The following is a 115,343-nucleotide window of genomic DNA, read 5'->3' on the forward strand; positions in this document are numbered from 1 at the left end:
GTTTTTGTTGACCACTTCAATGCGCCTGATTCGCATCCTAAAGTCATGGAGCTGCGTGAGCTGGTTCGTTGGTCCGAAGGCATGGTGTGGTGCTCACCTGAACGCCATGGTGCGATGACCGGCATCATGAAGGCCCAGATTGACTGGATACCACTTTCGGAAGGTGCTGTTCGCCCTTCTCAGGGTAAGACGCTGGCCGTTATGCAGGTCTGCGGTGGTTCCCAGTCTTTCAATGCCGTAAATCAGATGCGCATTCTTGGCCGCTGGATGCGGATGATCACCATCCCGAATCAGTCCTCCGTGGCAAAAGCCTGGCAGGAGTTTGATGAAGATGGACGAATGAAACCATCGTCTTATTACGACCGCATCGTGGATGTGATGGAAGAACTGGTGAAATTTACTCTGCTGACAAGAGGTAGCTCAGCTTATCTCGTCGATCGCTACAGCGAACGTAAAGAGTCTGCAGAAGAACTTTCCAGGCGGGTTAATCAGAGCAAAATCTGAGGGCTAGGATGAGTGATGTAACGGCATTCAACAACTGCATGAACGCGTTATGGCGGCAACATGAAGCCGAACTTTCTCGCTTCCTGACATCGAAGACAGGTGATAGCGAAAAAGCAGCAGACCTTCTGCAAGAGCTATTCCTGCGTGCCCGCGCTCATTCAGACAGTTTCTGCGAGATGGAGAATCCGCGAGCCTGGCTATATCGGGCGGCGAGGAATCTGCTGATTGATGAGTACCGCACCACCAGGGAGTTTGTTGAGCTGGAAGAAGATGCCCCATTAACAGACGCATCCCCTGATGCAATCTCAACGCTGGATATTTGCCTGCCTGAAACATTACAGGCTTTACCCGAAGATGAGCGATGGTTGATTGAAGAGTCCGACCTTAACCGGCGTCCCCAGCAGTCTCTGGCCGATGAACTGGGAATTACGCTTACGGCGTTTAAATCCCGTTTGCTTCGGGCCAGAAAGCACCTGAAAGAAACGATGACAGAACTTTGTCAGATTGAGGCGGATGACACGTCTCCCGTCTGCTGCCACAAAAAAATGAATTAATCGCGCATCTTTTTCCCGTCACCTTCGTTTACCTCAGTGTAAAGCCAAATGACTAAACACTGAGGTAAACAGTCCATGTCAAAAATTGAGATCTTTGAAGCAGCAGGCTGCTGCGCAACCAGTAGCGTTGTGGTCAGCGACGATGCCGTCAAATGGAACGCCAACGCCGAATGGGCGAAAAAGAATGGCGTTGATATTCAGCGCTACAGCCTTGCGAAGAACCCGCAGCAGTTCCTGAATACCCCTGTCATCAAAGAGTTCCTGAACACATCAGGAATGGAGTCCCTCCCCGTCACCTTGCTCGATGGGAAGCTCGTGATGGCAGGCAAACTCCCGACGCGTGAAGATATCGCCCGTTGGTCAGGTATTCCGCTTACTCAGGACTGGAGTGAAGACAACACGCAACCACGCTGCTGCAGCATTCCACGTATGCCTTAATTCCAGAGGAGCTATTACTGATGAATATTCCATTTTTAAAAGACATTCCCCCGTTCATCTTCTTCACTGGCAAAGGTGGCGTGGGTAAAACATCTCTGGCCTGTGCTACTGCGGTATGGCTGGCCGATCAGGGTAAGAGAACGCTTCTGGTGAGTACCGATCCGGCTTCCAATGTCGGCCAGGTCTTTAGCCAGACTATCGGCCACCGAATCACAGATATCAGCACCGTAGAAAATCTTGCCGCGATGGAAGTTGATCCGATGGCTGCAGCACAGGCTTATCGTGACCGCGTGCTCGACCCGGTTCGCGGGCTGATGCCAGCCGATGTGGTCAGCAGTATTGAAGAACAGCTCTCTGGCTCATGCACCACGGAAATCGCTGCGTTTGATGAGTTTACCGGTCTACTGACCAATCATGAGCTGCGGGAAAAATATGACCATATCGTATTTGATACCGCGCCAACCGGTCACACCATCCGCATGCTTGAGCTGCCGGGAGCCTGGAGCGGTTATCTGGAAGCGAACCCCGATGCCGCCGCTAACCTCGGGCCGCTGGTGGGGCTGGAGAAACAACAGCACCAGTACTCAGATGCGGTTAAGGCGCTCTCTGATGCTGCACTCACGCGTCTGGTTCTGGTTGCCCGCGCCCAGGCTTCGACACTGAAAGAGGTTTCCCATACGCATGATGAGCTGTCTGCTATCGGTTTACGGCATCAACACCTTGCCATTAATGGTGTGTTGCCGCCATTTGTGGGTGAAAATGATCCGCTGGCGCAAAGTATTTTAGCTCGGGAGGAAAAAGCGCTACTTGCTATGCCAGAGAATTTGGCGAACCTTCCCCGCTCGCAGCTGTATCTGAAGCCATTTAATCTGGTCGGTCTCGAAGCCCTGCGTGGGTTATTTACAGAGAGCGAAGCCTCGATGTCTCTCCTAACTACGACGCTGAACACTCTGGATTTACCGAAACTTGCCTCGCTGGTGGATGAACTCAGCCTGACAGGTAAAGGTCTGGTAATGACGATGGGTAAAGGCGGTGTCGGCAAAACGGCTGTTGCAGCATCGGTGGCGGTATCTCTGGCAAAACGCGGGCATAAAGTCCATCTGACGACGTCAGATCCGGCAGCACATCTGTCTTATACGCTGGATGGCTCGATACCAAACCTTCAGGTCAGCCGTATTGACCCGAAAGTAGAGACTGAACGCTATCGTCGCTTTGTTCTGGAAAATCAGGGGAAAGGGTTAGATGCAGAAGGGCTGGCGGTGCTGGAGGAAGATCTCCACTCACCATGTACTGAAGAGATCGCCGTCTTCCAGGCATTCTCGCGGATCATCAAAGAGGCAGACGAACATTTTGTCATTATGGACACAGCGCCAACAGGTCACACGCTTCTGCTACTGGATGCAACAGGAGCCTATCACCGGGAAATGGTGCGTCAGATGGGGCAAACGCATGACAATGTGTTGACGCCAATGATGCAATTGCAGGACCCGGAGAAGACGAAGGTGATTATCGTGACGCTTGCCGAAACGACACCTGTACTGGAAGCAGCAAACCTGCAACAGGATTTGCGTCGGGCTGAAATTGAACCATGGGCATGGGTAATCAATAGCAGTCTGGCTGCTGCGAAACCGTCCTCACCGTTCCTGGTAACCCGAGCCAGTCGCGAACTGCCGCTGATAAATGACGTTACAGAGCAGTTTGCAAAGCGTATTGCATTAACACCACTGCAGAACGAAGAACCAGTGGGTGCAGCTCTGCTGGCAAAAATGGCAGGCTAATAGATGGGGCTGCGGCCCCATCTTCTGTAGCCAAACTTTTGCTTATACAGATTATAAGTTTAAGTGCTTAACCTGCTGTCGCGAATTCCGGTAGTTTGTAAAACACCATTACTGGAGCAATTCGATGCACATTATCAAAGCTGAAGAACAGCACATTACCGCGATACGCAATATCTATGCTCACCATGTTCTGCATGGTACAGGTAGCTTCGAAACCGAACCTCCGGATATGCAGGAAATGCTTAACCGACTGAGGAGCATTCAGTCTCGGGGATTCCCATGGTATGTCGCCCTGCAGGGCGATACGATCATTGGCTACTGTTATATTTCCCGTTACCGCGAACGCCATGCTTATCGGTTCACGGTTGAAAATTCGATATATATTGATCCGGCTTATCAGCGCCAGGGCGTCGGAAAAGCACTGCTCGATCATGCATTAAAATGGGCCGAATCTCAGGGATATCGTCAGATGATTGCTGTTGTGGGTGACAGCGCTAACGTTGCTTCTGTTGCGCTGCATATCCGCGCAGGATTTACTGAAATAGGCACATTAAAGGACATTGGTTTCAAACATGGCCGCTGGCTTGACACGGTTTTGCTGCAAATGAAACTTGGTGAAGGGAATAGTACTCTGCCAGAAGGTTCAGGTCTTATGCCTTGAGGCAAGAATAAGGGGGCGTCTGCCCCCTTTATGTTTATTTCAATCGCTTACCTGTTTCATCAACGACTTTCTCGCCGTCTTCCTTAGCAAATGCGCCTTTTTGCGCATCCGGAAGAATATCCAGTACCACTTCGGAAGGGCGGCAAAGGCGCGTTCCCAACGGTGTCACCACAATCGGGCGGTTAATCAGGATCGGATGCTGAAGCATAAAATCGATTAACTGATCGTCAGTAAACTTATCTTCGGCAAGCCCCAGTTCTTCATAAGGCTCGACATTTTTACGCAGCAGCGCCCGTACTGTAATCCCCATATCTGCGATAAGTTTGACCAACTCATCGCGTGAAGGTGGAGTCTCAAGGTAAAGAATTACGGTCGGTTCATTACCGCTGTTGCGGATCATCTCCAGCGTATTACGCGACGTGCCGCAGGCCGGGTTGTGATAGATGGTGATGTTGCTCATATCAGTATCTCATTACAAAGTGAAAGAGAGACGTAGCGCCAGCGCGGCCAGCGTTACAAACAGCACAGGCAGAGTCATGACGATCCCTGTGCGGAAATAGTATCCCCAGGTGATGGTCATATTCTTCTGTGAAAGTACATGCAGCCAGAGCAGCGTTGCCAGGCTACCAATAGGTGTAATTTTCGGGCCCAGATCGCAGCCAATCACGTTGGCGTAGATCATCGCTTCTTTGATAACGCCTGTTGCGGTGCTTCCATCGATAGAAAGAGCGCCAACCAGCACGGTAGGCATGTTGTTCATGATGGAAGACAGGAAAGCCGTCAGGAAGCCAGTACCCAGCGTCGCAGCCCAGAGTCCTTTATCCGCCAGTACGTTCAGCACACCTGAAAGGTATTCGGTCAGCCCGGCGTTGCGCAGACCGTAGACCACCAGATACATCCCCAATGAGAAGATGACGATCTGCCATGGCGCACCGCGCAGCACTTTACCGGTGTTAATGGCATGGCCTCGTTTCGCCACCGCAAATAGAATGACAGCGCCTACAGCAGCAATCGCGCTGACCGGGATACCCGACGGCTCAAGGATGAAAAAGCCAACCAGAAGAAGGATCAACACTATCCAGCCAGTTCTGAAGGTTGCCAGATCTTTAATCGCCTTTGCCGGTGCTTTCAGGAGAGCCAGGTCGTAAGTCGGTGGAATATCATTGCGGAAGAACAGATGTAGCATAACCAGCGTGGCAACAATGGCTGCAATATCAACCGGCACCATTACCGACGCATACTCGGTGAAGCCCAGTCCAAAGAAGTCTGCAGAAACGATGTTTACCAGGTTGGATACGATAAGCGGCAGGCTGGCTGTATCGGCAATAAACCCAGCAGCCATGACGAATGCCAGTGTCGTGCCTTTGCTGAACCCTAATGCCAGTAGCATGGCGATGACTATCGGCGTCAGAATAAGTGCCGCACCATCGTTGGCAAACAGTGCCGCTACCGCTGCACCTAGCAGAACGATATACGTAAAGAGCAAACGGCCACGACCGTTACCCCAGCGAGAAACATGCAATGCCGCCCATTCGAAAAAGCCTGATTCATCAAGCAGCAGGCTGATAATAATCACGGCAATAAAGGTCGCCGTCGCGTTCCAGACGATATTCCACACCACCGGAATATCGCCCACATGCACAACGCCAGATATCAGAGCCAGTCCCGCGCCCAGCATTGCACTCCAGCCGATCCCTAATCCCTTTGGTTGCCAGATAACCAAAACAATGGTCAGGACAAAAATAGCGCCTGCCAGTAACATAAAACCTCCTGACAGGGCGACTTTGTCGCCCTGTATATGCCAAAAAATTAACTCATCAACTCTCTGAGCTTTTCAATACCGGTGGGCTCTGACGCCAGCACCGGAACAAGCGCTATACGGTCAGCATGCTGATTCTTAACAGCCTCAATCTGAGGCAGTTCCTGATGAGCACGCTGGCAAAGCAACGGAGAACGCGTATCCGCAATGGAAAGGCTGTTATTGATAATCCAGCCCCACGGATGAATCTCCGCTCTTTCAAGGTCAGCCTGCAGGTTTGCCGCTTCCAGCACTGGTGTGGTTTCAGGAAGCGTAACAAGCAGAACTTTGGTTCTATCCGGATCCTGAAGTTGCATCATTGGGGTAGTAAAATGACCTTTACTACCCATTTTTTTGGCAATCTCTCGGTGGTAAGCCCCGGTCGCATCCAGCAGCAATAGCGTATGTCCCGTAGGGGCGGTATCCATGACAACAAACCGTTTACCCGCTTCACGAATCACCCTGGAAAAGGCCTGAAACACGGCAATTTCTTCTGTACAGGGAGAGCGTAAATCCTCTTCCAGTAGCCGTTTCCCTGCTTCGTCCAGATCTCTTCCCTTCGTCTCAAGAACATGCTGACGATAGCGTTCGGTTTCATCGCGAGGGTTGATGCGGCTGACCTGCAGGTTTTTGAGGTTGCCGTTCAGCGTTGTACTCAGGTGCGCAGCAGGATCAGAGGTCGTGAGATGCACGTCAAATCCCATGTCTGCCAGCCTGACGGCTATAGCCGCAGCCATCGTGGTTTTCCCTACGCCACCTTTGCCCATCAGCATAATCAGGCCGTGTTCACTGCGAGCGATATCCTCGACCAGGCCAGAGAGCGATAAGTTTTCAGGCATGTACAGAGCGTTCGTTGCCGGGAGCGGTAACGCCTCAGAATGGATATCCAGCAGTCCCTTCAATGCGGACACACCAACCATATTGACTGGCTGTAGTAATAGGGTATCTGTCGGTAGCTCAGATAAACCGGCAGGAAGATTTGCCAGTGCCTCCTGCTCACGTTGCCATATCGCAGCGGCCAGGGCGTCATGTTCAGCTTCGGCTTTAGGCAGCACACCATTAATCACCAGGTATTGGTTTTTCAGGCCAATTGCAGCCAGTTCTTCATGGGTGCGGGCGACTTCCTGCAGCGTCGATTTTTGCAGTCGTGCAACCAGAACCAGGCGGGTACGTTCAGGATCGGATAACGCCTCTACTGCATGAGCATACTGCTCACGCTGCTTTTCCAGCCCGGCCATTGGGCCAAGACAGGAAGCACCATCTGGATTACTTTCAATGAAGCTACTCCAGGCACCGGGAAGCTGGAGAAGGCGAATCGTGTGGCCCGTCGGCGCTGTATCAAAAATGATGTGATCGAAGCGGGTCAGCAGGGTAGCGTCTGTCAATAAGCCGGTGAACTCGTCAAACGCCGCAATCTCAGTGGTACAGGCTCCTGAAAGCTGCTCGCTGATACTGTTAACAACGTCATCTGGCAGAAGACCTTTGATAGGATCAACAATTCTGGCGCGGTATTGCTGGGCGGCTTCCTGCGGGTCAATCTCCAGAGCAGAAAGCCCAGGAACTGCTGTCACAGGGCGAATGTTGTTACCGATAGCTTGGTCGAATACCTGGCCGACATTCGAGGCAGGATCGGTACTGACCAGCAAAACCTGCTTGCCCTGTTCGGCAAGGCGGATAGCCGTCGCGCAGGAAATGGAAGTTTTTCCTACGCCTCCCTTGCCAGTAAAAAACAGGTAAGGCGGGATATTCTGTAAGAATTTCATATGTCCTCCTGACATATTCAGCAACAGGAAGTATTACCACCACAGCAGCTGGTGGGAGCTAACCCTACCTTCTCCAGCGTAATACCGAACCAGCGAGCCAGCTCAGCACGTTTTGGGTATCGCCCTGCCATCACAGTTTCACCGTCCAACAGCAGTAGCGGAAGCCCTTCTGCTCCAGATACTTCGAGGAATGCTTTCGCTTTCTCATTCTGAACAAAGCTCATGGGCTGCTGCGCCAGGTTGTAACGCTCAACCTGTACGCCACGTCCTTTCAGCCACTGCACATCAGCAGAAAAATCAACCAGAACCTGATCGACATCTGAGCCACATACGCCGGTACTGCAGCACATTGCCGGGTCAAACACCGTTAACGTCTTCATTCTAAATACCTCACATTCGTAAAATCATATATGTTCAGGCAAATTTTTTAGATGCAAACAGCCTTACCGCTACCAGAGCAGTTTGCCGATGCCAGCTTACGGGCGATGGCCTGTACGTCGTCCTGTTGGCTTAACCAGGCCTGCTCAATCACCTGAGCGGCCCAGGAAGGAATATGCGGGGATAAGCGGTAGTGAACCCACTTGCCCTGTTTACGGTCCAGCAATAGACCACTTTCCCGGAGCATTGCAAGATGACGGGAGATCTTGGGCTGCGACTGCTCCAACGCCGTGCAAAGATCGCACACGCACAGCTCTCCCATCTCCCTGAGCAGCAGCACGATGCCCAGGCGGGTTTCATCGGAGAGATTTTTGAAGAGTTGTAAGGATGTTAGTAGCATCTGTCCTCCGGTTAGTTTAATAACAGGATACTCTGTAGGTCTAAGATCGCAACAATATATTCGAAAAATCATATATAACTTTTGTTGTGGGATTTTTTTATCATGATATCAGTAAGTTGCTTAACTTATTGATATTCATATTTTTATAAAATTCCCTAAAGGATGTAACCCCCATTCTGATATGCAAATAAAATCTTCAGGGATTCAAGAAATGTTGATAGAACGAACTTCTTATGGCGTTACGCCGATGCTAAACTGAACTAAAGGTTTTATTTGTATGGGTATGCTCAGGGGAAAAAGATGGCTAACGGTAAGGTTCTAAGACAGCTTATAAAAGCTGGAGCGACAGGTGATGTCGCGGCCTTCCGTCGTGTTTCGGAAGTGATCATTGAAGAAGAACGACAAAAACAACATCATCTTCTTGCCAATGACCTTGAACATATTCTTTATGGTGATCATGCGATACAAACCTCTCGAGTGCCCGCTGCACCTCCAGTGCCAGTGGACAAAGAGCGAGGCTTGCCCTTGCTAGATATTAGACAGCCAAGTCGTTCTTTAGATGAAATCGTACTACCTGAATCAAGTTCAGATGCTGTCGAAGAGATACTTGAAGAAAATCGTAGGGCTGATGTGTTACGCACTTACGGAATGAAAGCTATCAGTAAAGTTATTTTTTTTGGTCCTCCTGGGTGCGGTAAAACTCTTGCTGCAGAAGTAGTGGCTTGTGAATTGGATATGCCGTTGGCCATCGTCAGGCTTGATACTCTGGTTTCTTCATATCTTGGTGAAACTGCTGCTAACCTACGCCAAATATTTGATTTTATCTCTCAATACCCAATGGTTGTACTCTTCGATGAGTTTGATGCTATAGGTAAAGAACGTGGGGATAGTGGGGATCATGGTGAGTTAAGACGAGTTGTAAATGCTGTTTTACAAATGATGGATGCATACCAAGGAAAAAGCTTAATTCTTGCAGCAACAAACCATGAACATATCCTGGATAGTGCTATTTGGAGGCGTTTTGACGATGCTATTGAGTTTCCACTACCCGATAAACATCAGTTGTCAGAATTGATGAAACTCAAACTTCGTGGTATTCGCCGCCAGTTTGAGCTTGAAGACGATGAGGTTCTCTCACTATTCATTGGAAAAAGTGGTGCTGATTTAGAACGGATTGTAAGACGTGCAATCAAGAGAATGATTTTACGTAGCCAAGAGTTTTTGACTCTCAAAGATCTTAAGAATGCACTTTTACGGGAAAATATAAACAAAACTCGTCAGGGATAATAAATGACGGAACAATATCAACATCTTAGTATTGCTAAAGAATCTCTTCAGAACCCTAGACGCACACGCCAGTTCAAAATTCCGAGAACACAGCGTGCTGACTTGCGCTTACATGGACGCATTTTGTCTGAGCAATTACGAAGTATTACACAATTAGCTAATCCACAAATTCCAGGAAAGGATAATGATGGTCGGTATATGCTGAAGTTACAGTATACCGGGATGTTAGATATTGCTCATATGGATAGGCATGGAATAGAGTTCGTCAGTCAAGAAGATAAAACAATATGTATTGCCTTTGCTGATGAACGAGGAATCGCTCTTTTTGAGGAACACCTTTCACAGCTTGGTCACGCTCATATAACCTACCAGCAAATTTTAACCGCATTGGATAGCGTTGATGTTTGGACTAATGAGGATCGCAAAAGCTGGTCAGTGAAACAGTATGGGTTTCCTGATTCAGATTCCTTCGGTCTAGATGTTGAGCTGTGGCCGGTAGAAACGACACAACATCCTTCTCGAGCTCGGATCTGCGGAGAATTTGAAAACTGGCTCCGCGAAAATATGATTCATCGCTTGGATAGAATTAATCTTGATAGTTTGCTGATGTACCGGGTAAGAGTAAATTTAGAGCAAGCTGAAAAACTGCTTGAGCACCGTGATGTTCGAATGGTGGACCGTCTTCCTGTCAGTGGAATCTCGTATGAGAAACTGAACAAAGATATCAATTTTATCCCCGAATATATCCCATCTCCATTACCTAATGCCGTAAAAGTTTGCATCCTTGATAGTGGAATTAATACCGCACATCCATTATTGCGTAGTGCAATAGCTGAGAGTGCCTGCTTCGTGGATAATGAAGATGAATCTGACCATTTTGGACATGGTACTGCTGTTGCAGGTATTGCCCTATATGGTGATGTTGAGGCTTGCGATGCTAGCAATTTCTGGCAACCGTCAATGTGGTTATATAACGGCAAAATTCTTAATGCCCAAGGGGAATTTGATACTGCTACGATTGAAACAACTTTGACCGAAGCAGTAGAATATTTCGTTGGTCTAGGATGTCGTATTTTTAACTTATCACTTGGCAATGCAAATGCGCCTTACGATGGAAAGCACATCCGAGGTATTGCTTATGTGCTTGATGTGCTGGCGAGGCGTCACAATATTCTTTTCGTAGTTTCCGCAGGTAATTTTAATGGTAGCAGTGACCCTGATGTTCCAGTAGAAAGTTGGCGGGCAGAGTATCCCAGCTATTTAATCCACGATAGCTCAGTTATTATTGATCCAGCGCCCGCACTCAATGTTCTAACGGCAGGAAGTTATGCAAGGCATAATGCAACATTTGACGCTCAACGTCGTGCTGATGAAATTAGCCATTTAAGCCCTGCAGGTGAATATCAACCTTCACCATTCACGCGGCATGGACCTTCTGTGAAAGGTGCATTTAAACCAGAAATAGTTGCGCACGGTGGAAACTTTGCGGCACCTATGCGTAATGCTGGAGGTCAATGGCGACAACATGCCAGAGGACTTGGTGTGCTAAGCTGCCACCATCAATTCCAAGGAAGTACACTTTTCTCTGAACAAAGTGGAACTAGTTTTTCTGCACCTTATATCACGCACCTCGCTGCACGTTTACTCAATGAATATCCAGATATGTCTGCCAATATGTTGCGAGCTATGCTTGTCAATCACGCTGCGCTGACACCGCAGATGGAGAATACATTCTCAGAAGAGGTTACAGAACATTATAAATCTGAACCTTCAACCCGAAATCGTAGTGTTATTCGAGATGTCGTTGGATATGGAGTTGTTGAGGAAGATGGTTTATATCGCTCGTCCGAGGAAGTAGTTGTTATGATGTGTGAAGAGCAAATCTCTGATGACACTCATCAATTCTTTGAGCTTCCATTACCTACATCTTTTTTAAGAACTCAGCGAGCAGTAAGAGAACTGCACATTACTTTAGCGTATTCACCAGCAGTCAGGACAACGCGATTAGATTATACAGCAACACAAATATCTTACAGGCTTGTTAAAGGTTCTTCGTTGCAAGATGTTCAGCAATACTTTAATCATGATATACAAGATGGTACTGATTCTAGGAATGACGATGCGGTAAGCAATCGTTCTATTACTGCACAACAACGTGATCATGGTACAGTACAATCCTCTAGTTGGACTTTTAAGCAAAGGTCTCCAGATGAAAAGTGGTTTGTGGTTGTAACTAGAAATGATCGTGAGTGGGGCACCCCACTTAATAGCCAACATGAACCTTATGCATTAGTTGTTACTGCAACGGACAGAGAAAATGCTGAAGCTAATCTTTATGCCGAAATTGAGGCACGAATTCGTGAGCAGGAGCGCTCCAGGGCTCGGGTAAGTTAAATATAAAGTATTTAGCTTTTAAGCGAGAGGGAAAAAAAAGATTCTCAATCTCTATTATAAGAATGCTAATAGGGGGTGAGAATCTTTATACTGCTGAATTTTCACACACCTCGAGAGACTAAACTTTCTACATAATCTGCATACTTCTGCATCATTTCTCTCCGCCCCTCCAAATACTGCGCATGGTTGTAAGTCCCACGTATCGCGTTCTTATCCACATGTGCTAGCTGCGTTTCTATCCACGCTGAGTTAAAACCTTCTTCATGGAGGATGGTACTCATCGTGTGGCGGAAACCATGTCCTGTCAGCCTTCCTTTATATCCCAATAACTCAATAACCTGATTAACGCTTTCCTTTGAGATCGGCTTCGTTCGATCGTTACGTCCGACGAATACCAGTGGGTATAGCCCGGTAATAGGTTTAAGTGACTCAAAGAGCTCGACAACCTGATCCGACATTGGAACGATGTGTGGTCGTTTCATCTTCATCACTTCAGCAGGGATCTCCCAAAGCCGCTTTTCAAAATTGATATCCTCCCAGCGGGCAAAACGTAATTCCTGAGTTCGTACCCCTGTAAGCATGATGATTTGAGTCGCAGTCTTGGTAATAACGCTACCGGTGTAACCGGCAAGATCCCTAAGAAAGTGAGGGAGTTCTTCGGCTGTCAGGAATGGAAAATGTGTTTTCTTTGGTGTTGCGAGGGCTGTGGCGAGATCGGGTGCTGGATTGTATTCAGCGCGTCCGGTCACAATCGCATGACGGAATACTTCACCGCAGCGCTGTCTGACTTTGCGCATCTTTTCTAATGCACCACGCTTTTCCATACGACGAAGGGTTTCCAGCAATTCCATGGGCTTAATTTCAGCTATAGGGCGCTTACCGATGTAGGGGAAAATATCCTTTTCAAAGGTATCAATAATTTCATCGCGATAGCGTAATGACCAACGATCCGCTCTCAACTGATGCCATTCACGGGCAATAGCTTCGAAGGTATTTTCATAGTTAAGCTTTTGGGCAATTTTCTCTGCTTTCTTTACTTCACCGGGATCGCTTCCGGCAGACAGCAGCTTTTTCGCAGCATCACGCTTTTCGCGTGCTTGAGCGAGAGAAATCTCGGGATAAACGCCGAAAGCAAGACGCTTTTCTTTACCTGCGTAGCGATACTTTAAACGCCAGTAACGTGAGCCGTTGGTAGTTACTTCAAGGTAGAGGCCGCCACCATCAGATAGCTTATACGGCTTCTCTTTGGGTTTGGCTGTATCAATTTGTCTGACTGTTAGCTTCATTGGGGGCATCTCAAAATAGGGCTATAAATCATGCCCCCCATTATGCCCCCAGAATGCACTTGATTCTGGTAGAGACAGTAGACCTCGGGAGAACATAATCAGCTTTAATTGCGGGTATTATAGGGGATTTACTTGAGACAGTGGAGTTCAGTAGAAGCTAATTGGCGGAAGATCACAGGAGTCGAACCTGCCCGGGAACGCTGGCGTCCCCAACTGGATTTGAAGTCCAGCCACCTCACCGGAGATGACGATCTTCCGCGCCTGCATTGCTACATGGAGGCGGGGCGCATTATAGCTACTTTCAGGCATTTACCACATACCCCACACCACTTTTTTCACCTCTCTTTTGACCTGAATCCCCCTGTTTCAGCTAATTCTTAAGAAAATCCTCAGGTTAGCATTTCGTGCTCATCAACTTTTATCCCGATCACAAAAAACAAGAAACGTAATCTCTTAACCAGAAAACGCAATACCCGCTCCTGAAACAATGGTTTAAAACCAATGCAACCGGTCTCAGCGCCCCCTACAGCGTGAAGGATAAAAATATGAGCGAAGTATTGTCAGTAAAAGAGAAGATTGGCTACGGCATGGGAGACGCCGCCAGCCATATCATTTTTGATAACGTCATGCTTTACATGATGTTTTTCTACACCGATATTTTTGGTATTCCCGCCGGGTTTGTCGGCACCATGTTCCTGCTGGCCCGCGCGCTGGATGCGATCTCCGACCCGTGCATGGGGCTGATTGCCGACCGCACCCGCAGCCGCTGGGGCAAGTTCCGCCCGTGGATTTTGTTCGGCGCCATTCCGTTCGGCATCGTCTGCGTGCTGGCCTACACCACGCCGGACCTCAGCCTCAACGGCAAAATGGTTTACGCCGCTATCACCTATACGCTGCTGACCCTGCTCTATACCGTGGTCAATATCCCGTACTGCGCGCTGGGCGGCGTGATCACCAACGACCCGACGCAGCGTATCTCCCTTCAGTCCTGGCGCTTTGTGCTGGCGACGGCGGGCGGCATGCTCTCCACGGTGCTGATGATGCCGCTGGTGAACCTTATTGGCGGGGATGACAAAGCCTTCGGCTTCCAGGGCGGGATCGCCGTGCTGTCGGTGGTCGCGTTCCTGATGCTGGCGTTCTGCTTCTTCACCACCAAAGAGCGCATCCAGGTGCCACCGAGTACTACCTCCATGCGTGAAGATCTGCGTGATATCTGGCAAAACGACCAGTGGCGCATCGTCGGCGTGCTGACCATCCTCAACATTCTCGCCGTCTGCGTGCGCGGCGGCGCGATGATGTATTACTGCACCTGGATCATGGGCTCGCCGGAAGTGTTCGTCGCGTTCCTCACCACCTACTGCGTCGGCAACCTGATTGGCTCCGCGCTGGCGAAACCGCTCACCGACTGGAAGTGTAAGGTCAGCATCTTCTGGTGGACCAACGCCGCGCTGGCGGTGGTCAGCGTGGCGATGTTCTTCGTGCCGATGCATGCCACCGTGCTGATGTTCGGCTTCATCTTCGTTATCGGCGTGCTGCACCAGCTGGTGACGCCGATTCAGTGGGTAATGATGTCCGATACCGTCGACTACGGCGAATGGACCAACGGCAAACGTCTGACCGGCATCAGCTTTGCGGGCACGCTGTTCGTGCTGAAACTCGGCCTGGCGCTGGGCGGGGCGATGATCGGATGGATGCTGGCAGGCGGCGGCTACGACGCGGCAGCCAAAACCCAGAACAGCGCGACCATCAGCATCATTATCGGTCTGTTTACGCTGGCTCCGGCGATCTGCTACGTGCTAAGCGCCATCATCGCCAGGCGCTACTACACGCTGAAAACCCCCTTCCTGACCAAAATCCTGCGCGAGCTGGCGCAAGGTGCGCGCCGCAATCAGCAGGAGTTTGAAAACCTGCCGGTCAGCAAAGAATTGCAGAACTAAGAGGACGTAAGCATGAAAATCAGTGATGGAAACTGGCTTATCCAACCGGGCCTTAACGTGACGTATCCGGTACAGGTGTTCGACGTGGAGCAGCAGGGCAATGACCTGGTGGTGTATGTGGCCCCGCGTGACGTGCGCGAACGCACCTGGCAGCTCGACACGTTGATGTTCACGGTGCGCCTGTTTGCTCCGCAGGAAGGGATTGTCGGGGTGCGCATTGAGCACTTCCAGGGCGCGCTGAACAACGGCCCGCACTATCCGCTGAACGTTCTGAAAGACGTGAAGGTAGAGATTGAAAACAACGCCGAATTTGCCGAGCTGAAAAGCGGCAGCGCCAGCGTGCGCGTCACCAAAGGCGAGTTCTGGGCGCTGGATTTCCTGCGCAACGGCCAGCGCATTACCGGCAGCCAGCTGAAAAACAACGGCTACGTGCAGGATACCAACACCGATCGCAACTATGTGTTTGAACGTCTGGATCTGGGCGTGGGGGAAACGGTCTACGGTCTGGGCGAGCGCTTTACCGCCCTGGTGCGCAACGGTCAGACGGTCGAAACCTGGAATCGCGACGGGGGCACCAGCACCGAGCAGTCCTACAAAAATATCCCGTTCTACCTGACCAACCGCGGCTACGGCGTGCTGGTGAATCATCCGGAAAACGTCTCGTTTGAAGTCGGCTCCGAGAAAGTGTCCAAAGTGCAGTTCAGCGTGGAAGGGGAGTATCTGGAGTACTTCGTGATCGACGGCCCGACGCCAAAAGAGGTATTAAACCGCTATACGCAGTTCACCGGGCGTCCGGCGCTGCCGCCGGCGTGGTCGTTCGGCCTGTGGCTGACCACCTCCTTCACCACTAACTACGACGAAGCGACGGTCAACAGCTTTATCGACGGCATGGCCGAGCGCGACCTGCCGCTGCACGTGTTCCACTTCGACTGCTTCTGGATGAAAGCCTTCCAGTGGTGCGACTTCGAGTGGGACCCGGTGACCTTCCCGGATCCGGAAGGCATGATCCGCCGCCTGAAAGAGAAAGGGCTGAAGGTCTGCGTGTGGATCAACCCGTACATCGGCCAGAAATCGCCGATCTTCCGTGAGCTGAAAGAGAAGGGCTACCTGCTTAAGCGCCCGGACGGCTCCCTGTGGCAGTGGGACAAATGGCAGCCGGGGCTGGCGATCTACGACTTCACCAACCCGGACGCGTGCCGGTGGTACGCCGACAAGCTGAAAGGCCTGGTGGAGATCGGCGTCGACTGCTTCAAGACCGACTTCGGCGAGCGTATCCCGACGGACGTCCAGTGGTTTGACGGTTCCGATCCGCAGAAGATGCACAACCATTACGCCTACATCTACAACGAACTGGTGTGGAACGTGCTGAAAGAGACGGTGGGAGAAGAAGAGGCGGTGTTGTTTGCCCGTTCTGCCTCCGTGGGAGCGCAACAGTTCCCGGTGCACTGGGGCGGCGACTGCTACGCCAACTATGAATCGATGGCGGAAAGCCTGCGCGGCGGGCTGTCTATTGGCCTGTCCGGCTTCGGATTCTGGAGCCACGATATCGGCGGGTTTGAAAACACCGCTCCGGCGCACGTCTATAAGCGCTGGTGCGCTTTCGGGCTGTTCTCCAGCCACAGCCGCCTGCACGGCAGCAAATCCTACCGCGTGCCGTGGGCGTACGATGATGAGTCCTGCGACGTGGTGCGCCACTTCACCCAGCTGAAATGCCAGCTGATGCCGTACCTGTATCGTCAGGCTGCGCTGGCCCGCGAGTTCGGCACGCCGATGCTGCGGGCGATGATGCTGGAGTTCCCGGACGACCCGGCGTGCGATTACCTCGACCGCCAGTACATGCTGGGGGATTCAATGATGGTGGCGCCGGTGTTCTCCGAGGCGGGCGACGTGCAGTTCTGGCTGCCGGAAGGGCGCTGGACGCACCTGTGGCACAACGATGTAATCGAGGGCAGCCGCTGGCATAAGCAGCAGCACGATTTCCAGAGCCTGCCGGTCTATGTGCGCGACAACACGCTGCTGGCGCTCGGCAATAATAACCAGAAGCCGGACTATGCGTGGCACGAGGGGACAGCCTTCCAGCTCTTCAACCTGAGCGATGGCGCAACGGCGGTTAGCGAAGTGCCTGCGGCGGACGGTTCTGTGGTGTTTACGCTGAAGGCGTCACGTCAGGGCGACGTCGTGACCTTTACCGGCGCGGGAGATGCGCAAAACTGGTCGGTGTGCTTGCGCAACGTGCAAAAGGTTGGCGGCGTGAAAGGCGGTTCACATGCGGGCAGCGAGTGGGGTGTGGTGGTGAAAGCCGAGAGGGATGAGGTGGTGATCCACCTCTGAGCTGGAAAAATGCCCGGTGGCGCTTCGCTTACCGGGCCTACGGTAATTATGCGGTCTGATGCCCTCACCCACGGGGAGAGGGAACCAAAACCTCGTAGGCCGGGTAAGGCGAAGCCGCCACCCGGCTTTTTACTGTGCCGGAGCCACCGCCGACACCATCCCGCCGGTCATCGTCTGCTGCACCTGCTGTTTATCCATATTTACCGCGCTCAGCTTCCCGTTCACCGTCGGCTTCAGCGGCGCATTCGCCTGCACGCTGCCGCTGGCGGTAAGCTGAATATTGCCGTCGCCCGCAATCGGCAGCGCTGGCCAGCCCCACTGCTGCAAGACGTTGAGCGGTACACCGCGCCCGTTCAGGCTCACGGTGGTTTGTCGCTGTGGCAGCTGTGACACGGTGGCGGTCGCTTCCAGGATCCCTTTCTCGGTAAAGGCGCTCAGGTCGGTAATGTTTACCGTTGCGGCGTTGGCATTCAGCGCCAGCGACGGGCGTCGCACGTCGACGCGGTTAAAGGTTGCTGCCGCCCCGTTCAGGGTTGCGTTACCGCCCCACACGCCCCACTTGTGGTCTTGCGCCAGACGCAGATTAGCGCCATAACCGTCGAGGGAGGTGATCTGCCATGGGAACGCCGGATCGATGTCGATCACCAGGTTGCGGCTCAGGCCGAATTTTTTCAGCGTCACGCTGTTCAGCCATGCCGGAAGCGGATCCATCCACAGCGTTTTCCAGTTTTCCGGAAGCGTATATTCCAGCCCGGCAATGGCAACGTCGTCCAGCACCAGCGCGTTCCCGTCGCGCAGCCAGTTGCCGGAGGTGCGCACCATGCCCCCTTCCCAGCGGGAAGTGAACTGACGCAGCGCAATGCCCTGCGGGGAGAATTCCGCGTTCAGGATAGGGTCAAAAAGATGCAGCGAGCCGTAGATAAATTCGCTGGCGTTCATGGATAACCGTCCCTCCTGGCTTTGCCAGTCCCCTTTACTCAGGGTGAGGTTACGCAGGCTAAGATCAAGGTCGGTAACCGCCCAGTCTGGCCCCTGTAGACGGGCATCGGTCACTTCCAGCCGCCCAATCTGTAACGAAGGCAGGGTGGAGAGAGGGGCGAAGAAATCCAGCAGCGATTTGTCGCTTTGCAGGCGGATCTCATTCAGACGCAGGGTGTCGATAACCCAGCCACCGTCGGCATTACGCTGAGCCGACCCCGTAAGCGAGCCGCGCGCCATATCGGCACCGATGGTATTCAGCACCACCTCTTTGCCGTTGAGTTGTCCCTGAATCAGCACGTTATTGGCCGGTATGCCGTTGAGCGTGAGCGACCCGGCGCTCATCTGGATTTGCGCATTTTTCCCCAGTACGTTCCCCGCCTCGGGCTGCCACGGGCTGACGCCACCGGTCACCTTTTGCGCACTGAGATCCCACTCCGTATTCGGGCTGTTAAAGGCCATGTTATTCAGTTGCAGACGATCGGCCTGGAACGGCAGCGGCGCCGTCTGTGGAGATAAATTCAGCGTGCCATCGAACAGGGTGATGGCGTCCATATGCAGCGGGTCGGTGATCTGGCGGCTGCTTAAGCCAATATCCACTTTTTTAGCGACCAGCGTGGCCGGTTTGCCATCTCGTCCGAAGGTAACGTTTTCCAGAAGAATGTGAGAAGGGGATGAAAAGCGGTGATCCATCAGGTCAAAGTTGAGCTCGTAATCGGTATTCACCGTGATCCAGCTACTGACCTGCGATGCGCCCCAGCGGGTCTGGAGCAGAAAATAAAAGGCGAGCACTACAATGAGCAGGGCTACCAGAAGATAGATAAGCAGCTTTCCAATAAATTTCATGGTCTTCCTTCCCGCGAAACGCACATAAGGGTGTTATGCACGATTTATGCGCAATGCTCAAGGCGGGAATGGTGTAAAGAGATGTCACGGCAGGCATTGACAGCCTGCCGTGTGGGGATCAGTTCTTTTCAGGCGGGAAAATGAGATTCAGCACGATAGCGGTAATACCGCCCGCAGCGATGCCGGAAGAGAGCAGGTTTTTCACCCAGTCCGGGGCAAACTGCAAAATCAACGGCTGCTGGGAGACGCCAAGTCCTACGGCGAGAGACAGCGCAATAATCATGATTGCGCGGCGGTTCAGCGGCTCGCGGGAGACGATACGCACACCGGAGGCCGCGATGGTACCGAACATGACCAGCGTCGCGCCGCCCAGGACCGGCTCGGGAATGTGCTGCACAAACCCGCTCACCGCCGGGAACAGGCCGAGGACCACCAGCATCAGCGCCACCACGAAGCCCACGTAGCGGCTGGCAACCCCGGTCAGCTGGATCACGCCATTGTTCTGGCCGAAGCAGGAGTTCGGGAATGTGTTGAACACCGCCGAGACAAACGAGTTCAGTCCGTTCGCCAGCACGCCGCCTTTCAGACGTTTCATGTACAGCGGGCCGGAGACCGGCTGCTCGGACACGTCGGAGGTGGCAGTGATATCGCCAATGGTTTCCAGCGAGGTGATCATAAAGACCAGCATCAGCGGCAGGAGAAGACTCCAGTCAATGCCCAGGCCGTAGTAGAGCGGCGTTGGCACGGTAATCAACGCGCTGTTGGTTGGGGTGGTGTTTTCCGGCAGCATGCCCAGCGCCCACGCCAGCAGGTAACCGGCCGCCATGGCGATCACCAGCGAAGCCACGCGCAGGTACGGGTTACGCTGGCGGTTAAGCAGAATAATGATCGCCAGCACCACGCCTGCCAGCAGCAGGTTTTTCGGCGCGCCGAAGGTATGGTCGCTCATTGCCGCGTAGCCGCCCCCGATGGAGGTCAGACCCACCTGAATCAGCGACAGGCCGATAATCATCACCACCACGCCGGAGACCAGCGGGGTGATCACCCGGCGCGCAAGGTGCAGAACGCGGGAGATGATCATCTCTGTGCAGCTTGCCAGCATCAGGGTGCCGAATAGCGCCGCCATCATCGTCGGGACATCTGCGCCGCCGGTTTTCAGTGCCGTACCGCCCATGATCAGCGGCGCCACAAAGTTAAAGCTGGTGCCCTGAATCGACAGCAACCCCGAACCCACCGGACCCCAGGCTTTAATTTGAATGATGGAGGCTACACCGGAAGCGAACAGAGACATACTGATGATGTGTTGCGTATCCTGCGCCGGTAACCCCAGCGCCTGACAAATCAGCAGAGCCGGCGTGATGACCGCAACGAACATCGCCAGCAGATGCTGGCAGGCGGCAAACAGGGTTTGAGGTAGCGGGGGACGATCTTCAAGGCGGTAAATCAGTTCACTGTTTTGCTTCTGCGCAATCGGTTGCGCATCAGCAGACTCCAGAGTGTTAACAGACATCGGCGGCAATCCCACGGTGGAAAAGCGGGCATTTTAGCTGACCACCTGGTAAAAGCAAACGATTGCCAGCAAAAAAAAGAGAGAAAATCTGCCGGTGTGAGCAGGTTTTCTACAACGAACAGGAAAAAAAAATTACACTTTTCGCGCCGGCGGCTCATGACGAGCATCACCCGGCCCAGGATAACGCCGCGTGTGTATGGAACACGCGCATAACAGGAGCCTTTTATGATTCATCTCGATACGTTGTCGACCCTTGTTGCCGCAACGCTGGTTCTTCTGCTTGGTCGCAAGCTGGTACACAGTGTTTCCTTTCTGAAAAAGTACACCATTCCTGAACCTGTCGCCGGTGGATTGCTGGTGGCGCTGGCCCTGCTGGTACTGAAAAAAAGCATGGGCTGGGAAATTGATTTTGATATGTCCCTGAAAGATCCGTTGATGCTGGCCTTCTTTGCCACTATCGGCCTGAACGCTAACCTCGCAAGCCTGCGTTCAGGCGGCAAGGTGCTGGGCGTGTTTCTGATTGTTGTGGTGGGCCTGCTGCTGATGCAAAACGCCATCGGCATCGGTATGGCGTCGCTGCTGGGGTTGGATCCGCTGATGGGTCTGCTGGCGGGGTCGATTACCCTGTCAGGTGGCCACGGAACGGGCGCGGCGTGGAGCAAGCTGTTCATCGAACGCTATGGCTTTGAAAACGCAACGGAAGTGGCTATGGCCTGCGCGACCTTTGGCCTGGTGCTTGGCGGGCTGATTGGCGGCCCGGTGGCGCGCTATCTGGTGAAACATTCCACTACGCCGGAAGGCAGACCAGACGATGAAATGGTGCCGACCGCGTTCGAAAAACCGGACGTTGGTCGCAGCATCACCTCGCTGGTGATGATTGAAACCATCGCCATGATTGCCATCTGCCTCACCGTGGGCAAAATCGTTGCGCAATGGCTGGCGGGAACGGCTTTCGAACTGCCAACCTTTGTCTGCGTGCTGTTTATCGGGGTGATCCTGAGCAACGGTCTGGCGCAGATGGGCTTCTACCGCGTCTTCGAACGCGCGGTGTCCGTGCTGGGGAACGTCAGCCTGTCGCTGTTCCTGGCGATGGCGCTGATGAGCCTCAAGCTGTGGGAACTGGCCTCGCTGGCGCTGCCGATGGTGGCGATCCTGGCGGTACAGGCCGTGTTTATGGCGCTGTATGCCATCTTTGTTACCTGGCGCATGATGGGCAAAAACTATGATGCGGCGGTACTGGCTGCGGGTCACTGTGGATTTGGTCTGGGAGCGACACCAACGGCCATCGCGAATATGCAGGCGATCACCGAACGGTTCGGCCCGTCGCACATGGCGTTTCTGGTGGTGCCGATGGTGGGCGCATTCTTCATTGATATCGTCAACGCGCTGGTCATTAAGCTCTACCTGATGCTGCCAATGTTTGGCTGACCGTCAGGCGTTGGAATACCGCTCGGTTTCCGGCATCCAGCGTTCAATTAACGCTGCCGCCTGTTCGGGGTAGCGTTCATGAATATGACGCGCTAGGCGTTGTACTTCGGGGATCATGGCCTGATCGCGCAGCAAATCCGCCACTTTAAATTCGGCGTTACCCGTCTGACGCGTGCCCAGCAGTTCACCCGGGCCGCGGATCTCCAGATCTTTTTGCGCAATGACGAAGCCGTCATTGCTGTCGCGTAATACCTGCAAACGCATCTGCGCGGTTTTCGACAGCGGGGCTTTGTAGAGCAGCACGCAGTGAGAGGCGATCGCGCCACGGCCCACGCGGCCTCGTAGCTGGTGGAGCTGCGCCAGGCCCAGACGCTCCGGGTTCTCAATAATCATCAGGCTGGAGTTCGGCACATCCACGCCCACTTCGATAACCGTGGTCGCAACGAGTAAGTGCAGCTCGCCCTGTTTGAACGACTGCATCACCGCCTGCTTCTCGGCAGGCTTCATGCGCCCGTGAACCAGACCGACGTTCAGCTCTGGCAGGGCGAGCTTTAACTCTTCCCATGTGGCTTCGGCAGCCTGCGCTTCCAGCAGCTCAGACTCTTCAATCAGGGTGCAGACCCAGTACGCCTGACGCCCTTCCTGCGTACAGGCGTTGCGCACGCGGTCAATGATGTCGCTGCGCCGCGTGTCCGGTATGGCAACCGTGGTCACCGGCGTTCGGCCCGGCGGCAACTCGTCGATGGTGGAGGTATCCAGATCGGCATAGGCCGTCATCGCCAGGGTGCGCGGAATCGGCGTGGCGGTCATGATCAGCTGATGCGGGTGGAAGCCCTGTTGCAGACCTTTCTCCCACAGCGCCAGACGCTGATGAACACCAAAGCGGTGCTGTTCGTCGATAATGACCAGCGCCAGGCCGTTAAACTGCACCTGTTCCTGGAAAATGGCGTGCGTGCCGACAATCATCTGCACCTGCCCGCTGGCAATAGCTTCCTGCTGCGCAAGACGTGCTTTGCCCTTCTGCTTCCCAGCCAGCCAGCCCACTTCGATCCCCAGTGGGGCGAACCAGTTACGGAAATTGTTGGCGTGCTGCTCGGCCAGCAGTTCTGTCGGCGCCATCAGCGCCACCTGCTTGCCGTGGGCGATAGCGCGTAAAGCGGCCAATGCGGCAACCAGCGTTTTCCCGGAACCCACGTCGCCCTGCACCAGGCGCATCATCGGCACATTCAGCGCCATATCGCGTTCAATCTCGGCGGTAACCCGCGCCTGGGCGCCGGTGGGTTTAAACGGCAGTGTGGCCAGCAGCTTATCTTTGAGCTCATCATGCGGGCTTAATGGCTGCGCGTGGAAACGCTGCGCACCTGCGCGCAGGGCCAGCATGCTCAGGTTGTGAGCCAGTAATTCCTCAAGGATAAGACGCCGTTGGGCGGGATGTTTACCGCTTTCTAAATCAACGAGCTGAAGCGTTGGCGGTGGACGGTGCAGGGTGCGCAACGCCTCCGGCAGGCTCATCATGCCCTGCGCCAGCTCCGGCGGCAGCAGCTCGTTAATGGCGCAGGTATTGAGCAGCTCCAGCGCCTGGTCGGTGAGCTTGCGCAGCGTGGCCTGCTTAATGCCTTCGGTGGTTGGATAGACCGGCGTGAGCGTCTCCTGTAGCTCAGGTGAGCTGAGATCGCCCTGCACGCGGTATTCCGGGTGGATCATCTCCGCGCCGTATTTGCCCCGTTTGGCTTCACCGTACGCAAGTACGCGTCGTCCGGTGGCAAGGCTGTTTTTCATCGCCGCATTGAAGTTGAAAAAGCGCATGGTGAGAATGCCGGTGCCGTCGCTGATCTGGCAGGTCATCATCCTGCGTCCGCCAAAGGTGATGTTGCAGTTCAGCACTTCCCCTTCAACGGTGGCGTAAATAGCGGGCAGCAGATCGCCAATTTTATAAAGCTGGGTACGGTCTTCGTAACGCAGGGGGAGGTGGAGCAGGAGATCCTGCACGGTGTGCAGGCCAATCTTCGCCAGTTTACTGCTTTGAGCCGCGCCCACGCCCGTCAGGCTGTTGAGCGGTATGGCGTCCAGCAGGCGGCCTTTCATGATTTACCCTGCGTACTGCATGGTGGACCACCACTCGGCATCGGCTTCAATTTCGCCCTGCGCGTTGACGTGGGGGTAAGGCAATTTCTTCTGCTTCGCAACGCGAGCCAGCACCGGATAGCCACCTTCAAACAGCAGGCGCTGCTGCTCCTCTTCCGGCAGCATGCTGTTGCTGCGCTCGTACATTCCGGCATTCTGACGCTGGCGCTGCGCTTCATACAGGATCAGCGCTGAGGCGACCGACACGTTGAGTGACTGGACCATGCCGATCATCGGAATGATGATGTCCCGGTCAGCCAAATCCAGTGCTTCCTGCGTGATCCCCGTTTTCTCCTGGCCCATTAAAATGCAGGTCGGACGGGTGTAGTCGATCTCACGGAAATCCACGGCTTTAGCAGAGAGGTTGGTTGCCAGTACCTGCATGCCACGCCCTTTCAGGTGCGAGACCGCTTCACCAATAGTCTGGTGAGTTTTCACGGATACCCAGCTGTTGCTGCCTGCGGCGGTGGAGGCCATGGTACGCATACGTGCGCCTGGCCAGACGGCGTGGACTTCATGCACGCCGACGGCATCTGCGGTGCGGACGATAGCAGAGACGTTATGAGGTTTATGGACCTGCTCCATGCAGACCGTCAGATCAGGCTGACGCCTGGCGAGCATTTCGCAGATTCGCTCGTAACGTGTTGAATTCATAATGCTAGTTTCGGTTACGGGTGACTTTAATGACATCCGGCATCACGCGGATCTTGCGCATAATATTGGCCAGATGTACGCGGTCACGGGCGGTCAGGCGAATAAAGGCGCTGTAAACGCGGCCATCTTTTTCTTCAGTATTCAGGCTCTGAATGTTTGACGAGGCCGTGTTGATCGCTGCCGTCAGGTTCGCCAGTGCACCCTGGTGGTTAAACATATCCACCTTGATTTCAGTGATAAATTCCTGCGCTGTCTCTTTATCCCATTCGACCGCCATGAACTTCTCAGGCTCTTTCTGATAGCCACGGATGTTACGGCAGGATTCGTGGTGGATCACCAGCCCTTTACCCGGGCTGACGTGCGCAATAATCGGGTCGCCCGGGATAGGGCGGCAGCATTTGGCGAAGGTGATGAGCACCCCGTCAGCGCCTTTGATTGGCAGGTGACCATGATTTTGCGCGTTAGCAGGAACGGCTGTCGTTTCGCCCTGTTGCAGGTTCTTCGCCACGACCACGCTCATGGCGTTTCCGAGGCCAATCTCTGCCAGCAGGTCATCCAGCGAGGCGAGCTTCATACGCTCCAGCTCATGCTGAATGTTTTCTGGGGGGATCTCTGCCAGTTTGCGGCTGCCACCCAGCGCGTGATTGAGCAGACGACGCCCCAGGCTAACGGAGTCGTCGCGCTTGAGATTTTTCAGCAGCTGGCGGATTTTTGCGCGCGCTTTTGAGCTCACGACAAAGTTCAGCCAGGCGGCGTTAGGACGTGCGCCCGGCGCGGTAATAATTTCGACAGTCTGCCCGCTGAAGAGCGGCTGCGACAGCGGATAAGGCTGCCTGTCGACGCGGGCACCCACGCAGGCATGGCCGATATCGGTATGCACGGCGTAAGCGAAGTCGACCGGCGTCGCGCCCGCAGGCAGTTCGACAATGCGCCCTTCCGGCGTGAAAACGTAAATCTCATCCGGGAAGAGATCGGATTTAACGCTCTCGATAAATTCAAACGAGCTACCTGCACTCTGTTGCAGCTCCAGCAGGCTCTGCATCCAGCGCTGGGCGCGGATTTGCGCGGTGGTGCTGCTTTCGCCGCCGTGCTCTTTATAAGCCCAGTGCGCCGCGACACCCATCTCCGCCATTTGATCCATGTCTTCGGTACGAATTTGCACCTCAACCGGAACGCCGTGCGGGCCAATCATCGAGGTGTGCAAAGACTGGTATCCGTTCGCTTTTGGAATGGCGATGTAATCTTTGACGCGCCCCGGACGTGGCTTGTACAGGCTATGCATCTGCCCCAGCACGCGGTAGCAGGTGTCAGAGTCGTGGACGATGACGCGGAACGCGTAGATATCCATGATCGAGTGAAAACGCTGCTCTTTGAGCACCATTTTGCAGTAAATAGAGTACAAATGCTTTTCGCGACCGCTGACGCGGCACGGAATACCGGCTTCCTGCAAGCGCCCTTCGATTTCAGAGAGGATCTTTTGAATCATCTCTTTACGGTTACCGCGAGCGGCTTTCACCACCTCTTTAATCACGCGATAGCGGTTTGGGTATAACGCTTCAAAACCCAGCTCTTCCAGCTCGGTTTTAATGTGATGAATACCTAAACGGTGCGCCAGCGGACTGTAGATTTCGAGGGTTTCACGGGCGATGCGGCGACGTTTATCCGGGCGAAGTGAGCCCAGCGTGCGCATATTGTGGGTGCGGTCAGCAAGTTTGATGAGAATGACGCGGATATCCTGCACCATCGCCATGATCATCTTGCGAAAGTTTTCGGCCTGCGCCTCTTTCTTATCGCGGAATTTCAGCTTATCAAGCTTAGAGACCCCTTCCACCAGCTCGGCAACGCTTTTGCCAAACAGCTGTTCCATGTCCTGGTAGGTGGCAGGGGTATCTTCAATCACGTCATGCAGCAGGGCGGCCATGAGCGTTTCGTAGTCGAGTTTCATCTCGGCCAGAATACAGGCCACCGCTACCGGGTGCGTGATATAGGGTTCACCGCTTGAACGTGTCTGGCCCTCGTGAGCGTCACGTGCAACGAGATACGCCTGCTGAAGACGCTTAATCTGGTCTTCAGGCAGGTAGGTTTGAATCAGTTGATTCAGGCTTTCAAACAGATACAAGGGCGACCCGCAGGTTTAATTAACGACGACCTTCAGCAATGGCGGTTACGGCCTGCAGTTCTGCGGCTTCCTGCTCTTGCTGCTCCTGGCGCTCACGCACGTCGAGGATCTGGTTGTTGATCAGACCTTCTTCGATTTCGCGAAGTGCAATAACGGTGGTTTTATCGTTTTCTTCCGGTACCAGCGGATCTTTACCGCCTACCTGCATCTGACGAGCGCGACGCGCGGCGACCAGTACCAGGTCAAAACGGTTACCAATTTTCTCTACAGCGTCCTGAACAGTTACGCGTGCCATACTTAAAATGCTCCACAGGTGAAGAAATGACTGGGCATGATACTGAAAGTGGGTTCAGTCTGCCAACAGTTTGGTGATTAATGCGTCATGTCGCTGCTTCTGGCGGCTCATACGCAGACGTTCTGCGCGAAGGATAGTTTTGAGATCGCTCAGCGCGGCATCAAAATCATCATTCACAATAAGGTAATCATATTCCGCGTAATGGCTCATTTCTGCAACAGCCTGTGCCATACGCTTCGCGATAACTTCTTCGCTGTCCTGGCCGCGACCACGCAGGCGACGATCCAGTTCATCTTTCGATGGCGGTAGAATAAAAATACTGCGCGAATCAGGCATTTTCTTACGAATTTGCTGCGCGCCCTGCCAGTCGATATCCAGGAACACGTTCACGCCGGTCGCCAGAACCTGCTCAATGGTTTCACGCGAAGTACCGTAGTAGTTACCGAATACTTCTGCGTGTTCAAGAAACGCGTCTCTGCCAATCATCGCTCTGAATTCGTCGTGATTCACAAAGAAATAGTGTTCACCGTGCACCTCACCCGGACGCGGTGCTCGCGTGGTGTGAGAAACAGAAACCTGCGTATCGTACAACGGTTGGGTTTTTAACAGTGCCTGAATAAGGCTGGATTTACCCGCGCCACTAGGGGCAGAAACAATATAAAGCGTGCCTTGAGCCATGAGAGTCTTTTGTATGTGTTAACGAAGAAGTCCTACATACGGGCTTATTATACACGTCGCCGCTGTGTGACGTAGCCTTTGTCACACTTTTTCCCGTGGATGATTAAATTTTGCGTGCCGTTTTCAGGTTTTGTCTGCGGTTTGCAGCAACAAAAAGAAACGCTGGATAACGCCTCGTAAAGCGTAACGTTGCCATTCGCGTCGTTTTCAATACCGGGTTATACCTCCTCCAACGCAAAGGAGGGGTAATAATGTGGCGATGGATAAGCGGGTTTGCGCTGTTGTGGTGTAGCACCGGGTTAGCGGTATGCCCGGTATGGTCGCAGGCAAAAGCAGAAAAGGAAATTGTAGCGCTGAGCGCGCAGATCAAACGCTGGGACGATGCTTACTGGAAGCAGGGAGTCAGTGACGTTGATGACGGGGTTTACGATCAGCTTAACGCGCGGTTGAACCAGTGGCAGCGCTGCTTTGGTCATGTCTCTTCCGAAGAGAGACCGCCACCTCTGACAGGTAGTGTGACACACCCGGTTGCGCATACGGGCGTGCATAAGGTTGCCAGTAAAGCTGAGCTCAGCCAGTGGATGCGAGCCCGGCAACATCTCTGGATGCAGCCCAAAGTGGATGGCGTGGCTGTGACGCTGGTGTACCAGGGCGGGAAGCTTGTCCGGGCCATTAGCCGTGGCAACGGTGTGAAAGGTGAAGACTGGACGGCGCAGGTTCGATCAATCCCCTCTGTTCCGCAAAACCTGTCCGGCCCCCTGGCAAATAGCGTCTTACAGGGTGAACTGTTCTGGATTCATGAAAACCACATCCAGCGTCAGATGGGGGGGATGAACATGCGGGCAAAAGTGGCGGGCGCCATGATGCGTCATAACGATAGCGCACTTCTCAGGCAGCTCGGCGTGTTTATCTGGGCCTGGCCGGATGGACCTAAAGAGATGCAGGTATCTCTGGATGCGTTGTCAAAAGCCGGGTTCACCCTGACGGCGCGTTATACGCTGTCCGCCGCGTCTGTGAATGCGGTCGAAGCGCAGCGTTCAGCGTGGCATACAACAGCATTGCCCTTTGCCACGGACGGCATTGTGGTGCGTTCAGCGGATGAACCCGCGGGCGACGGTTGGTTACCCGGTGAAGGGCGTTGGGTTGTCGCATGGAAATATACGCCTGTCGCTCAGGTTGCTGAAGTGCGAGGGATACAGTTTGGCGTCGGGCGAACGGGCAAGGTGTCCGTTGTAGCCGAACTGGATCCAGTAAAGCTTGATGATAAACAGGTGCGGCGGGTGAGCCTGGGGTCGGTCACACGCTGGCAGCGGCTGGATATTGTTCCCGGCGATCAGGTTCTGATAAGCCTCGCCGGGCAGGGGATCCCCCGATTCGATCGAGTTGTCTGGCGGGGAGCGAACAGGGAAAAACCAGAACCTCCGGCCCTGCAGTACCACTCGCTGACCTGTTTTTATGCCTCACCAGCGTGTATGGAACAGTTCTTTGCCCGGTTGACGTGGCTTAGCTCAAAACAAGGGCTAGGGATCGAGGGGTTAGGCGAGGCGGGCTGGCGAACGCTTCATCAGACGCATCGTTTCGAGCATATTTTTTCGTGGTTAACACTGACGCAGGCGCAGCTACAGTCCACGCCTGGCTTTTCCGCCGGGCGCGGGTTATCGCTCTGGCATCGTTTTAATATTGTGCGCAAACAACCTTTTATTCGCTGGGTCACAGCGATGGGGATCCCGCTGACAAAAGCCACGCTGAATGCGGTTGGGGCGGCGTCGTGGCAGGCGCTGAATCAGCGGAGCGCCGCTGACTGGCAGGCTTTGCCGGGAACAGGTGAAGAGAAGGCGCAGCAGGTCGTTAACTGGCTGCATGCGCCTCCCGTTGATAGGCTGGCAAGGTGGCTGGCTGAGCAACACATTAACGGGTTCTGACCTTAATGCGCGTTGTGCTTGTAATGAAAAACCGGCAGGCCAAGCTTCAGACGCAATGCCAGCATTCGCGCCGTGAAACCAAACAGCAGCGTGGAGATAACGACCACATCGTGGTTGGTGACATAGTGCTGCAAGGCGACATAAAGCACTGCCGCGGCAAAGGAGATGCCGGCATACAGTTCCTTCTGGAAAACCAGCGGGATACGTTTGCAGAACATATCGCGCAGCACCCCGCCAAACACGCCCGTGATCACCGCCGCAATGGTGGCGATAACCGGGCCTTCACCCATATCGAGAGCAATTTGTGCGCCAATGATGGAAAAAACAATCAGCCCAAGCGCATCCAGTACCAGGAACAAGCGGCGCAGATGAGGCATCACCGGGGCTACAATCGTGGTTAGCACGGCTGCCGTTGCCACGATAATGACGTACTCAGGGTTTTTAACCCAGCCGAGCGGATAATGGCCAAGCAGGATATCGCGCACGGACCCGCCGCCGAGCGCAGTGGCCGTGGCAATAATGATCACGCCGAAGGTGTCCATTCGGCGACGTCCGGCGGCAAGCGCGCCGGTCATGGCTTCAGCGGTAATGCCAATAAGATAGAGAATGTGAAGCAGCATAAACCCTCCGGAATGAAGTGGAGGAGGTTAGCGATTTGTGCGCAAGATCACGATTGAGATTTTCTAAGGCGAGGGGATTTGCCCTACACAAATTTATCAACGCATGGCAGACGGGCTTGTGATAAGGCGGGAGACAAAGAAAGTAAGGATAAATATGGGTTAGAAAAAGTAATGGGTGATGTGCCAGACACCACCCTGAAAGGTATTACTCGATATTCTGGATCTGCTCGCGCATCTGCTCAATCAGGACCTTCAGTTCAATTGCTGAATTGGTCACCTCTGCATTGATAGACTTAGACGCCAGCGTGTTCGACTCGCGGTTGAACTCCTGCATCATAAAGTCGAGACGGCGGCCTACCGCTTCTTTCTTCTTCAGGATGTTGTAGGTCTCTTTAACGTGCGCTTCCAGACGATCCAGCTCTTCAGCCACGTCTACACGCTGCGCCATCAGCACCAGCTCTTGTTCCAGACGGTTGTTTTCCAGCTGAACTTCCGCCTCTTCCAGTTTGGCGACAAGTCGCTCACGCTGCCATTGCAGCACTTCTGGCATATGCGCGCGCACTTTAGCCACTTCGGCGCTCACGCCTTCAAGGCGTTGCTCAATCATCGCTTTCAGCGCCTGGCCTTCGGTTTCGCGGGCAACGATAAAGTCATCCAGCGTGCCGTCGAGTGCAGCCAGGATTTCAGCGGTAATCGCGTCCAGATCCTGCTCTCCGGCGGCCATCACGCCAGGCCAGCGCAGAATATCAACCGGGTTGATCTCGCCTTCATCGCTTTGCATTTTGACCCAGTTCGCCGCATTAACCAACTGTTTTGCCAGCTTTTCGTTCAGGATCAGTTCGCCCTGTGCACTGGCATCGGGCTCAAAACGCAGGTTACATTCCACTTTCCCGCGGGTCAGACGCGTACGGATACGCTCACGCACCACAGGCTCCAGGCTGCGGAACTGTTCCGGCATACGGAAATATGTTTCCAGATAGCGCTGGTTTACCGAGCGCATTTCCCAGGTAGCGCTACCCCAGCTACCCTTGATTTCACGCCGGGCGTAGGCGGTCATACTGCGGATCATAGACATTCCCGTTTTTAAAGGAGAGATGGGGGGATTATAGCTTTCAGGGGCTTCTCAGGATAGGAATAAGCGTCCTTTATCCGTATAATGCGCAGCCACATTCGTTTCAAGCCGGAGAATCCATCATGCGTCCAGCAGGTCGTAGCGCCAACCAGGTGCGTCCCGTCACCCTGACCCGTAACTATACAAAACACGCTGAAGGCTCCGTGCTGGTTGAGTTTGGTGACACCAAAGTGCTTTGCACCGCGTCCATCGAAGAGGGCGTGCCTCGCTTCCTGAAAGGTCAGGGGCAGGGGTGGATCACCGCGGAATACGGTATGTTGCCGCGCGCAACCCATACCCGTAATGCTCGTGAAGCGGCAAAAGGTAAGCAGGGCGGCCGTACTATGGAGATCCAGCGCCTGATCGCACGTGCGCTCCGCGCCGCGGTTGACTTAAAAACGCTGGGTGAGTTCACCATCACGCTGGACTGCGACGTGATCCAGGCCGATGGCGGCACGCGTACGGCCTCCATTACCGGTGCCTGTGTGGCGCTGGCAGATGCGCTGAACAAGCTGGTTGCCGCCGGTAAGCTGAAAACCAACCCAATGAAAGGGATGGTTGCTGCTGTCTCCGTTGGTATTGTTAACGGCGAAGCGCTTTGCGATCTGGAATACGTTGAAGATTCTGCCGCAGAAACCGACATGAACGTGGTGATGACCGAAGATGGTCGCATCATTGAAGTGCAGGGCACGGCAGAAGGCGAGCCATTCACTCACGAAGAACTGCTCACCTTGCTGGCGTTGGCCCGAGGGGGTATTGAATCTATTGTAGCGACGCAGAAAGCGGCGTTAGAAAATTGATTTTAAGGCGACCAATGAGTCGCCTTTTTTTTGCCTGTAAGACTGAAAAGACAAAGGAGCAAATCCATGAAATCGTATCAGCGCCAGTTTATTGAGTTTGCGCTTAACAAGCAGGTACTTAAGTTTGGCGAGTTCACGCTGAAATCCGGGCGTAAAAGCCCGTATTTCTTCAACGCCGGGCTGTTTAATACCGGGCGCGACCTGGCACTGTTAGGCCGCTTCTATGCCGAAGCGCTGGTGGATTCCGGGATTGATTTCGATCTGCTGTTTGGCCCCGCGTACAAAGGCATTCCAATTGCAACCACCACGGCGGTGGCGCTGGCGGAGCACCATGACCGCGACGTACCGTACTGCTTTAACCGTAAAGAGGCCAAAACCCACGGTGAAGGCGGCAATCTGGTAGGCAGTGCGTTGCAGGGCCGCGTGATGCTGGTAGATGACGTGATCACCGCAGGCACCGCGATCCGTGAATCGATGGAAATTATCCAGGCTAACGGTGCAACGCTTGCGGGTGTGCTGATTTCGCTCGATCGTCAGGAGCGTGGGCGTGGCGACATCTCTGCTATTCAGGAAGTGGAACGCGATTATGGCTGCAAAGTGATCTCTATCATCACGCTGACAGACCTGATTGCATATCTGGAAGAGAAGCCTGAGATGGCGGATCACCTGGCGGCGGTAAAAGCGTATCGCGAAGAGTTCGGGGTTTAATTGCGTTGCCCGGTGGCGCTACGCTTACCGGGCCTACCTGTTCGTAGGCCGGATAAGGCGAAGCCGCCATCCGGCGATGGCGTTACTGTAATTGTGCTGCCACTAACGGCCAGCGGGCGTCAAAATCGTCCGTTGGTCGATATTTAAACTCGCTGCGCACAAACCGGGAGAGCATCCCTTCGCAAAATGCCAGGATCTGGCTTGCCAGCAGCGTCTCATCCGTATTATATCCCTCACCTTCCCGCATTTTCTTCTCGCGCAGAACCTGACGAAGCTGGGCTTCGATACGCTCAAAAAGCTGGTTTATACGGCCTTGCAGACGATCCTGTTCAAACATCAGCGCGTGGCCGGTAAGAATACGGGTCAGACCCGGGTTACGTTCACCAAAGCCCAGAATCAGCAGCACAATCAGACGCAGACGCGTGCTGGTGTCTTTTTCATCCTTCAGAATCAGGTTGATGCGCGTGATCAGGCTATCTTCGATAAACTCGATCAGGCTGTCGAACATCCGGGTTTTGCTCGGGAAATGACGATACAGCGCCGCCTCTGACACGCCCACAGAGGCCGCCAGCTTGGCGGTGGTGATGCGTTGACTGCCGTCGCTGGATTCAAGCATCAGAGCCAGAGATTGAAGTATTTCTTCGCGACGATTCCTTTTCGCGGTTTGTTTTTCTGCCATGTTACAAAATACCCCTGAAAATAAGCACTTGTCAGGCTGGCAACCACACAGCGACCCGCAAACTGACGTTTGCGGTTTGTTATTGCATTATGGCGCTGTGAGATGCGTGTTTGTCGGGCGGTTATTTGCGCCCGGAATGGCCGAAGCCGCCTTCGCCACGGTCGGTAGCGTCGAAGTCTGCCACCAGGTTAAATTCTGCCTGCACCACCGGTACAAACACCATCTGCGCGATACGCTCGCCCGGTTCAATGGTGAAGCTGTCCTGGCCACGGTTCCAGACGGATACCATCAGCTGACCCTGATAGTCAGAGTCGATCAGGCCGACCAGGTTACCCAGCACGACGCCATGCTTATGGCCCAGGCCAGATCGCGGCAGGATCACCGCTGCCAGTGACGGGTCAGCAATGTGAATCGCCAGCCCGGTCGGGATCAGGGTCGTTGCACCCGGCGCCAGTTCTACGGCGTCATCGAGACAGGCGCGCAGGTCAAGACCGGCAGAGCCGGAGGTGGCATACGTTGGCAGCGGAAATTGCTCGCCAACGCGCGGGTCCAGAATCTTAACGTCGATTTTTTTCATCATAACGGGTAACGATCTCGTCCAGTAATTGTTGGCCCAGGAGTTCTTTGCGCTCAAGCGGTAAGACTTTATCTCCATCCTGCCAGAAAAGGTGCAATGCGTTGCTGTCGCTGTTAAATCCTTGCGTGGACAGCGATACGTCGTTCGCGCAAATCAAATCGAGGTTTTTGCGGGTACGTTTTTGCCGGGCATATTCTTCCACATTATTCGTTTCTGCGGCAAACCCAACAACGTAAGGACGATGAGTTTTCAATGCGGCGACACCGGCAACGATATCCGGGTTCTTCACCATTTTTATTGTTAATTCATCACCTTGCTTTTTAATTTTGGCGTCGGCAATGGTTTCGGCGCGGTAATCAGCAACGGCCGCACAGCCGATAAAAATATGCTGTTGTTGAGCATGCGCCTGTACGGCGGCTTCCATTTCCAGCGCGGTAGTTACATCAATACGCCGCACAAACGCAGGGGTGGTAAGCGACACCGGGCCGCTCACCAGCGTCACGTTCGCGCCGCGTTTGGCTGCCGCGGCAGCAATTGCAAAGCCCATTTTGCCGGAGCTGTGGTTGGTGATGTATCGCACCGGATCCAGCGGCTCGCGCGTGGGGCCCGCGGTAATCATGATGTTGAGATGTTGCAGATCGTTGACAGGCGAGAAATGGGCGGCGGCCATATCAACAATCGTCAATGGGTCGAGCATACGCCCTGGCCCCACGTCGCCACAGGCCTGGCTGCCGCTCTCCGGTCCCCAAATTAGCAGGCCGCGCGAGGCCAGCGTATCCAGATTATGCTGGGTAGCGGCGTTGCGATACATCTGCTGGTTCATTGCGGGTACAACCGCGACGGGCGCAGGCGTGGCGAGGCAAATGGTCGTTACCAGATCGTTCGCCATCCCGGCCGCCACGCGGGCAATTACATCTGCCGTGGCGGGGGCAAGGATAACCAGATCGGCCCATTTCCCCAGCTCAATATGGCCCATTGCGGCTTCGGCTGCCGGGTCGAGAAGGCTGTCGGATACCGGGTATCCCGAGACGGCTTGCAGGCTCAGCGGGGTGATAAAGGCTTTGCCGCCTTCGGTGATCGCGACCCGTACGTCGGCCCCGCGCTCGCGCAAACGGCGCACCAGGTCTGGCGTTTTATAGGCAGCAATACCGCCGCTGACGCCAAGAACGATTTTTTTACCGGCCAGGCTCATCATGATTCTTTCCTGTTGGGTTTCACCAGAGAGCGGGCATTTTATCACAATCCCTAAAACGGGGTGATGATGTCCTTAATTCACTTTGCGAGGCGCTACGCAAGAACGAAACGCCAGCGTCGAGCCCCGAATTTGCCTGTGGCAGCATAATGGCAAACAGAAGGAGGCCGGGCATGGAAGAGACTGAACTGCTGCTACCGCGTGAAAAAATGCTGCGCCATGGCGTCACGTTGTTAAAGGACGACGAGCTGCTGGCGCTCTTTTTACGCACAGGCACGCCGGGGAAAACGGTATTTACGCTGGCGAAAGAGCTGATAGAGCATTTCGGCTCACTGTATGGATTGTTGACCGCCGAGCTGGAGGCGTTTACGCACGTTGAGGGTATTGGCGTGGCGAAATATGCCCAGTTGCGGGGCATTGCGGAGCTGGCCCGGAGATTTTACAACGTGCGTATGGAGGAAGAAGACCCGATCCTCACCCCCGATATGACCCGCGAATTTCTGCAAAGCCAGCTTTCCGATCTGGAGCGGGAGATCTTTATGGTGATCTTTCTCGACAACAAAAACCGGGTACTGAAACATACCCGCCTTTTTTCGGGAACATTGAGCCACGTTGAGGTGCATCCGCGTGAAATTGTGCGGGAAGCGATAAAAGTGAATGCAGCCGGCGTGATCCTCGCGCATAATCACCCCTCTGGCTGTGCAGAACCAAGCAGAGCTGACAAAGCAATTACCGAACGTATTATCAAATGCTGTCAATTCATGGACATTCGTGTGCTGGACCATCTGATAATTGGCCGCGGAGAGTACATTTCTTTTGCCGAACGTGGCTGGATTTAGGCCTTTTCTCGCGATCCATCGGGATCTTTGTCTGTTCGGGACTTGAGCACACCGCCGAGTCAGCGTATACTACGCCACCTTTGAGAATCTCGGGTTTGGCATTTGGGCCTGGCAATCGAGAGTTCAATAGAACTATGCGATGACCGGGCTGTAAAGCCTGACGAGGCGCCGATACCCCATACGAAGCTCGAGCTAATTTGATTTTTGGAGAATAGACATGTCCCGAGTCTGCCAAGTTACTGGCAAGCGTCCGGTGACCGGTAACAACCGTTCCCACGCACTGAACGCGACTAAACGCCGTTTCCTGCCGAACCTGCACTCTCACCGTTTCTGGGTTGAGAGCGAGAAGCGTTTTGTCACCCTGCGCGTATCTGCTAAAGGTATGCGTGTAATCGATAAGAAAGGCATCGATACAGTTCTGTCCGAACTGCGTGCCCGTGGCGAAAAGTACTAAGTACTTAAAGAGGAAATAAATCATGGCTAAAGGTATTCGCGAGAAAATCAAGCTGGTTTCTTCTGCTGGTACAGGTCACTTCTACACCACCACGAAGAACAAACGTACTAAGCCGGAAAAACTGGAACTGAAAAAATTCGATCCAGTTGTACGCCAGCACGTACTGTACAAAGAAGCTAAAATCAAATAATTTTAGTCTCCTTGTATTGAAAAACCCCGCAACTGCGGGGTTTTTTGCATTCTGCATCTCAACGGAGGAACCATGCCTGAATTACCTGAGGTAGAGACCAGCCGCCGCGGCATTGAGCCCCATCTGGTTGGCGCGACTATTCTTCATGCTGTCGTTCGCAACGGGCGTCTGCGCTGGCCGGTGTCCGATGAGATCCACGCGTTAAGCGATAAACCCGTCCTGAGCGTACAGCGCCGCGCGAAATACCTGCTGCTGGAGCTGCCTGACGGCTGGATCATTATCCATCTGGGCATGTCGGGAAGCCTGCGCATCCTCACCGAAGAGTTGCCTGCGGAAAAGCACGACCACGTTGATCTGGTGATGAGTAACGGCAAGGTGCTGCGTTACACCGACCCGCGTCGCTTTGGCGCATGGCTGTGGACCAAAGAGCTGGAAGGGCACAACGTGCTGGCGCATCTTGGACCTGAGCCGCTCTCAGAGGCGTTTAACGCGGATTATCTCAAAGAGAAGTGCGCGAAAAAGAAAACCCCGATCAAACCCTGGCTGATGGATAACAAGCTGGTCGTGGGCGTGGGGAATATCTATGCCAGCGAATCGTTGTTTGCCGCCGGGATCCATCCCGATCGGCTGGCCTCTTCGCTGTCTGCGCAGGAGTGCGAGCTGCTGGTCAGAGTGATTAAAGCGGTACTGCTGCGCTCAATTGAGCAGGGTGGGACGACGCTGAAGGATTTTCTGCAAAGCGACGGGAAGCCGGGCTATTTTGCGCAGGAGTTGCAGGTTTATGGTCGTAAGGGGGAACCGTGCAGAGCATGCGGGACGCCGATTATTGCCACGAAGCACGCTCAGCGCGCCACGTTTTACTGCCGTCAGTGCCAGAAGTAGGGTTACTTTAACTTTTCCATCAACGCCTGGTGGACGTTAACCGGCAGAAAGTGGGTAACGTCCCCGCGATGGCGCGCCACCTCTTTCACCAGCGAAGAAGAGATGAAGGACCACTCTTTGGAGGGCATCAGGAATACGCTCTCCAGCTCCGGCATCAGATGGCGGTTCATGTGCGCCAGCTGCATCTCATATTCGAAGTCTGCTACCGCGCGAAGACCGCGGATCAGGATATTGGCCTGCTGGGCACGGGCAAAGTTTGCCATCAAATCGCTGAATCCGACGACCTCAACATTCGACAAATGCGAAATCGCATCGGTGGCAAGCTGCACGCGTTCGTTCAGGTCAAACATCGGCTTTTTGCTCGGGCTGGCGGCAATGGCCAGAATCACCTTGTCGAACATACACGCCGCACGGGTGATGATATCAAGATGACCGTTAGTGATCGGATCGAAGGTACCCGGATAAATCGCTTTTGTGCTCATGGCTCACGTTTTCTCTGAGTAGCCGCGGTTCAGCGCCCACAGCTCGGTGTATTTGTTGAAAGTATACTGGGCATTCACTACCGCCAGTAACCAGCCCTGTTTGCCGTCCAGCACGCCGCCACGTAGCAGCAGCGTTTTCAGAAACGCGCCCAGCGTGTGGGTGAAGATGCCGGTCAGCGTGGCCTTCTTGCCGCGCGCATGCCGCTCCTGTGCCCAGGCGGTGGCATAGTTCAGCTGTTTCCGCTGGAAGCTGGCGAAATCGCGGCAGGTCAGATGAAGCAGATCGCCCGTCAGGGGGATGACCTGGGCGTTATCGCAGGCCAGAGACTCATGGACCAGGTTGTCGTTGTACTGATAACGCTCGCGGGCATAGAGGCGCATCACGCGGTCGGGGTACCAGCCGCTGTGGCGCATAAAGCGGCCCAGGAAATAGTTACGACGCGCGATACTGTAGACCGCGCCGGGCTGTGGCGCAGCAAGCACCGTTTGAATGGCCTGTCGGAGTTCCGGGGTGACGCGCTCATCGGTATCGATCATCAACACGTAATCGCCTGTGGCGTAACCCTGCGCACGCTGACGCTGAATACCGTAGCCCTGCCAGTCGGTGTCGGTAAAGACTTTTGCCCCGGCTGCACGGGCAACGTCCGCCGTATTGTCCGTACTTCCGGAATCGAGAATGACGATTTCGTCAGCCCAGGCAACAGAGGCCAGGCAATCCGGAAGCAGGTCGGCGGCGTTTTTGGCGATCATCACGACCGACAGACGCGTTGACATTAGTGGCTCCGCTGCGGCAGGTAAGGTTGCAAAAGTTGCAGCAGACGGGTCAGTGCGCCCTGGTTCTGATGCAGGACTTCAACGGCGTGACGACCGTACCACAGGCGGTAATCTTCGTCAGTCAGAAGGGTTGAGACCTCTTTGACCACCGAGTCCGCATCGGTCACGGTGATTAAGCCATCGGCTTGCTGCAATTTCGCGCAGATATCTTTGAAGTTAAACGTGTGTGGCCCCATCAGCACGGGAATGGCGTGGGCTGCCGGCTCCAGCGGGTTATGACCACCGCGCTCCACCAGACTTCCGCCAACGAAAGCAAGATCGGCAATCCCGTACAGCAGCATCAGTTCGCCCATCGTATCGCCAATCACCACCTGCGTGCTGCCAGAGGGGATTTCGCCGCTGCTGCGTAGGGTGAAGCTGAAACCACCTTTTTGCACCATCTCCCGGGCATCTTTAAAACGCTCAGGATGTCGAGGAACCAGAATCAGCAGTAAATCAGGGAATTTTTCCAGCAGCTGGCGGTGAGCCTGAAGAATAATGGCCTCTTCGCCGTCATGGGTGCTGGTGGCAATCCAGACCTGGCGACGCGGCGCCCACTGACGACGCAGCGTTACCGCACGGGCGGCGAGTTCAGGGGTGACGGAAATATCGAACTTCAGGCTACCCGTGACCGCAAGCTGGTTGCGCTTCAGGCCGAGGGCGATAAAGCGCGCGGCATCTTCTTCGTTCTGCGCGGCGATCAGCGTAATTTTGCTGAGCAGGCGACGCATAAATTTACCCAGCTTGCTGTACCCTTTCGCCGAGCGTTCCGACAGACGCGCGTTGGCGATAACCAAAGGAATTTTACGGGCATGCAGGGCGGAAATCATATTCGGCCACAGTTCAGTTTCCATGACGATCACCAGTTTAGGGCGAACGGTATTCAGGAAACGGTTCATGGCGCAGGGAAGATCGTACGGCAGGTAGACGTGATGCACGTCTTTACCGAAGGCAGACATCACGCGCTCTGAGCCGGTTGGCGTCATCGTGGTGACGGTGATGGGCAGTGACGGATAACGGTGGCGTAAGGCACGCACCAGTGGAATGGCGGCCAGCGTTTCCCCGACTGACACGGAATGCAGCAGAATACCGTCCGGCGCCACTTTATTGCGGCAGTAGCCATAGCGTTCGGCCCAGCGTTTACGGTACGCAGGCGCTTTACGGCTACGAAGCAACAGTCGCAGCCACACCAGTGGCTGAATGATGTAGAGCAGGGCGGTATACAACAATTCCAAGCGATTATCCGTTTTTTTAGTTTCGGCCGGGAAATTCTAAGCATTTAAGCGTGCTAAAGCTATCTCTTATGCCAGATACCGTTTTAAACGGAAGTAGCGTCGGCCCAGGCGCCAGCGCAAACGCGGGCTTTTGGCACTTTTCCAGATGAGCTTCCAGATCCCGGTGTCGAAGAACTCTTTGATTATCATTGATTTCTTCGCTTCATCCTTCATGTTGTAGAAGGTATGAATAATTCCCAGACCCTCTTTGGCGATTTGCCAGTGACAGGCCGGGATATTTTTCACTTTATCCGGGTAGCGCTGGTTAATGGCATCAAGCATCTTCAGGATCTTCATGTAATGGCGCGCTGAGCGAATCAGCGTGTCGTCATTATCCGGGGTGTGCGATACCGAGGCGGAGTGAATGTAGTAGTCGTAAAAGCGTTCGCTGGTGTACTGAACGCGTTCCGCAGCAAGCAGCACCTCAGTCGTCCACGGGATATCCTGATGGCGCAGGCCAGGCTCGAAACGAAAGCCGTGCTGACGAATAAAATCGTGACGATAGATATTCAGCCAGGTCACATGCAGGAACTTACGTGAATCCAGCGCCTTTTTTAACCATGCCGCGCCATTCATGACGCTCGTTGAGGCGAGCTTATCTTCAGGGAAGATAGGGCGAGACGGTTTTTTGTTATTTTCCCAGACGTAGTTGCCATTGCAGGTGGCGACATCCAGGTTCTGCGTGACGGCCATATCCAGCAGACGCTGGTACATGCCGGGTTTGAAGACATCATCAATATCCGGGAAAGAGAGATATTGGCCGGTCGCAACGGCCAGGCCGGTATTACGCGCGATGGACACGCCCTGATTAGGTTGTTCAATGACCTGCATCTGTGGCAGCTGTTCGCGCCATTTTTCGACAATCTGCATCGAGCGGTCAGTGGAGCCGTCATTCACGATGATGACTTCCATACTGTCGATGTGTTGATTTACAAGGCAGGTAAAGAACTGATCGAGAAAAGCTTCACCGTTATAAACGGCAACCACCACGCTTAATAAAGGCGCTGAATTTTGCATATGAAACCTGATTATTTTTGGTTGTCGACCAAAGCAATGTATTGCTGGCAAATGGCGTTGATACCGAACGATGCGATCGTTTCGCGATCAACAACCGGCGGAGAGGCATACAGTTCTGCCAGGGTATTCGCCAGTGATTCGTCGGTTAACGCGGTCAGACCGCGCGCCAGGGGGCCAGTAAGGATCTCAGCAGGGCCGCCAGGGCAGTTTGTACTCACCGGTGGGGTCTGACAGATAATGGACTCTACCAGTACATTACCAAAACCTTCGCAGTCGGAACTTAACACTAAAAGGCGTGCACCTTTGATCCACGGATAAGGATTGGTTTCAAACGGGCGGAAGACGATCTTGTTTTCAATTCCCAGCTTAGCGGCAAGCTGTTTGAGCTGGTTTATTTTCACGTCAGAGCCTTTGCCCATCAACACCAGCGATGCGTCAATCTTGCTCATCGCGAACGCGCGAAGCAGCCGGTCGTGACGTTTGTGCTCATGAAAACGACCAACGTGGATAATATAATTCTGCCCCTGCATCTCAAAGGGCGCTTCCGCCAGACGCTGAATTTCAGGGATATCGAAGGGGTTATGGATAACCGCTTTGCGCCGCAGGGGGATCGCGAGTACTTCAGACAGATCGTGCAGCACGGCGCCGGATACCGCCACCACGTTGCGGTTTTCATAGGTATGACGAATTTTATAATGCTTAAACCAGCGAGAAAGCCCGCTGCGATGGCGCAAATAGGAAAAGGAGAACATCCCGTGTATGCAGAACCAGACCTTATCCCGATCCAGCACGCGGCTGTGCGCCACGATACGGTCGGTTTTATGCAGATGCGAGAAGGCAACGTCAAATTTACCGCTGCGTTCTGCCTGCTCGATGGCGCGATCCAGCAAACGGGCGCGACGCGGGATCTCGGTCAGCTTCCGCCAGGGTTTTTTACAGGTATCCTGCACAACCTGAAAATCGATACCTTCCGGAATGGCGTAGTCGCACACCTTCCGTAAGGAGAAAAGGGTGACCTGATGCCCCAGTTCTGTCAGTCCGCTGGAGAGGGTGAGAACCGTTTTTTCGGCTCCTCCACCGGGTAAACCATCAATAATCATTAGGATGCGCATTATTAATCCAGTAATTTTTGATAAAGCGAAATAAGCTGACTTGATAGTTTTTCAGGGGTTGCTTCTCTGACGCGTTCACGCGCCACAAGCCCCATATTGTTATTTTTTTCCAGTGAAGGGATGGACATGACGGCCTCCTTCAATGTGCGGATATCAAGTGCATCACAGTAAAACCCGTTCTGGCCTTGCTCAATAAATTCTGAACCACCGCAACTCTCTGACGTAATGACGGGCAATCCACAGGCCATTGCTTCAAGTATGACGTTAGGGAAAGGATCATACAGCGTCGGCAGCAGTAAACCATCAGAAAGCTGATAAAATGGCAGCGTCTCTTTTTGCATCCCCAGGAAACGGATTTGCCCCTCACAGCCTAATGAACGGGCGAGGTCGCGATAACGGCTTTCCGCTTTATCCTGACCGACCACAACCAGCCACGTCGATGTTCCTGCTATAGCCCGAATTGCGCTTGCCAGCCCCTTGCGTTCAAACCCTGAACCCACGAAGCAGAAAATGACGGCATCAGCGGGTAAGCCAAATTGCTTACGCAGTACAGCGCGCTGTCTCTCTTCTGCCGGAACGAAGCGGCGGGAATCTATTGAATTATAAATCACATGTATCTTTTTTGCGTCAATATCAAAGTCTTCGACGATTTCGCGCTTGATCATCTCCGCATTACAGATAACGGCTTTCAACTCGGGAGCCTGGTACATTTCACGTTCGGCGTTCATCACGTAGCGGTGATAGCGATCGTGCATGAGCAGCTTCGCGCGCCAGGCGGGAAGAATACGCGTACGCTGTAGCAGCCAGCGTCGATGTACACCATCTCCGGCGCGGTAAATATCGCAGCCCGGAATACGTTCGTGGCTCTGTACAATATCAAACTGCTGTTGCTGCCACAGCGCGCGCGCGGCGTGTGCAAAGCCGCGTTCACGGCTGATGCGGCCCCACTTTCGTGGATCGCAGATATGAATATGCCAGTCGTCCTGCTTTTCGCCCTGCCACTCGCGGGTGATGACGTTGAGCTCAAGATTTTGATTGCTCAGCGCGGTGAGTGCCCTGGAGACAAAACGTTCTGCTCCCCCATCCGGCCGATATTTTTGGCGCACAATGGCCAGACGATGAAGCTTCATTGCAGGTATCTCCTTGCGGCGGAGACGACAGCATCAACGGGGATGGCGTCGAGATAACGTTCCGTCGTTTTTGTATCAATGGCGTCAGGGTTGGGAAGCGGGCCGTAGTTACCAGCCCAGATGACCTCGCCGTTAACCTGCCATGGCGACCAGAACGTCAACTTTGATGGGCCAAACAGCGCCACGCAGGGCGTCTGAAGGGCGGCGGCCATGTGCATGGGGACGGAGTCAACGCCAATGAACAGGGCTGCGTGATCGATAAGCGAGGCCAGCTGGCGCAGGGTTAACTGCCCTGCCAGCGATACAACACCCGTCTGCGGGGAGGCGGCAAGAATGCGGTCAATCATCGCCAGCTCTTTCTTATCCGGTCCCGCCGTAAGGACGATAGTGTGGCCGTCCTGCTGCAATGCGGCGATAGTTTGCGCCATTTTGCCTTCGTCCCAGCACTTAAAGAACCAGCGTGAAGTGGGTTGAATAACGATATAGCGTTCCCCCACGCCCTTTTGTGTCAGCTTGTGATGAGCATGGTGCCAGTCATCCGCGCTGTAAGCCATGGTGACGGCGGGTCTGGCGGCAACGGGTAATGGTTTCAGTATGGACAGGTTTTGTTCAACGGTGTGCAGGTTCTGATGGCTGGCGACCGAGACCAGTTCACTGTGACAAAAACGCCAGAAGGCATTATTGCGCTTGTTAAAAGCGAACCCGAGCCGAACCGGTGCGCCGGTGAAGCGGGTAACAATCGCGCTGCGCCACTGATCGGCAAGATTGATCACCAGATGATAATGCTGAGCGCGTAAAGCACGAAGCAACTGCCACTCTTTTTGCAGGTGCTTCAGCGTCCCCAACTGCTTCCATTTACGATCGATACCATAGATCGTACCGATTGCCGGATGCGCGGCGAGCATGTCTCGCGTCTCTTCATAGAGAAGCACGTCGATTTGGGCTTCAGGCCATTTCTGGCGCAATGAATTGATGACGGGGGTGGTGAGTAACATGTCACCATGATGGCGAAGTTTAATCAGTAAAATGCGCAAATCAGGCGTGTCAGGTAAGTTATTCATCATCATCTTATCGGCGTTGTACTGTTGGCAATTCTAATAGACCTGGTAACGACTTGCACTCTTTCTCCATAATGTCAGGAATTTCCCTGGAAGGGTTTACTCCTGCTTTCGGGCGTGCGTAACATAGCGCTAACTATTTTGTCTTGCGGACTCATTATGAAAAAACCAGCGTTTATCATCACGATCGATACCGAAGGGGATAATCTCTGGCAGAACCACCGGGTCATCAAAACGGAAAACGCGCGCTACCTGGCGCGGTTTCAGACGCTTTGCGAGCGTTTCGGCTTTAAGCCTGTCTGGCTCACCAATTACGAGATGGCCGTCGAACCGGTGTTCATTGAGTTCGCGAAAGAGGTCATAGCCCGGGGGCAGGGCGAGGTAGGAATGCATCTCCATGCCTGGAACAGCCCTCCGGAGCACAATCTGACCGGTGATGACTGGCGCTGGCAGCCTTATCTGATTGAGTTTTCAGACGAGGTCATGCGTGAGAAAGTGCTGTTCATGACCCGCCTACTGGAAGAGACCTTCCAGACAAAAATGCTCAGCCATCGCGCCGGGCGCTGGGCATTCGACAGCCGTTACGCCCGGTTACTGATTGAGCTGGGGTATCAGGTAGATTGTTCCGTTACGCCGCGCGTGAACTGGCGCAACGCGAAAGGTGCCCCGCAGGGTAATGGCGGAACGAATTACCAGCATTTTCCCGATCGCGCCTACTTTTTGGACGTAGACGACACTTCCCGGCCGGGAAACAGCCTTCTCCTCGAAGTGCCAATGAGCATCCAGTATAAACACCCGGCATGGCTGAATTCCCTGAAGCAGGGTTACGATCGTCTGCGCGGTAAATACCGTTCTCCGTCAGTTAACTGGTTACGCCCGTCCGGCGGTAACGCGCAGGAGATGATTAAGGTGGCGCAGCAGTGCCTGTCTCAGGGAAATGACTACGTAGAGTTCATGCTGCATTCGTCGGAATTTATGCCTGGCGGCAGCCCGACGTTTAAAGATGAGGCGGCGATTGAAGGTTTATATCAGGATTTGGAACAGCTGTTTACCTGGCTATCAGACAAAACGGTGGGAATGACGCTGGCGGAGTTTTACCAGTACAAACAATAGTTATGCCCGCCAGGCGGGCATATTTGTTAATGCTGCTTTGTTTGGGTGAAAGGTGTACTTAATGCAAACAAAACCATAAAGAAGATTAAGGCTTCTGAACTGAGCAGTATGACATCCGTCAGTCCATACAAAATCAAAAGTAGCATTGAGGTTAGGAGCAGTGCGTTTCTGTTTCGTAAGGCATACACAATCATCGAAACGAAGAAAAAGAGCATTACCGCCACGCCGGGGATCCCCTGCAAAGAGTATTTCTCAATAAATTCATTATGCAGGTGGACCTTGATGTATTCGAGTGCACTGCCAAGGTGAGGATGCCCGTCTTTTATATACTGCCGTGTCCACGTTTCACGGTCTTCAAGTGATTGCCCCAACGGATGTGCAAGACCATTAGCGATCCCGACAGTCCACATCGAAAAACGTGCGCCAAGTGACGTGCGGTCATAGCCTTTCTGATAATTCTCAACTTCAATTTGGGTTTGCGTTATTTTCGGTGCAATCAACGGCTTGTAGCTCACGACGACAATGCCGGCCACAATACATAAAAAAATGAGAGTGGATTTGAGATGAATCTTTCTGAAATGATACAGCGTGAGCACAACCGCCAGAAGCAGATATAAACCCATCGCAGCACGGGTACCCGTCAACAGTATGACGAAGTAAGAGATTAATATAGTGAAGCCCGCAACAACATACAGCTTCACGTTCTGCTGAAGGTAAAGACTGTATACGAAAGCCAGTGACAGGACAGAATAAACATAGGCTGAAACGGTGGCACGGTTAATTGCCATCTCAACGCGAGTCATACCTTGCGAGGCCTGCCACAAGCCATATCCTGTGGCGAGCACAAACCCTAAGGCCGCTGCGTAGAAGAAAAATTTCCTGAAGTTGTCTTTATCAATGTAAAACTTAAAGCGGTCAATATAGAAAATCAGGATACTCGCTAAAATTAACTTTTTGCTGGCGCCTAGATAGTCGCTGTAAAGGTTGAGTCCCTCGTTATGATACTCATAGATTAAGTACCAGCCGAGGTTAAGTAACCCAATCAGCAGAATGGGCAGCGCTATAGTAAAAGGTCGAAGAGTGATTTTTTTATATTCGAAAGCCAGGCCAATAATACTGACGTAAATAGCAATATAGAAAAACTCTCTTTGCTTCCCTGAACTGACTAATGCCAGCATCAAAGAGATGAGGCTCAAAGCAATCGTCAGTTGATATAGCCGTGGTTTTATTTTTTCCATAACGCCTCAATAACCCTTTTTTTGTAGCTAAAACGAACATCGGTGGACAGGAAAAAAGACAATGTGTACATGGCCTTTACGCGTTGTTTCACGAGTTGCAATTGTTGGTCTGTAAGACAGGACCGATGGTTGCTGTAAATATCAAACCAGTGGCAATTGACAAGATGCCTGTAGCTTGACGGAAATGTTCTTTCCATCTGTAACGTGCATTCGACAAGCGTTGAAATTTTGCTGGCGTCCAGACTGCTCGACAAACTGTCGCGACGCTTGACGTAATAATAATGCCCCTGGCGTTGATAGACTATTTTGCTCGACTGCATCAACATTCCGGGGAAGACAGCGAAATCCTCATAACATAACATTGGAGGAATAGGGTTGCTCTCGTACAGGCTACGATGAATAAACTGGCCAATGAGATGCGCCTGAAAGTCTTTATGGCGTAAGAAACGAGCGACTGCTTCATGTTGTGACAATGGCACAGGATTGAATCCCTGCCAGTCTGAAGTCATTTTCCGGGGATCGCGAATCTCAAGCAAACGTGTCAGTAACATATCCGGACGTTGCGCTTTCAGAAAGGTAATTGCGTCCCTGAGGCTGCCCGGCTTTAAGCAATCGTCACTGTCGAGCATCGTAATATATTCACCGGATGCCAGTGCGACAGCACTGTTTCGTACCCGGCCGACGTTACGAAAGTTCACGGTGCGCGTTATGATCTGAGGAAATTTAGGTGACCACTCTTCAATTATTGCCTGCGTGGTATCCTCAGAACTGTCATTAAAAATAATAATTTCAGTGTCTTGAACGGTGGCTGCCAGCAGGCTTGAAAGCGTGGCATGCAGCGTAGCTTCAGCGTTATGCGCAGCAATAATGACGCTTAAAAAAGCCATAAAAATTAGTTTCCTTGAGCGTCGGTAGCGCTAGCCAGTGAGCGGGCTTTGGGTAATGTACGGATAAACTGCTGAAGATCGTGTAACGCGGAGTCAGTGACAGAGAATAGTGCTTCCCGTTCTTGCGGGAAATAATAGCGCGTTTCAAACACATAAGAACAAATGTTGTCGTCATTCCCGATCAGCAACACATTGCCAAGCGGACGTTGTTCATAGTGACAACACGGACCAAACAGCAGGACTACCGGAACGCCAACGGCGTCTGCGATATACACATTCCCCGAGTCAGACGCGATATAACAGTCCATCTTAGAAATGGCCCAGGGAAGCTCTTCCAGCGAAATTTTGCCAATAAGATTGATAAAATTAGGGATTTCACCGTAAAGGCGGGTGATATCGTCCATCCACGACTGTTCGTTTGGCGCGCCGAAGACATAAAACTCGCAGGGTAAATCAGCGAGTTGATCAACAATCCGCTTCCAGATAACCGGAGGGACGGTTTTGGCTTTATTGCCCGCCGCAATACTGATGCCGATGCGGATAACGTCAGGTTTATCAAGAATGGCCGGCCAGGTCGTCGGTTTAAAGAGCGGCTTTGTGGCGTGCTTGGGAGAGTCTTGCCATGTGAGTGCGCGGTCGGCCAGTTTCAGGTAGTTCGTCACCGAAAGCGTTTTTTTGCCATGCTCAACGGTACCGTCAGCCGCAAGATAGAAAATCCCGTGATACCACCTGCGCGTGTAAATGGTTAAAAATTGTTTGTTTTTAGCATTGCAGACGGCGGCAAAAAAGAGGTTCACGCTGTTGGGTTGTAGCAGGTAGACGTTGTCGTAGCGGTTCATGATCCTGCACGCGAAGCACAGTTTACGCCACAGGTTGCGCTTATGCTGCTCAATAAAATAGATCTGCTCGATAGTCTCATCATGCTTCGCCAGCGCACCAACGCTGCGACTGACCAACACATCGCTTTTTTGCAGATATGCCAGTAGAGGTGTCGCATTAATAAAGTCACCGATTTTGGCTGTCTGAATGACAAGGTTTTTGCCCGTGTCTTTTCGAAACAGCTTCCGGAGGAGTTTCACCGGAAAGAGTAAAATCAGCAGAAATACATAACTCATGGGTTAAATATCCCTGTTGGAAAGCCGATGGCTGCCCTGTAAAAATGAAAAAATAGCATCTGCGCTAATATCCTTCGTTTGTTGCGTAGGGCTGACCATCTGATGCTGGTTTTTACCGTAACCCCCGATCAACCCCGGATCGGTCGGGCCGAAAATCGTGATATTAGGACGATCCAGTGCGGCGGTTAAATGGCTTAACCCTGTATCCACAGAAACGACGGCGTTAGCGCCCGCCAGCTGTGCGGCAACTTGCGCCAGCGTGAGTTTGGGTAACACCTCAACGTGGGAAAAGCCTGCTGCCAGACGCTCCGCACGCTGCCGCTCATGTTCTGCACCCCACGGGAGTTTAATATGGATACCGCAAGGTTGCATTAGTTCAATCAGCCTTCTCCAGTGCGTTTCCGGCCAGTGCTTATCGTCGCGCGTTGTGGCATGCAGGAACACCAGATACGGTTCGGCATGCTCCTCCGTCTCGCGCAAAAAATGCTGTGCAATAGCGTAGTCACCCTGGGCTTCAGGTTTTGCATAGCCCAGGCTTTTCGCGAACAACTCGCGGGTGCGCTCCACGGCGTGCTGCTGCTTCGCAATATGGTGGCGACGATTATAGAACAGGCTCGCCAGCGGTTCGCGGGCGGTTTGCCAGTCCATGCCGTGCTTTACGCCGTGCGCCAGACGCGTGACCAGCGCGGCGCTTTTCACCAGGCCCTGAGCGTCAACGATCGCGTCGTAACGCCGGGCCTGCACCGCTTCGCGGAAGGCTTTACGTTCGGCTTTAATCGGTGCGGAGAACCATGCTTTGCGCCAGCGGCGAATGGCCACCGGGATCACGCGGTCAACCGCTTCGTGCCAGGTGGGGATCTGCGCGAAGCCTTCTTCCACCACCCAGTCAAAACGAATGCCGGGAATGGCCCGCATCGCGTCCGTCAGTGACGGCAGCGTATGCAGCACATCGCCCATCGAAGAGGTTTTAACGATCAATACCCGCATTCGTTATCCTTCTTCGCTCAACAGAAGTTCGTTGAGCTCTTCGAGAACGCGCTGCGGCGTAATGTCGATCAGGCTCTGATGGTAGCCTTCTGCGGCATCACCTTTACGTACCTTGTGGTAGCCGGTGATCAGGCGAATTACGCGCGCTTTGTGCGACAGCGGCGGCGTGAAGTCCGGGCTGCTCGGGCCATACAGCGCCACCAGCGGACGATCCAGCGCGGCGGCGACGTGCATCAGGCCAGAGTCGTTGCTGACAACGGCTTTACAGGCGGCAATCAAAATAACCGCCTGCTCGAGCTGCGTTTCCCCGGCCAGGTTTCGGCACCAGGCCTGTTGCTCGGTGCTGAGCGTGGCGAGAATTTCATTGCCCGCCTCGTGATCTTTCGCTGAGCCAAACAGCACAATTTGATAGCCTTCGTCGATCAGCTGTTTCGCCAGCTCTGCGTAGTGATAGTGCGGCCAGCGTTTTGCCGGACCAAACTCCGCGCCGGGGCAGAAGCCAATCATCGGGCGTTCGGACGAAATGCCAAACGCGTTGCAGGTGTGGGATTTCTCCCCGTCGCTTACCTGGAGCTGCGGCCACAGTAGCGGCTGCGGCAGATCTTTCGCGCTGCGCATCACGCCTTTATCGTAGGCCAGCGCCACGTAGCGTTCTACCATCAGCGGCCAGGCCTCTTTATCCAGCACACGGGCATCGTTCAGCAGGCCGTAGCGCATTTCACCGCGCCACCCGGTACGGTGCGGGATGCCCGCAAAGAAGGGCACAAGAGCGGATTTGAAGGAGTTTGGCAGGACATATGCGCGATCATAGCGTTTCTCGCGCAGGCTATGGCCGAGTTTGCGGCGTTCACCGATTTCCAGCGCCCCGTGGCCGAGCGGCATCGGGATTGCCTCGTTCACTTCCGGCATACGCGATAACAGCGGACGGCACCATGCGGGTGCCATCACGTCGATTATCGCCTGGGGATAACGCGCCTTGAGCGTGCGATAGAGACTTTGCGACATCATCATGTCGCCCACCCAGGACGGGCCGATCACCAGTATTTTCATTCACTTCATCCTTCAAGCTGTCTCTGCGTTGGCTGCCTGCGTTCACTCCAGTCACTTACTTTTGTAAGCTCCCGGAGATTCACTTCGTTGCCGCCTTGATACCGCTCGAATGATTTTGTGAATTTATATCGCGGTCACGGTTCAGCCAGGCCATGTATTCCGTTACGCCTTCGGCAACGGTCTTGAACGGCTTGTCGTAGCCTGCGGCGCGCAGGTTAGTCAGGTCCGCCTGGGTGAATGCCTGGTAGCGGCCTTTCAGCTTATCCGGGAACGGAATGTACTCGATGCTGCCTTTCTTATGGTAAGCCAGCGTCGCGTCTGCCACCGCCTGGAAGGATTCCGCGCGGCCTGTGCCCAGGTTGAAAATGCCGGACACGCCGTTTTCCAGGAACCACAGGTTCACTGCCGCCACGTCGCCTACGTAGACGAAGTCACGCTTAAAGCCGTCGCTGCCTTCGAACAGTTTCGGACTTTCGCCGTTATTTAACTGGGTGTTCAGGTGGAACGCCACGCTCGCCATGCTGCCTTTGTGGCCTTCGCGCGGTCCGTAGACGTTGAAGTAGCGGAAGCCGACAATCTGAGAGTTTGCTTCTGGGAGGATCTGACGCACGTACTCATCAAACAGGAATTTGGAGTAACCGTAAACGTTCAGCGGCTGCTCATACTCGCGGGATTCGATGAAGTCTGAAGTGCGCCCACCGTAGGTTGCCGCGGAAGAGGCGTACAGGAACGGAATTTCACGCTCCAGGCAGTAGTGCAGGATCTCTTTGGAGTACTGATAGTTGTTGTCCATCATGTACTTGCCGTCCCACTCGGTGGTGGAGGAACAGGCCCCTTCGTGGAAGATGGCTTCGATCTCGCCGAACTCTTCACCCGCCATAATCTGGATAAGAAAGTCTTCTTTATCCATGTAGTCAGCGATGTTCAGATCCACCAGGTTTACGAACTTGGTGCCGTCTTTCAGGTTGTCCACCACCAGGATGTCGGTGATGCCTTTGTCATTGAGGGCCTTAACAATATTGCTGCCGATAAAGCCCGCGCCGCCGGTAACGATGATCATAACTGTAACCTTTGAAGTGTGGAGTCCGGGGAACATCCCGAACGCTAATCTCTTTATCATATCATCACAATGCCCGGTCTTCAGCCATTCACCGATATGCAGCAGGGGTACACGTGATTTATGCTGCAAAAACGAGAAGAGATACGGCGTCATCTCGTCATGAACTATTGGTTTGGGTAATATGTGCCAAAATTTGCCGAGTCTGGAGAATTGCAATGCGTGGTGATTTTTACAAACAGTTAAACAGCGACCTCGACACCGCACGTGCGGAAGGGTTGTTCAAAGAAGAGCGTATTATCACGTCTGCCCAGCAGGCGGACATCACCGTTGCCGACGGCAGCCATGTGATCAACTTTTGCGCGAACAACTATTTAGGTCTTGCGAATCACCCTGAGCTGATTGCCGCGGCGAAAAACGGCATGGATACCCACGGCTTCGGCATGGCCTCCGTTCGCTTTATCTGCGGTACCCAGGACAGCCACAAGCAGCTTGAGCAAAAGCTGGCGAACTTCCTCGGAATGGAAGACGCGATTCTGTACTCCTCCTGCTTCGACGCCAACGGCGGTCTGTTTGAGACCCTGCTCGGTGCAGAAGACGCGATTATCTCCGACGCCCTGAACCACGCCTCCATCATCGACGGTGTACGCCTGTGCAAAGCGAAGCGTTTCCGCTACGCCAACAACGACATGGTTGAGCTGGAAGCCCGCCTGAAAGAGGCCCGTGAAGCCGGTGCCCGCCACGTGCTGATCGCCACCGACGGCGTGTTCTCCATGGACGGCGTGATCGCCAACCTGAAAGGCGTGTGCGATCTGGCGGATAAATACGACGCGCTGGTAATGGTGGATGACTCTCACGCGGTTGGCTTTGTCGGCGAAAATGGCCGCGGCTCCCACGAATACTGCGACGTAATGGGCCGCGTAGATATCATCACCGGTACGCTGGGCAAAGCGCTTGGTGGCGCGTCTGGCGGCTACACTGCTGCGCGCAAAGAGGTAGTTGAGTGGCTGCGTCAGCGCTCCCGCCCGTACCTGTTCTCCAACTCCCTGGCGCCGGCGATTGTGGCCGCCTCTATTAAAGTGCTGGAGATGGTGGAATCCGGGGCTGAGCTGCGCGACCGCCTGTGGGCTAACGCCCGCCTGTTCCGTGAAAAAATGAGTGCCGCAGGATTCACCCTGGCCGGCGCTGACCATGCGATCATTCCGGTGATGCTGGGCGACGCGGTTGTCGCGCAGAAATTTGCTCGTGAGCTTCAGAAAGAAGGGATTTACGTGACCGGGTTCTTCTTCCCGGTGGTACCAAAAGGTCAGGCGCGTATCCGCACCCAGATGTCTGCGGCGCACTCGCCTGAACAAATTGAACGTGCGGTGGAAGCCTTTACCCGCATCGGTAAACAGCTGGGCGTAATTGCCTGAGGACGTGTGATGAAAGCGTTATCCAAACTGAAAGCGGAAGAAGGGATTTGGATGACCGACGTGCCGGAGCCGGAAGTCGGTCATAACGATCTGCTGATCAAAATTCGTAAAACCGCCATCTGCGGTACTGACGTTCACATCTACAACTGGGACCAGTGGTCGCAAAAAACCATTCCCGTGCCAATGGTTGTCGGCCACGAATATGTCGGCGAAGTGGTCGGCATTGGCCAGGAAGTGAAAGGCTTCAACATTGGCGACCGCGTCTCCGGTGAAGGCCACATTACCTGCGGTCACTGCCGCAACTGTCGCGGTGGGCGTACGCACCTGTGCCGCAATACCGTCGGCGTGGGTGTGAACCGTCCGGGATGCTTCGCGGAATACCTGGTGATCCCGGCGTTTAACGCGTTCAAAATCCCGGACAATATCTCTGACGACCTGGCCTCCATCTTCGACCCGTTCGGCAACGCGGTACACACGGCGCTCTCCTTTGACCTGGTGGGTGAAGACGTGCTGGTCTCCGGCGCGGGCCCAATCGGCATTATGGCGGCAGCCGTGGCGAAGCATGTGGGTGCGCGCAACGTGGTGATCACCGACGTGAACGAATACCGCCTGTCGCTGGCGCGCAAAATGGGCGTCACCCGCGCGGTGGATGTCTCGAAAGAGAGCCTGACAGACGTGATGGAAGAGCTGGGCATGACCGAAGGCTTTGACGTGGGTCTGGAGATGTCCGGCGCGCCACCGGCGTTCCGCACCATGCTCGACACTATGAACCACGGTGGCCGAATCGCGATGCTGGGTATTCCGCCGTCAGATATGTCCATCGACTGGAACAAAGTCATCTTCAAGGGGCTGTTCATTAAGGGCATTTATGGCCGCGAGATGTTCGAAACCTGGTACAAGATGGCTGCGCTGATCCAGTCCGGTCTGGATCTGTCCCCGATTATCACTCACCGTTTCTCCATCGATGAGTTCCAGCAGGGCTTCGACGCAATGCGTTCCGGCCAGTCAGGGAAAGTGATCCTGAGCTGGGATAAGTAATCAAAAAGGGGCCTGAGGCCCCTTTTTTACTGATTCTTTTTCTCTTCGTCCGTCAGGTAACGCACCTTGCGGGTGTAATCCTGACCTTTGAACAGCAGCTTATTATCCGGTGATTCCAGATACTTCTGCCATTCGGAAAGCGGGAAACCGCCGTGCGCGCCAATCACCTCTTTCGGCACAACGGCTTCCTGTCCGCCGATCTTCTTGGAGACCGGCCAGTTCATCCAGTCGCCCAGGTTAACCGTTTTGACATCCAGCATGTCCAGCAGCGCAGCGAGCGGCAGCTGATCGGTCGGCGGCTGCGTATCGTCCATCAGCTCCCAGGTATCCTGGAACAGCGTCAGCCACAGCGGGCAGATACGGCGCCAGGTCTTTTTGGTGGCGGCAAGAAACGCGCCGTTAACGTGATCGACCAGATACGGGCGCACCGTTTCTTTGTAATACGCCGGCACTTTCTCCGCTGGCGCACCGTCCAGCTTGGCAATCATTTTGCCCTGACGGAAGCTGGAGTAGATGTGCATATCCGCCATGTTGATCTCTGGCATTTTAAGCAGGTTGAGATCGGAGTCGATCATCAGCACACCTTCACCGCGCGCCTGCAACGGAGCGTTAAGCTTCACCAGACGACTGAGGTAGATCTGCTTATAGCGGTAACCTTCTTCACGTTTTGGAAGCGTGAGGGTAACAATGCGAGTTTTTGGCGGCAGTTCGCCGAAAGCGGATTCAGGCTGATCGCTGACGATAACAATCTCGCTGACGTCAGAGGCATAACGCTCTGCAAAGGTCGCTGACAATAACGCCTCTTCGACGAAATCCGCGCCCGTACACGGGATCACAATGGAATCAACCGCAACGAGATCGCGCGTGACCGGAAGGGAAGCGTAAGGAATGTTATGACGCCCGGTAATGTGGCGGTAGCGAGCATTCAGGAATTTAAACATGTTCTTCTCGTTTGGTTATTGCGCGCCAAGAACGGCCTCGACACCGTTAACATAGCTTTCAATGGCATACATGTTGCAGACATTCTGGTGCGCGGCTGCGGCGAGCCGGGTGCGCAGAGCAGGATCCTGCCAGATATTATCCAGATGTTGAGCAAGTTGCGACACGTCGCTCCAGGGGAACAGCAGCCCGGTCGACTCATGGTCGATCAATTCTGCCGTGCCGGTCACTTTTGAACCAATCACGGGGATGTTGAGCAGCATTGCTTCCAGCACGACGCGGGGCAAGCCTTCGCTCTGCGAGGCCAGAATGAACGCGTCAAAAGTGGCGAGATAGTCAAAAGGCGTGTTCTGGAAACCGGTAAAAATGACGTGCTCAGCAATACCTGATGCATCAGCTTGTGCAGCCAGCGCGCCGCGTTCAGCCCCTTCACCGACCAGCACCATTTTCCATTTTGCCTGCGGGTGTCTCTGGCTGAACTGTGCCAGCGCCTCCAGCGTGTGGTGGTTGGCCTTACGAGGGATTAACGAGCCAATGCTGCCGAATACAAACGTATCGTCTTCAATATTCAGTCGCTGGCGCATCGCGCATCGGTCCGGCAAAGGCTGATGGATGTCGATGGCATTGTTGACCGTGGTACACAGCTCTGGCCGGACGCCATGCTGAAGTAGCACGCGTTCAACGCCGTGCGAGACGGCAATGATTTTTGTTGCATGGGCATTCACCAGCTTCACCAGCGGCGGGGTCAGCACTGGTTCAATCCGGCAGTGCTGGATTATCCGTGCACGCAGGTTTGCGCCCGCCAGATACCCTTCTTCATTAGAGCCTGGCTGGTTGTTCATATACAGCGTATCGAATCCACCTTCCCTGAAAATGGTCTCGATCTTGCTGACGTTGGGCCGGATACGCCACAGGGTATCAATATGCCGCGTAAATGCTTTGCGCGCCGAACGCGAGAAAAACAGCAGACCACGTCCCGCTTCTTTCAGGAGTTTTGCCCATGCCGGTTGCTTACGTTGAGGGATAACGAGTAATGGGATCCCAATGCTGTTGAGCACCTGGCCTATCGTTTGACCTTCAGCACGAATATAATCACTGTAAAAACAACAGGTAATGTCGAATTTGTCGCGGTTGATTCGCTTCAGAAGCTCAAGCATACTGTTGGTACCTCCCCCCCATTCTTTGCCTGTGTCCAGGAGGAGGATTTTACGTTTTTGCGGCATGTCTGAATCCGTATGCTACCCTTCATCTGACCGCATTATAAAGAATTTACTGAAATAAAATAGATTTTTTGTATTTCTTTGTCTTTTTATAAGGAAAGGTTTTTAACGCGCTTATTTTAAAAGTGCGATTTAAGACTTTAATCGCCTCTTCTCAATTCGATAGTATTAGCGCAAAAATTTTATGTTGTTTTTGAGAGAGTGAGAATATGTTTAAAATAACGGTTTGCTTATTAACGTTTAACTCCGAAAGAACGTTGCACGATGTTATTCCTCCTCTTTTAAAAATAGCGGATGAATTCGTTGTAGTTGATTCCGGCAGTACAGACGCAACGATATATATTTGCCAGAGTTATGGATTGTCGCCCATATTCAAAAAATACAGCTGGCACGGCGAGCAGATGAATCATGCCGTATCCCATGCGCACAACGACTGGGTGCTGTGCATGGACAGTGACGAAATACTCGATCAAGAAACCGTTGGTGCTATTTTAAAATTAAAAATGGGCGATGAACCCGAACCGGATATGGCGTGGCGGATATGTCGTCACTGGTTTGTTCTGGGAGAAAATGTCCGAACGATTTATCCAGTCTCATCTCCGGATTATCCGGTGCGTCTTTTTAACCGTACGCAGTCGCGATTTAATAACCGGCCAGTAGACGATCAGGTTGAAGGTTTTCTCCGTTCTGAACGTATTCCTGGCTATGTCAGACATGATACGTTTTATTCACTACATGAACTTTTGAATAAATTAAACGGATATACCACTCGCCTGGTTCAATATCAGACGATACGTCCCTCTCTTGGTCGCGGCGCGATCAGCGCTATCGGCGCATTTTTCAAATGGTATCTGTTTAGCGGTGCGTGGCGTAAGGGCAAAGTGGGTGTGGTGACAGGGTTTTATGCCACGGCGTACAGTTTTTTGAAGTATTTCAAGGCCTGGTATCAGGATCGAGAAAAGAAAGAGTCCGTTGCAAAAGAGCAGTCGGACTCTTATCTGGCAGAATAGGCGTTAGCCGATCAGGCTTTTTTTCCCCAACCCTGCCACTGTTGCTGGACGTATTTAACCAGCGTACTGCTGCTGATGCTTTCGCCAATCACCGTGAAGAAGCGGGTTGCATAGACCGGTTCAGGCGGCTGTTTCAGCGTGCAGTTCTTCACGCCGCGGAATGGATTACGCGGCTGCGTTGCGGGTGGTTGCGCGCTACCCGGACGGGAAGTATCCACCTGAGGTTCATTGAGCAGATCGCTCGGACGTACCAGCGTGATATCGGCGGGTAAGCCCGGCAACATTTGCTGCAAAACGCGAACGGTAGACGGATGCGGATGCCCAATGGCAATCGCCGAACCGTTACGGCGCGCCAGCTGTACCGCGCGGTTGAACTGCACGCGGATATCCGCTTCGTTCTGGGAGTCGTCCAGGAAGACTTTGCGCTTGATGACTTTTACACCCGTCCCCTGAGCGGCACGCATCGCCTGGCTGTTGCCGATGGTCATGCTGTCGAGGAAGTAGAGATTGTAACGCTCCAGCGCCTGCATCACTTTCAGCATACCGTACAGGCTGGAGGTCATCGCGCTGCCCATATGGTTATTCAGACCCACGGCATACGGCACTTTATTGTACGCATCGCGGATGATGCGATCGATCTCGTCGCTGCTCATGTCCGGACGCAGGGTATCTTTTTCCAGCGGCTGCTTGCTGAGAGGGGCCATCGGCAGATGGATGAGGACCTGATGGCCGCCATTGTGCGCTTTGGTCGCCATTTCATGCGCGTGAGGCGCATTCGGCAGGACGGCAACAGAGATGGCTGACGGCATCGCCAGCACCTGATTTTCATAGTGTGGTCGATAACCGAAGTCATCAATCACAATCGCGAGTTTGCCTGCATAAACCGGTGCAGCCAGCGCCAGTGCGCTGACGACGGAAAAAACAATTCGACGAAATTGAAGCAAAACTTATCTTCCCAACCACGGCTGTGGATTGACCGCCTGACCCTGACGACGAATTTCGAAATAGAGTGACGGGCGGCCCTGACCGCCACTGCTGCCCACAAGGGCAATGGGTTGACCCGCGCGCACCTGAGTGCCAACGCTGACCAGCGCGCTCTGGTTGTAGCCGTAAAGACTCATGTCGCCTTTACCGTGCTCGACCACCACCACGAGCCCGTAACCCTGTAGCCAGTCGGCCAGGATCACGCGGCCATCGGCGATGGCTTTCACTTCGCTACCTTCAGACGCACCGATAACGATCCCCTTCCAACGTAGCTCACCCTGCAACTGTTCGCCATAGCGATGCAGGATCGTACCGCGAACGGGCCAGTAAGCCTGACCACGCGGGGAGCCGAGGCCGCCGGTACGCGACATCAGGGAACGTTCATTTTCAGTCGGTTTGTAGGTGGTGCCTTTCCGGGAGGCTTCCTGCTGCTTATTACGCACCGCCTGCGCTTCGCGCGCTTCTTTTTCGGCTCGCGCTTTGGCCGCGGCTTCTGCCCGGGCAATGCTGTTACGCAGTCTGGATTCGTTGGCGCGCATTTCGCTCAGCTGGCTTTGTCCTGCCTGGATAGAGGACTCCAGCCCGGCGAGCGTCTTCTTACGCTCATTGCGCGCCTGCTCAAGCTTCTCCTGCTGCGCCTGCTGATCGTAGAGCAGCGTTTGCTGCTGGCTCTGCTTCTCTTCCAGCTCGGCTTTTTGCGTGGTGACTTCTTCGCGCGTCTGTTTCAGCTGCGCAATGGTCTCCTGACGAGCCTGGTTGAGATAGCCGAAATAGGCCTGTAAACGCTGACCGCGCTGGCTCTCTTCACCGCTGAGGATCAACTGAAGGCCTGTGTGCTCACCCTGGCGGAAAGCGGCATCAAGCTGTGCAGCAAGGTTCCGCTCCTGGGCATCGCGCTGACGCTCCAGTTTCGCAATCGATGCGTTCATTTCATCGATTTGCTTATTAAGCTGGGCAAGGGTGTTTTGTGTTTCACGCAGCTTACGCGCGGCGGCGGAAATAGCCTCTTCCTGCTTTTTAAGCTGGGCAAGCAGGGCAGAGCGCTGCTGCTGCTGCTGGCGTACCACACGCTCTTTGGCGGCGATATCGGCCTGAATGGATTTGAGCTGGTCGCGGTCATCCGCGTGGGCAGATGCGGCGCACAGCAATACGCCAGCGCTGAGTGCGCTGGCGCAAAGCAGAGGTCTGACTGATAACCGAAACGGCTTCACGACCCATGTGATTGAAAAAATCGCCTTTCCCCTCATGGGGAGCGATTATTCCACGATGAACAGCGGCTTGCCAGTCATCTCTTCAGGGATTTCCATACCCATCAGCGACAACATGGTTGGCGCGATGTCGGAAAGCTTGCCGCCTTCCACTGCTTTCACTGACTTATCACCTACATAAATCAGTGGAACAGGCAGGTTGGTATGGGCGGTATGCGCCTGACCGGTTGCCGGGTCACGCATCTGTTCTGCGTTACCGTGGTCAGCGGTGATCAGCAGCTGGCCGCCCACGGATTCAACCGCTTTCGCGACCTGCTCAACGCAGTGGTCCAGCGCTTCAACCGCTTTAACGGCAGCTTCCATCACGCCGGTGTGGCCCACCATGTCGCCATTCGGATAGTTACAGATGATGGTGTCGTATTTACCGCTTTCGATCGCGGCCACCAGTTTTTCGGTCAGCTCCGCAGAGCTCATTTCTGGCTGGAGATCGTAAGTGGCGACTTTCGGCGAGTTAATCAGGATGCGGTCTTCGCCTTTAAACGGCTCTTCTACGCCGCCGTTAAAGAAGAAGGTCACGTGCGCATACTTCTCAGTTTCGGAGATGCGCAGCTGCGTTTTATCGTTTTTCGCCATCCACTCGCCGAAGGTATTTTCCAGGGAAGCGGGTGGATACGCGCATGGGGCTTTGATATCCGCTGCATACTCGGTCAACTGGATGAAATCGATCTTCGCCACTTTCTTACGGGCGAAACCGTCGAAATCGCTGTTGACGAAGGCGCGGGTGATTTCGCGCGCGCGGTCAGCACGGAAGTTCATGAAGATCAGCGCATCGCCATCTTCCATAGCGGCATCGGCCTGGCCTTCAGCGCGGATCACGGTTGCCTTCACAAATTCGTCGTTTTCATCACGCGCGTAAGCCGCTTCCAGGCCTTCAACGGCGGTCGGGAACTGGAACTCGCCTTTTGCCAGGGTCAGCAGATCATAGGCTTGCTCAACGCGGTCCCAGCGGTTGTCGCGGTCCATGGCATAGTAACGGCCAACGATGGATGCTACGCGGCCTTTGCCCAGTGCGGCAAATTTATCTTCAAAGGCTTTCAGAGAACCTTTTGCGCTGCGTGGCGGCGTATCGCGACCATCCAGGAAGGCGTGCAGATAGATTTTTTCCGCACCGCGCTCAGCGGCCAGCTCTACCATCGCCATGATGTGATCTTCGTGGCTGTGAACGCCGCCCGCAGAGAGCAGGCCCATAATATGAACGGCCTTGCCTGCGGCAACGGCTTTATCAACTGCTCCGGTGAGCGTTGGGTTGGCAAAGAATGTACGTTCTTTGATTTCAACGTCCAGGCGCGTCAGGTCCTGATAAACGATACGGCCTGCGCCCAGGTTAACGTGACCCACTTCAGAGTTGCCCATCTGACGATCCGGCAGGCCGACTTCCAGACCAGACGCATCAATCAGGGTGTGGGGACGTTTTGCCCATAGCGCATCCATAACCGGGGTTTTGGCGTTGAAAATGGCGTTATCCTGTTGATCTTCACGGTAGCCATAGCCATCCAGAATCACCAGTACCATAGGTTTTTTAGAAACCGACATTGCGACAACCTCATGCTCAAGAGACAAAAAATTTGCGTAATTTTACTACAGCTGAATCGATAAAATAGCCGCAGAAGATCAAAGAAAGCGCGGGGGCAAGGCTGTTCTCAGGCCATTTTGAGGCTTTTTTTACGTGGCATGCCGCAGAAAATAGATTAGCTTTATGTCGCTGGCTGTATTTGCCACAGCGCACAGGTATACTCCTGTCCTGGTTTTTTTAATCACTTAGTCGGGAGTTGTTACCCCCCATGCAAGAAATTATGCAATTCGTTAGCCGCCACCCGGTTCTGAGCATCGCGTGGATTGGCCTGCTGGTCGCTGTACTGTTCACCACATTTAAGGGACTGACGTCTAAAATTAAGGTGATCACCCGCGGTGAAGCGACACGTCTGATCAACAAAGAGGACGCCGTGGTTGTCGATCTGCGTCAGCGCGACGATTTCCGCAAGGGCCATATTGCAGGTGCTATCAACCTGCTGCCAGCGGAAATTAAAGCGAACAACATTGGTGAGCTGGAGAAGCATAAAGCCCAGCCGATTATTGTTGTTGACGGCACTGGCATGCAGGCGCAGGAATCTGCCAACGCACTGCATAAAGCAGGCTTTGAAAACGTAACGGTGCTGAAAGAAGGCATCTCCGGCTGGAGCGGGGAGAATCTTCCTTTAGTGCGCGGTAAATAAGGAGTTAAGTGATGGCCAATATTGAGATCTACACCAAAGCAACGTGCCCGTTCTGCCACCGAGCGAAAGCGCTGCTGTCCAGCAAAGGCGTAACGTTTAAGGAACTGCCGATTGATGGTGACGCGATTAAACGCGAAGAGATGATCCAACGCAGTGGTCGCACAACGGTTCCACAGATTTTTATTGATGCGCAGCACATTGGCGGCTGTGATGACTTGTATGCGCTCGACGCCCGCGGTGGACTCGATCCGCTGCTGAGCTAGAGACTTTAGGACAATTAAAAAGGGTTTTTCCATGTCAGAACAAAACAACACCGAGATGACTTTCCAGATCCAGCGCATCTACACCAAGGATGTCTCTTTCGAAGCGCCAAATGCGCCGCACGTTTTCCAGAAAGACTGGCAGCCAGAGGTTAAACTAGATCTGGATACCGCATCCACCCAGCTGGCGGATGACGTGTATGAAGTCGTACTGCGTGTCACCGTGACCGCCTCCCTGGGCGAAGAAACTGCATTCCTGTGCGAAGTCCAGCAGGGCGGTATCTTCTCCATCGGCGGCATCGAAGGCAACCAGATGGCGCATTGCCTGGGTGCATACTGCCCGAACATCCTGTTCCCGTATGCGCGTGAATGCATCACCAGCCTGGTTTCTCGCGGTACATTCCCGCAACTGAACCTTGCGCCAGTCAACTTTGATGCGCTGTTTATGAACTATCTACAGCAGCAGGCTGGCGAAGGTGCCGAACAACATCAGGATGCCTGATGAGCACTGTTAATGCGTCAATGACTGTGATCGGTGCCGGCTCTTACGGCACCGCTCTTGCCATCACACTGGCAAGAAATGGTCACGACGTGGTCCTGTGGGGCCACGATCCAAAACATATCGCGACGTTGCAACACGACCGCTGCAACGTGGCGTTTCTCCCGGACGTTCCGTTCCCTGACTCACTGTATCTGGAAAGCGACCTCGCGACCGCGCTGGCGGCCAGCCGCAATATTTTGATTGTGGTGCCAAGCCATGTGTTTGGCGAAGTCCTGCGTCAGATTAAGCCGCTGATGCGTGCGGATGCGCGTATTGTGTGGGCGACGAAAGGGCTGGAAGCGGAAACCGGACGTCTGTTGCAGGACGTTGCCCGCGAAGCGCTGGGAACAGCGATCCCGCTGGCGGTGATCTCCGGGCCGACATTCGCCAAAGAGCTGGCTGCGGGCTTGCCGACGGCGATCTCGCTGGCGTCCACCGACCAGGCATTTTCCGACGATCTTCAGCAACTGCTGCACTGCGGCAAAAGCTTCCGCGTGTACAGCAACCCTGATTTTATCGGCGTACAGCTGGGCGGTGCGGTGAAGAACGTCATTGCCATCGGGGCCGGGATGTCTGACGGCATCGGCTTCGGCGCGAATGCGCGTACGGCGCTGATCACCCGTGGCCTGACCGAAATGTCACGCCTGGGCGAAGCGCTGGGCGCCGATCCGGCCACCTTTATGGGGATGGCTGGGCTGGGCGACCTGGTGCTGACCTGCACCGACAACCAGTCGCGTAACCGCCGCTTTGGCATGATGCTCGGACAGGGCAGCGATGTAAAAAGTGCGCAGGAGAAGATTGGTCAGGTGGTTGAAGGCTATCGCAATACCAAAGAAGTTCGCGAATTGGCGCATCGTTTCGGTGTCGAAATGCCAATAACCGAGGAAATTTATCAGGTATTGTATTGCGGAAAAAATGCGCGCGAGGCAGCATTGACCTTATTAGGTCGTGCGCGCAAGGACGAGCGCAGCAGCAATTAGCCGGGAAGTATCGTCACCTGAATGACCCAGCCAGCGCAGAACTGGCTGGTCATTAACTATCGTCTGGAGCAAGCAATGCCGTGTGAAGAACTGGATATCGTCTGGAATAATATTAAAGCCGAAGCCCGAGCGTTGGCCGACTGTGAGCCCATGCTGGCCAGTTTTTATCACGCGACGCTACTCAAGCACGAAAATCTCGGCAGCGCCCTGAGCTACATGCTCGCCAATAAACTGGCTTCCCCTATCATGCCTGCTATCGCTATTCGCGAGGTGGTGGAAGAGGCCTACGCTGCCGATCCGGAAATGATTGCTTCTGCCGCCTGCGATATTCAGGCCGTGCGCACGCGTGACCCGGCGGTGGATAAATATTCCACGCCGCTGCTGTATCTCAAAGGCTTCCACGCCTTACAGGCGTACCGCATCGGCCACTGGTTATGGAATGAGGGACGCCGCGCGTTGGCCATCTTCCTGCAAAACCAGGTTTCCGTGACCTTCCAGGTCGATATTCACCCGGCGGCGAAAATTGGCCGCGGGATCATGCTCGATCACGCCACCGGCATTGTTGTCGGTGAAACGGCGGTGATCGAAGATGACGTGTCGATTCTGCAATCCGTTACGCTGGGCGGTACCGGTAAAACCAGCGGCGATCGCCATCCGAAAATTCGTGAAGGGGTGATGATCGGCGCGGGTGCTAAAATCCTTGGCAATATTGAAGTCGGACGCGGCGCAAAGATTGGCGCGGGATCGGTTGTGCTCCAGCCTGTACCGCCGCACACCACCGCCGCTGGCGTCCCGGCGCGCATCGTCGGTAAGCCAGACAGCGATAAACCGTCGATGGATATGGATCAGCACTTTAACGGTATTCACCACACCTTCGAATACGGCGACGGTATCTGAACGCTGGAACACTCAAATAAAAAAGCCCGGTGAGTTAATGCACCGGGCTTTTGATTAGTTGCGGTATAACACTTTGATAATGTGATAGCCGAACTGCGTATGCAGTGGGCCGGTTGGCTCCAGCACCGGGCAGGAGAAGACCACTTTATCAAACGCCGGAACCATCTGGCCCTGGCGGAACTCGCCTAAGTCACCACCGCGTTTGCCTGACGGGCAAATCGAGTGTTTCTTCGCCAGTTTGCCGAAGTCGGCGCCGTTTTTAATCTGTTCGAGCAGATCCTGTGCCAGTTTTTCTTCTTTAACAAGGATATGCAGTGCTGCTGCTGTTTTTGCCATGATCGTGCCTTGAGTCAACGAGTTTACGATCGGTATACTACCACGCGTTTTTCCTCCTCTCCCGACTTTCATTGAGTGATCATTTATGCGTTTAAACCCCGGACAACAACAAGCTGTCGAATTCGTCACCGGACCCTGCCTGGTGCTGGCGGGAGCGGGATCCGGTAAAACACGCGTGATCACCAACAAAATCGCCCACTTAATTCGGGGTTGTGGATATCAGGCGCGCCATATCGCGGCGGTCACCTTTACCAACAAAGCGGCGCGTGAGATGAAAGAGCGCGTCGGCCAGACGCTGGGCCGTAAAGAGGCGCGCGGGCTGATGATCTCCACCTTCCACACGCTGGGTCTGGATATCATCAAGCGCGAATACGCGGCGCTGGGAATGAAGTCCAACTTTTCGCTCTTTGATGACACCGACCAGGTGGCGCTGCTCAAAGAGCTGACGGAAGGGCTGATCGAAGATGACAAAGTGCTGTTGCAACAGCTGATCTCGACGATCTCGAACTGGAAAAACGATCTGATGACGCCGGCCCAGGCTGCGGCAAGTGCCAAAGGCGAGCGTGACCGCATCTTTGCCCACTGCTATGGCCTGTACGACGCGCATATGAAAGCCTGCAACGTACTGGATTTCGACGATCTGATCCTGCTGCCGACGCTGCTGCTTCAGCGGAATGAAGAGGTGCGCGAGCGCTGGCAGAACAAAATTCGTTACCTGCTGGTGGATGAATACCAGGATACCAACACCAGCCAGTACGAGCTGGTGAAGCTGCTGGTAGGACAGCGCGCGCGTTTTACCGTTGTAGGCGATGACGATCAGTCGATTTACTCATGGCGTGGCGCACGTCCGCAAAACCTGGTGCTGCTGAGCAAAGACTTCCCGGCGTTGCAGGTGATTAAACTGGAGCAGAACTACCGTTCTTCCGGGCGTATCCTGAAGGCGGCGAACATCCTGATTGCCAACAACCCGCACGTCTTTGAGAAGCGCCTGTTCTCTGAACTGGGTTACGGGACCGAGCTGAAAGTCCTTAGCGCCAATAACGAAGAGCACGAAGCGGAGCGCGTAACCGGCGAGCTGATTGCCCATCACTTCGTCAACAAAACTGAATACAAGGATTACGCGATCCTCTATCGCGGAAACCACCAGTCGCGCGTCTTTGAAAAGATGCTGATGCAAAACCGCATCCCCTACAAAATCTCCGGCGGTACGTCGTTCTTTTCGCGTCCGGAAATCAAGGATCTGCTGGCCTATCTGCGCGTGCTGACCAACCCGGATGACGACAGCGCTTTCCTGCGCATTGTAAATACGCCGAAGCGCGAGATTGGCTCTGCGACGCTGCAAAAGCTGGGTGAATGGGCGATGACCCGCAACAAAAGTCTGTTCACCGCCAGCTTCGATATGGGGCTGAGCCAGACCCTGACCGGGCGCGGCTATGACGCCTTAACCCGCTTTACCCACTGGCTGGGTGAGGTGCAGCGTCTGGCAGAGCGCGAGCCCGTGGCGGCAGTACGCGATCTGATCCACGGCATTGATTACGAATCCTGGTTGTATGAAACCTCCGCCAGCCCGAAAGCGGCAGAAATGCGCATGAAAAACGTTAACCAGCTCTTCAGCTGGATGACCGAAATGCTTGAAGGATCTGAGATTGACGAGCCGATGACCCTGACGCAGGTGGTCACCCGCTTCACGCTGCGCGATATGATGGAGCGCGGCGAGAGTGAAGAAGAAGCCGATCAGGTCCAGCTGATGACGTTGCATGCCTCGAAAGGGCTGGAGTTCCCGTATGTCTATCTGGTGGGGATGGAAGAGGGCCTGCTGCCGCACCAGAGCAGCATTGATGAAGATAACGTCGACGAAGAGCGCCGTCTGGCCTACGTGGGGATCACCCGTGCGCAGAAAGAGCTGACGTTTACGCTGTGCAAAGAGCGCCGTCAGTATGGTGAGCTGGTGCGCCCGGAGCCGAGCCGTTTCCTGCTGGAGTTGCCTCAGGACGATCTTATCTGGGAGCAGGAGCGTAAAGCTATTACCGCTGAAGAGCGGATGCACAAGGGGCAAGCCAACGTGGCGAACATACGCGCCATGCTGGCGAAAGCCAAAGAGAAGGGATAACAATTTTGTAGGCCGGGTAAGGCGAAGCCGCCCCCCGGCACGCTTCAAGGGTCACTTCACATCAAGCGCCCAGTGCACATAGCTCTGCCACTGGCACTCCTGCTCGATCAACTCTGCTCCAAGCGGATGATCTTCTAGCCAATTTTCCGGCAGCGTCAGCGTCAGTTTTTCATCGTCTGCCACCAGCGTAATGGCCGGGAGGAGATCGTCGCGACGCCGGCTGGCAAACAGAATCGCCAGACGAAGTAAGCGGCAGAGATGTTCGGCCACGCGCGGCGGTACAGCATTTTGCTGATGGAGTGAAGAGAGGTCAACGGCGTTGGTTTGATTCAGCAGCAGGGTCGCGAGCAATTTTTTCTGCGCGGGAGTGTAGCCCGGCAAATCGAGATTACGCACCAGCCAGGCTGCGTGTAGCGGCGCTTGCTTGTACTCAACGCTAAGCCCAATTTCATGCAACGCACACGCACTTAGCAGCAAATCGCGGCTTAACGGTTCGATATCCCAACGTGATTTAACCTGATCCGCAAAGAGCGATGCCAGTTGGCCCACTCGCTGCGCCTGATCGGTATCCACAATAAAGCGGCGCTGGACGTTACGTAGCGTACGGCTTCGAATGTCCTGATCCACCGAAAGATGCAGCATCCCATAGACCAGACCTTCGCGCAGTGCGCCGCCTGCCAGGGTCATGCACTGGATGTTTAGCTCGGTAAAAATGGCGATGAGAATGGCTAGCCCGCTGGGGAAGACCAGCGCACGTTCGAGCGTCAGCCCTTCAATTTCCAGCTCTTCCAGACGACCACATTGAATGGCGCGCTGTTTAAGCTGCTGGAGTTTAGCAAGCGTGATCCGCTCATCCATCCCCTGCGCCATCATGATTTCCTGCAACGCCTGTACAGTTCCTGACGCCCCAACACACACTTTCCAGCCGTGGTAGCGCAGTTCGTCCATGACCGGGCGCAGCACTTCACGCGCGGCATTTTCAGCCTCGTCGAAGTTTTCTTGCGCGAGATTGCGGTCAGTAAAGTAGCGCTCAAGCCAGGTTACGCAGCCCATCGACAGACTGAACAACGAGGTCGCCTGGGCACCTGTGCCGGTCACCAGTTCAGTACTCGCTCCGCCAATATCCACCACCAGACGGCGATCGTCGCCCCCGGTAGTGTGCGCCACGCCCTGATATATCAGACGCGCTTCTTCTTCACCGCTGATGACTTGCACCGGGCAGCCGAGAATTTCCTGCGCTTTGGCAATAAAATCAACGGCATTAACCGCCAGACGGAGCGTCGCGGTCGCGACAACGCGGATTTGGGCATGCGGTATGTCCTGCAGACGTTCTGCAAAGAGGCGCAGACACTGCCAGCCACGTTCCATGGCTTCGGGAGAGAGGTGATTATCGCTGCTCAGGCCCGCCGCCAGGCGGACCTTACGCTTGATGCGCGTCAGCGTCTGTATGCTTCCCGCCACCTCGCGTACAACCAGCATATGAAAACTATTCGAACCGAGATCAATTGCCGCATAGAGCGAGGTGGAACTGAGCATCATTTTTTAACCTGAACGACGACGATTACGCGGCGCACCGCCGGAACGACGCGGGCCATTACCGGTACGTGGACGGGTAAGGCGCTTAGGTGGCGGCAGTTCGCTCATCAGCGCGTCCGGATTGTATTTACTCTGTGGAATAGAGTGACCGATATAGGTCTCAATGGCCGGAAGGTTCAGCGCATACTCTTCACATGCAAGGCTGATGGAGTGACCGCTTGCGCCGGCACGACCGGTACGACCGATACGGTGTACATAGTCTTCACAGTCATCTGGCAGGTCATAGTTAAAGACGTGCGTCACGGCTGGAATGTGCAGGCCACGGGCCGCCACGTCGGTCGCGACCAGAATATCAAGGTCGCCACGAGTAAATTCGTCGAGAATGCGCAGGCGTTTTTTCTGCGCCACGTCGCCGGTCAGCAGGCCCACACGGTGACCATCTGCCGCCAGGTGGCCCCAGATATCTTCACAGCGGTGTTTAGTGTTCGCAAAGATGATCGCGCGATCCGGCCACTCTTCTTCGATCAGGGTTTGCAGCAGGCGCATTTTCTCTTCATTAGAAGGATAGAAGAGCTCTTCTTTAATGCGGTGCCCGGTTTTCTGCTCCGGTTCTACTTCCACATATTCCGCATTGTTCATCTGCTCGAATGCGAGTTCACGTACGCGGTATGAAAGGGTTGCGGAGAACAGCATGTTCAGACGCTGGTTTGCCGCAGGCATACGGCGGAACAGCCAGCGGATGTCTTTAATGAAGCCCAGATCGTACATGCGGTCTGCTTCATCCAGCACCACGACCTGGATTGCGCCGAGGTTGATATGGTTCTGTTTAGCGTAGTCGATAAGACGGCCTGTGGTCCCAATCAGAATATCCACGCCGCTTTCCAGCACTTTCAGCTGTTTATCGTAGCCGTCGCCGCCATAGGCCAGGCCAAGTTTCAGGCCAGTGGCTTGCGCCAGGGGCTCAGCGTCTGCGTGGATCTGTACCGCCAGTTCTCGCGTCGGGGCCATAATTAGCGCGCGCGGCTGGTTAACTTTGCGGTCTGCAATCGCTGGGTGAGAAAGTAAATAATGAAACGTTGACGTTAAAAACGCCATCGTTTTGCCAGTACCGGTTTGCGCCTGCCCTGCAACATCACGACCGGCCAGCGTCAGCGGCAGGGCGAGAGCCTGAATGGGCGTGCAGTTATGAAACCCTTTAGTTTCAAGGGCTTCGATCACCTTTGGGTGCAGGGCGAAGTCGGAAAACTTCTGTTCTGTTAAATGTGTTTTGCTCATAGTGTGGTAGAATATCAGCTTACTATTGCTTTACGAAAGCGTATCCGGTGAAATAAAGTCAACCTTTAGTTGGTTAATGCGACATCAACACGTCGTTGGTGGAGACAAAACCAACGTACCAGGCTTATTCCTGTGGAGTTATATATGAGCGATAAAATTATTCACCTGACTGACGACAGTTTTGACACGGACGTACTTAAAGCTGACGGGCTGATCCTCGTTGATTTCTGGGCTGAATGGTGTGGTCCTTGCAAAATGATCGCTCCGATTCTGGATGAAATCGCTGACGAATATCAGGGCAAACTGACCGTTGCCAAGCTGAACATCGACCAGAACCCGGGCACCGCGCCAAAATACGGTATCCGTGGCATCCCGACCCTGCTGCTGTTCAAGAACGGTGACGTGGCGGCGACCAAAGTGGGCGCACTGTCCAAAGGTCAACTGAAAGAGTTCCTGGACGCTAACCTGGCGTAAGGTTTCTCCGCTGAGCGTCCAGAGCGCCTAATTAATGGTGAGCTCTGGACGCCCGGCTTTAGTCGTGCTAAGTTAGCTATGACTACGTTTTAAACATATCTTGTTGTTTGAATCTTGTTTTACCCGATACTTCCCGTTGTTAACTTAAACAGTGCGTGAAGTTGCTAGATTCCGGGCTTGTCACTCAATCCGTCTTGTCGTTTCAGTTCTGCGTTCTTTCCCTGTGACCAGACAGCGAACAGACATGAGGTGATGGCCGCTAAACAGGCATGGATGACCCTGCCATACCATTCACAACATTAAGTTCGAGAATCACCCCGAGTTTAAGAACCCACACCATTATGAATCTTACCGAATTAAAGAATACGCCGGTTTCTGAGCTGATCACTCTCGGCGAAAATATGGGACTGGAAAACCAGGCTCGTATGCGCAAGCAGGACATCATTTTCGCCATCCTGAAGCAACACGCTAAGAGTGGCGAAGATATCTTTGGCGACGGTGTGCTGGAGATACTGCAAGACGGATTTGGTTTCCTCCGCTCTGCAGACAGCTCCTACCTCGCCGGCCCTGACGACATCTACGTATCCCCTAGCCAAATCCGCCGTTTCAACCTCCGCACTGGTGACACCATTTCAGGTAAGATTCGTCCTCCAAAAGAGGGTGAACGCTACTTTGCGCTGTTGAAGGTTAATGAAGTCAACTACGACAAACCGGAAAACTCCCGCAATAAGATCCTGTTCGAGAACTTAACGCCGCTGCACGCGAACTCTCGTCTGCGTATGGAGCGTGGTAACGGGTCTACTGAAGACTTAACCGCTCGTGTGCTGGATCTGGCATCGCCAATTGGTCGTGGCCAGCGTGGTCTGATTGTGGCGCCGCCAAAAGCCGGTAAAACCATGCTGCTGCAAAACATCGCGCAGAGCATTGCTTACAACCATCCAGACTGTGTGCTGATGGTGCTGCTGATTGACGAACGTCCGGAAGAAGTGACCGAGATGCAGCGTCTGGTGAAAGGGGAAGTGGTTGCGTCAACCTTCGACGAGCCTGCTTCCCGCCACGTTCAGGTTGCGGAAATGGTTATCGAGAAGGCGAAACGCCTGGTTGAGCACAAGAAAGACGTGATCATCCTGCTCGATTCCATTACCCGTCTGGCGCGTGCCTACAACACCGTGGTGCCGGCTTCCGGTAAAGTACTGACCGGTGGTGTGGATGCCAACGCCCTGCATCGTCCGAAGCGTTTCTTCGGTGCGGCGCGTAACGTGGAAGAGGGCGGTAGCCTGACCATTATCGCGACGGCGCTGATCGATACCGGCTCCAAAATGGACGAAGTTATTTACGAAGAGTTTAAAGGTACAGGCAACATGGAACTGCACCTTTCTCGTAAAATCGCAGAAAAACGCGTCTTCCCGGCGATCGACTACAACCGTTCCGGTACCCGTAAAGAAGAGCTGCTTACCACTCAGGAAGAGCTGCAGAAAATGTGGATCCTGCGCAAAATCATCCATCCAATGGGCGAAATCGACGCAATGGAATTCCTCATTAACAAACTGGCGATGACTAAAACGAACGACGATTTCTTCGACATGATGAAACGCTCGTAACGCAAATAATCCCAGTAAACGCCACGTTTTTACGTGGCGTTTTTTATTTATGGGCTATACGCTATTACCACACACTCCCAATTTTGCCCGGTCGGTGCGACAATAAGAAAATTCGCACAGTAAAAATATTAATAGCTTGAATAATAAACAAATGGGTCGCAAGAGGTGTGCTTTATGCCTTCTGGCTTGATGCCATCATGGTTATACTTCTTTGACTAACATATGTTGAGAACATCCGTTGTGAACCTATTCGATACGTTTGCTGAACTCACCAGTATTTTTTTGTTCACTACTTGCTTTCTTTTTTTAGCACGTAAGGTAGCAAAATATGTCGGTTTAGTGGACAAACCTAACTTCCGTAAACGGCACCAAGGTATGATTCCCTTGGTGGGAGGAATCTCCGTTTTTGCAGGTGTTTCTTTCACTTTTGCTATCGCGGATTACTATATCCCACATGCCAGGCTGTACCTGTGCTGTGCGTCTGTTCTGGTTGTTGTGGGGGCACTTGATGATCGCTACGATATCAGTGTAAAAATTCGAGCCTTCGTGCAGGCTGCAGTTGCTCTTGCCATGATGGTGGCGGCAAACCTTCACCTTAGCAGTCTTGGATACATTTTTGGTTCTTGGGAGATGGTACTTGGGCCGTTTGGTTACTTCCTTACACTCTTTGCCGTATGGGTCGCCATCAATGCATTTAATATGGTAGATGGGATTGATGGTTTATTGGGCGGACTATCTTGTGTTTCATTTGCTGCCATTGGCATAATCTTATGGTTTGATGGTCAATACAGCCTGGCAATGTGGTGTTTTGCTATGATTGCGGCCATTCTGCCCTATATTCTTTTAAATCTTGGCGCGCTGGGCCGTCGCTATAAAGTCTTTATGGGCGATGCGGGTAGCACATTGATTGGTTTCACTATTATCTGGATCTTATTGGAAACCACTCAGGGTAAAACACATCCAATCAGCCCGGTTACAGCGCTTTGGATCATTGCCATTCCGCTGATGGATATGGTGGCGATTATGTATCGTCGTCTGCGTAAAGGAATGAGCCCATTTTCTGCGGACCGGCAGCATATTCATCATCTGATTATGCGCGCCGGCTTCACGTCTCGTCAGGCGTTTGTGCTGATTACGCTAGCGGCTGCTATTCTGGCTGCGATTGGCGTTGCCGCGGAATACGCTCATTTCATTCCTGAATGGGTAATGTTGGTATTATTCTTGCTAGCATTTTTCATGTACGGTTACTGCATCAAGCGTGCATGGAAAGTCGCGCGTTTTATTAAACGTTTAAAACGCAGGATGCGTCGGAACATTGGCAAAAACACAACATTAACTAAGTAAAACCGGGACTATGATGACTCAACCGTTGGCGGGAGCGAAATCAGTGGGCACTGAGAACGAGCTGGATATTCGTGGTTTGTTTCGAGTGTTATGGCAGGGCAAACTGTGGATTGTGGGGATTGGCCTGGGGTTCGCGCTGTTAGCGCTTGCCTACACCTTCTTTGCGAAACAAGAGTGGAGCGCCACGGCGATCACAGACCGACCAACGGTGAATATGCTTGGAGGCTACTACTCCCAGCAGCAATTCCTGCGTAATCTTGATATCAAGGCCAATCTGGCGACCCCGGATCAGGCCTCGGTGATGGATGAGTCCTACAAAGAGTTTGTGATGCAGCTGGCGTCGTGGGATACACGTCGCGATTTCTGGTCCCAGACAGACTACTACAAGCAGCGTATGGTCGGTAACAGCAAAGCGGATGCCGCGCTGCTGGATGATTTAATCAACAACATTCAGTTTATGCCTGGCGATGTGCTCCGTAACGTTAGCGACAGCGTGAAGCTGATTGCGGAAACGGCGCCTGACGCCAATAACCTGTTGCGTCAGTACGTTGCTTTTGCCAGCCAGCGTGCGGCCAGTCATCTGAATGACGAGCTGAAAGGCGCCTGGGCTGCGCGAACTATCCAGATGAAAGCGCAGGTCAAACGTCAGGAAGAGGTCGCTAAGGCCATCTTCGCCCGTCGCGTGCATAATATTGAGCAGGCGCTGAAGATTGCGGAACAGCACAATATTTCCCGTAGCGAAACGGATGTTCCGGCTGACGAACTCCCTGATTCAGAAATGTTCCTTCTTGGTCGCCCAATGCTTCAGGCACGTCTGGAAAATATCCAGGCCGTTGGCCCTGACTTTGACCTTGATTACGACCAAAACCGCGCCATGCTCAATACGCTCAACGTCGGTCCAACGCTGGACCCGCGTTTTCAGACCTATCGTTATTTAAGAACGCCTGAAGAGCCTGTAAAACGCGATAGTCCGCGTCGCGCATTCCTGATGATCATGTGGGGGATTGTGGGCGCACTGACTGGCGCTGGCGTAGCGTTATTGCGTCGCCGCACAAACTAAGAACGCCGTCTACGATGAAGGCTGCGGCCTTCATCGTCTAATCGAAGAGAATCGATGTGAAAGTACTAACCGTATTTGGCACCAGGCCGGAGGCCATCAAGATGGCGCCTCTGGTTCATGCGCTGGCCAGAGATCCTGATATTGAAGCGAAAGTGTGCGTGACTGCCCAGCACCGTGAGATGCTCGATCAGGTCTTAACCCTCTTTTCTATCGTCCCGGATTACGATCTCAATATAATGAAACCGGGACAGGGACTGACGGAAATCACCTGCCGTATTCTGCAAGAATTAAAGCCTATTCTGGAGTCGTTCAAGCCGGATGTAGTGCTGGTGCACGGCGACACCACCACCACCGTGGCGACCAGCCTGGCCGCGTTCTATCAGCGTATCCCTGTTGGCCATGTCGAAGCGGGACTGCGTACCGGCAATCTCTATTCCCCGTGGCCGGAAGAGGCCAACCGTACGCTCACCGGTCACCTGGCGATGTACCATTTTGCGCCAACCGAGAACTCACGTCAGAACCTGCTGCGCGAAAACATCAGCGACAGCAAAATCTTCGTTACCGGCAATACGGTCATTGATGCGCTGATTTGGGTGCGTGACCGCGTGCTGGCTAACAGCGAGCTTCAGGCAGAACTCGCTGCGCGCTATCCGTTCCTGAACAACGGCAAGAAAACGATTCTGGTGACGGGACACCGCCGCGAAAGTTTTGGCCGTGGCTTTGAGCAAATCTGCCACGCGCTGGCTGAAATCGCCGCGCAGAATGAGGATGTGCAGATTGTCTATCCGGTGCACCTTAACCCTAACGTCAGCGAACCGGTCAACCGTATCCTGGGCCACGTGGAAAACGTGCTCCTGATAGAGCCGCAGGACTATCTGCCATTTGTCTGGCTGATGAACCACGCCTGGCTGATCCTGACCGATTCTGGCGGCATTCAGGAAGAGGCGCCTTCCCTCGGTAAGCCGGTACTGGTGATGCGCGAAACCACTGAACGTCCGGAAGCGGTCACTGCCGGTACCGTGCGTCTGGTGGGAACGGATCCGCATCGTATTGTCGAAGAGGTCACGCGCTTACTGCATGACGAAGAAGAGTATCAGGCGATGAGCCGTGCCCATAACCCGTACGGGGACGGGCAGGCTTGTGGACGTATTTTGCACGCACTTAAACACAATCGGGTAACGCTATGAGTTTTACTACCATCTCTGTTGTTGGTCTCGGCTATATCGGGCTGCCTACTGCGGCGGCCTTTGCCTCTCGTCAAAAGCAGGTTATTGGCGTAGATATCAACGCGCATGCGGTAGAAACCATCAACCGTGGCGAAATTCATATCGTGGAGCCCGATCTCGATCGTGTGGTGAAAAAGGCGGTGGACGGTGGCTTCCTGCGCGCCAGCACCACGCCGGTAGAAGCCGATGCGTACCTGATTGCGGTGCCTACGCCCTTTAAAGGCGATCACGAGCCTGACATGGTTTACGTCGAGGCGGCGGCAAAATCCATTGCGCCTGTGCTGAAGAAAGGGGCACTGGTTATTCTTGAGTCCACTTCACCTGTTGGGGCAACCGAGCAGATGGCACAGTGGCTGGCCGAGGCGCGTCCCGATCTCAGCTTCCCCCAGCAGGCGGGCGACCAGGCCGATATCAACATCGCCTACTGCCCTGAGCGCGTACTGCCAGGCCAGGTGATGGTGGAACTGATTAAAAATGACCGCGTGATTGGCGGCATGACCCCAGTCTGCTCCGCGCGCGCCAGCGAGCTGTATAAGATCTTCCTTGAAGGCGAATGCGTGGTGACCAACTCCCGCACCGCCGAGATGTGCAAACTGACCGAAAACAGCTTCCGCGATGTTAACATTGCATTTGCGAATGAACTGTCGTTGATTTGCGCCGATCAGGGGATTAACGTCTGGGAACTTGTTCGCCTTGCCAATCGTCACCCACGCGTGAACATCCTTCAGCCGGGGCCGGGTGTGGGTGGGCACTGTATCGCGGTCGATCCGTGGTTTATCGTGGCGCAGAATCCGGAACAGGCACGCCTGATTCGCACCGCGCGCGAAGTAAACGACCACAAACCGCACTGGGTTTTCAACCAGGTGAAAGCCACGGTGGCGGATTGCCTCGCCGACAGCGGTAAACGTGCCAGTGAGCTGAAAATTGCCTGCTTTGGTCTGGCATTCAAACCGAATATTGACGATCTTCGCGAAAGCCCGGCAATGGAAATTGCCGAAACGATCGCAGCCTGGCACAGCGGTGAAACGCTGGTGGTTGAGCCGAATATTCATGCGTTGCCGGCAAAACTTGCCGGTCACTGCACCCTTACCGCACTGGATGACGCGCTGGCGACGGCGGATGTGCTGGTGCTGCTGGTGGATCACAATGCGTTTAAAGCGGTCTCCGCTGATGCCGTGCGTCAGCAGTATATTGTTGATACTAAGGGCGTTTGGCGTTGATTACTCTCAACGGCGTGCTGGAGTCCCTTGAGTGGGAAAGCGTATTTTTTTCGCTCCCCTCAGCGATAGTGCGTCTGCGCGATAACGCTCCTGCGTTGCAGGACGCAGACTTCAGCGCCTGGCAGCGCGTACAGGCTAAGATCCCGGCGGACCGCGCCGATCTGCTGGACGCGCTCCAGCAGCACGGATTCCGGCTGGTCGAGGGCGAGGTTGATCTCTCTGTTACCGTGGCCCGCCACGGCTCACCGGGCGCGGAAATTGCAACGGAGCAGGATATCCCCGCGCTGCGCAAGATGGCGGCGCTGGCTTTCGCTCAAAGCCGTTTCCGGGCGCCCTGGTATGCGCCCGATGACAGCGGCCGCTTTTATGCCCGGTGGATAGAGAATGCGGTTAAAGGCACGTTTGACCACGTCTGTCTGGTGTTCCGTACTGCCGGTGGGCAGATTCAGGGTTTTGTTTCGCTTCGCAGGCTCAACGAGCAAGAGGCGCGCATCGGTTTGTTAGCCGGGCGCGGCATGGGCGAAAAACTCATGCAGGCGGCGCTGCACTGGGCGGAGCAACAACATGTATCGACGCTGCGGGTCGCAACCCAGATGGGCAACACCGCTGCGCTTAAACGTTATATTGCGAGTGGTGCCAGCATCGACGCCACCGCCTACTGGTTATACAGGTGACAAGATGATTCCATTTAACGCGCCTCCCGTTGTGGGCACTGAACTTGATTACATGCAGTCGGCTATGGGCAGCGGCAAGCTCTGTGGCGACGGTGGTTTTACCCGTCGCTGCCAGCAGTGGATGGAGCAACGTTTTCACAGTGCCAAGGTGCTGCTGACGCCGTCCTGTACCGCATCGCTCGAAATGGCCGCGCTGCTGCTGGATATTCAGCCCGGCGATGAAGTGATCATGCCGAGCTACACCTTCGTCTCCACGGCGAACGCGTTTGTCCTGCGCGGGGCGAAAATCGTGTTTGTGGATATCCGTCCGGATACTATGAACATCGACGAAACGCTGATTGAAGCGGCGATCACCGACAAAACGCGGGCGATTGTTCCGGTGCATTACGCGGGCGTGGCCTGTGAAATGGACACCATCATGGCCATCGCCAAAAAGCACAACCTGTTCGTGGTGGAAGACGCCGCGCAGGGCGTGATGTCCACCTACAAAGGTCGCGCGCTGGGAACCATCGGTCATATCGGCTGCTTTAGCTTCCACGAAACCAAAAACTACACCGCAGGCGGCGAAGGCGGCGCGACGCTGATTAACGATCGTGCCCTTGTGGAGCGTGCGGAAGTGATCCGTGAAAAAGGGACCAACCGCAGCCAGTTCTTCCGCGGTCAGGTGGATAAATACACCTGGCGCGATATCGGCTCAAGCTACCTGATGGCGGACTTGCAGGCCGCGTATCTCTGGGCGCAGCTGGAAGCGGCAGAGCGAATCAATCTGCAACGCCTCTCCCTGTGGCAAACCTACTACGACGCGCTGGAGCCGCTGGCTAAAGCCGGACGTATTGAACTGCCGACTATTCCGGCAGACTGCATCCACAACGCCCACATGTTCTATATCAAGCTGCGCGATAACGACGATCGCAGCAAGCTGATTGCCTGGCTGAAGGAGGCGGAAATTATGGCGGTATTCCACTATATTCCGCTGCACTCCAGCCCGGCTGGCGAAGCCTTCGGGATGTTTGCCGGTGAAGACCGCTACACCACCAAAGAGAGCGAACGTCTGCTCCGCCTGCCCCTGTTCTACAACCTCGCGCCGGTGAACCAGCGTACGGTGATCAATTCGCTTCTGAGTTATTTCGCCTGATATGTCTCTGGCAAAAGCGTCGGTGTGGACGGCAGCGTCCACGCTAGTAAAAATTGGCGCCGGGTTACTGGTCGTCAAGCTGCTGGCCGTCTCATTTGGTCCGTCAGGCGTTGGGCTGGCAGGGAACTTCCGCCAGCTGGTCACGGTGCTTGGCGTGCTGGCAGGTGCCGGGATATTCAATGGCGTCACCAAATACGTCGCGCAGCATCATGACGATGCCGAAAAGCTTTGCACGGTGGTGGGCACCTCCTCTGCTATGGTGCTGGGCTTCTCTACGTTGCTGGCCATCGTCTTTTTGCTGGCGGCGGCACCTGTTAGTCAGGGACTGTTCGGACACACGCACTATCAGGGACTGGTGCGCCTGGTGGCGTTCGTTCAGATGGGCATCGCCTGGGCGAACCTGCTGCTGGCGCTGATGAAAGGCTTCCGTGATGCCGCCGGGAATGCGCTGGCGCTGATCCTCGGCAGCATCATCGGCGTTATCGCCTACTACTTTTGCTATCGACTGGGCGGCTATGAAGGCGCGCTGCTGGGGCTGGCGCTGGTGCCTGCGCTCGTTGTCATTCCGGCAGCGTTTATGCTGATGCGCAGAGGCAATGTCCCGCTGAGTTACCTGAAACCGCAGTGGGACAAGATGCTGGCGGGGCAGCTAGGAAAGTTTACCCTGATGGCGCTCATCACTTCGGTAACGCTTCCCGTGGCTTACGTGATGATGCGAAACCTGCTGGCAGCGCATTACAGCTGGGATGAAGTGGGGATCTGGCAGGGCGTGAGCAGCATTTCAGATGCTTACCTCCAATTTATTACGGCTTCCTTTAGCGTCTATTTGCTGCCAACCTTATCGCGCCTGACGTCCAGGCAGGATATTACCCGCGAGATTTTTCGCGCCCTGCGTTTCGTGTTGCCGGCCGTTGCGATCGCCAGCTTTACCGTCTGGTTACTGCGTGATTTCGCCATCTGGCTGCTGTTTTCAGCGAAGTTTACCGCCATGCGCGATCTGTTTGCCTGGCAACTGGTCGGCGATGTGCTGAAAGTGGGGGCATACGTTTTCGGCTATCTGGTGATTGCGAAGGCTTCGCTGCGGTTGTATATCCTGGCAGAGATCGGCCAGTTTGCGCTGCTAACGGCATTTTCTCACTGGCTGATCCCCACCCACGGTGCGCTGGGGGCGGCGCAGGCCTATATGGCAACTTATATCGTTTATTTCGCTGCCTGTTGCGGCGTATTTTTACTTTGGCGTAAACGCGCATGACTGCACTGATACACATACTGGGATCGGATATCCCGCATCATAACCAGACCGTTCTGCGGTTCTTCAACGATGAACTGGCATCCGGCACGCCCGATGCGCGTGAGTTTATGGTCGTTGGACGCGACAGCGGCCTGAGCGCGGCGTGTCCGGCATTGCATATCACCTTCTGGCCAGACAAAGCGGCGCTGACGAAGGCCGTGGTTGCTAAAGCCAAAGCGGATCGAAGCCAACGTTTCTTCTTCCATGGACAGTTCAATACCGGACTGTGGCTGGCGCTGTTAAGCGGCGGGATCAAACCTTCTCAGTTCAGCTGGCATATCTGGGGAGCGGATCTCTACGAAGTCTCCCGTGGCTGGAAGTTCCGACTTTTCTATCCGCTGCGTCGTCTGGCGCAGGCGCGCGTGGGCTGCGTTTTTGCTACCCGAGGCGATCTCAACTATTTTGCTAAACAGCACCCGAAGGTTCGCGGGGAGCTGCTCTATTTCCCGACCCGTATGGATCCGGCGCTGAACACCATGGCGAATGACACGGTTCGAGAGGGCAAGCTGACCATCCTGGTGGGGAATTCCGGCGATCGCAGTAACGAGCATGTCGCGGCGCTGAGGGCGGTGCATCAGCAGTTTGGCGACACGGTGAACGTGGTGGTGCCGATGGGCTATCCCGCCAATAACGACGCCTACATCGATGAAGTTCGCCAGCAGGGGCTTGCGCTGTTTAGCGCGGAAAACCTGCACATTCTCAGCGATAAGCTGGAATTTGATGACTATCTCGCGCTGCTGCGAAAATGCGATCTGGGCTATTTCATCTTTGCCCGTCAGCAGGGGATTGGCACGCTGTGTCTGCTGATTCAGGCGGGCGTACCCTGCGTGCTCAACCGCGAAAACCCGTTCTGGCAGGACATGGCCGAGCAGCATATTCCGGTGCTGTTTACCTCTGACACGCTTAATGTCGAGGTGGTACGGGAAGCGCAGCGTCAGCTCACGCTGGTGGATAAAAATAGCATCGACTTTTTCAGCCCGAACTACCTCACGCCGTGGCACCGCGCGCTGCGTATTGCTTCAGGAGACAACGCATGAGCCAGTTGCAGTTTAGCGGCTTGCTGGTGGTCTGGCTGCTGAGCACGCTGTTTATCGCCACGCTCACCTGGTTTGAATTCCGGCGGGTACGTTTTAACTTCAACGTATTCTTCTCGCTGCTGTTTTTGCTGACCTTTTTCTTTGGCTTCCCGCTGACCAGCATCCTCGTGTTCCGCTTTGATGTTGGCGTCGCGCCGCCGGAAATCTTGTTGCAGGCGCTGCTCTCTGCGACCTGCTTCTATGCGGTGTACTACGTCACTTATAAAACGCGCCTGCGCGCGGCAAAAGACACCACCCCCCGTCGTCCGCTGTTTACCATGAACCGGGTAGAAACCCATCTGACGTGGGTTATGCTGATGACTATCGCCCTCGTCAGCGTGGCGATTTTCTTCATGCATAACGGCTTTTTACTGTTTAAGTTGCAGTCCTATAGCCAGATTTTCTCCGCCGAAGTCTCCGGCGTCGCGCTCAAGCGTTTCTTCTATTTCTTTATCCCGGCGATGCTGGTGGTCTTTTTCCTGCGTCAGGACAGCAAAGCCTGGCTGTTCTTCCTGGTCAGCACCGTCGCATTTGGCATTCTGACCTACATGATCGTCGGCGGCACCCGCGCCAACATCATTATCGCCTTCGCGATTTTCCTGTTTATCGGCATTATTCGCGGCTGGATCTCGCTGTGGATGCTGGCGGCGGCAGGCGTCTTTGGCATTGTGGGGATGTTCTGGCTGGCGCTGAAGCGCTACGGGCTGAACGTGGCCGGCGACGAAGCGTTTTACACCTTCCTGTATCTGACGCGCGACACCTTCTCGCCGTGGGAAAACCTGGCATTACTGCTGCAAAACTACGACAAGATCGAATTCCAGGGGCTGGCGCCGATTGTTCGCGATTTCTATGTCTTTATACCGACGTGGCTGTGGCCCGATCGTCCCGGCATTGTCCTGAACACGGCGAACTACTTCACCTGGGAAGTGCTGAACAACCATTCGGGTCTGGCGATTTCCCCAACCCTGATTGGCTCGCTGGTAGTGATGGGCGGAACGTGGTTTATCCTGCCTGGCGCGATCGCGGTAGGGCTGATAATAAAATGGTTCGACTGGCTATATACGCTGGGTAACGAAGAGACCAACCGCTACAAAGCCGCTGTTTTGCACAGTTTCTGTTTCGGTGCCATTTTCAATATGATCGTTCTGGCGCGCGAGGGGCTGGATTCATTCGTCTCACGCGTGGTGTTCTTTATGGTCGTTTTCGGACTCTGTCTGCTGCTGGCAAAACTGCTGTACTGGTTGTTTGACAGTGCAGGGCTTGTGCACAGACGTGAGCCACAGGGCAGCACAACGCTGTCGCAAGTCTGAGTAGGGATTATCATGACGGATACAACTTCAGCCCCGCGTTATGCGCTGCGCGGGCTACAGCTGATTGGCTGGCGTGACATGCAGCACGCGCTGGATTTTCTGTTCGCGGACGGGCAGATGAAGTCGGGCACGCTGGTGGCCATCAACGCAGAAAAAATGCTGGCGGTTGAAGATAATGCGGAAGTGAAAAGCCTGATTGAAGCCGCGGAGTTTAAATACGCAGACGGTATTAGCGTGGTGCGTTCAATTCGTAAAAAGTTTCCAGACGCTAATGTGTCTCGCGTGGCGGGTGCTGACCTTTGGGAGCGGCTTATGGAGCGCGCAGGCGCTGAAGGCACGCCGGTATTTTTGATCGGCGGCAAGCCAGAGGTGCTGGCGCAGACCGAACAAAAGCTGCGTAGCCAGTGGAATGTTAACATAGTGGGCAGCCAGGATGGCTATTTCAGGCCGGAAGATCGCCAGGCGTTATATGAGCGCGTGCGCGACAGCGGGGCGAAAATTGTCACTGTCGCTATGGGGTCGCCGCGCCAGGAAATACTGATGCGCGATTGCCGTCTGGTCAGCCCGGATGCGCTTTATATGGGCGTTGGCGGCACCTACGACGTCTTTACCGGCCACGTTAAGCGTGCGCCCAAAGTCTGGCAAAATCTGGGGCTGGAGTGGCTCTACCGCCTGCTCTCCCAACCGACGCGTATAAAACGACAGATTCGCCTTCTGCGCTACCTCGCCTGGCACTACACCGGGAAAATGTAATCAATATGCAGCGCGATCTGCTGTTCGCGCTGCAACGCCCCCCGCAAAACTGCTGAGTTTATGTGCAATGCATTCATTTTTTTAATGCATTGTTTGCCATTTGCCAGAATTTAAGAAACCATTCGCTCCGTATTTCAGTACCCCTCAAAACAATACCCGGCAACAAGTCGGGAAACAGCAAACACAACCGAGGAATTATGGCAGAGAAAAAACCGGAGCTTCAGCGTGGGCTGGAAGCTCGACATATTGAACTGATCGCGCTGGGCGGGACTATCGGCGTTGGCCTGTTTATGGGCTCGGCAAGCACGCTGAAGTGGGCGGGGCCTTCCGTCCTGCTGGCGTATATTATTGCCGGACTGTTCGTCTTCTTCATCATGCGCTCAATGGGCGAAATGCTGTTTCTGGAGCCGGTGACGGGCTCTTTCGCCGTTTACGCCCACCGGTATATGAGCCCGTTCTTTGGTTATCTCACGGCCTGGTCGTACTGGTTTATGTGGATGGCCGTGGGGATTTCGGAGATCACCGCCATCGGGGTCTACGTGCAGTTCTGGTTCCCGGAGATGGCCCAGTGGATACCCGCGCTTATTGCCGTAGGGCTGGTGGCGCTGGCGAACCTTGCCGCCGTTCGTCTTTACGGCGAAATCGAGTTCTGGTTTGCGATGATCAAAGTCACCACCATCATCGTGATGATTGTCGTTGGCCTTGGGGTCATCTTCTTTGGCTTCGGTAACGGCGGGCACGCTATCGGTTTTGGTAACCTGACCGGGCACGGCGGCTTCTTTGCGGGCGGCTGGAAGGGCTTTCTGACGGCACTCTGTATCGTTGTCGCCTCCTATCAGGGCGTTGAGCTGATCGGCATTACCGCTGGTGAGGCGAAAAACCCACAGGTCACGCTGCGTAGCGCGGTAGGCAAGGTGCTGTGGCGTATCCTGATTTTCTATGTGGGCGCGATCTTCGTTATCGTGACCATTTTCCCATGGAACGAGATCGGCACCACCGGCAGCCCGTTTGTCTTAACCTTCGCTAAGATTGGCATCACGGCGGCAGCCGCCATTATCAACTTTGTGGTGCTGACGGCGGCGCTCTCCGGCTGTAACAGCGGAATGTACAGCTGTGGGCGTATGCTTTACGCGCTCTCGCAAAACAAACAGCTGCCTGCGGTGATGGGTAAAGTCTCCCGCGTGGGTGTACCGGTGGCGGGCGTAGCGGTGTCGATTGTGATTCTGCTGATTGGCTCTTGCCTGAACTACATCATCCCGAATCCGCAGCGCGTGTTTGTTTATGTTTATAGCGCCAGCGTGCTGCCGGGGATGGTACCGTGGTTTGTCATTTTGATTAGCCAGCTGCGTTTCCGACAGGCGCACAAAGAAGCGATCGCCAGCCATCCATTCCGTTCCATTCTGTTCCCGTATGCGAACTATTTGACGATGGCGTTCCTGATTTGCGTATTAATTGGAATGTACTTTAATGAAGATACCCGCATGTCGCTGTTTGTCGGGATGATCTTCCTGGCTGCCGTCACAGCTGCATATAAACTTTTTGGCCTGGGTCGCCGTGGCTCCGCCCATAAAGTGGAGGAATAAGCGGCAAAATGTGCAAACCATAACCAAACGCGCATTTTTTTCAAAAAAGCACTAGACAGCGGGGTCGGAGGTACGTAATATCCAGCCCCGCAACGGCGCTAAGCGCCCGTAGCTCAGCTGGATAGAGCGCTGCCCTCCGGAGGCAGAGGTCTCAGGTTCGAATCCTGTCGGGCGCGCCATTTTAGTCCCGGCGCTAGAGCTGCGGTGGTCTGAGAAGTAGTCAGAACCGCGTGAAAGAATACAGTGGTGGCTATAGCTCAGTTGGTAGAGCCCTGGATTGTGATTCCAGTTGTCGTGGGTTCGAATCCCATTAGCCACCCCATTATTGAAAGAGTTGTGAATTGCGAAGGTGGCGGAATTGGTAGACGCGCTAGCTTCAGGTGTTAGTGTTCTTACGGACGTGGGGGTTCAAGTCCCCCCCCTCGCACCACGACTTTTAATGAGTTGAACTAAAAATTCAAAAAAGCAGTACATCGGCGAGTAGCGCAGCTTGGTAGCGCAACTGGTTTGGGACCAGTGGGTCGGAGGTTCGAATCCTCTCTCGCCGACCAATTTTGAACCCCGCTTCGGCGGGGTTTTTTGTTTTCTGCGCTTTTTCATCCTGTAGCCATTCCCCGACAACACTCTATATCCTTGTCGCGATTCAGCGACATATAAGCCTTTAATAATAAAGAATTTATTATTTTCTCTCTTAACCTGTCTCCTGGTGACGACAGATTGCCGCCCTTAGCGCGATTTTGTATGGCGTAAGGCGTCTCTTAACAACATAATTTCCTTTTATCTTAAAATGTTGCGCGATGTAAAAGTTATGCGTGTAAACCTGGCACATTACATGCAATAATATGCGTGTAGATGCTCATTCCATCTCTTATGTTCGCCCTACGGCCTCATAAACTCAGGAATGACGCAGAGCCGTTTACGGTGCTTATCGTCCACTGACAGATGTCGCTTCGGCCTCATCAAACACCATGGACATAACGTTGAGTGAAGCACCAAATATGTTGTCTTACAGACCTGTTTTAACGCCTGCTTTTATAGCAGGCGTTTTTTTATGGGTACAAAAAAGGAGGCCATCTGGCCTCCTGGATAATTACTGCTGCGTTCCGTTATTGTGTAGCGTAAGCAGAAGCCCATCACGCCGCATGGCTGCGGCCTCTTCCGGCTTGTGCTGCTTGTCCAGCGAATCAGCAAGCCAGGCGTAATCAAATGCGTCCGGGCGTTGCTTCAGCGCTGCGCGGAAGGCGAGACTCGCCTCCTGCCACTCGCCGTGTTTCATCAAAGACTGGCCCAGCGTACTCCACAGCAGCGGACGATCGCCCACGGTTTTGATCTGCTGGCGCAATGCTTTTTCTATTTGTTCCGGATTGTTGGTTTTCAGACGCGGGATGACCATCACCAGGCGGTCATCATACTGTCGCTTGAGACCGTCGAGAAGGATCTCCTGCGCGGTGTCATGGTCGTCACACTCAATCAGATGTTCTGCCATCGCCACCTGAAGGGGAACCTGCTGGCGCGTTTTGCGGCTCTGGTTTTTCCACCAGGTTTTCAGGCCGTCGCTGCCAAGATCGGCGCGCGCCTGATCCATCAGGCCAATCCAGGCCAGACGCTGAAGTTCATCACGATGTTCATCATCGCCCACGTCGGCTTTCGCCATGGAAGGGATAATGTCCAGCAGCGAACCCCAGGCACCGGTCCGAATGTATGCCTGCTCCGCAAGACGCAGCACTTCCGGATGACGAGGGGTGATTTCCAGCAGACGGTCAACGCCGTGACGTGCGGCATGGTTTTCATTGCGCGCCAGTTGCAGACGAACGCGGGTGATCTCAACCGGAATCGGATCCTTAGTTGAGAGCTCAGATGCGCGTTCAAGATGCTGATTGGCGCGGGCCTCATCGCCTCGCTGTTGCGCCGCCTCAGCGGCCAGCAGATAGTTAACAACCGGCTGTTCTGCATGGTCGGCATTTTTCGACATCAGCTTTTCAACCTGCTGATAGTCGCCTTCGGCCAGCTTCAGCAACGCTTGCTCGGTCTGCTTACGGGCGCGACGGCGCTTACGGCCAACGAACCAGCCGCGCGTGTGAACCCCGGTACGGAAAATCCGACGCAGGATCCATTCCACTGCCAGCAGGACGACCACACCCAGGATCAGGATGATCACCAGCCCTGTCACGCTGGTTTCGACGTTGTAGTTATCGGTCTGGATCAATACGTAACCCTGGTGACCCGCGAGCATCGGCCCCAGTACAATTCCGGCGATCAGCAGGATGAAGAGTAAGAAGACTTTTAGCATCATCACTCTCCTTGCGGCGCGCTTTCAGGCGCTGGCGCGGCGGCAGGTGCTTCAGCCGGGCGCTCTGCCGGAACGCCCGGCTGGGCCAGCAGGTTACGCACGCGCGTCTGCATGATCTTCTCCAGAATCGGCTGGCTTTCCAGCTTGTCCGGCACGTTCATGGTGATGTTTTGCTGGCTCAGCTTGTCGATATCCTCCAGGAACGCGGTCGTGGTTGCGTCATTGGTATCGTAGTAAGCACGTACCCACGTTGAAACGTTATCCAGCGCCTGTTTGTAGGTCTCTTCCTGGTGACGCGGTACGGCCTGAGCAGCCACCAGCAGGCGGGAGCGAATGTTTTCGCGCAGATAGACATCCTGGTTCGGTGCCAGCAGCGGCACGGCAGTTTCATCGCGGCGGCGAATGGTAATAAAGCTGTCCATAAAGTTCTGCCAGCTCTTTTGCAGGTTGATACGCCATTCGCTCAGGGAGCTGGACAGCTCGGTGCCGTCAGAATCCATCGGGGAGTCATCGTCGTTGTTATCGGCCAGCTGAAGGTTATCAATCTGGTTGGAGAGCTGATTTACCTTAAGGATGATACCGTCATAGTCGACCTGAGAAACCGCAGACAGGCTGGCGATATCTTCCGTAATAGCGCGGCGTGCGTTGATGAGGCTCGGATCGTTCATATCGGCCAGGCTTGCGTCGGCGCTTTTCAGCAGCGCGGCGGCGGTGGTGACATCCTGATCGCTCCAGAGCTTGCGCCCGGCCAGCTTCACCAGAAAATCGGCCTGTGAGAGCAGCCAGGTTTTGGCATCGGTTCCCGAAATCGTGGCGACTTTCTCCTGCACTTCGCTCAGCTGTTTGGTCAACTCTTCACGTTTGCTGTTCGCGTCGGCGAGGGCGGCAGCCTGCTGTTTGATCACGCCTTCCAGCTCAGCTTTTTGCGTCTCCTGCGCTTTCTGTAGGGCGGTGATTTGGTTAACCAGCGCGTCGCTGGTGGCCGTCTGGTTGGTGCCTTGTTTCTTCACCAGTCCGTAGAGACCCACGCCTGCGGCCAGCGCAATCGCGATGGCAATCACGCTCAGCGTGAGGCTGGTTTTATTGCTGCCGTTTTTCTTCTCAACGGTTTTGTCTGTCGTCTCTGGCTGTGACGTGGTGTCCACAGTCTCCCTGGTCTCTTCAACCACGGCGGAGGATTTTTCGTGTTCCGTCATTATGGCTTCCCATTTGAGAGTTATTGTAATGCGCGCAGCAGCGCATCGTTGTCGGCGTTATCAGCGATCCGAATATCCTGCCAGCCCAGTTCCCGGGCGTGGTTCGCCAGACGCTCGCTGACGACCAGAAGCCGACAGCGGAGTAACCAGTTTTCGCGATACCAAAGCGGAATCAGCGACCAAAGCTGTTGTAACATTTCACCGCTGGTAACCACCAGCGTATTAATGCCGCGCGCGTGCCAGCGCATGGCTTCTTCCGCGCCATCATAGTGTTTCGCACAGCGCTGATAGCACTCCACAAACTTCACGTCTGCGCCGCGTTCGCGCAGCGTTTCGCCCAGCAGTTCGCGACCACCGTTGCCGCGCAAAATGAGCGCACGCTTTCCGGCAATAGTTTGTAATTCAGGTAATTGTAGCAAGACTTCGCTGATTTCCCGATCTAACGGGTAACGAACATCGATTCCGCTCGCGGTATGTAAGGCCAGCGCCGTGGTGCGCCCGATGGCGAAATAGCGGGGTGCGTGGGGCCAGTTAACGCCCTCCTGTTGCAGCTGCGCATGGGCAAATTCCACGGCATGCTGCGATAGCGCAAAGAGCAGATCACCTTCCTGCAAGGCACGCATCTGGTCAGCGAGCGTAGGCAGCTCGCGACCGGGGGAGAATTCAATCAACGGAAAACTCCAGGCCACCTGCCCCAGTGCGCGCAGACGGCTCACTAACTGCTCTCCTGCTGGAGAAGGGCGGGTGACAAGTATGCTCATGCAGGGGGCTCTCCGTTATAGACCTCAGCCAGAATTTCACGCGCGCCGTTATTCAGCAGCTCTTCCGCCAGCGATACGCCAAGCGCCTCGGCATCCTGCGGCTTGCCGCGACGTTCACCGCGAACCATCTGCGAGCCGTCCGGCGCGCCAACCAACGCACGCAGCCACAGCTCACCGTCAGTTAATTCAGCATAGCTGCCAATTGGCACCTGACAGCCTCCTTCGAGGCGAGTGTTCATCGCGCGCTCGGCTTTTACGCGAACGGCGGTATCGTCATGATTCAGCGGCGCGAGCAGTGCCTGAGTACGCGCATCATCCAGACGACACTCAATGCCGACGGCACCCTGGCCGACGGCGGGCAGCGACAGCTCCGGCGGCAACGCCACGCGAATACGTTCTTCCAGCCCCAGGCGTTTCAGGCCCGCAACCGCAAGAATAATGGCATCGTAGTCGCCGTTATCCAGCTTGCCAAGGCGTGTGCCGACGTTCCCGCGCAGCGAGCGAATCACCAGATCCGGGCGACGTTCAGCCAGCTGACACTGGCGGCGTAAACTTGACGTGCCGACCACGCTGCCTGCCGGCAACGCATCAAGCGAGTCATAGCGATTAGAGACAAACGCATCGCGCGGATCCTCGCGCTCGCAGATGGTCACCAGCCCCAGCCCTTCCGGGAACTCAACGGGCACATCCTTCATCGAATGCACGGCGATATCGGCGCGGTTCTCAAGCAATGCCAGTTCCAGCTCTTTGACAAACAGACCCTTTCCGCCCACTTTGGCCAGCGGCGTATCAAGAATGACATCGCCACGCGTGACCATTGGCACCAGCTCAACGCGTAATCCGGTGTGGCAGGCTTCCAGGCGCTGCTTAACATAATGTGCCTGCCAGAGCGCAAGAGGACTTTGGCGTGTGGCAATTCTCAAAACATTGTCTAACATGCTTGTTACCGTCATTATCAATCGCTAACCATCCTAACATTGTTGACACTCGGATGGCAGTTTTACGGTTGATGAAGAGTGAGAGGGACAGGGCGGCGTTCGCGTCAGCCACCGCCGTATTCAGGAATTTACACGTACAGAACGGTGCTACACTTGTATGTAGCGCATCTTTCTTTACGGTCAACCGGCAAGGTGTTAAATTGATCACGTTTTAGACCATTTTTTCGTCTGTACCACCAGAAAAGAACAAGGCGAAAAAGGGTAACGGTTATTTTTTGAAATACTGCGGGTCCGCTGCTTGTTCTGTTTTGACTGGCGTGCGACACCCGGAAACATCAGGCGATACGTCTTGTACCTCTATATTGAGACTCTGAAACAGAGACTGGATGCCATCAATCAATTGCGTGTGGATCGCGCGCTTGCTGCCATGGGCCCTGCTTTCCAGCAGGTATACAGTCTACTGCCGACATTGTTGCACTATCACCATCCGCTAATGCCGGGTTACCTCGATGGTAACGTTCCCCAGGGCATTTGCCTCTTCACGCCTGATGAAACCCAACAGCACTATCTGACTGAACTTGAGCTTTACCGTGGTATGCCGCCGCAGGTTTCGCCGAAAGGCGAGCTGCCGATTACCGGGGTTTACTCCATGGGCAGCACGTCATCGGTTGGGCAAAGTTGTTCTTCTGACCTGGATATCTGGGTCTGCCATCAGTCCTGGCTCGACAATGAAGAGCGCCAGCTGTTGCAGCGTAAATGCAGTCTGCTGGAGAGCTGGGCGGCGTCGCTCGGCGTGGAAGTGAGCTTCTTCCTGATTGATGAAAACCGTTTCCGCCATAACGAAAGCGGCAGTCTGGGTGGTGAAGACTGCGGCTCGACTCAGCACATTCTGTTGCTGGATGAGTTTTACCGTACTGCGGTTCGCCTGGCCGGAAAACGTATTCTGTGGAATATGGTGCCGTGCGATGAAGAAGAGAATTATGACGACTACGTCATGTCGCTTTACTCGCAGGGCGTACTGACGCCAAACGAGTGGCTGGATCTGGGCGGTCTGAGCTCCCTGTCCGCCGAAGAGTACTTTGGTGCAAGCCTCTGGCAGCTCTATAAGAGCATTGATTCACCGTACAAAGCGGTGCTGAAAACCCTGCTGCTGGAAGCCTACTCCTGGGAATACCCCACCCCGCGTCTGCTGGCGAAAGATATTAAGCAGCGTCTGCACGACGGGGAGATCGTCTCCTACGGGCTTGATGCCTACTGCATGATGCTGGAACGCGTCACCGAATACCTGACGGCCATTGATGACGCTACGCGTCTTGACCTGGTGCGTCGATGTTTCTATCTCAAAGTCTGTGAAAAACTGAGCCGCGAGCGCGCCTGCGTTGGCTGGCGCCGCGAAGTGGTCAGCCAGTTAGTCAAAGAGTGGGGATGGGACGAAGCGCGTCTCGCCATGCTCGACAACCGCGCCAACTGGAAAATCGATCAGGTGCGCGAGGCGCACAACGAGCTGCTTGATGCGATGATGCAGAGCTACCGCAACCTGATCCGCTTTGCCCGCCGTAACAACCTTAGCGTTTCTGCCAGCCCACAGGATATCGGGGTGCTGACCCGTAAACTGTACGCCGCGTTTGAAGCGTTGCCGGGCAAGGTAACGCTGGTGAACCCACAGATTTCGCCTGACCTGTCTGAACCGAATCTGACCTTTATCTACGTGCCGCCGGGCCGCGCAAACCGCACCGGGTGGTATCTGTACAACCGTGCGCCAAGCATGGATTCGATCATCAGCCATCAGCCGCTGGAGTATAACCGCTACCTTAACAAGCTGGTGGCCTGGGCCTGGTTTAACGGCCTTCTCACCTCACGCACCCGGTTGTTTATCAAGGGCAACGAGGTGGTCGATTTAGCCAAATTGCAGGAGATGGTGGCGGATGTCTCGCACCACTTCCCACTGCGTCTGCCTGCGCCGACGCCAAAAGCGCTCTACAGCCCGTGTGAGATTCGCCATCTGGCGATCATCGTCAACCTGGAATACGACCCGACGGCGGCCTTCCGCAATCAGGTGGTTCACTTTGACTTCCGTAAGCTGGACGTCTTTAGCTTCGGTGAGCAGCAAAACTGCCTGGTGGGCAGCGTGGATCTGCTGTACCGCAACTCGTGGAACGAAGTGCGTACCCTGCACTTTAACGGCGAGCAGGCGATGATCGAGGCGCTGAAAACGATCCTCGGCAAGATGCACCAGGACGCCGCGCCGCCGGACAGCGTGGAGGTGTTCTGCTACAGCCAGCACCTTCGCGGCCTGATTCGTACCCGCGTGCAGCAGCTGGTGTCTGAGTGCATCGAATTGCGTCTTTCCAGCACCCGGAATGAAACCGGACGCTTTAAAGCGCTGCGCGTCTCCGGCCAGACCTGGGGGCTGTTCTTTGAGCGCCTGAACGTGTCGGTGCAGAAGCTGGAGAACGCCATTGAATTCTACGGCGCGATTTCACACAACAAACTGCATGGCCTGTCGGTTCAGGTGGAAACCAACCACGTTAAGCTGCCGCAGGTGGTGGATGGCTTTGCGAGTGAAGGGATTATTCAGTTCTTCTTCGAGGAGTCGGGCGATAACGCCGGGTTTAATATCTACATTCTGGATGAAACCAACCGTGCCGAGGTGTATCACCACTGTGAAGGCAGCAAAGAGGAGCTGGTGCGCGACGTCAGCCGGTTCTATTCATCCTCGCACGATCGCTTTACCTACGGCTCAAGCTTTATCAACTTCAACCTGCCGCAGTTCTACCAGATTGTGAATGTGGATGGACGAGCGCAGGTGATCCCGTTCCGTACGCAGGCGATTACCCCTGCGGCGCCCGCTAACCAGGAAACTGCGCCGCTGTTGCAGCAGTATTTCTCCTGAACCTTTTCGCCGGTTGGCGCTAACGCTTACCCGGCCTACGGTCTGAGCCGCTGTTGCCGGGTGGTGCTAACGCTTACCCGGCCTACGGTCTGAGCTGCTGTTGCCGGGTGGCGCTAACGCTTACCCGGCCTACGGTCCGAGCTGCTGTTGCCGGGTGGCGCTAACGCTTACCCGGCCTACGGTCCGAGCTGCTGTTGCGGTTGGCGCTCACGCTTACCCGGACTATGGTTCGAGCCGTTGTAGGCCCGGTAAGGCGTAGCCGCCACCGGGCAACAAAACTACCTGAAACTCACGTTCTCACCCGCCTGCGCGGTCGCCGCCTGCTCCAGCAGATCCCAGAACGTTTCGCCGCTGCGGTCGCAGATCCACTCGTCACCTTTCAGATCAAAGTGATAACCGCCCTGTTTCGCCGCCAGCCACACCTGGTGAAGCGGCTCCTGACGGTTAATAATAATCTTGCTGCCGTTTTCGAAGCTTAAGGTCAGGATCCCGCCGTTGATTTCACAATCGATATCGCTGTCGCCGTCCCACTCGTCGATACGCTCTTCGATGGTCATCCACAGGGTATCGGCAAGGCGATGAAATTCACTGTCGTTCATGGTTTTATTCCTGTTTTTCGTGATGGCGGCAGTATAACGCTAAATAATTCCCGTTGCAGGAAAGCGGCAAACTCTTGCTTTTGTGTCTTCTCCTGCGATGATAGAAACAGATTTGAACTTACGGGCAACCTCTACATGAAAAACGTCTTTCGAACGCTTGCCGTTCTTGTCACTCTGTTTAGCCTGACCGGCTGTGGACTGAAGGGACCACTGTACTTCCCGCCAGAGGATAAAAACGCACCACCGCCGACGAAACCGGTGCAAAGTGGTATCGAGTCATCTACGCCGGATACCAACGATCGCGGCAATAACGGCGGCCCGACTCAGGTCAATCTCTGACGATTACGTTCTGTACCCGCGCAATGGAGCAAATGATGCAGTTCTCTAAAATGCATGGCCTTGGCAACGACTTTATGGTCGTCGACGCGGTAACGCAGAATGTCTTTTTCTCCCCGGAACTGATCCGTCGTCTGGCGGATCGGCACGTGGGCGTGGGTTTTGACCAGCTGCTGGTGGTGGAGCCGCCTTACGATCCTGACCTGGACTTCCACTATCGCATTTTTAACGCCGACGGCAGCGAAGTTTCCCAGTGCGGCAATGGCGCACGCTGTTTTGCCCGCTTTGTTCGGCTGAAAGGGCTGACCAACAAGCGCGATATCCGCGTCAGCACCGCCAATGGCCGGATGGTGCTCAGCGTCACCGACGACGAACTGGTGCGCGTGAACATGGGCGAGCCGAACTTCGAACCCGCTGCCGTGCCGTTTCGCGCCAACAAAGCGGAAAAGACCTATATTATGCGTGCCGCCGAGCAGACAGTATTGTGCGGCGTCGTCTCGATGGGTAACCCGCACTGCGTGATTCAGGTAGATGATGTGCAAACCGCGGCGGTTGAAACGCTCGGCCCGGTGCTGGAAAGCCACGAGCGCTTCCCGGAGCGGGCGAACATCGGTTTCATGCAGGTGGTGAAGCGTGAACACATTCGCCTGCGGGTTTACGAGCGCGGCGCGGGCGAAACCCAGGCCTGCGGAAGCGGTGCCTGTGCGGCGGTGGCCGTCGGTATCTCGCAGGGGTTACTGGCGGAAGAGGTTCGCGTGGAATTACCGGGCGGGCGTCTCGATATCGCCTGGAAAGGAGCGGGTCATCCACTGTACATGACTGGCCCGGCGACACATGTTTATGACGGGTTTATCCATCTATGAAGCAACCAGGGGAAGAACTGCGGGAACCTGTAACGGAGCTGGATGACAGCGCTGTTGTGGATTACCTGCTGCACAATCCTGAGTTTTTTATCCGCAATGCACGCGTCGTCGAAAGGATGCGCGTACCGCATCCGGTTCGCGAGACCGTGTCGCTGGTTGAATGGCACATGGCGCGCTCGCGCAACCACATCAATCAGCTCGAAGAGAACATGACGCTGCTGATGGAGCAGGCCAGCAATAACGAAAGCCTGTTCTATCGTCTTCTGCACCTTCAGGCGCGTCTGGCTTCCGCGCACAGTCTCGAAGAGTTCCTCAACCGCTTCCACCGCTGGGCGCGCGAGCTGGGGCTGGCAGGCGCGACGATCCGTCTCTTTCCCGACCGCTGGCGCATTGGCGCGCCGTCCGGGTTTACCCATCTGGCGCTGAGCCGTCAGGCGTTTGAACCGCTGCGCATTCAGCGTCTGGGCCATGAGCACCACTATCTGGGGCCGCTTAACGGGCCAGAACTGCTGGTGGTGCTACCGGAAGCCAAAGCTATCGGCTCGGTGGCGATGTCGCTGATGGGGCGCGATGGTGACCTGGGTGTGATGTTATTTACCAGCCGCGACGCGCATCATTATGAACAGGGGCAGGGCACGCAACTGTTGCAGGAGATCGCCCTGATGCTGCCTGAGCTGCTGGAGCGCTGGATTGAGCGCGTATGACGGACGGACTGCTCGCCACTGACGTCACCCGTTTTCTGCGCTATCTGGGCGTTGAGCGCCAGCTTAGCCCTATTACGCTGCTCAACTATCAGCGTCAGCTTGATGCCATCATGCAGATTGCCGATGAAATCGGCCTGAAAAGCTGGCAACAATGTGACGCCGCCACGGTTCGCGGCTTCGTTGTGCGTAGCCGTAAAAAAAACTTAAGCCCGGCGAGCCTGGCGCTCCGGCTCTCTGCCCTGCGCAGTTTCTTCGACTGGCTGGTCAGCCAGGGCGGTCTGAAAGCCAACCCGGCAAAAGGGATCGCCACGCCAAAGGCCCCGCGTCATCTGCCGAAAAATATCGACGTCGACGACGTAAACCGCCTGCTGGATATCGATCTCAACGATCCGCTGGCCGTGCGCGACCGCGCGATGCTGGAGGTGATGTACGGCGCGGGCCTGCGTCTCTCTGAGCTGGTGAACCTCGACTTAAAGCACCTCGATCTGGAATCTGGCGAAGTGTGGGTGATGGGCAAAGGCAGCAAAGAGCGCCGCCTGCCGATCGGCCGCAATGCGGTCTCCTGGATTGAGCACTGGCTGGATCTGCGCGGTCTGTTTGGCGCGGAAGAGGATGCGCTGTTCCTGTCGAAGCTCGGCAAGCGGATCTCGGCGCGTAACGTGCAGAAGCGCTTTGCGGAGTGGGGCATTAAGCAGGGGCTGAACAGCCACGTTCACCCGCATAAGCTGCGCCACTCTTTTGCGACGCACATGCTGGAATCAAGCGGCGACCTGCGCGGCGTACAGGAGCTGCTTGGTCACGCGAATCTGTCGACCACCCAAATCTATACCCACTTAGACTTCCAACACCTTGCCTCGGTGTATGACGCGGCGCATCCACGCGCCAAACGGGGGAAATAATGCGTTTTTACCGCCCACTCGGTCAGATCTCAGCCCTGACGTTTGATCTTGATGACACCCTTTACGATAACCGCCCAGTGATCCTGCGTACCGAGCAGGAGTCGCTGGCGTTTGTGCAAAACTACCATCCTGCGCTGAAAGCGATCCAGAACAAAGAGTTCCAGAAGCTGCGTCAGTCCCTGCGGGAAACCGAGCCGGAAATTTACCATGACGTGACCGAATGGCGCCGCCGTGCGGTTGAGCAGGCGATGCTCAATGCCGGCCTGAGCGCGCAGGACGCGGCCATGGGTGCTGAAGCGGCCATGGAAAACTTCGCCAAATGGCGCAGCCGAATCGACGTGCCGCAGGAGACCCACGACACGCTGGCGAAGCTCGCCGAAAAGTGGCCGCTGGTCGCCATCACCAACGGCAACGCTCAGCCTGAACTGTTTGGTCTGGGGAACTATTTTCAGTTCGTGCTGCGCGCGGGCCCGCACGGACGCTCGAAGCCGTTCAACGATATGTATCATCTGGCGGCGGAAAAACTGGATTTGCCGCTCGGTGAGATCCTGCACGTGGGCGACGACCTGACCACGGACGTCGCCGGGGCGATCCGCTGCGGCATGCAGGCCTGCTGGATCAAGCCGGAAAATGCCGATCTGATGACTACCCCGGATAGCCGTCTTCTGCCGCACGTGGAAATTTCACGGTTGGCATCCCTCACGACGCTGATATAATCATCAATTGTTCTGTATAAATTAACAGGGTTTTGGCGAATGGAAACATTTGCCCGCCCGACATGACGTGACGGTGCCAATGGACGTTTCTTACCTGCTCGACAGCCTTAATGACAAACAGCGTGACGCGGTTGCCGCCTCGCGTACAAACCTGCTGGTACTGGCTGGAGCGGGCAGTGGTAAGACGCGCGTACTGGTTCACCGTATCGCCTGGCTACAGAGCGTGGAGAACTGCTCGCCGTACTCGATTATGGCCGTGACGTTCACCAACAAGGCGGCGGCGGAGATGCGCCACCGTATCGCACAGCTAATGGGCACCAGCCAGGGCGGCATGTGGGTTGGCACCTTCCACGGCCTGGCGCACCGTCTGCTGCGCGCGCACCATATGGACGCTAACCTGCCGCAGGATTTCCAGATCCTCGACAGCGAAGACCAGCTGCGCTTGCTGAAACGTCTGATCAAGGCGATGAACCTCGACGAGAAGCAGTGGCCGCCGCGTCAGGCGATGTGGTACATCAACGGTCAGAAAGACGAAGGGCTGCGTCCGCACCACATTCAAAGCTTCGGTAACCCGGTTGAGCAGACCTGGCAGAACGTCTACAAGGCCTATCAGGAAGCGTGCGATCGCGCCGGTCTGGTGGATTTCGCCGAACTGCTGCTGCGCGCCCACGAGCTGTGGCTCAACAAACCACATATCCTGCAACACTACCGTGAACGCTTCACCAACATTCTGGTGGACGAATTCCAGGATACCAACAACATTCAGTACGCGTGGATCCGCCTGCTGGCCGGGGATACCGGCAAGGTGATGATCGTGGGCGATGACGACCAGTCTATCTACGGCTGGCGCGGCGCGCAGGTGGAGAACATCCAGCGCTTTCTCAACGATTTCCCCGGCGCGCAAACCATCCGTCTGGAGCAGAACTACCGTTCTACCAGCAACATACTGAGCGCGGCCAACGCCCTGATTGAGAACAACAACGGGCGACTGGGTAAAAAGCTGTGGACCGATGGCGTCGACGGCGAACCGATTTCGATTTACTGCGCCTTCAACGAGCTCGACGAAGCCCGCTTCGTGGTGAACCGCATTAAAACCTGGCAGGAGAACGGCGGTGCGCTGGAGCAGTGTGCCATTCTCTATCGCAGCAACGCCCAGTCGCGCGTGCTGGAAGAGGCGCTGTTACAGGTGAGCATGCCGTACCGCATTTATGGCGGTATGCGCTTCTTCGAACGTCAGGAGATCAAAGATGCGCTCTCGTATTTGCGTCTGATTGCCAACCGTAACGACGATGCGGCGTTTGAGCGCGTGGTGAACACGCCGACGCGTGGCATCGGCGATCGTACGCTGGACGTGGTGCGTCAGGCCTCGCGCGATCGTCAGCTCACGTTGTGGCAGGCATGCCGCGAGTTGTTACAGGAAAAAGCCCTCGCCGGGCGCGCCGCCAGCGCACTGCAACGCTTTCTGGAATTAATCGACGCACTGGCGCAGGAAACGGCCGACATGCCGCTGCACGTCCAGACCGACCGGGTGATCAAAGATTCCGGCCTGCGCACCATGTACGAGCAGGAAAAAGGCGAGAAGGGCCAGACCCGTATTGAGAACTTAGAGGAGCTGGTGACGGCAACGCGCCAGTTCAGCTACAACGAAGAAGACGAAGACCTGATGCCGTTGCAGGCATTCCTCTCTCACGCCGCGCTGGAGGCGGGTGAAGGGCAGGCCGATACCTGGCAGGATGCGGTTCAGCTGATGACCCTGCACTCCGCGAAAGGTCTGGAGTTCCCGCAGGTGTTCATCGTCGGGATGGAAGAGGGGATGTTCCCGAGCCAGATGTCGCTGGATGAAGGCGGGCGTCTGGAAGAGGAGCGTCGTCTGGCCTACGTGGGTGTGACCCGTGCGATGCAGAAACTGACCCTGACCTACGCGGAAACCCGCCGCCTGTACGGGAAAGAAGTGTATCACCGTCCGTCGCGCTTTATCGGCGAACTGCCGGAAGAGTGTGTGGAAGAGGTGCGCCTGCGCGCCAGCATCAGCCGTCCGGTCAGTCATCAGCGTATGGGCTCGCCAATCTCTGAAACCGATACCGGTTACAAGCTGGGCCAGCGCGTGCGCCACTCGAAGTTTGGCGAAGGCACCATCGTCAATCTGGAAGGCAGCGGCGAGCACAGCCGTTTGCAGGTAGCGTTCCAGGGGCAGGGGATCAAATGGCTGGTGGCAGCCTATGCCAAGCTGGAAAGTGTGTAACTTTCAGAAAAATATCACTATTTTGTAATAATCTGCTAGCCTTATACGTTGAAGGTCAATTAATGCCCTTCAGCGTTCCGTTGCGTGTTGACGCCACAGTTATTGCTGGCGTAACATGCGCGCACGATTACGCTAAGAGGACATTCGCCTTGGACACACCCAGTAGATACTGGCTCAATTCCCTGTCATCCAGGAACAACTCCTAAGGCTATCTCCTCTTGCTGATGGCCTTAGTGGTTGTCAGCGACTGCATCATTCCCGTCGCGCTGAGTCAGGCTGTTTAATGGTCTGAAACCCAATTTGTTTCTGTGTGCCCACCGAACTGTCCGATATTTTTTGCATTGGGAGTCCCGGTCATGTTGAGCGCATTTCAACTCGAAAATAACCGACTGACTCGGCTTGAAGCCGAAGAGTCACAGCCCCTCATTGATGCCGTATGGGTGGATCTGGTCGAGCCGGACGACGATGAGCGCCTTCGCGTACAATCTGAACTGGGGCAAAGCCTGGCGACACGCCCGGAACTGGAAGACATCGAAGCATCCGCCCGTTTTTTTGAAGACGAAGACGGCCTGCACATTCACTCCTTTTTCTTCTTCGAAGATGCCGAAGACCACGCGGGGAACTCCACCGTGGCGTTTACCATCCGCGATGGCCGCCTGTTCACCCTGCGCGAGCGCGAACTGCCTGCGTTTCGTCTCTACCGCATGCGCGCCCGCAGCCAGGCGATGATGGACGGTAACGCCTATGAGCTGCTGCTGGATCTGTTCGAAACCAAAATCGAACAGCTGGCGGATGAAATCGAAAACATCTACAGCGACCTGGAAAAGCTGAGCCGCGTGATCATGGAAGGCCATCAGGGCGATGAGTACGACGAAGCGTTGTCCACGCTTGCAGAGCTGGAAGATATCGGCTGGAAGGTGCGTTTGTGTCTGATGGATACCCAGCGCGCGCTGAACTTCCTGGTTCGCAAGGCGCGTCTGCCGGGCGGTCAGCTGGAGCAGGCGCGTGAGATCTTACGCGATATTGAATCCCTGCTACCGCACAACGAATCCCTGTTCCAGAAGGTCAACTTCCTGATGCAGGCGGCAATGGGCTTTATCAACATCGAGCAGAACCGCATCATCAAGATCTTCTCGGTGGTTTCCGTGGTGTTCCTGCCGCCGACGCTGGTGGCATCCAGCTACGGGATGAACTTTGAGTTTATGCCGGAGCTGAAGTGGAGCTTTGGCTACCCGGGGGCGATTATCTTTATGATCCTCGCCGGGCTGGCGCCGTACCTGTACTTCAAGCGGAAGAACTGGTTGTAAAAATCAGGCGGGTGGCGCTGCGCTTACCCGCCCTACAAAGCACCTAAATTCCTCTGCGAGTCCTGCGCTGGGTATAAATTGCATCCGCAACGAAAATCGCCAGCGCCACCCAGATAAAGGCAAACGTCACCATCTTATCCGCACCCGGCACCTCGCCGTAAAACACCACCGCCAGCAGGAACATCAGCGTCGGGCCGATGTACTGGAAGAAGCCAAGCGTCGAGAGACGCAGACGCGTTGCCGCGCCGGTGAAGCACAGCAGGGGTATCGTCGTGACCACGCCCGCGGCCATCAGCATCAGGTTCAGCGACCATGGGTTACTGCCCATGTGGCTGGTGGCGCTGTCGGCAATACCGAACAGGTAGATCGCCGCGACAGGCAGCAGCCACAGGGTTTCAAACAGCATTCCCGTCTGCGCTTCCACGGCGATTTTTTTACGCACCAGGCCGTAGAAGGCAAAGCTGAACGCCAGCCCCAGGGCGATAACCGGCAGTGAACCGAAGGTCCACAGCTGTACCAGCACGCCGCAGAGGGCCAGAATCACCGCCACCCACTGCATCCGGCGGAAACGTTCGCCGAGGAAAATCATCCCCAGCACGATGTTCACCAGCGGGTTAATGAAGTAGCCCAGGCTGGCTTCGAGCATGTGATGGTTATTCACCGCCCAGATAAACAGCAGCCAGTTTCCGCCAATCAGCACCGCAGAGAGGGCAAGCAGGAAGACCTTCTTCGGGGTTTTCAGTAGCGTTTTGACGCCTGACCACTGACGGCTGATGCTCATCAGCGCAATCATAAAGAAAAACGACCAGATGACGCGGTGAGTGAGGATCTCGTCCGCCGGGACATAGGCGATAAGCTTGAAGTACGCCGGCGCGATACCCCAAATAAAATAAGCGGCAAGAGCGAGTAAAACGCCCTGCCGCGTCTGTTTAGCATCCATCGGGAAAATCCGTTACAAAAAAGTGAAGTAATTTTACCCGAATTTGCCGTCTCAACCCACCATATAAGTGGCGGTTGCGCTGGCGATATAAACCTGCTCCTCGTTATGCAGCTCAACGCGGGCGACGGCAACTTTATTCCCGGCGCGCAGCAGGCTGCTGGTGCAGGTGAAGCGGTTTCCGCGTCCCGGACGCAGATAGTCGACGCGTAAATCGATGGTTCCCATGCGCGACAGGCGCTGGCGTAACTCATCTTCGTTGATGGTGTCATGGCGCGTCAGCGTGCTGCCCACGCACACCAGACCGGCCGCCACGTCCAGCGCAGAGGCAATCACTCCGCCGTGCAAAATGCTTTGCGCCCAGTTACCGACCATCATTGGCTGATTATTGAAACTCAGCTGAGCGAAGTCTTTTTCGTATCGCTCCAGCTCAAGACCCAGTGCACGGTTGAATGGCATGTGGTACACAAAAATCTCGCCCACGAGCTTTAAGGTTTCTTCGGCGGTGAGTGTGGCTGACATCTGACGTGGCATCCTTGTTGTTAACAAAATGTTGATTTTATGCTTCAGGATAAAGGAATGCCACTTTAAGAAACGAGGAAGCGGAAGTTATCGCAGAAGTCTGTAGAATGCCCGGACAAAACTATTCATTAAATGTCACAATTTCAGGAGAACACCACCGATGCGGACGTATCTGGGTTGGTTACTGGCGGCGGTTGCGCTGCCCCTCACAGCATATGCGCAGGAAGCGACGATCAAAGAAGTGCATGATAAACCTGCCGTTCAGGGCAGCATCATCGCCAATATGCTTCAGGAGCATGACAATCCGTTCACGCTCTACCCCTATGACACAAACTACGTGATCTATACCCAGACCAGCGATCTCAACAAAGAGGCGATAAGTTCCTATAACTGGTCTGACAATGCGCGTAAAGATGAGGTGAAGTTCCAGCTCAGCCTGGCCTTCCCGTTATGGCGCGGCATCCTGGGGCCGAACTCGGTGCTTGGTGCATCTTACACGCAGAAGTCATGGTGGCAGCTCTCCAACAGCGGGGAATCTTCACCGTTCCGCGAAACCAACTATGAACCGCAGCTGTTCCTCGGTTTCGCCACTGATTATGAGTTTGCAGGCTGGACGCTGCGAGACGTGGAGGTGGGCTATAACCACGATTCCAACGGTCGTTCCGACCCAACCTCACGCAGCTGGAATCGCGTTTATACGCGTCTGATGGCGCAGAACGGCAATTTCATGGTGGAAGTGAAGCCGTGGTACGTGGTGGGCAGCACCGATGACAATCCTGATATCACCAAATACATGGGCTATTATCAGCTTAAAGTGGGCTATCAGCTGGGTGACGCGGTGCTGAGCGCCAAAGGGCAGTACAACTGGAATACCGGCTACGGCGGCGCAGAGCTGGGCCTGAGCTATCCGGTGACGAAGCACGTTCGTCTCTATACCCAGGTGTATAGCGGTTATGGCGAATCGCTGATTGACTATAACTTCAACCAGACCCGCGTTGGTGTGGGCGTCATGCTGAACGATATTTTCTAAGCTGCTCGAATGTTTTTGCGTTAAACGTTGAAGTTTCTCTCTCAGGCGCTGAAAATAGCGCCTGTTTCATTTCTGGCATATGGGGTTAACGTGGCGCAGGCGGAAGTATTGAATCAGGAATCGCTGGCTAAACAGGTTTTGCATGAAACCTTTGGCTACCAGCAGTTCCGTCCTGGCCAGGAAACCATCATTGAAACCGTGCTGGAAGGCCGCGATTGCCTGGTGGTCATGCCGACCGGCGGCGGAAAATCGCTCTGCTATCAGGTGCCCGCGCTGGTACTTAATGGCCTGACGGTTGTGGTCTCCCCCCTTATTTCCCTGATGAAAGACCAGGTCGACCAGCTGCTTGCCAACGGTGTGGCGGCGGCCTGTCTTAACTCGACGCAAACCCGCGAGCAGCAGCAAGAGGTGATGGCCGGGTGCCGCACCGGGCAGATCCGCCTGCTGTATATCGCGCCAGAGCGCCTGATGCTGGACAACTTCCTCGACCACCTGGCGCACTGGAACCCGGTGCTGCTGGCGGTGGATGAAGCGCACTGTATCTCCCAGTGGGGGCACGATTTCCGCCCGGAATATACCGCCCTCGGCCAGCTGCGTCAGCGCTTCCCTGAGCTGCCGTTTATGGCGCTTACCGCCACGGCGGATGACACCACGCGTCAGGACATCGTTCGCCTGCTGGGGCTGAAAGACCCCTATATTCAGGTCAGCAGCTTCGACCGGCCGAACATCCGCTATATGCTGATGGAAAAATTCAAGCCGCTGGATCAGCTCCTGCGCTACGTGCAGGAGCAGCGCGGCAAGTCCGGCATCATCTACTGCAACAGCCGCGCGAAGGTGGAAGACACCGCTGCGCGTCTGCAAAATCGCGGCTTTAGCGCGGCGGCATACCATGCCGGGTTAGAAAACCACATCCGCGCCGACGTTCAGGAAAAATTCCAGCGCGACGACCTGCAAATCGTGGTCGCAACGGTGGCGTTCGGGATGGGGATCAACAAGCCTAACGTGCGCTTTGTGGTGCACTTTGATATCCCGCGCAATATCGAATCCTACTATCAGGAAACCGGCCGCGCCGGGCGTGATGGCCTGCCTGCGGAAGCGATGCTGTTTTACGATCCGGCGGATATGGCGTGGCTGCGCCGCTGTCTTGAGGAGAAACCGCAGGGGCAGTTGCAGGATATCGAACGCCACAAGCTTAACGCGATGGGTGCTTTCGCCGAAGCGCAAACCTGCCGCCGTCTGGTGCTGCTCAACTACTTTGGTGAAGGGCGTCAGGCGCCGTGCGGCAACTGCGATATCTGCCTCGACCCGCCGAAGCAGTACGACGGTCTGATGGACGCGCGCAAAGCGCTCTCGACTATCGGACGCGTTAACCAGCGCTTTGGGATGGGCTACGTCGTTGAAGTGCTGCGCGGGGCTAACAACCAGCGTATCCGCGATATGGGTCATGACAAGCTGCCGGTTTACGGCATCGGGAAAGACCAGAGCCACGAGCACTGGGTAAGCATCATCCGCCAGCTGATCCATCTCGGCTTTGCCACGCAAAATATTGCCCAGCACTCTGCGCTTCAGCTTACCGAAGCGGCGCGACCGGTCCTGCGCGGTGAGGTTGAACTGAAGCTCGCCGTTCCGCGCGTCGTCGCCCTGAAGCCGCGCGTGATGCAGAAATCCTACGGCGGCAACTACGATCGCAAGCTGTTCGCCAAGCTGCGCAAGCTGCGTAAAGCCATTGCCGATGAAGAGAACATCCCGCCATACGTGGTGTTCAATGACGCGACGCTGATCGAGATGGCCGAGCAAATGCCACTCAGCGCCAGCGAGATGCTCAGCGTCAACGGCGTCGGCACGCGCAAACTGGAGCGCTTTGGTAAAGAGTTTATGGCGCTTATCCGTTCCCACGCTGATGGTGATGATGAGGAGTAGTCAGCCGGGCGAAAAAGTGCCAGGATGATGACTCACTACATTATTTCCCCGCGAGCTAATTATGTTAATGCTATTTCTCACCGTGGCGTTAGTGCACATCGTTGCGCTGATGAGCCCTGGCCCTGACTTCTTCTTCGTGTCACAAACGGCCGTCAGCCGCTCCCGCAAAGAGGCGATGATGGGTGTGCTCGGTATCACCATGGGCGTTATGGTCTGGGCGGCGGTTGCGCTGCTTGGTCTGAACCTGATCCTGGCGAAAATGGCGTGGCTGCATAACATCATCATGGTTGGCGGCGGTCTGTACCTGTGCTGGATGGGCTACCAGATGCTGCGCGGGGCGCTGAAGAAAGAAGAGAAAAAGCCGGAAGAGCCAAAGGTTGAGCTGGCAACGGGCGGCCGTAGCTTTGTGAAAGGGCTGCTGACTAACCTGGCGAACCCGAAAGCGATTATTTACTTCGGCTCTGTGTTCTCGCTGTTTGTAGGGGATAACGTCGGTGCGGGCGCGCGCTGGGGGATCTTCCTGCTAATCGTTGTTGAGACGTTCGCCTGGTTTACCGTTGTGGCAAGCCTGTTTGCTTTACCGGCGATGCGTCGCGGCTACCAGCGCATCGCGAAGTGGATCGACGGCTTTGCCGGCGCACTGTTCGCCGGCTTCGGCATTCATCTCATCATTTCTCGCTAAGCATGACGCGCTGACGCAAGCAGCGCGCCAACCAGCATAAACAGCGAACCAAAGACTTTGTTCAGGGCCTTCATCTGCTTAGGCCCTTTGATCCACGCCGCAATTCGCTGCGCCAGCGTCGCGTAACCAATCATCACAATGATATCGACAATAATGGTGGTCGCGCCCAGCACCACGTACTGCATCACCTGGGGCTGATGCGGCACGATAAACTGCGGGAACAGGGCGGCGAGGAACACAATGCTTTTCGGGTTGGTCAGGTTAACGAATACCGCGCGCTTAAACAGGTGGCCGCGTGTTTGCGTCCGGGAGAGCGTATGCAGATCAATCGAGCCTGCGGCGCGCCACTGTTGAATACCCAGCCAGATAAGATACGCTGCGCCAGCCCATTTCAGCACCTCGAAGGCCAGCACCGAACGGGAGAACAGCGTGCCCAGACCAATCCCCACCAGCACAATGTGAATGCCAAGCCCTGTCTGTAAACCAGCAATTGACGCCGCCGCGCCGCGATAGCCGTGATTAATGGAGGTGGTCATGGTGTTGATTGCGCCCGAGCCAGGTGAAAGGCTGAGGATGATGGATGTCAGCAGGTAAGCGAACCACCACTCGAAGGTCATTTGAAACTCCCGGATCGTCTGTTTTTATGCCACAATACGCTATTGTTGAGTCATTTTGTGACCGGTGACGAAAAAAACGATATTCCCTGAATTACGGGGGGTGGAAACCCAATGTTTCAGCAGAAAAAGGACTGGGAAACACGAGAAAACGCATTTGCTGCTTTCTCCATGGGGCCGCTGACCGATTTCTGGCGCCAGCGTGAGGAAGATGAGTTTATGGGCGTCGGGGATATCCCGGTACGCTTCGTTCGTTTCCATGATGAAAAAAATGACCGGGTGATTGTGGTTTGCCCCGGGCGCATCGAAAGCTATATCAAATATGCCGAGCTGGCGTATGACCTGTTCCATCTGGGCTTTGATGTGTTAATTATCGACCATCGCGGGCAGGGGCTTTCCGGCCGGATGCTGCCGGATACCCATCGCGGCCACGTGGATAACTTCAGCGATTACGTCGACGATCTGGCCGCGTTCTGGCAGCAGGAAGTGCAGCCCGGACCGTGGCGCAAGCGTTATATTCTTGCCCACTCCATGGGGGGCGCGATCTCGACGTTGTTTTTGCAGCGCCATAAGCACCAGTGCGACGCCATTGCGCTGACCGCGCCGATGTACGGCATTGTGATACGTTTTCCTGACTGGATGGTGCGCCATCTTCTCGACTGGGCTGAGGGCCATCAGCGCATTCGTGAAGGCTATGCCATAGGAACAGGACGCTGGCGGGCGTTGCCGTTTGCCATCAACGTGTTAACCCACAGTCGGCAGCGTTATCGCCGCAACCTGCGTTTTTATGCCGATGAACCGCGTCTGCGGGTCGGCGGCCCCACCTGGCACTGGGTGCGGGAAGGTATTCATGCCGGTGAGCAGGTGCTGGCGGGCGTAGGCGATGATGACACGCCGACGCTCCTGATCCAGGCGGAAGAAGAGCGTGTGGTGGATAACCGCATGCATGACCGCTATTGTGAACTTCGCGCCGCGGCGGGCCATCCCTGTGAAGGGGGTAAACCGCTGGTCATCAACGGTGCGTACCATGAGATCCTTTTTGAAAAGGACGCTATGCGCTCAGTCGCGCTCAACGCCATTGTTGAATTTTTCAACAGGCATAACTAATTATTGTTTTCCACCAGAGGTTGAAATCCCTATGTACCAGGTTGTTGCATCTGATTTAGATGGCACGCTGCTTTCCCCCGACCACACCCTGTCGCCTTATGCGAAAGAGACCTTAAAACTCCTGACTGCCCGTGGCGTGAACTTTGTGTTCGCCACCGGCCGCCACCACGTGGACGTGGGGCAGATCCGCGATAACCTGGAGATCAAGTCGTACATGATCACCTCCAACGGTGCGCGCGTACACGACACGGACGGCAACCTGATTTTTACCCACAATCTCGATCGCGACATCGCCACTGATTTGTTCGGCATTGTGCATAACAACCCGGATATCGTCACTAACGTTTATCGCGACGACGAGTGGCTTATGAACCGTCATCGCCCGGACGAAATGCGTTTCTTCAAGGAAGCCGTCTTCAACTACTCCCTGTATGAACCGGGTTTGCTGGATCCTGAAGGGATCAGCAAGGTGTTCTTTACCTGCGAAAGTCACGAAGCGCTGCTTCCGCTGGAGCAGGCGATCAACGCCCGCTGGGGAGACCGCGTGAACGTGAGCTTCTCCACGCTGACTTGTCTGGAAGTGATGGCGGGCGGGGTGTCCAAAGGTCACGCGCTGGAAGCGGTCGCGAAGCGTCTGGGCTTTGATCTGAAAGACTGCATCGCGTTCGGCGATGGCATGAACGATGCCGAGATGCTCTCCATGGCGGGCAAAGGCTGCATCATGCAGAACGCGCACCAGCGCCTGAAAGATCTGCACCCGGAGCTGGAAGTGATTGGCACCAACGCAGACAACGCGGTACCTAAGTATTTGCGCAAACTGTTCCTTGAATAATCTTCATTTGATTGTTTATTGTTCAGATGTCAACTAAAGAGTTCGCTACAATGCCTCTCCTTCTTTCTGAGAGACAAGCATTGTGGCGCTACTCATTATCACCACTATTCTGTGGGCCTTCTCCTTTAGCCTGATTGGCGAATACCTTGCCGGATCGGTCGACAGCTACTTTTCGGTGCTGATGCGTGTGGGGCTGGCGGCGCTGGTGTTCCTGCCGTTCCTGCGTACCCGCGGGCAATCGCTGAAAACCATTCTGCTGTACATGCTGGTAGGCGCAATGCAGCTCGGCATCATGTACCTGTTCAGCTTCCGGGCTTACGTCTACCTCTCCGTCTCGGAATTTCTGCTCTTTACCGTGCTCACGCCGCTCTATATCACGCTGATTTACGACCTGCTCAGCAGGCGCCGCCTGCGCTGGGGATATCTGCTGAGCGCGGCGCTGGCAGTCATTGGCGCGGCGATAATTCGCTATGACAAGGTGAGCGATCACTTCTGGACCGGGCTGATGTTCGTCCAGCTCGCCAATATCAGCTTCGCCATCGGGATGGTGGGCTACAAACGCCTCATGGAGACCCGCCCGATGCCGCAGCATAACGCGTTTGCGTGGTTCTATATGGGCGCGGCGATTGTCGCGATTGCGGCATGGTTTATGCTCGGCAACCCGCAAAAGCTGCCGACCACCACCGTGCAGTGGAGCGTTCTGGTCTGGCTGGGCGTGGTGGCCTCGGGGCTGGGCTACTTTATGTGGAACTACGGCGCGACGCAGGTAGACGCCGGAACGCTGGGGATCATGAACAACGTGCACGTGCCGGCGGGGCTACTGGTGAACCTCGCCATCTGGCAGGAACAGCCGCACTGGCCGAGTTTCCTTATTGGGGGAACGGTGATCCTGGCTTCGCTGTGGGTACATCGCCGCTGGGTCGCTCCGCGCTCCGCACAAACGGAAGATGGTCGCACGCGTGGTTCCGCGCTGAGCGAATAAACGCTTCCGTAATCGGCTGACGCTGCTCGCCGTCGCGCACGGCGGCGTACAGCCGGCTCCACAGTCCTTCACCCAGGGTTTTGGTAACCACCAGACCCTGGCGTTCAACCGTCTCGACCACCCAGTGCGGCAGCGCCGCAATTCCCATTCTGGCCGCCACCATCTGAATTAACAGCAGCGTGTTATCCACGCTCTTCAGCTGTGGGCTGATGCCTGCGGGTTGCAGGAAATGGCGCCAGATATCCAGACGACTGCGCTGTACCGGGTAAATCAGCAGCGTCTCCGTTGCCAGATCTTCCGGCGTGATACGCGTCTTGGCGGCCAGCGGATGGTCCGGGGCCAGCACCAGACGCACCTCAAAATCAAACATTGGCGAATAGTGCAGACCGCTGCGCGGCAAAATATCTGAGGTCATCACCAGATCCAGCTCACCCTGCTGAAGCGACGGCTGAGGATCAAACGTGACGCCGGACTTGAAGTCCATCTCCACCTGAGGCCACTTCTGGCGGAAGTTCTCAAGCGCGGGGGTCAGCCACTGAATACAGCTGTGACACTCAATGGCGATGCGCAGGGTGGTCTGCTGCGGCTCGTTGCAGGACTGCAACGCGCTGGCAATCTGCGGCAGCACCTGGTTCGCCAGCTGAAGCAAAATTTCGCCCTGCGGCGTAAAGCGCAAAGGCTGGCTCTTACGCACAAAAAGACGAAAGCCGAGGCGTTGTTCCAGATCGCTGAACTGGTGAGAAAGGGCAGACTGAGTCTGGTGCAGCGTGGCCGCTGCCGCCGCAAGAGAACCGCAGTTCCGCAACGCTTGTAGCGTTTTCAGGTGTTTTATCTCGATCATGAAAGTCCTTCACTTCGCCATGAACATTTTGCGCTTGAGGAATATACAGTACCTGCCAATTATAGATGTGTAAACATCTGGACGTCTAAATAACGAATTTCACAAGGGGCATACCATGACAATCCGCACTCACACTCTCGGTTTCCCTCGCGTTGGCCTGCGTCGCGAGCTAAAAAAAGCGCAAGAAAGCTACTGGGCAGGTAACGCCACCCGTGAAGAACTGCTGGCGGTGGGACGTGAGCTGCGCGCGCGTCACTGGGATCAGCAAAAACAGGCGGGCATTGACCTGCTGCCGGTGGGCGATTTCGCCTGGTACGACCATGTTCTGACCACCAGCCTGCTGCTTGGCAACGTGCCGGCTCGTCATCAGAACAACGATGGATCGGTGGATATCGATACCCTGTTCCGCATCGGCCGTGGCCGCGCGCCAACGGGTGAGCCAGCGGCGGCGGCGGAAATGACCAAGTGGTTCAACACCAACTATCACTATATGGTGCCGGAGTTCGTTAAAGGCCAGCAGTTCAAACTGACCTGGACCCAGCTTCTGGATGAAGTGGACGAAGCGCTGGCGCTGGGTCACCAGGTGAAACCCGTGCTGCTGGGGCCGATAACCTACCTGTGGCTGGGCAAAGTGAAAGGCGAACAGTTCGACCGCCTCAGCCTGCTGAACGACATTCTGCCGGTTTATAAGCAGGTGCTGATTGAGCTGGGCAAACGCGGCATTCAGTGGGTGCAAATCGATGAACCGGCGCTGGTGCTTGAGCTGCCGCAGGCGTGGCTGGACGCCTTCAAACCGGCGTATAACGCGCTCACCGGGCAGGTGAAGCTGCTGCTGACCACCTACTTCGAAGGCGTCACGCCGAACCTGAAAACCATTACCGCGCTGCCGGTTCAGGGTCTGCACGTTGACCTCGTTCACGGCAAAGACGATGTAGCAGAGTTGCACAAGCGTCTGCCAGTGGACTGGCTGCTCTCTGCCGGTCTGGTGAATGGTCGTAACGTCTGGCGTGCCGATCTCACCGAGAAATATGCACAAATTAAAGACATAGTCGGTAAACGTGAATTGTGGGTGGCTTCTTCCTGTTCCCTGCTGCATAGCCCGATTGACCTGAGCGTGGAGACCCGACTCGACCCTGAGGTGAAAAGCTGGTTTGCCTTCGCCCTGCAAAAGTGTGAGGAGCTGGCTCTGCTGCGCGACGCGTTGAACAGCGGCGACACGGCAGCGATTAGCGACTGGAGCGCTCCGATCCAGGCGCGCCGTCACTCGACGCGCGTGCATAACCCGGCAGTGGAAAAACGTCTGGCGGCCATCACCGCCCGGGACAGCCAGCGCCAGAGCCCGTATGAAGTGCGCGCCGAAGCCCAGCGTGCGCGCTTTAACCTGCCCGCGTGGCCGACCACGACAATCGGCTCCTTCCCGCAGACTACCGAGATCCGCAGCCTGCGCCTGGACTTCAAAAAGGGCAATCTGGATGCGAATCACTACCGCACCGGTATTGCGGAACACATCAAACAGGCGATTGTCGAGCAGGAACGTTTAGGTCTGGACGTGCTGGTGCACGGTGAAGCCGAGCGTAACGACATGGTGGAATACTTCGGTGAGCACCTGGACGGGTTTGTCTTTACCCAGAACGGTTGGGTGCAGAGCTACGGCTCCCGCTGCGTGAAGCCGCCGGTGGTAATCGGCGACGTCAGCCGCCCGGAAGCGATTACCGTGGAGTGGGCGAAGTATGCCCAGTCTCTGACCGACAAACCGGTAAAAGGCATGCTGACGGGTCCGGTGACCATTCTCTGCTGGTCGTTCCCGCGTGAAGACGTAACCCGGGAAACCATCGCCAAACAGATCGCCCTGGCGCTGCGCGATGAAGTTGCGGATCTGGAAGCGGCCGGGATTGGCATCATTCAGATCGACGAACCTGCGCTGCGTGAAGGTTTGCCGCTGCGTCGCAGCGACTGGGATGCTTACTTACAGTGGGGCGTGGAGGCGTTCCGCCTCAACGCGGCTGTCGCGAAGGACGATACGCAGATCCACACCCACATGTGTTACTGCGAATTTAACGACATCATGGACTCCATTGCCGCGCTCGACGCCGATGTGATCACCATCGAGACCTCGCGTTCAGACATGGAGCTGCTGGAGTCGTTCGAAGAGTTCGACTACCCGAACGAAATCGGGCCGGGCGTGTACGACATTCACTCCCCGAATGTGCCAAGCGTGGAGTGGATTGAATCGCTGCTGCAAAAAGCGGCCCAGCGCATCCCGGCGGAACGTCTTTGGGTAAACCCGGACTGCGGCCTGAAAACCCGTGGCTGGCCTGAAACCCGCGCGGCGCTGGCGAACATGGTGCAGGCGGCGCAGAATTTGCGTCAGGCTTGATGAAATGTAGGCCCGGTCAGGCGTAGCCGCCACCGGGCTTTTTGCTTTTACGCTTTTTTCCCGCCGTACTGGCTAAACCATGTCAGCATCCGCTGCCAGCCATCTTTCGCCGATTCCGCGTGATAGCTCGGACGATAATCGGCATTAAAGGCGTGCCCGGCTTCCGGATACACCACAATTTCCGCCTTCGCGTTTGCCGCCCGCAACGCATGGCGCATGGTCTCGACCGTATCAAGCGGGATCCCGGTATCCTGACCGCCATAGAGCCCCAACACAGGCGCATTTAAATCCGTGGCAATATCAACAGGTTGCTTCGGTGAATTCAGCGTTTTTTCACCCACCAGCTTGCCGTACCAGGCCACGGCCGCTTTTAGCTGCGGGTTATGCGCGGCGTACAACCAGCTAATGCGTCCGCCCCAACAGAAGCCAGTCACCATCAGACGATGCGCATCGCCACCGTTGCGCGCTGCCCAGCTGGCAACGTGGTCGAGATCGGCCAGCACCTGCGCGTCCGGCACTTTGTTGACCAGGTTGCTGAACAGCGTCGGGATGTCGCTGTAATCATTCGGATCGCCCTGACGGAAATAGAGTTCCGGCGCAACGGCCAGGTAACCCTCCAGCGCCAGACGGCGGCAGAGGTCGCGAATATGTTCATGAACGCCAAATATTTCCTGCACCACGATCACGATGGGCAGCGGGCCATCGGCGGATTTTGGCCGCGCGTGGTACGCTGGCATGTTCTCTCCCTGGGAGGGAATGGAGGTCTCGCCTGCGGTAATGGCCTCTTCAGGGGTTGAGACGATGGTTGAAGCATGCGGGGCCGCAGCAGGTGCAAAACCGGTTTTTTCAGTCATGGCATTCTCCGTACCAATGAATGGATTAGCGCAAAGATAAATATAGACACCAGGTTAACAACCCACAGTGCCTTATAGCGTCTATCTTTTGTGCAGCACCCGGCGATATAACTTGTTAATGTGATGTGAATCACCATTTTATGGAAATTAACTGCAATCATTTTCATTCATGGTGAGGTGTGTCACGAAATAATGCACATTGCTTCTGTAAAGTACCGTTTTACTTCTTCTGACAAACCGACCCACAGAGGAGTCACCTATGTCTAAGTCTGATGTTTTTCATCTCGGCCTCACTAAAAACGATTTACAAGGGGCTACGCTTGCTATCGTCCCTGGCGATCCTGAGCGTGTGGAAAAGATCGCCGCGCTGATGGATAAGCCGGTTAAGCTGGCAGCGCATCGCGAATTCACCACCTGGCGCGCAGAGCTGGACGGTAAAGCGGTGATCGTGTGCTCTACCGGTATCGGTGGCCCGTCTACCTCTATCGCCGTTGAAGAGCTGGCACAGCTGGGCATTCGTACTTTCCTGCGCATCGGCACCACAGGCGCCATTCAGCCGCACATCAACGTGGGCGACGTGCTGGTTACCACCGCATCCGTGCGTCTGGACGGGGCAAGCCTGCACTTTGCACCGATGGAATTCCCGGCAGTGGCTGATTTCGAATGCACCACCGCGCTGGTTGAAGCGGCGAAATCCGTGGGCGCCACCACCCACGTGGGCGTCACTGCATCTTCCGATACCTTCTACCCGGGCCAGGAGCGTTACGACACCTTCTCTGGTCGCGTGGTGAGCCGTTTCAAAGGCTCAATGGAAGAGTGGCAGTCGATGGGCGTCATGAACTACGAAATGGAATCTGCGACGCTGCTGACCATGTGCGCAAGCCAGGGTCTGCGTGCCGGTATGGTGGCGGGCGTTATCGTCAACCGTACCCAGCAGGAGATCCCGAACGCTGAAACCATGAAGCAGACTGAAAGCCATGCGGTGAAAATCGTGGTTGAAGCGGCGCGCCGTCTGATCTAATTCTCTCTTCAGTGCTAAAAGGCCGACATGCTCGGCCTTTCTTTTTTGCGTAACGCCTCGCAGGAAAACCCTTTCAAACTGGACGTTCATACAGCACAATTCTATTTTGTGCGGGTTACACGTGGATGCAGGGGGCATTGTGGATATCTCAATCCTGGTTTATGCGGTAGTTGCGCTGGTGAGCGTGGGGATTGGCTGGCTCATTTGCGGCTACCAACATGCTCAGCAGAAAGCCGATCAGCTGGCAGAGCGCGAAGAGATCGTCGCCGAACTCAGCGCGACGAAACAACAGCTTGCGCTGTGTGACCACTGGCGCGATGAGTGTGAACTGCTCAATAACGAACTGCGCAATCTGCGCGACATTAACACCTCGCTGGAGGCCGATCTCCGGGAAGTGACCACCCGCCTTGAATCCACCCAACTGCACGCCGAAGACAAAATCCGTCAGATGATCAACAGCGAGCAGCGTCTTAGCGAGCAGTTTGAGAACCTTGCGAACCGCATTTTTGAGCACAGCAATCGCCGCGTGGATGAGCAGAACCGCCAGAGCCTGAACAGCCTGCTGACGCCGCTGCGTGAACAGCTGGACGGCTTTCGCCGTCAGGTGCAGGACAGCTTTGGTCAGGAGGCTCGCGAGCGCCACACGCTGGCGCATGAGATCCG

At 54.9% G+C, this 115,343-nt stretch carries 107 protein-coding genes and 5 tRNA genes (1 of these 112 running past the window's edge); 62 read left to right on the forward strand and 50 right to left on the reverse strand.

Annotated features, from left to right (window positions below):
* From arsH to CKK19_RS07335, 5 genes are all read left to right on the forward strand, one after another.
* The coding region (arsH, locus tag CKK19_RS07315) for an arsenical resistance protein ArsH (protein WP_225455086.1) at nt 1–504 on the forward strand (504 nt) is incomplete at its 5' end.
* Between the two features lie 8 nt (nt 505–512).
* Nucleotides 513–1,058, forward strand: a complete 546-nt coding sequence (locus CKK19_RS07320) for a sigma-70 family RNA polymerase sigma factor (protein ID WP_063853779.1) — start codon at nt 513–515, stop codon at nt 1,056–1,058.
* A gap of 75 nt (nt 1,059–1,133) precedes the next feature.
* On the forward strand, nt 1,134–1,496 hold the full coding sequence (locus CKK19_RS07325) for an arsenic metallochaperone ArsD family protein (protein WP_054627860.1): 363 nt from the start codon (nt 1,134–1,136) through the stop codon (nt 1,494–1,496).
* Nucleotides 1,497–1,516: 20 nt separating this feature from the next.
* Nucleotides 1,517–3,274: an arsenical pump-driving ATPase gene (arsA, locus tag CKK19_RS07330; protein WP_054627859.1), complete on the forward strand. Its 1,758-nt coding sequence runs from the start codon at nt 1,517–1,519 to the stop codon at nt 3,272–3,274.
* A 124-nt stretch (nt 3,275–3,398) separates the two neighbouring features.
* The gene (locus CKK19_RS07335) at nt 3,399–3,935 is read left to right on the forward strand and encodes a GNAT family N-acetyltransferase (protein ID WP_054627858.1); all 537 of its coding nucleotides are present in this window, start codon (nt 3,399–3,401) and stop codon (nt 3,933–3,935) included.
* A gap of 34 nt (nt 3,936–3,969) precedes the next feature.
* Here the strand turns inward: CKK19_RS07335 and arsC are convergent, their stop codons facing one another.
* Genes arsC through arsR form a run of 5 tightly spaced genes read right to left on the reverse strand, consistent with a single transcriptional unit; the run spans nt 3,970 to nt 8,274 of the window.
* Complete coding sequence (gene arsC / locus CKK19_RS07340; protein ID WP_054627857.1) at nt 3,970–4,395, reverse strand: glutaredoxin-dependent arsenate reductase; 426 nt, start codon at nt 4,393–4,395, stop codon at nt 3,970–3,972.
* Nucleotides 4,396–4,407: 12 nt separating this feature from the next.
* Nucleotides 4,408–5,697, reverse strand: coding sequence for an arsenite efflux transporter membrane subunit ArsB (gene arsB, locus CKK19_RS07345; protein WP_063853778.1), 1,290 nt, complete (start codon nt 5,695–5,697; stop codon nt 4,408–4,410).
* A gap of 47 nt (nt 5,698–5,744) precedes the next feature.
* A complete protein-coding gene (arsA, locus tag CKK19_RS07350; protein ID WP_054627855.1) occupies nt 5,745–7,496 on the reverse strand; it encodes an arsenite efflux transporter ATPase subunit ArsA in 1,752 nt (583 codons plus the stop codon).
* 17 nt (nt 7,497–7,513) lie between these two features.
* Nucleotides 7,514–7,876, reverse strand: coding sequence for an arsenite efflux transporter metallochaperone ArsD (gene arsD / locus CKK19_RS07355; RefSeq protein WP_054627854.1), 363 nt, complete (start codon nt 7,874–7,876; stop codon nt 7,514–7,516).
* Between the two features lie 47 nt (nt 7,877–7,923).
* Complete coding sequence (gene arsR / locus CKK19_RS07360) at nt 7,924–8,274, reverse strand: As(III)-sensing metalloregulatory transcriptional repressor ArsR (protein WP_054627853.1); 351 nt, start codon at nt 8,272–8,274, stop codon at nt 7,924–7,926.
* A gap of 300 nt (nt 8,275–8,574) precedes the next feature.
* Between arsR and CKK19_RS07365 the strand changes: the two genes are divergently transcribed.
* Nucleotides 8,575–9,561 (forward strand): AAA family ATPase, encoded by a 987-nt coding sequence (locus CKK19_RS07365; protein WP_032294507.1) that lies wholly within the window; start codon nt 8,575–8,577, stop codon nt 9,559–9,561.
* A gap of 3 nt (nt 9,562–9,564) precedes the next feature.
* Complete coding sequence (locus tag CKK19_RS07370) at nt 9,565–11,955, forward strand: S8 family peptidase (RefSeq protein ID WP_074147574.1); 2,391 nt, start codon at nt 9,565–9,567, stop codon at nt 11,953–11,955.
* A gap of 101 nt (nt 11,956–12,056) precedes the next feature.
* On the opposite strand, the gene CKK19_RS07375 is transcribed toward CKK19_RS07370, so the two are convergent.
* A complete protein-coding gene (locus CKK19_RS07375; protein ID WP_063162107.1) occupies nt 12,057–13,241 on the reverse strand; it encodes a tyrosine-type recombinase/integrase in 1,185 nt (394 codons plus the stop codon).
* A 162-nt stretch (nt 13,242–13,403) separates the two neighbouring features.
* Nucleotides 13,404–13,498: transfer RNA gene (locus CKK19_RS07380), tRNA-Sec, on the reverse strand.
* Nucleotides 13,499–13,786: 288 nt separating this feature from the next.
* Between CKK19_RS07380 and CKK19_RS07385 the strand changes: the two genes are divergently transcribed.
* Both CKK19_RS07385 and yicI read left to right on the forward strand, forming a co-directional pair.
* Nucleotides 13,787–15,178 carry a glycoside-pentoside-hexuronide family transporter gene (locus CKK19_RS07385; RefSeq protein ID WP_063136741.1) on the forward strand — a complete coding sequence of 464 codons (1,392 nt, stop codon included), beginning with the start codon at nt 13,787–13,789 and terminating at the stop codon, nt 15,176–15,178.
* Between the two features lie 12 nt (nt 15,179–15,190).
* Entirely contained in the window at nt 15,191–17,509 is a 2,319-nt protein-coding gene (yicI, locus tag CKK19_RS07390) for an alpha-xylosidase (protein ID WP_063853776.1), read from the forward strand.
* A 129-nt stretch (nt 17,510–17,638) separates the two neighbouring features.
* Here yicI and CKK19_RS07395 read toward each other — a convergent pair whose 3' ends face one another.
* Entirely contained in the window at nt 17,639–19,333 is a 1,695-nt protein-coding gene (locus tag CKK19_RS07395) for an AsmA family protein (protein WP_045621023.1), read from the reverse strand.
* Nucleotides 19,334–19,451: 118 nt separating this feature from the next.
* A complete protein-coding gene (gene xanP, locus CKK19_RS07400) occupies nt 19,452–20,843 on the reverse strand; it encodes a xanthine/proton symporter XanP (protein WP_032626600.1) in 1,392 nt (463 codons plus the stop codon).
* 225 nt (nt 20,844–21,068) lie between these two features.
* On the opposite strand from xanP, the gene gltS reads away from it, so the two are divergent.
* A complete protein-coding gene (gene gltS, locus CKK19_RS07405; protein WP_006812438.1) occupies nt 21,069–22,271 on the forward strand; it encodes a sodium/glutamate symporter in 1,203 nt (400 codons plus the stop codon).
* Nucleotides 22,272–22,274: 3 nt separating this feature from the next.
* Here gltS and recG read toward each other — a convergent pair whose 3' ends face one another.
* The 5 genes from recG to gmk are packed head-to-tail and all read right to left on the reverse strand — an operon-like array spanning nt 22,275 to nt 28,141.
* Complete coding sequence (gene recG, locus CKK19_RS07410; protein ID WP_063853775.1) at nt 22,275–24,356, reverse strand: ATP-dependent DNA helicase RecG; 2,082 nt, start codon at nt 24,354–24,356, stop codon at nt 22,275–22,277.
* A gap of 3 nt (nt 24,357–24,359) precedes the next feature.
* Nucleotides 24,360–25,049, reverse strand: a complete 690-nt coding sequence (trmH, locus tag CKK19_RS07415; RefSeq protein ID WP_032622047.1) for a tRNA (guanosine(18)-2'-O)-methyltransferase TrmH — start codon at nt 25,047–25,049, stop codon at nt 24,360–24,362.
* 4 nt (nt 25,050–25,053) lie between these two features.
* Nucleotides 25,054–27,168: a bifunctional GTP diphosphokinase/guanosine-3',5'-bis pyrophosphate 3'-pyrophosphohydrolase gene (spoT, locus tag CKK19_RS07420; protein ID WP_022646616.1), complete on the reverse strand. Its 2,115-nt coding sequence runs from the start codon at nt 27,166–27,168 to the stop codon at nt 25,054–25,056.
* A gap of 19 nt (nt 27,169–27,187) precedes the next feature.
* A complete protein-coding gene (gene rpoZ / locus CKK19_RS07425) occupies nt 27,188–27,463 on the reverse strand; it encodes a DNA-directed RNA polymerase subunit omega (RefSeq protein ID WP_000135058.1) in 276 nt (91 codons plus the stop codon).
* Nucleotides 27,464–27,517: 54 nt separating this feature from the next.
* Nucleotides 27,518–28,141: a guanylate kinase gene (gmk, locus tag CKK19_RS07430; protein ID WP_006177710.1), complete on the reverse strand. Its 624-nt coding sequence runs from the start codon at nt 28,139–28,141 to the stop codon at nt 27,518–27,520.
* Between the two features lie 251 nt (nt 28,142–28,392).
* On the opposite strand from gmk, the gene ligB reads away from it, so the two are divergent.
* Nucleotides 28,393–30,063 carry an NAD-dependent DNA ligase LigB gene (gene ligB / locus CKK19_RS07435; RefSeq protein ID WP_063147158.1) on the forward strand — a complete coding sequence of 557 codons (1,671 nt, stop codon included), beginning with the start codon at nt 28,393–28,395 and terminating at the stop codon, nt 30,061–30,063.
* Between the two features lie 2 nt (nt 30,064–30,065).
* Here the strand turns inward: ligB and CKK19_RS07440 are convergent, their stop codons facing one another.
* Nucleotides 30,066–30,683: a trimeric intracellular cation channel family protein gene (locus CKK19_RS07440; protein ID WP_023299016.1), complete on the reverse strand. Its 618-nt coding sequence runs from the start codon at nt 30,681–30,683 to the stop codon at nt 30,066–30,068.
* Between the two features lie 205 nt (nt 30,684–30,888).
* Entirely contained in the window at nt 30,889–31,752 is an 864-nt protein-coding gene (locus CKK19_RS07445; RefSeq protein WP_003860907.1) for a YicC/YloC family endoribonuclease, read from the reverse strand.
* Between the two features lie 125 nt (nt 31,753–31,877).
* Here CKK19_RS07445 and rph point away from each other — a divergent pair, with 125 nt between their 5' ends.
* Both rph and pyrE read left to right on the forward strand, forming a co-directional pair.
* Nucleotides 31,878–32,594: a ribonuclease PH gene (gene rph, locus CKK19_RS07450; RefSeq protein ID WP_015570044.1), complete on the forward strand. Its 717-nt coding sequence runs from the start codon at nt 31,878–31,880 to the stop codon at nt 32,592–32,594.
* A gap of 66 nt (nt 32,595–32,660) precedes the next feature.
* Nucleotides 32,661–33,302: an orotate phosphoribosyltransferase gene (pyrE, locus tag CKK19_RS07455; RefSeq protein WP_023305206.1), complete on the forward strand. Its 642-nt coding sequence runs from the start codon at nt 32,661–32,663 to the stop codon at nt 33,300–33,302.
* Nucleotides 33,303–33,384: 82 nt separating this feature from the next.
* Here the strand turns inward: pyrE and slmA are convergent, their stop codons facing one another.
* The 3 genes from slmA to coaBC form a co-directional block, all read right to left on the reverse strand.
* Complete coding sequence (slmA, locus tag CKK19_RS07460) at nt 33,385–33,981, reverse strand: nucleoid occlusion factor SlmA (RefSeq protein ID WP_003860901.1); 597 nt, start codon at nt 33,979–33,981, stop codon at nt 33,385–33,387.
* A gap of 121 nt (nt 33,982–34,102) precedes the next feature.
* A complete protein-coding gene (gene dut / locus CKK19_RS07465; protein WP_015570042.1) occupies nt 34,103–34,561 on the reverse strand; it encodes a dUTP diphosphatase in 459 nt (152 codons plus the stop codon).
* Nucleotides 34,539–35,750 (reverse strand): bifunctional phosphopantothenoylcysteine decarboxylase/phosphopantothenate--cysteine ligase CoaBC, encoded by a 1,212-nt coding sequence (gene coaBC, locus CKK19_RS07470; protein ID WP_087878399.1) that lies wholly within the window; start codon nt 35,748–35,750, stop codon nt 34,539–34,541. The genes dut and coaBC overlap by 23 nt, the downstream gene beginning before the upstream one ends.
* Nucleotides 35,751–35,923: 173 nt before the next feature.
* Between coaBC and radC the strand changes: the two genes are divergently transcribed.
* The 4 genes from radC (at nt 35,924) to mutM (ending at nt 38,115) form a co-directional block, all read left to right on the forward strand.
* Nucleotides 35,924–36,589: a RadC family protein gene (gene radC, locus CKK19_RS07475; RefSeq protein WP_022646621.1), complete on the forward strand. Its 666-nt coding sequence runs from the start codon at nt 35,924–35,926 to the stop codon at nt 36,587–36,589.
* Between the two features lie 217 nt (nt 36,590–36,806).
* Nucleotides 36,807–37,043, forward strand: a complete 237-nt coding sequence (gene rpmB / locus CKK19_RS07480) for a 50S ribosomal protein L28 (protein WP_002436699.1) — start codon at nt 36,807–36,809, stop codon at nt 37,041–37,043.
* A 22-nt stretch (nt 37,044–37,065) separates the two neighbouring features.
* Entirely contained in the window at nt 37,066–37,233 is a 168-nt protein-coding gene (gene rpmG / locus CKK19_RS07485) for a 50S ribosomal protein L33 (protein WP_003024094.1), read from the forward strand.
* Between the two features lie 72 nt (nt 37,234–37,305).
* Complete coding sequence (mutM, locus tag CKK19_RS07490; protein WP_003860879.1) at nt 37,306–38,115, forward strand: bifunctional DNA-formamidopyrimidine glycosylase/DNA-(apurinic or apyrimidinic site) lyase; 810 nt, start codon at nt 37,306–37,308, stop codon at nt 38,113–38,115.
* 2 nt (nt 38,116–38,117) lie between these two features.
* On the opposite strand, the gene coaD is transcribed toward mutM, so the two are convergent.
* The 7 genes from coaD to rfaQ all read right to left on the reverse strand — a co-directional run bounded on the left by coaD (nt 38,118) and on the right by rfaQ (nt 45,010).
* Nucleotides 38,118–38,597, reverse strand: a complete 480-nt coding sequence (coaD, locus tag CKK19_RS07495; RefSeq protein WP_022646622.1) for a pantetheine-phosphate adenylyltransferase — start codon at nt 38,595–38,597, stop codon at nt 38,118–38,120.
* 3 nt (nt 38,598–38,600) lie between these two features.
* A complete protein-coding gene (locus tag CKK19_RS07500) occupies nt 38,601–39,371 on the reverse strand; it encodes a glycosyltransferase family 2 protein (protein WP_003860875.1) in 771 nt (256 codons plus the stop codon).
* Nucleotides 39,371–40,645 (reverse strand): lipid IV(A) 3-deoxy-D-manno-octulosonic acid transferase, encoded by a 1,275-nt coding sequence (waaA, locus tag CKK19_RS07505; RefSeq protein WP_032626592.1) that lies wholly within the window; start codon nt 40,643–40,645, stop codon nt 39,371–39,373. The genes CKK19_RS07500 and waaA overlap by 1 nt, the downstream gene beginning before the upstream one ends.
* A 66-nt stretch (nt 40,646–40,711) precedes the next feature.
* The gene (locus CKK19_RS07510) at nt 40,712–41,701 is read right to left on the reverse strand and encodes a glycosyltransferase (RefSeq protein ID WP_063853774.1); all 990 of its coding nucleotides are present in this window, start codon (nt 41,699–41,701) and stop codon (nt 40,712–40,714) included.
* 11 nt (nt 41,702–41,712) lie between these two features.
* Complete coding sequence (locus CKK19_RS07515; RefSeq protein WP_058646801.1) at nt 41,713–42,813, reverse strand: glycosyltransferase; 1,101 nt, start codon at nt 42,811–42,813, stop codon at nt 41,713–41,715.
* Nucleotides 42,814–42,815: 2 nt separating this feature from the next.
* Nucleotides 42,816–43,943 carry a glycosyltransferase family 4 protein gene (locus CKK19_RS07520; protein WP_032626581.1) on the reverse strand — a complete coding sequence of 376 codons (1,128 nt, stop codon included), beginning with the start codon at nt 43,941–43,943 and terminating at the stop codon, nt 42,816–42,818.
* Nucleotides 43,940–45,010 (reverse strand): putative lipopolysaccharide heptosyltransferase III, encoded by a 1,071-nt coding sequence (gene rfaQ / locus CKK19_RS07525; protein ID WP_023299024.1) that lies wholly within the window; start codon nt 45,008–45,010, stop codon nt 43,940–43,942. The genes CKK19_RS07520 and rfaQ overlap by 4 nt, the downstream gene beginning before the upstream one ends.
* Before the next feature lie 150 nt (nt 45,011–45,160).
* Here rfaQ and CKK19_RS07530 point away from each other — a divergent pair, with 150 nt between their 5' ends.
* On the forward strand, nt 45,161–46,114 hold the full coding sequence (locus tag CKK19_RS07530; RefSeq protein WP_063853773.1) for a polysaccharide deacetylase family protein: 954 nt from the start codon (nt 45,161–45,163) through the stop codon (nt 46,112–46,114).
* 26 nt (nt 46,115–46,140) lie between these two features.
* Here the strand turns inward: CKK19_RS07530 and CKK19_RS07535 are convergent, their stop codons facing one another.
* From CKK19_RS07535 to rfaD, 6 genes are all read right to left on the reverse strand, one after another.
* The gene (locus tag CKK19_RS07535; protein WP_045308211.1) at nt 46,141–47,352 is read right to left on the reverse strand and encodes an O-antigen ligase family protein; all 1,212 of its coding nucleotides are present in this window, start codon (nt 47,350–47,352) and stop codon (nt 46,141–46,143) included.
* Nucleotides 47,340–48,239: a glycosyltransferase family 2 protein gene (locus CKK19_RS07540; RefSeq protein WP_023305212.1), complete on the reverse strand. Its 900-nt coding sequence runs from the start codon at nt 48,237–48,239 to the stop codon at nt 47,340–47,342. Before CKK19_RS07540 ends, CKK19_RS07535 begins: the two co-directional genes overlap by 13 nt.
* Nucleotides 48,240–48,244: 5 nt before the next feature.
* Nucleotides 48,245–49,354 (reverse strand): glycosyltransferase family 9 protein, encoded by a 1,110-nt coding sequence (locus tag CKK19_RS07545; protein ID WP_045308210.1) that lies wholly within the window; start codon nt 49,352–49,354, stop codon nt 48,245–48,247.
* A gap of 3 nt (nt 49,355–49,357) precedes the next feature.
* Nucleotides 49,358–50,341, reverse strand: coding sequence for a lipopolysaccharide heptosyltransferase RfaC (gene rfaC / locus CKK19_RS07550; protein WP_022646632.1), 984 nt, complete (start codon nt 50,339–50,341; stop codon nt 49,358–49,360).
* 3 nt (nt 50,342–50,344) lie between these two features.
* Nucleotides 50,345–51,391, reverse strand: coding sequence for an ADP-heptose--LPS heptosyltransferase RfaF (gene rfaF, locus CKK19_RS07555; RefSeq protein ID WP_023305214.1), 1,047 nt, complete (start codon nt 51,389–51,391; stop codon nt 50,345–50,347).
* A 79-nt stretch (nt 51,392–51,470) separates the two neighbouring features.
* Nucleotides 51,471–52,451 (reverse strand): ADP-glyceromanno-heptose 6-epimerase, encoded by a 981-nt coding sequence (gene rfaD, locus CKK19_RS07560; RefSeq protein WP_022646634.1) that lies wholly within the window; start codon nt 52,449–52,451, stop codon nt 51,471–51,473.
* A 215-nt stretch (nt 52,452–52,666) separates the two neighbouring features.
* Here rfaD and kbl point away from each other — a divergent pair, with 215 nt between their 5' ends.
* On the forward strand, nt 52,667–53,863 hold the full coding sequence (kbl, locus tag CKK19_RS07565) for a glycine C-acetyltransferase (protein ID WP_015570030.1): 1,197 nt from the start codon (nt 52,667–52,669) through the stop codon (nt 53,861–53,863).
* A 9-nt stretch (nt 53,864–53,872) separates the two neighbouring features.
* The gene (gene tdh / locus CKK19_RS07570; RefSeq protein WP_017383610.1) at nt 53,873–54,901 is read left to right on the forward strand and encodes an L-threonine 3-dehydrogenase; all 1,029 of its coding nucleotides are present in this window, start codon (nt 53,873–53,875) and stop codon (nt 54,899–54,901) included.
* Between the two features lie 26 nt (nt 54,902–54,927).
* On the opposite strand, the gene CKK19_RS07575 is transcribed toward tdh, so the two are convergent.
* Together CKK19_RS07575 and CKK19_RS07580 are read right to left on the reverse strand one after the other, a co-directional pair.
* Entirely contained in the window at nt 54,928–55,842 is a 915-nt protein-coding gene (locus CKK19_RS07575; RefSeq protein ID WP_063853772.1) for a hypothetical protein, read from the reverse strand.
* Nucleotides 55,843–55,857: 15 nt separating this feature from the next.
* Complete coding sequence (locus tag CKK19_RS07580) at nt 55,858–57,063, reverse strand: glycosyltransferase (RefSeq protein ID WP_063853771.1); 1,206 nt, start codon at nt 57,061–57,063, stop codon at nt 55,858–55,860.
* 206 nt (nt 57,064–57,269) lie between these two features.
* Here CKK19_RS07580 and CKK19_RS07585 point away from each other — a divergent pair, with 206 nt between their 5' ends.
* Nucleotides 57,270–58,070: a glycosyltransferase family 2 protein gene (locus CKK19_RS07585; protein ID WP_038415032.1), complete on the forward strand. Its 801-nt coding sequence runs from the start codon at nt 57,270–57,272 to the stop codon at nt 58,068–58,070.
* Between the two features lie 11 nt (nt 58,071–58,081).
* Here CKK19_RS07585 and CKK19_RS07590 read toward each other — a convergent pair whose 3' ends face one another.
* Genes CKK19_RS07590 through gpmM form a run of 3 tightly spaced genes read right to left on the reverse strand, consistent with a single transcriptional unit; the run spans nt 58,082 to nt 61,855 of the window.
* Nucleotides 58,082–59,014 carry a divergent polysaccharide deacetylase family protein gene (locus CKK19_RS07590; RefSeq protein ID WP_032622054.1) on the reverse strand — a complete coding sequence of 311 codons (933 nt, stop codon included), beginning with the start codon at nt 59,012–59,014 and terminating at the stop codon, nt 58,082–58,084.
* 3 nt (nt 59,015–59,017) lie between these two features.
* Nucleotides 59,018–60,277, reverse strand: a complete 1,260-nt coding sequence (envC, locus tag CKK19_RS07595; RefSeq protein WP_230259580.1) for a murein hydrolase activator EnvC — start codon at nt 60,275–60,277, stop codon at nt 59,018–59,020.
* A 33-nt stretch (nt 60,278–60,310) separates the two neighbouring features.
* Nucleotides 60,311–61,855: a 2,3-bisphosphoglycerate-independent phosphoglycerate mutase gene (gene gpmM / locus CKK19_RS07600; RefSeq protein WP_017383605.1), complete on the reverse strand. Its 1,545-nt coding sequence runs from the start codon at nt 61,853–61,855 to the stop codon at nt 60,311–60,313.
* A 248-nt stretch (nt 61,856–62,103) separates the two neighbouring features.
* Here gpmM and CKK19_RS07605 point away from each other — a divergent pair, with 248 nt between their 5' ends.
* From CKK19_RS07605 to cysE, 5 genes are all read left to right on the forward strand, one after another.
* Complete coding sequence (locus CKK19_RS07605; protein WP_003860840.1) at nt 62,104–62,535, forward strand: rhodanese-like domain-containing protein; 432 nt, start codon at nt 62,104–62,106, stop codon at nt 62,533–62,535.
* Between the two features lie 11 nt (nt 62,536–62,546).
* Nucleotides 62,547–62,798: a glutaredoxin 3 gene (grxC, locus tag CKK19_RS07610; protein ID WP_003860837.1), complete on the forward strand. Its 252-nt coding sequence runs from the start codon at nt 62,547–62,549 to the stop codon at nt 62,796–62,798.
* 31 nt (nt 62,799–62,829) lie between these two features.
* A complete protein-coding gene (gene secB / locus CKK19_RS07615; protein WP_003860835.1) occupies nt 62,830–63,297 on the forward strand; it encodes a protein-export chaperone SecB in 468 nt (155 codons plus the stop codon).
* Entirely contained in the window at nt 63,297–64,316 is a 1,020-nt protein-coding gene (gene gpsA / locus CKK19_RS07620) for an NAD(P)H-dependent glycerol-3-phosphate dehydrogenase (protein WP_006812398.1), read from the forward strand. The genes secB and gpsA overlap by 1 nt, the downstream gene beginning before the upstream one ends.
* Nucleotides 64,317–64,391: 75 nt before the next feature.
* Entirely contained in the window at nt 64,392–65,213 is an 822-nt protein-coding gene (cysE, locus tag CKK19_RS07625; RefSeq protein ID WP_022646641.1) for a serine O-acetyltransferase, read from the forward strand.
* 54 nt (nt 65,214–65,267) lie between these two features.
* On the opposite strand, the gene ppiC is transcribed toward cysE, so the two are convergent.
* Complete coding sequence (gene ppiC, locus CKK19_RS07630) at nt 65,268–65,549, reverse strand: peptidylprolyl isomerase PpiC (RefSeq protein WP_006812396.1); 282 nt, start codon at nt 65,547–65,549, stop codon at nt 65,268–65,270.
* Nucleotides 65,550–65,634: 85 nt separating this feature from the next.
* Between ppiC and rep the strand changes: the two genes are divergently transcribed.
* On the forward strand, nt 65,635–67,659 hold the full coding sequence (rep, locus tag CKK19_RS07635) for a DNA helicase Rep (protein ID WP_022646642.1): 2,025 nt from the start codon (nt 65,635–65,637) through the stop codon (nt 67,657–67,659).
* Between the two features lie 51 nt (nt 67,660–67,710).
* On the opposite strand, the gene gppA is transcribed toward rep, so the two are convergent.
* Together gppA and rhlB are read right to left on the reverse strand one after the other, a co-directional pair.
* Nucleotides 67,711–69,195 (reverse strand): guanosine-5'-triphosphate,3'-diphosphate diphosphatase, encoded by a 1,485-nt coding sequence (gppA, locus tag CKK19_RS07640; protein WP_063200598.1) that lies wholly within the window; start codon nt 69,193–69,195, stop codon nt 67,711–67,713.
* A 6-nt stretch (nt 69,196–69,201) separates the two neighbouring features.
* On the reverse strand, nt 69,202–70,470 hold the full coding sequence (gene rhlB, locus CKK19_RS07645) for an ATP-dependent RNA helicase RhlB (protein ID WP_022646644.1): 1,269 nt from the start codon (nt 70,468–70,470) through the stop codon (nt 69,202–69,204).
* Nucleotides 70,471–70,614: 144 nt separating this feature from the next.
* On the opposite strand from rhlB, the gene trxA reads away from it, so the two are divergent.
* The 17 genes from trxA to CKK19_RS07730 all read left to right on the forward strand — a co-directional run bounded on the left by trxA (nt 70,615) and on the right by CKK19_RS07730 (nt 85,768).
* Nucleotides 70,615–70,944 carry a thioredoxin TrxA gene (gene trxA, locus CKK19_RS07650; RefSeq protein ID WP_006812392.1) on the forward strand — a complete coding sequence of 110 codons (330 nt, stop codon included), beginning with the start codon at nt 70,615–70,617 and terminating at the stop codon, nt 70,942–70,944.
* 341 nt (nt 70,945–71,285) lie between these two features.
* Nucleotides 71,286–72,545 carry a transcription termination factor Rho gene (rho, locus tag CKK19_RS07655; RefSeq protein WP_001054528.1) on the forward strand — a complete coding sequence of 420 codons (1,260 nt, stop codon included), beginning with the start codon at nt 71,286–71,288 and terminating at the stop codon, nt 72,543–72,545.
* A 222-nt stretch (nt 72,546–72,767) separates the two neighbouring features.
* Nucleotides 72,768–73,889: a UDP-N-acetylglucosamine--undecaprenyl-phosphate N-acetylglucosaminephosphotransferase gene (gene wecA, locus CKK19_RS07660; RefSeq protein WP_063853770.1), complete on the forward strand. Its 1,122-nt coding sequence runs from the start codon at nt 72,768–72,770 to the stop codon at nt 73,887–73,889.
* A 13-nt stretch (nt 73,890–73,902) separates the two neighbouring features.
* The gene (gene wzzE, locus CKK19_RS07665) at nt 73,903–74,949 is read left to right on the forward strand and encodes an ECA polysaccharide chain length modulation protein (protein WP_022646646.1); all 1,047 of its coding nucleotides are present in this window, start codon (nt 73,903–73,905) and stop codon (nt 74,947–74,949) included.
* A gap of 56 nt (nt 74,950–75,005) precedes the next feature.
* Nucleotides 75,006–76,136: a non-hydrolyzing UDP-N-acetylglucosamine 2-epimerase gene (gene wecB / locus CKK19_RS07670; protein ID WP_045308205.1), complete on the forward strand. Its 1,131-nt coding sequence runs from the start codon at nt 75,006–75,008 to the stop codon at nt 76,134–76,136.
* On the forward strand, nt 76,133–77,395 hold the full coding sequence (gene wecC, locus CKK19_RS07675; RefSeq protein WP_063853769.1) for a UDP-N-acetyl-D-mannosamine dehydrogenase: 1,263 nt from the start codon (nt 76,133–76,135) through the stop codon (nt 77,393–77,395). The genes wecB and wecC overlap by 4 nt, the downstream gene beginning before the upstream one ends.
* Nucleotides 77,392–78,069 carry a dTDP-4-amino-4,6-dideoxy-D-galactose acyltransferase gene (gene rffC, locus CKK19_RS07680; RefSeq protein WP_063853768.1) on the forward strand — a complete coding sequence of 226 codons (678 nt, stop codon included), beginning with the start codon at nt 77,392–77,394 and terminating at the stop codon, nt 78,067–78,069. Before wecC ends, rffC begins: the two co-directional genes overlap by 4 nt.
* A gap of 4 nt (nt 78,070–78,073) precedes the next feature.
* Nucleotides 78,074–79,204: a dTDP-4-amino-4,6-dideoxygalactose transaminase gene (gene rffA, locus CKK19_RS07685; protein ID WP_032608214.1), complete on the forward strand. Its 1,131-nt coding sequence runs from the start codon at nt 78,074–78,076 to the stop codon at nt 79,202–79,204.
* A gap of 1 nt (nt 79,205) precedes the next feature.
* Entirely contained in the window at nt 79,206–80,456 is a 1,251-nt protein-coding gene (gene wzxE, locus CKK19_RS07690; protein ID WP_063853767.1) for a lipid III flippase WzxE, read from the forward strand.
* Complete coding sequence (locus CKK19_RS07695) at nt 80,453–81,532, forward strand: TDP-N-acetylfucosamine:lipid II N-acetylfucosaminyltransferase (protein ID WP_038415039.1); 1,080 nt, start codon at nt 80,453–80,455, stop codon at nt 81,530–81,532. The genes wzxE and CKK19_RS07695 overlap by 4 nt, the downstream gene beginning before the upstream one ends.
* A complete protein-coding gene (wzyE, locus tag CKK19_RS07700) occupies nt 81,529–82,881 on the forward strand; it encodes an ECA oligosaccharide polymerase (protein WP_017693948.1) in 1,353 nt (450 codons plus the stop codon). Before CKK19_RS07695 ends, wzyE begins: the two co-directional genes overlap by 4 nt.
* A gap of 12 nt (nt 82,882–82,893) precedes the next feature.
* A complete protein-coding gene (wecG, locus tag CKK19_RS07705; protein WP_015570015.1) occupies nt 82,894–83,634 on the forward strand; it encodes a lipopolysaccharide N-acetylmannosaminouronosyltransferase in 741 nt (246 codons plus the stop codon).
* 197 nt (nt 83,635–83,831) lie between these two features.
* A complete protein-coding gene (gene thrP / locus CKK19_RS07710; RefSeq protein ID WP_023305225.1) occupies nt 83,832–85,217 on the forward strand; it encodes a bifunctional threonine/serine APC transporter ThrP in 1,386 nt (461 codons plus the stop codon).
* Nucleotides 85,218–85,319: 102 nt separating this feature from the next.
* Nucleotides 85,320–85,396: transfer RNA gene (locus CKK19_RS07715), tRNA-Arg, on the forward strand.
* Between the two features lie 67 nt (nt 85,397–85,463).
* Nucleotides 85,464–85,539: transfer RNA gene (locus CKK19_RS07720), tRNA-His, on the forward strand.
* Nucleotides 85,540–85,560: 21 nt separating this feature from the next.
* Nucleotides 85,561–85,647: transfer RNA gene (locus CKK19_RS07725), tRNA-Leu, on the forward strand.
* 44 nt (nt 85,648–85,691) lie between these two features.
* Nucleotides 85,692–85,768 (forward strand) — tRNA-Pro (locus CKK19_RS07730).
* Nucleotides 85,769–86,307: 539 nt separating this feature from the next.
* Here CKK19_RS07730 and hemY read toward each other — a convergent pair.
* Genes hemY through hemC form a run of 4 tightly spaced genes read right to left on the reverse strand, consistent with a single transcriptional unit; the run spans nt 86,308 to nt 90,402 of the window.
* Complete coding sequence (gene hemY / locus CKK19_RS07735) at nt 86,308–87,507, reverse strand: protoheme IX biogenesis protein HemY (protein WP_032622057.1); 1,200 nt, start codon at nt 87,505–87,507, stop codon at nt 86,308–86,310.
* A gap of 2 nt (nt 87,508–87,509) precedes the next feature.
* A complete protein-coding gene (gene hemX, locus CKK19_RS07740; RefSeq protein WP_022646657.1) occupies nt 87,510–88,703 on the reverse strand; it encodes a uroporphyrinogen-III C-methyltransferase in 1,194 nt (397 codons plus the stop codon).
* Nucleotides 88,704–88,723: 20 nt separating this feature from the next.
* Nucleotides 88,724–89,464, reverse strand: a complete 741-nt coding sequence (hemD, locus tag CKK19_RS07745; RefSeq protein ID WP_063853765.1) for a uroporphyrinogen-III synthase — start codon at nt 89,462–89,464, stop codon at nt 88,724–88,726.
* Nucleotides 89,461–90,402, reverse strand: coding sequence for a hydroxymethylbilane synthase (hemC, locus tag CKK19_RS07750; protein WP_023305227.1), 942 nt, complete (start codon nt 90,400–90,402; stop codon nt 89,461–89,463). Before hemC ends, hemD begins: the two co-directional genes overlap by 4 nt.
* 349 nt (nt 90,403–90,751) lie before the next feature.
* On the opposite strand from hemC, the gene cyaA reads away from it, so the two are divergent.
* On the forward strand, nt 90,752–93,295 hold the full coding sequence (cyaA, locus tag CKK19_RS07755; RefSeq protein ID WP_023299043.1) for a class I adenylate cyclase: 2,544 nt from the start codon (nt 90,752–90,754) through the stop codon (nt 93,293–93,295).
* 278 nt (nt 93,296–93,573) lie between these two features.
* Here the strand turns inward: cyaA and cyaY are convergent, their stop codons facing one another.
* Nucleotides 93,574–93,894, reverse strand: a complete 321-nt coding sequence (cyaY, locus tag CKK19_RS07760) for an iron donor protein CyaY (RefSeq protein WP_032626549.1) — start codon at nt 93,892–93,894, stop codon at nt 93,574–93,576.
* A gap of 135 nt (nt 93,895–94,029) precedes the next feature.
* Between cyaY and lptM the strand changes: the two genes are divergently transcribed.
* The 8 genes from lptM to corA all read left to right on the forward strand — a co-directional run bounded on the left by lptM (nt 94,030) and on the right by corA (nt 100,961).
* Nucleotides 94,030–94,233, forward strand: coding sequence for an LPS translocon maturation chaperone LptM (gene lptM / locus CKK19_RS07765; protein WP_006812373.1), 204 nt, complete (start codon nt 94,030–94,032; stop codon nt 94,231–94,233).
* A 35-nt stretch (nt 94,234–94,268) separates the two neighbouring features.
* Nucleotides 94,269–95,093 carry a diaminopimelate epimerase gene (dapF, locus tag CKK19_RS07770; RefSeq protein WP_023299045.1) on the forward strand — a complete coding sequence of 275 codons (825 nt, stop codon included), beginning with the start codon at nt 94,269–94,271 and terminating at the stop codon, nt 95,091–95,093.
* Entirely contained in the window at nt 95,090–95,797 is a 708-nt protein-coding gene (locus tag CKK19_RS07775; RefSeq protein WP_023295731.1) for a DUF484 domain-containing protein, read from the forward strand. Before dapF ends, CKK19_RS07775 begins: the two co-directional genes overlap by 4 nt.
* Entirely contained in the window at nt 95,794–96,696 is a 903-nt protein-coding gene (xerC, locus tag CKK19_RS07780) for a tyrosine recombinase XerC (RefSeq protein ID WP_022646663.1), read from the forward strand. Before CKK19_RS07775 ends, xerC begins: the two co-directional genes overlap by 4 nt.
* Nucleotides 96,696–97,412: a 5-amino-6-(5-phospho-D-ribitylamino)uracil phosphatase YigB gene (gene yigB, locus CKK19_RS07785; RefSeq protein WP_022646664.1), complete on the forward strand. Its 717-nt coding sequence runs from the start codon at nt 96,696–96,698 to the stop codon at nt 97,410–97,412. The genes xerC and yigB overlap by 1 nt, the downstream gene beginning before the upstream one ends.
* A 79-nt stretch (nt 97,413–97,491) precedes the next feature.
* Nucleotides 97,492–99,654, forward strand: coding sequence for a DNA helicase II (gene uvrD / locus CKK19_RS07790; RefSeq protein WP_017383586.1), 2,163 nt, complete (start codon nt 97,492–97,494; stop codon nt 99,652–99,654).
* A 149-nt stretch (nt 99,655–99,803) separates the two neighbouring features.
* On the forward strand, nt 99,804–99,860 hold the full coding sequence (gene ysgD / locus CKK19_RS07795) for a YsgD/CorL family protein (protein ID WP_212743980.1): 57 nt from the start codon (nt 99,804–99,806) through the stop codon (nt 99,858–99,860).
* Nucleotides 99,861–100,010: 150 nt separating this feature from the next.
* Nucleotides 100,011–100,961 (forward strand): magnesium/cobalt transporter CorA, encoded by a 951-nt coding sequence (gene corA, locus CKK19_RS07800; RefSeq protein ID WP_003860807.1) that lies wholly within the window; start codon nt 100,011–100,013, stop codon nt 100,959–100,961.
* A gap of 43 nt (nt 100,962–101,004) precedes the next feature.
* Here the strand turns inward: corA and rarD are convergent, their stop codons facing one another.
* The gene (gene rarD / locus CKK19_RS07805; RefSeq protein WP_023299047.1) at nt 101,005–101,901 is read right to left on the reverse strand and encodes an EamA family transporter RarD; all 897 of its coding nucleotides are present in this window, start codon (nt 101,899–101,901) and stop codon (nt 101,005–101,007) included.
* Nucleotides 101,902–101,952: 51 nt separating this feature from the next.
* Entirely contained in the window at nt 101,953–102,420 is a 468-nt protein-coding gene (gene yigI, locus CKK19_RS07810; RefSeq protein ID WP_006812366.1) for an acyl-CoA thioesterase YigI, read from the reverse strand.
* Between the two features lie 160 nt (nt 102,421–102,580).
* Between yigI and pldA the strand changes: the two genes are divergently transcribed.
* The 3 genes from pldA to rhtC all read left to right on the forward strand — a co-directional run bounded on the left by pldA (nt 102,581) and on the right by rhtC (nt 106,052).
* Nucleotides 102,581–103,450, forward strand: a complete 870-nt coding sequence (gene pldA, locus CKK19_RS07815; RefSeq protein WP_022646666.1) for a phospholipase A — start codon at nt 102,581–102,583, stop codon at nt 103,448–103,450.
* Nucleotides 103,451–103,540: 90 nt separating this feature from the next.
* A complete protein-coding gene (gene recQ, locus CKK19_RS07820) occupies nt 103,541–105,370 on the forward strand; it encodes an ATP-dependent DNA helicase RecQ (RefSeq protein WP_063853764.1) in 1,830 nt (609 codons plus the stop codon).
* Nucleotides 105,371–105,431: 61 nt separating this feature from the next.
* Complete coding sequence (gene rhtC, locus CKK19_RS07825; protein ID WP_006179256.1) at nt 105,432–106,052, forward strand: threonine export protein RhtC; 621 nt, start codon at nt 105,432–105,434, stop codon at nt 106,050–106,052.
* Here rhtC and rhtB read toward each other — a convergent pair.
* The gene (gene rhtB / locus CKK19_RS07830; protein WP_006812363.1) at nt 106,049–106,669 is read right to left on the reverse strand and encodes a homoserine/homoserine lactone efflux protein; all 621 of its coding nucleotides are present in this window, start codon (nt 106,667–106,669) and stop codon (nt 106,049–106,051) included. The genes rhtC and rhtB overlap by 4 nt on opposite strands.
* Before the next feature lie 111 nt (nt 106,670–106,780).
* Here rhtB and pldB point away from each other — a divergent pair, with 111 nt between their 5' ends.
* From pldB to CKK19_RS07845, 3 genes are all read left to right on the forward strand, one after another.
* The gene (gene pldB / locus CKK19_RS07835) at nt 106,781–107,773 is read left to right on the forward strand and encodes a lysophospholipase L2 (protein ID WP_022646668.1); all 993 of its coding nucleotides are present in this window, start codon (nt 106,781–106,783) and stop codon (nt 107,771–107,773) included.
* A 31-nt stretch (nt 107,774–107,804) separates the two neighbouring features.
* The gene (yigL, locus tag CKK19_RS07840) at nt 107,805–108,605 is read left to right on the forward strand and encodes a sugar/pyridoxal phosphate phosphatase YigL (RefSeq protein ID WP_063853762.1); all 801 of its coding nucleotides are present in this window, start codon (nt 107,805–107,807) and stop codon (nt 108,603–108,605) included.
* An 82-nt stretch (nt 108,606–108,687) separates the two neighbouring features.
* Nucleotides 108,688–109,587 (forward strand): carboxylate/amino acid/amine transporter, encoded by a 900-nt coding sequence (locus CKK19_RS07845; RefSeq protein ID WP_045309031.1) that lies wholly within the window; start codon nt 108,688–108,690, stop codon nt 109,585–109,587.
* Here CKK19_RS07845 and metR read toward each other — a convergent pair.
* Nucleotides 109,475–110,428 (reverse strand): HTH-type transcriptional regulator MetR, encoded by a 954-nt coding sequence (gene metR / locus CKK19_RS07850; protein ID WP_015570000.1) that lies wholly within the window; start codon nt 110,426–110,428, stop codon nt 109,475–109,477. The two genes, CKK19_RS07845 and metR, sit on opposite strands and share 113 nt — an antisense overlap.
* A 115-nt stretch (nt 110,429–110,543) precedes the next feature.
* On the opposite strand from metR, the gene metE reads away from it, so the two are divergent.
* A complete protein-coding gene (gene metE / locus CKK19_RS07855) occupies nt 110,544–112,805 on the forward strand; it encodes a 5-methyltetrahydropteroyltriglutamate--homocysteine S-methyltransferase (RefSeq protein WP_063853761.1) in 2,262 nt (753 codons plus the stop codon).
* Nucleotides 112,806–112,852: 47 nt separating this feature from the next.
* Here the strand turns inward: metE and CKK19_RS07860 are convergent, their stop codons facing one another.
* The gene (locus CKK19_RS07860; protein WP_023305234.1) at nt 112,853–113,659 is read right to left on the reverse strand and encodes a dienelactone hydrolase family protein; all 807 of its coding nucleotides are present in this window, start codon (nt 113,657–113,659) and stop codon (nt 112,853–112,855) included.
* A 259-nt stretch (nt 113,660–113,918) separates the two neighbouring features.
* Here CKK19_RS07860 and udp point away from each other — a divergent pair, with 259 nt between their 5' ends.
* Both udp and rmuC read left to right on the forward strand, forming a co-directional pair.
* Complete coding sequence (gene udp / locus CKK19_RS07865) at nt 113,919–114,680, forward strand: uridine phosphorylase (protein ID WP_003860792.1); 762 nt, start codon at nt 113,919–113,921, stop codon at nt 114,678–114,680.
* Between the two features lie 139 nt (nt 114,681–114,819).
* On the forward strand, nt 114,820–115,343 hold the beginning of the coding sequence (gene rmuC / locus CKK19_RS07870; protein ID WP_023299053.1) for a DNA recombination protein RmuC. 934 nt of this gene lie beyond the right edge of the window; 524 of the gene's 1,458 nt are visible here — the first part of the coding sequence; its start codon is at nt 114,820–114,822; its stop codon lies off the right edge, out of view.

Origin of the sequence: Enterobacter sp. CCUG 70166 (assembly GCF_020224095.1) — a bacterium.
GTDB lineage: Bacteria > Pseudomonadota > Gammaproteobacteria > Enterobacterales > Enterobacteriaceae > Enterobacter > Enterobacter intestinihominis.

Bases quoted from the DNA above. Each gene is read 5' to 3' on its own strand.
- CKK19_RS07320 (WP_063853779.1), top strand. From the start codon at position 513: ATGAGTGATGTAACGGCATTCAACAACTGCATGAACGCGTTATGGCGG.
- CKK19_RS07325 (WP_054627860.1), top strand. From the start codon at position 1,134: ATGTCAAAAATTGAGATCTTTGAAGCAGCAGGCTGCTGCGCAACCAGT.
- arsA (WP_054627859.1), top strand. From the start codon at position 1,517: ATGAATATTCCATTTTTAAAAGACATTCCCCCGTTCATCTTCTTCACT.
- CKK19_RS07335 (WP_054627858.1), top strand. From the start codon at position 3,399: ATGCACATTATCAAAGCTGAAGAACAGCACATTACCGCGATACGCAAT.
- arsC (WP_054627857.1), bottom strand. From the start codon at position 4,395: ATGAGCAACATCACCATCTATCACAACCCGGCCTGCGGCACGTCGCGT.
- arsB (WP_063853778.1), bottom strand. From the start codon at position 5,697: ATGTTACTGGCAGGCGCTATTTTTGTCCTGACCATTGTTTTGGTTATC.
- arsA (WP_054627855.1), bottom strand. From the start codon at position 7,496: ATGAAATTCTTACAGAATATCCCGCCTTACCTGTTTTTTACTGGCAAG.
- arsD (WP_054627854.1), bottom strand. From the start codon at position 7,876: ATGAAGACGTTAACGGTGTTTGACCCGGCAATGTGCTGCAGTACCGGC.
- arsR (WP_054627853.1), bottom strand. From the start codon at position 8,274: ATGCTACTAACATCCTTACAACTCTTCAAAAATCTCTCCGATGAAACC.
- CKK19_RS07365 (WP_032294507.1), top strand. From the start codon at position 8,575: ATGGCTAACGGTAAGGTTCTAAGACAGCTTATAAAAGCTGGAGCGACA.
- CKK19_RS07370 (WP_074147574.1), top strand. From the start codon at position 9,565: ATGACGGAACAATATCAACATCTTAGTATTGCTAAAGAATCTCTTCAG.
- CKK19_RS07375 (WP_063162107.1), bottom strand. From the start codon at position 13,241: ATGAAGCTAACAGTCAGACAAATTGATACAGCCAAACCCAAAGAGAAG.
- CKK19_RS07385 (WP_063136741.1), top strand. From the start codon at position 13,787: ATGAGCGAAGTATTGTCAGTAAAAGAGAAGATTGGCTACGGCATGGGA.
- yicI (WP_063853776.1), top strand. From the start codon at position 15,191: ATGAAAATCAGTGATGGAAACTGGCTTATCCAACCGGGCCTTAACGTG.
- CKK19_RS07395 (WP_045621023.1), bottom strand. From the start codon at position 19,333: ATGAAATTTATTGGAAAGCTGCTTATCTATCTTCTGGTAGCCCTGCTC.
- xanP (WP_032626600.1), bottom strand. From the start codon at position 20,843: ATGTCTGTTAACACTCTGGAGTCTGCTGATGCGCAACCGATTGCGCAG.
- gltS (WP_006812438.1), top strand. From the start codon at position 21,069: ATGATTCATCTCGATACGTTGTCGACCCTTGTTGCCGCAACGCTGGTT.
- recG (WP_063853775.1), bottom strand. From the start codon at position 24,356: ATGAAAGGCCGCCTGCTGGACGCCATACCGCTCAACAGCCTGACGGGC.
- trmH (WP_032622047.1), bottom strand. From the start codon at position 25,049: ATGAATTCAACACGTTACGAGCGAATCTGCGAAATGCTCGCCAGGCGT.
- rpoZ (WP_000135058.1), bottom strand. From the start codon at position 27,463: ATGGCACGCGTAACTGTTCAGGACGCTGTAGAGAAAATTGGTAACCGT.
- gmk (WP_006177710.1), bottom strand. From the start codon at position 28,141: ATGGCTCAAGGCACGCTTTATATTGTTTCTGCCCCTAGTGGCGCGGGT.
- ligB (WP_063147158.1), top strand. From the start codon at position 28,393: ATGTGGCGATGGATAAGCGGGTTTGCGCTGTTGTGGTGTAGCACCGGG.
- CKK19_RS07440 (WP_023299016.1), bottom strand. From the start codon at position 30,683: ATGCTGCTTCACATTCTCTATCTTATTGGCATTACCGCTGAAGCCATG.
- CKK19_RS07445 (WP_003860907.1), bottom strand. From the start codon at position 31,752: ATGATCCGCAGTATGACCGCCTACGCCCGGCGTGAAATCAAGGGTAGC.
- rph (WP_015570044.1), top strand. From the start codon at position 31,878: ATGCGTCCAGCAGGTCGTAGCGCCAACCAGGTGCGTCCCGTCACCCTG.
- pyrE (WP_023305206.1), top strand. From the start codon at position 32,661: ATGAAATCGTATCAGCGCCAGTTTATTGAGTTTGCGCTTAACAAGCAG.
- slmA (WP_003860901.1), bottom strand. From the start codon at position 33,981: ATGGCAGAAAAACAAACCGCGAAAAGGAATCGTCGCGAAGAAATACTT.
- dut (WP_015570042.1), bottom strand. From the start codon at position 34,561: ATGATGAAAAAAATCGACGTTAAGATTCTGGACCCGCGCGTTGGCGAG.
- coaBC (WP_087878399.1), bottom strand. From the start codon at position 35,750: ATGAGCCTGGCCGGTAAAAAAATCGTTCTTGGCGTCAGCGGCGGTATT.
- radC (WP_022646621.1), top strand. From the start codon at position 35,924: ATGGAAGAGACTGAACTGCTGCTACCGCGTGAAAAAATGCTGCGCCAT.
- rpmB (WP_002436699.1), top strand. From the start codon at position 36,807: ATGTCCCGAGTCTGCCAAGTTACTGGCAAGCGTCCGGTGACCGGTAAC.
- rpmG (WP_003024094.1), top strand. From the start codon at position 37,066: ATGGCTAAAGGTATTCGCGAGAAAATCAAGCTGGTTTCTTCTGCTGGT.
- mutM (WP_003860879.1), top strand. From the start codon at position 37,306: ATGCCTGAATTACCTGAGGTAGAGACCAGCCGCCGCGGCATTGAGCCC.
- coaD (WP_022646622.1), bottom strand. From the start codon at position 38,597: ATGAGCACAAAAGCGATTTATCCGGGTACCTTCGATCCGATCACTAAC.
- CKK19_RS07500 (WP_003860875.1), bottom strand. From the start codon at position 39,371: ATGTCAACGCGTCTGTCGGTCGTGATGATCGCCAAAAACGCCGCCGAC.
- CKK19_RS07510 (WP_063853774.1), bottom strand. From the start codon at position 41,701: ATGCAAAATTCAGCGCCTTTATTAAGCGTGGTGGTTGCCGTTTATAAC.
- CKK19_RS07515 (WP_058646801.1), bottom strand. From the start codon at position 42,813: ATGCGCATCCTAATGATTATTGATGGTTTACCCGGTGGAGGAGCCGAA.
- CKK19_RS07520 (WP_032626581.1), bottom strand. From the start codon at position 43,943: ATGAAGCTTCATCGTCTGGCCATTGTGCGCCAAAAATATCGGCCGGAT.
- rfaQ (WP_023299024.1), bottom strand. From the start codon at position 45,010: ATGATGATGAATAACTTACCTGACACGCCTGATTTGCGCATTTTACTG.
- CKK19_RS07530 (WP_063853773.1), top strand. From the start codon at position 45,161: ATGAAAAAACCAGCGTTTATCATCACGATCGATACCGAAGGGGATAAT.
- CKK19_RS07535 (WP_045308211.1), bottom strand. From the start codon at position 47,352: ATGGAAAAAATAAAACCACGGCTATATCAACTGACGATTGCTTTGAGC.
- CKK19_RS07540 (WP_023305212.1), bottom strand. From the start codon at position 48,239: ATGGCTTTTTTAAGCGTCATTATTGCTGCGCATAACGCTGAAGCTACG.
- CKK19_RS07545 (WP_045308210.1), bottom strand. From the start codon at position 49,354: ATGAGTTATGTATTTCTGCTGATTTTACTCTTTCCGGTGAAACTCCTC.
- rfaC (WP_022646632.1), bottom strand. From the start codon at position 50,341: ATGCGGGTATTGATCGTTAAAACCTCTTCGATGGGCGATGTGCTGCAT.
- rfaF (WP_023305214.1), bottom strand. From the start codon at position 51,391: ATGAAAATACTGGTGATCGGCCCGTCCTGGGTGGGCGACATGATGATG.
- rfaD (WP_022646634.1), bottom strand. From the start codon at position 52,451: ATGATCATCGTTACCGGCGGCGCGGGCTTTATCGGCAGCAATATTGTT.
- kbl (WP_015570030.1), top strand. From the start codon at position 52,667: ATGCGTGGTGATTTTTACAAACAGTTAAACAGCGACCTCGACACCGCA.
- tdh (WP_017383610.1), top strand. From the start codon at position 53,873: ATGAAAGCGTTATCCAAACTGAAAGCGGAAGAAGGGATTTGGATGACC.
- CKK19_RS07575 (WP_063853772.1), bottom strand. From the start codon at position 55,842: ATGTTTAAATTCCTGAATGCTCGCTACCGCCACATTACCGGGCGTCAT.
- CKK19_RS07580 (WP_063853771.1), bottom strand. From the start codon at position 57,063: ATGCCGCAAAAACGTAAAATCCTCCTCCTGGACACAGGCAAAGAATGG.
- CKK19_RS07585 (WP_038415032.1), top strand. From the start codon at position 57,270: ATGTTTAAAATAACGGTTTGCTTATTAACGTTTAACTCCGAAAGAACG.
- gpmM (WP_017383605.1), bottom strand. From the start codon at position 61,855: ATGTCGGTTTCTAAAAAACCTATGGTACTGGTGATTCTGGATGGCTAT.
- CKK19_RS07605 (WP_003860840.1), top strand. From the start codon at position 62,104: ATGCAAGAAATTATGCAATTCGTTAGCCGCCACCCGGTTCTGAGCATC.
- grxC (WP_003860837.1), top strand. From the start codon at position 62,547: ATGGCCAATATTGAGATCTACACCAAAGCAACGTGCCCGTTCTGCCAC.
- secB (WP_003860835.1), top strand. From the start codon at position 62,830: ATGTCAGAACAAAACAACACCGAGATGACTTTCCAGATCCAGCGCATC.
- gpsA (WP_006812398.1), top strand. From the start codon at position 63,297: ATGAGCACTGTTAATGCGTCAATGACTGTGATCGGTGCCGGCTCTTAC.
- cysE (WP_022646641.1), top strand. From the start codon at position 64,392: ATGCCGTGTGAAGAACTGGATATCGTCTGGAATAATATTAAAGCCGAA.
- ppiC (WP_006812396.1), bottom strand. From the start codon at position 65,549: ATGGCAAAAACAGCAGCAGCACTGCATATCCTTGTTAAAGAAGAAAAA.
- rep (WP_022646642.1), top strand. From the start codon at position 65,635: ATGCGTTTAAACCCCGGACAACAACAAGCTGTCGAATTCGTCACCGGA.
- gppA (WP_063200598.1), bottom strand. From the start codon at position 69,195: ATGCTCAGTTCCACCTCGCTCTATGCGGCAATTGATCTCGGTTCGAAT.
- rhlB (WP_022646644.1), bottom strand. From the start codon at position 70,470: ATGAGCAAAACACATTTAACAGAACAGAAGTTTTCCGACTTCGCCCTG.
- trxA (WP_006812392.1), top strand. From the start codon at position 70,615: ATGAGCGATAAAATTATTCACCTGACTGACGACAGTTTTGACACGGAC.
- rho (WP_001054528.1), top strand. From the start codon at position 71,286: ATGAATCTTACCGAATTAAAGAATACGCCGGTTTCTGAGCTGATCACT.
- wecA (WP_063853770.1), top strand. From the start codon at position 72,768: ATGTTGAGAACATCCGTTGTGAACCTATTCGATACGTTTGCTGAACTC.
- wzzE (WP_022646646.1), top strand. From the start codon at position 73,903: ATGACTCAACCGTTGGCGGGAGCGAAATCAGTGGGCACTGAGAACGAG.
- wecC (WP_063853769.1), top strand. From the start codon at position 76,133: ATGAGTTTTACTACCATCTCTGTTGTTGGTCTCGGCTATATCGGGCTG.
- rffA (WP_032608214.1), top strand. From the start codon at position 78,074: ATGATTCCATTTAACGCGCCTCCCGTTGTGGGCACTGAACTTGATTAC.
- wzxE (WP_063853767.1), top strand. From the start codon at position 79,206: ATGTCTCTGGCAAAAGCGTCGGTGTGGACGGCAGCGTCCACGCTAGTA.
- CKK19_RS07695 (WP_038415039.1), top strand. From the start codon at position 80,453: ATGACTGCACTGATACACATACTGGGATCGGATATCCCGCATCATAAC.
- wzyE (WP_017693948.1), top strand. From the start codon at position 81,529: ATGAGCCAGTTGCAGTTTAGCGGCTTGCTGGTGGTCTGGCTGCTGAGC.
- wecG (WP_015570015.1), top strand. From the start codon at position 82,894: ATGACGGATACAACTTCAGCCCCGCGTTATGCGCTGCGCGGGCTACAG.
- thrP (WP_023305225.1), top strand. From the start codon at position 83,832: ATGGCAGAGAAAAAACCGGAGCTTCAGCGTGGGCTGGAAGCTCGACAT.
- hemY (WP_032622057.1), bottom strand. From the start codon at position 87,507: ATGCTAAAAGTCTTCTTACTCTTCATCCTGCTGATCGCCGGAATTGTA.
- hemX (WP_022646657.1), bottom strand. From the start codon at position 88,703: ATGACGGAACACGAAAAATCCTCCGCCGTGGTTGAAGAGACCAGGGAG.
- hemD (WP_063853765.1), bottom strand. From the start codon at position 89,464: ATGAGCATACTTGTCACCCGCCCTTCTCCAGCAGGAGAGCAGTTAGTG.
- hemC (WP_023305227.1), bottom strand. From the start codon at position 90,402: ATGTTAGACAATGTTTTGAGAATTGCCACACGCCAAAGTCCTCTTGCG.
- cyaY (WP_032626549.1), bottom strand. From the start codon at position 93,894: ATGAACGACAGTGAATTTCATCGCCTTGCCGATACCCTGTGGATGACC.
- lptM (WP_006812373.1), top strand. From the start codon at position 94,030: ATGAAAAACGTCTTTCGAACGCTTGCCGTTCTTGTCACTCTGTTTAGC.
- dapF (WP_023299045.1), top strand. From the start codon at position 94,269: ATGCAGTTCTCTAAAATGCATGGCCTTGGCAACGACTTTATGGTCGTC.
- CKK19_RS07775 (WP_023295731.1), top strand. From the start codon at position 95,090: ATGAAGCAACCAGGGGAAGAACTGCGGGAACCTGTAACGGAGCTGGAT.
- xerC (WP_022646663.1), top strand. From the start codon at position 95,794: ATGACGGACGGACTGCTCGCCACTGACGTCACCCGTTTTCTGCGCTAT.
- yigB (WP_022646664.1), top strand. From the start codon at position 96,696: ATGCGTTTTTACCGCCCACTCGGTCAGATCTCAGCCCTGACGTTTGAT.
- uvrD (WP_017383586.1), top strand. From the start codon at position 97,492: ATGGACGTTTCTTACCTGCTCGACAGCCTTAATGACAAACAGCGTGAC.
- corA (WP_003860807.1), top strand. From the start codon at position 100,011: ATGTTGAGCGCATTTCAACTCGAAAATAACCGACTGACTCGGCTTGAA.
- rarD (WP_023299047.1), bottom strand. From the start codon at position 101,901: ATGGATGCTAAACAGACGCGGCAGGGCGTTTTACTCGCTCTTGCCGCT.
- yigI (WP_006812366.1), bottom strand. From the start codon at position 102,420: ATGTCAGCCACACTCACCGCCGAAGAAACCTTAAAGCTCGTGGGCGAG.
- pldA (WP_022646666.1), top strand. From the start codon at position 102,581: ATGCGGACGTATCTGGGTTGGTTACTGGCGGCGGTTGCGCTGCCCCTC.
- rhtC (WP_006179256.1), top strand. From the start codon at position 105,432: ATGTTAATGCTATTTCTCACCGTGGCGTTAGTGCACATCGTTGCGCTG.
- rhtB (WP_006812363.1), bottom strand. From the start codon at position 106,669: ATGACCTTCGAGTGGTGGTTCGCTTACCTGCTGACATCCATCATCCTC.
- pldB (WP_022646668.1), top strand. From the start codon at position 106,781: ATGTTTCAGCAGAAAAAGGACTGGGAAACACGAGAAAACGCATTTGCT.
- yigL (WP_063853762.1), top strand. From the start codon at position 107,805: ATGTACCAGGTTGTTGCATCTGATTTAGATGGCACGCTGCTTTCCCCC.
- metR (WP_015570000.1), bottom strand. From the start codon at position 110,428: ATGATCGAGATAAAACACCTGAAAACGCTACAAGCGTTGCGGAACTGC.
- metE (WP_063853761.1), top strand. From the start codon at position 110,544: ATGACAATCCGCACTCACACTCTCGGTTTCCCTCGCGTTGGCCTGCGT.
- CKK19_RS07860 (WP_023305234.1), bottom strand. From the start codon at position 113,659: ATGACTGAAAAAACCGGTTTTGCACCTGCTGCGGCCCCGCATGCTTCA.
- udp (WP_003860792.1), top strand. From the start codon at position 113,919: ATGTCTAAGTCTGATGTTTTTCATCTCGGCCTCACTAAAAACGATTTA.